The following is a 99,865-nucleotide window of genomic DNA, read 5'->3' as shown; positions in this document are numbered from 1 at the left end:
ACTGATCCTCAACCAGGGAAAATGGGAGAACCATCAGGTGATCTCAAAAAATTGGATTGACACCGCAACATCAGAGCAGGTTCGGTTAGCGGGAAAAATCCCCTATGGTTATCTCTGGTGGAGAAACTCTTTTAAGTTTAAGGGAAAAAAGTTAGATGCTATTCACACCCGGGGTAATGGTGGACAGTACCTTTTTATATTCCCATTCCTGAAACTGGCAGTCGTATTTACCGGCGGCAATTATAATTCTCCCAAGATGGAAATGCCATTTGAGATAATAGACAAGGTGGTTTTGCCTTCTCAACCCGAGCTTGATTGACGGCGGCCGGCAGCGGGAAAGGCTAAATAGCAAAATTCTCCCAGCCCCGATTGGAAGTTTACACAGTTAATGAGATAGTCCCCATCATTACAAGACATACGATGCAGTACGAGCTAACGAAGTTCGGTGATGATTTCCTTGATTCATGCCAACGGCATGTTCCAACAGAAATAGAAAAGCTCCAACGCAGATCTTCTCGTCGGTAAGCCTACTTTGACCGTTCATATGTATAGCTGATAGTGCCATTCGTCTGAATGTATTCTACTTTATCATTGGTTACCAGATACTTGGCCCCTGTCTCAATCACTCGGAATAATCCATTACCCAATGGACGTAGTTTGTGCTCGTAGGGATCTTCATCTTTATAAAGCCAATAGTACGAGGCTTTGGTCTTCGATTTATTAGTGTAGGCAATTAGGGCGTTGCGCTCCCATCCGTGATCATAAAATCTCGCGATAACAGCATCTTCTGACATACCCTTCGGAAGAATATTTGCAGTCTCCAGTTCTGTTGATTCTTTGTACCTCAATATTGCGGAGATTGGCTCGCCATCTTCGTCCCGTTGTTCACAGTCAGAACAGTCAACTAGGTATGAAGCGGTTCCATAATATGGGTTATTCATCGACTTGTATCTGAATCCAGCATGCAGCCGCGTGTCTCCACCGTATGTCTTGCGCTCCTTGTGAGCAATTGCGATCATCTCCTCCACTGTAATTTTGTCCTGGATGAGAATTTCCAGATAAACTGCATTTTTGAATTCATTGGTATCCGCAGACATTATCTGATAAACGGGATTACGCTTGATCACCGGCGAGGCAGCCGCTGCTTGTTCCCCTGGTGCTGACGCTGATCTATTAGTGCCGCCACCTTCGGTAGTCTGCGGGTCAGGCTTGAAGACTAACATAGCCACAACAACAGCGGCGACAATTGACAGAGAGATTACAACTCCTTTCATAACAACACGTGATAAGGTAAGAGCATACGATGCTGCAAGATACAACAACCCTCCACTTCCACTAGCAGGATTAATGAGCATAAAGACTATTGAGGATGCTTATAGATACTCCTGTGACTTCTAGATGCCGACAGTTCGCCCTACCTTCTATGTAATACTTCGACGAGATACGCTTTTGCTTTGGCCGGGCTCCGAATAACCAGTTAACACTGGGTGAAAACGCCAATATTTCTTCACTACTTACCATTAAATGATATTGTGCTTCCACTGGTAAAAATTCAAGACAAATGCACCAGTAGTAACGCGACGCCGGTGTTCTATTGGTTCCCTAATCGGCTATGAGCCGGAAGGCGAATAGCAGGGGTCCAGGGGTTTTCCCATGGCCAGCTCCGCCGGGGAGTCGCTTTTTGCGACGTACCGGCGATAGCTGGCTGTGGAGGAAACCACCGTGCAGGATCCTTCCTGACCATTTCTGGCTCAAATTTTCCTTTAAATGATTTTTCTGGATTACTTTTTGACTGTTTGGAGCACTTTCTGACTCTTAATATCCTTTAAAGATTCCTTTGGAGCGCATTTAGACTTTTCTGTACCGCTTCTAGATCAATGTTTCCTCTGCAAGGGCACTTTGACCAAATCTCGTCGCGAGTCGAATTCGTAAGACCTTCCGAATACATATTTGCCACGTTTTGAAGGCGAGAGAATGAGATACTCGATGCCGCCTGACGTTTCCGTCTCACCTTCGCGGAATAGTGCCTAGTAGTCCGGTGCATTTTTGTAAGCTGAAACAAAATCCTCGATCCGCTGGTAATCCAAATACGTACTCATGTATACGTAATACAAGGTACCAAGATTGAGTGCAGTAATCGAATACGGCAATCCCTTACCTAAGCCGTGGATGAAAGCTTCCAAGATGGTGTTAAAATTTACCGTCTTCACGGAATCCTTGATCTTGCCACTCAGCTTTTTGTTCTCACCCAGAATTGCCCGGAGTTGATTATCCATGTTTTGAAACTGGGCCTGGTTGTTCAGCAGAATGATTGCCGACCAGTCGTCCATTTCGATTTCGTACCTGGCCAGGTACTCCGCTTGATCCTGGCCAGGATTTGCTTGCTGATCGGCTGGCTAGACATCGGGAAAGTAGATTTGAAGTTCTCTTTGGAGCCTTAGTCTTGGCCCGATGGTGTAGGTCCAGCGCAAGGCCTTTGCGGATTCCTGTCAGGATCTCTGCCCCAAGAAATGATTCAGGCTCAAAATCTACGATGGCAATTCCCTGACCTCAATGAGCTTATCATAGGTAATTGTGTTTTGCAGTTTCGTCCTCTGTCCCGGGCCGAACACTCATTGTCCAAAATCGGACGATTACCATTCGGTATTTTTGTTAAATGGCTGAATCTACGGCCTTTTGGCTTATTTCGCTTCTTGGTACAACATTTGTTATACAGAAACAGATTATATGGTAAAATTGAATAAACCTTGCTTAATAAATGAGAAGGAGTGATCTGGGTGAATTCGAAGAGATCGTTCTGCTAGCGGTTGCAGCTTTGTCGCCCAACGCCTATACGATCGCCATTGCGGAAGAACTGGAACGCGAAACGGGCAACATCGTAACATCGGGCGCGGTGCACGCATCCATGCAGCGTCTTGAACAAAAAGGTTATTTAAGATCTGTCTGGGGCGAGGCAACGTCGGAAAGAGGCGGCCGGAGAAAACGGCTTTACGCGGTAACTGCCTTGGGCGGTCGTGTTCTGGAAGAATCTAGGGCTGTCCGTAACCGGCTATGGGACCGGATCCTGCCCGTCATTCGCCTGGAATGGAACTGATTAAATCCCGGAAGCCATGAAATCAGAACAGCACAGATCAGCTCAGCCCCCCAGGCATATTACAAGATTTATAAAAAAGCTGCTCGCGCCGCACCTGCGGGAGCAAATATTGGGTGATTTGCAGGAGCGCTACGCGCTACGGGTCCAAAGTAAGGGAGTGTCAAAAGCCAGAAGAAGGTACTGGCTGGAAGCGCTGGCCTATATGCGCCCGGCGTTTATCAAAAGACAAAAAAGTAAGTATTCTTCAACTGGGCGGCAATTTGGTGAGCCATCCGCTCTTTATTATAGCCATAATATGATTCGGAATTATCTAAAAATCGCGCTTCGGAACCTGAAACGGCAAAAGGTTTCCACCAGCATTAATGTCATCGGTTTGGCCATCGGATTGGCTACCTGCATTCTGATCATGCTGTATGTGCAGGATGAGTTCTCCTTCGACCGTTATAATGAGAAAGCCGACCGTATTTTCCGGGTCGGGCTCAAAGCGCGATTGGACGGCAGGAACGTTGGCGGCCCCATGATGGGCCAAAATGCGGCCCGGGACCTGAAACAGGAATTTCCGGAAGTTTTAAGTGCGGCGCGTACGCGTGGCGGGAACGAGTTTGTCAGCTATGGAACCACCGCATTCAGACAAGACAATCTGCTGTTCGCCGATTCGTCTTTTTTCGATGTCTTCACCATTCCGTTCCTGAAAGGGAATCCCGAGCGGGCGTTGACCGAGCCTAACACCGTGGTATTGACCGAAGAGACGGCCCAAAAGTATTTCGGCAACCAGGACCCGATCGGGAAAGTTTTGCTATTTGGCAATCAAAAGAGGCCTTATCGGATAACGGGTGTGGTTCGGAAAGTTCCGGCGAACTCCCATTTTCAGTTCGATATGCTAGCTACGCTAGTGGGCGAAGATCAAAATTTTGACTATGCAGGATGGATATCCAGCATTAACTTTCAAACCTATGTACTTCTCCCCGAGCATTACGATTATAAAAAATTGGAGACTAAAATCTCCCGGCTCGCAGAAAAGCAGATTGGAAGTGAAATACAGCAATGGCTGAAAATTACCCCGAAACAATTCCGTGAAAAGGGAAATGACTTTGGCGTTTTTCTGGAACCGCTCACCGAGATTCATCTGTACGCCAGGGCCGAGCCGGAGAAGGGAGGGACTATCATGTACGTATATGTGCTAATCGCCATTGCTGCCTTTATGTTGCTATTAGCCTGCGTAAACTTTATGAACCTGTCTACTGCCACGGCGGTCCGGCGCGCACGCGAGGTAGGTGTACGCAAGGTTTTAGGCTCTGTAAAAGGGCAATTGCAGCAACAGTTTCTGATCGAAACGTTCCTGCTGGCCATGGTGGCACTGACGGTTGGGGTACTGTTGGTCGCTCTGACATTGCCTTTGTTTAATCAACTGACAGGCAAGAATCTTACAATCAATTTATTGACTGATCCCTCGGTAATGGCGGGCTTATTGTCGGGAACTTTGCTGGTGGGATTGCTGGCGGGCAGTTACCCGGCTTTTTACCTGTCTTCATTTAAGCCTGTCCTGGTATTAAAAGGGCGGGTTGCAACCGGACGCGGGAGCTTCAACCTGCGAAGCGGTTTGGTGGTGTTTCAATTTTTTGTCACCATTTCAATGATCATTGCAACCGTAACCGCGGACCGGCAACTACGTTACATGCAAGCACAGAAAGTCGGTTTTGACCGTGAACAAGTGCTGGTGATTCATGATACGCATATGCTTGGAAACAACGAAACCGTATTTCGGGACAAGGTTGTTCGATCACCACAAGTGGTTATGGGTAGCATTTCGGGACAAGTGCCGGTGGGGAGGTCAAACATGGATAATACTACCGTAAGGGCCAAGGACAATCCTGACCAGGGCGTCATGAGCCGGTTTTATTTTGTTGATCCTGAGTATATTCCGACGTTGGGGATACATGTCGTGCAGGGGCGTAATTTCTCAAAAAGCTTCTCTACCGACTCCTCGGGCGTCATTTTGAATGAAACGGCTGTAAAGGCGTTAGGCTGGGAGCAGAATCCGATCGGAAGGGAGTTAATCGGCTACACGGATGGAAATGGCATAAATGTAATTTACAAGGTTGTTGGTGTCGTAAGCGACTTTCATTTCGAATCCCTGCGGCAGAAGATCGGGCCACTAGCTATGTTTTTGGGAAGAAATTCAGGTAACGTTCTCGTCAAAACCCGTACTGAAAAGCTGCCGGAGCTGCTGGCGTCATTGAAGCAGCAGTGGGAGTCGTTTTCACCCGCAGCCCCTTTTTCCTATTCGTTCCTGGGTGACCGCTTCAAGCAGGTGTATGTAGGCGAGCAAAAAATAGAGCAGGTACTAACGCTCTTTTCAAGCCTGACAATCTTCATCGCATGTCTGGGGCTATTCGGCCTGGCTACCTACACAGCCGAACAGCGTACCAAAGAAATTGGCGTCCGGAAAGTACTCGGCGCGTCGGTCGGCAGCGTCGTGGCATTGCTTTCTCAGGACTTTCTGAAACTCATCCTGATAGCACTCTTACTGGCTTCTCCTCTTTCCTGGTGGGCCATGAATCAATGGCTGAAAGATTTTGCCTATAAAATCACTCTTGATTGGTGGATTTTCGCCCTGGCAGGGTTGCTCGCCGTCGGGGTTGCCTTGCTGACGGTAAGTTTTCAGAGTATCAAAGCTGGTATGATGAATCCTGTTAAAAGTTTACGTAGTGAGTAACAAAAGGAGGACCAGAGACAAATTCTAGATGCCTAGCCTGTTTGCAGATACTAAACTTCTGTAATCTGTAAATTGATTTAAGTTCAGCTTAGGGTTTATCTAAAAAGACAATTCAGTTTCAAGGTTCAATTCAAAAAATGGATCATTACGATTTTGATACTGCCTGGAAAAAATACTTATCCGGACAACTCACACCGGAGGAGCTGCGTTCATTTATTGAATATTTTGAAAATAATCCATTAAATGAAATCGCTGTTTTTGAATCTGAAAAAGATCGGATTGGCAGGAGCATAAAAATGAGGTTATATGCTAATACTATCCGTCAAGCATAATTCTTATGACCATATACCGTTTTCCTTCCGGGTGCAACATTGGACACCTTGCATCTGCAAAGCGATTCAACCTCCTGCGAAGTGCTGTCCTCGGTGCTATAGCCAGTAGTAACGTAATGCCATATTTACCGCTGTAAGTATGATAATTCTCTTTTTATCAAAACTGAAATGTGCAGAGCTTTAATCCTCCGGAAGAGTACTGTACTCTGAGCTGAAATTTCTTTCAATTTAGGCAGGGCCTTTTCACATTTTCCAATGGTTGAGACATGGAACCTCATAGCTTCTTGCAGCTCTTCCTTTGTATAAGTATTCATGTCTTTATCAGGAGTAATTTCCCTTTTTATACCACTTTTTATATTTCGACGGTAAGAGGTCAGCGAATTTTGTAAACACGTCTCATAACGCTTTCAGATCAGCGTTCAAAAATAGTTAAATGATATCTCTTGGCGGAGTTCTACAACTATGACAACGGGGGTTCCCGAAAACTGGTACCTCGAAATGTTTTCTAGGAACGACACTGATGCCGAAGTCTTCTACTAACATAATTCTATTATCAGCGAATGAGCTTGACTCATAGATGCGTCATGAATAATACAGGTCAATTAGGTCGCATTGCGTCTTCTACTTCTCGAGCATAAATTAAAATAAACCGGTAAATTTGTTTCAGAGAATATTGAATCGGACGCAAATCGAGTCATATTATTCGGCTCCCAAGTCAGTCACCTATTCGATCCGTTACCCATTGGCATCCGTGTTGGACTCCACCGTGTACTCTTATAATTATATACACCCGCTCGCAACCGCATTTGATATCAAAGTCCCTGCTTTCCCGAAGCGTTACTGGTCATTGTCCAGAAGTTTATACTTGAAAGGGCCGGATAAGGAAATTCCCGTTATGATCGGCCGGACCGGCGAGAATGTCGATTTCATTGTAATCGATAAAAACTCAGATTACGATTTGACAAATGATCCGATCGAATATTTTCCGGACACACTCACGAGCCCGACAAAGGGAAATTACAAGACCTTTAATGGAAAGTTAAAAGTAGCCGACGGACAAACGTTGGATCTGGTATTCGACTATTCGATAATAAAGCCTGTTCAACTTAATATCGATCACGGAGATTCGATCGAAAATCGGATTCACTTTATAGTCCGTCCCCATCAATATCTGCATACGACGCTTTGTGGGGCAAACAAAAAAATGAGGTCCGGGTTTTTTCAAAGAATAGCTATGATTTCACACGACAGTCAACTTTTCTAACCGTCGTTTCCGACACAGCGGCGAAGCAAAATGCCAATGCTAACACGCCTGGTGTAAATAAATATATTCCGGGAGATGTTGTTCTTTGGGGTGACAAAAAGTTTGTGTTTGACGGGGTATCGCCAATGGGAGATACGCTTTTGCTAAGCCCCGTCTCTTTATCTCAAAATGTGACGGAAAACAAAATAGGCTTTATCGCAAATGAACTCTCTGGGCGGGATGTATTGTCCGGGAATCTTATATCGTCGGGTAATTTGACAGGAAAATATATTTTACTCGACTTTGGGGGACCTGGTGTGGCCCCTGCATAAAGTTGTTGCCGGGACTAAAAAAAATGCATGAGACCCTTGACAAAAACAAGGTGGTAATGGTCGGAGTCTGTTACGACAGAGATATGAATGTCGTCAGGAATTTCATCCAAAAACGTCAAATTGATTGGAATCAGCTATTTGATTCACAACAAGCTCCATCGATTACCAGGTCGTATGAAATAACGGCGTATCCGACTTTAATACTTATCGATCCGGAGGGGAAAATTGTTTTCAGAGACGAGGGTCTGACTGGGCTTCAGAACCTGTCAGAGCAAATGGACAAATTGATTCCAAGCAGGCAGTAATGACTGGACGCTAAACAAACTGGAAAATTGCTTTACATGCCTTCTGATCGTTAATAAGTGCTGATAAAGATTTGTATTCCATGGTTGTCAATTTTAGAAATCAATCAAAACTTTCCGTATCAGGGCATAATCCTCGTGGGCCGAGATATCAATTTCGCCGGAAGTTGCTGTGTTGACCTGGTCCCGGAAACGTTTTACTCGGGGTAGCATTGGCGAGATGATCGTGTTAATATGGCCTACGAAATCATAAGATCAGCTTCGCTCGCCGGGAGCTTGTACCCGCGGGAACTACTTGCGATTAGCACGCCGGCGTCGCGGAGCTGGGCTATCACCTTTGTCTGAAAGTAATGCTCTTGCCCGTCCTTGCCCCGATGTGCTCCATTAGTTCAGAGCTGGTGATGTAACGGGTTGTATTGATCTGCCTAAAATGGAAAAAGCAGATCCTTACTCCGACTCAGTACCTGTATGCAGCTGTCGGCATTAGTAAGTATACTTGGCTGAATGACATTAAAGGAGTGGGCGGGCTGCGTTCTTTCCCAGGTTTTTCGTCCGTCGCTGGTGATTTCAAAATCTCTACGTCCGGATTGCCTTCACAACTTCCTGCAACCACGCTACCACAAGGCCCGATGGTGTATCAGCAATTTGTTGATGCGTGACAACTTTTGAAAGGGGCTTTTTCAAATATAAATTCCTCTGAAAACAGCTTTTCTTGCGACTCCGCTGAAAAGCTGATAAATAATGTAAAAAAAGTAAAAAGATTTGTCTTGAAAACCATTCTGTTAAACCGATACACGTCATTCTACTAATACTCTTCCTGATATGGGGCCCATTGAAGATCTTTTCGTTCATAAAAAAAGAACCGGCCCGTTTCATCCCCGACGACCAGGTTCAATGTTCCGCCCGGGCCGAAATAGCCGGTTGTGGGCCCGCATTCATGGTGTCCTACATTCAATCGTTTTCCTTTGAACCGAAGCGGGACCGGATATTCAAAAACCGGCTTTGATTCGCTGCCGCTATTTCGTAAAAAAAGGACGGCGGCCCCCTTTTCCCTGAGCCTGTAAGGTATTCCCCTTTTGGGCTCTGGAACGGTTGAATATTTAGGTACGCCTACCAGCAAATCCTTCACCCCATCCTGGTCCCAGTCCACGATATGGATTTTGGATCGGCCGGCCTCGCCGCCGCCGCGAAAATTGGCCCTGATCGGCATGCTGTCCCCAATCATCAGCTTCCCTGCGTCGGTAACATTGAAGTTGTCCAGTTGCCAGTAAAGGTGAAATTCATCCTCTTCGTCCAGTATAATATAAGCATTTTTCCCGTCCATTTCGCCGACACCCGGCTTGACCCGCCATGTGCCGTGAACATCCAATCCATGCTCGAATACTGCATGCTCGGGTTCAAGAAAAGCTGCTCCTTTTTTGCCGGTGTTTACATAAATATTGAATTTGCCCCTGGAATCGCCTGTCAGGATATCGGGCAGGCCGTCGCCGGTCCAGTCGAAAACGGTTGGGCTGACATACCCCCAGCGGCTTTCGTAGGGCCCCTGAATATTCTGGTTATATCCCGGCTGAATATGGATAGGATCCCCTCCAGCGCGAAGATTCATGGGTATCTTAAATTTCGGTACCGCGCTGCTGCCGGCGTTTTCAAAGAATTGGATGTTACCCAGGGAATTTCCAGACACAATATCCAGGTCTCCATCCTGATCCCAGTCGACCAGTTCAGGCACGACCAGCGAACCGCCAAACAGATCAGCATTCGTTTGAAGTATATGGACGGGGTTTTCAAAAATCAGGTCACCGGAGGCCGATGTACGTACTTGCTTCCTATAAAACCATATTCCCCCTTCCCCCGCACTGATCAACCCATCATTATCTTTCCCTTTGAAATAGGCCAGATATTGATGAATGACAGGATTTCTCAACAACTGATTTTTGTGGTCTTTCAGATATCCTGAAAATGTCAGCTTCTTGTTTTGAACGTCAATGCGGTAGGCGTGGATATTGCCGAGCGTGGTTCCCGCCAGAAGATACTGTCTGTCCCCGGACTCATAAAGACAGTACCCTTCCAGGTTGAAATAAGTCTGATTCAAATCTGTCAAAGGTTGCGCTTCTATTTCTTGTAGGTCCAGGTTTTTGACAAAAGCTCCGTAGATACCGGTCTTGAGCAGTTGCGTCTGCCAGAACCCGCCCCGGTCGTACGATTCGAAATCATGACGATGCGCAGGCTCTTTGGCTGGGATCGGATACCTGGGATTGACAATGGTATCGGCTACGGTAAAGGTGAAAAGATACTGGCCGACAGCGAGCTTCAAGACGCCGAAGTGCGATATGGTGCCCGGCAGATTTTTGACGACGATTGTCTGCCCGGCGCTGAAAGAATTGGTTTTGGGGTTGAATTTGCCTGAAACCAGGCTTTTTCCCGATGCCCAGAACCCAAGTATTTCATTGCGCTGGTTTTGCATGATGACTGCCCTGCCTTGCACTTCGTCTTCAACAGCTGCTTTTATTTTAATGGCATTACCAAAAACAGGTACGCCGTCACTGTTGAGTTTCTCAAATGGATAATAAAAAGTACCCGGATTAAACTTGTCGCTGTACATGAAAAGACCTTTTCCCCGCCCGTCGGGAATATCGGCCAATCCCATGATGCAGCCGTTGATCGACGGCAAAGCGAATGGACTGTGCGTGGCGGCCACTTTGATCGGATGTCCGCTTTGCGGAAGGTACTGCCCGCAAACGGGCATCGAAAGAATCCATACAACAAAGAAAAAGGGGGCTGAGAGCCGTTTGATGGCAATGTTAAACATGATGTAATTCGGTCGGGTAGACGATGCTGTTCATTACCTAGTGCAATCTCCAGTAGTTTGATAATCAAAATTCAAAAAAATTATTTTGAGCCGGGCATGCAAAACGGTCAAAATAAAGGCCTTTCGCTCATTGACTCCGGCCCAGCCGGAAAAGTAGCCATTAATGAATTGCTCAAACGCCTTAGAGCAGATAACACCCCTATCGACCTTATTACAGATTAGTTGATTAATTCTCCGCAAGACACCTCTATGGTTTAAACCCACCCAAGCAAGTTGCTTAGTCACGCACTTTTACATCATCTGCGGTGCAAATAGTGCCGGAAAGTATAAGTATTGTTTGGGCTTTGAAGATATAGAAATAAGTTTTCTCGTTAGTTTATCAAACAGAACCCAATTAGAATAAGCATTTTTTCTCGCAAAAATTTGATTGATTTGTAGACAATATTAACAGCGCCCTGATAACTGATATCCATCACTGCGGCAATTTCATCGTAGCTCAACTGACTGTTGAAACGAAGGTAAAGTGCTTCACGCTGCCGCTTCGTCAGGCCATCGATATGTGCCGTCAATCTTTGTTTCAGTTCAAATTCTGTTTGTTCCTCCACCAAAGTTGCCTCGTAACTAATAACGGACTGTTCCTCCCAATCATCGGCAAGCAGGGGAAGCCTCCCCTCTCTCTTAATTTCCCGGAAAAGTTTAAACTTCAGTGCACGGAAGAGGTAACCTTTTATCGAAATCACATCAGCCAACTGTTCTTTGCTTTGCCATAATTCCAAAAACAATTCCTGAATAATATCATCCAGCAAAGGACCATTTTTAGTCATTTTACGACCATAATGATACAAATCCTTATGGTAGAGCGTAAAAATTCCCTCAAATGCCGCCTTACTACCTCCCTTAAAATTCTGCCATAGTAATGCTTCGGTCATCTTAAATGGTTTCTGGTCAAAGTTACATTTTCAAATTCTCCTACACTTACATAACGGTGTTTGGTATCGATTTTCAATAGCGCTCTTTCATATGTTCTTCCAAAAAATCAGATGACTTATCGGAGCTATTTTATTTTTTTAGAAAAACTTTTAAAAATGTGATTATATGATTCCTCCGGCCTGCACTGGTAATAAACTGGCACTACCTAAACGACTACAATGCAAGCCGAAGATCTGATACTTGATGAAACATTTATTGCCTGGTACGAAAAAACGGACCGGGCGCACGAAAAACGCTGGTCTGACTGGATCGACAGCAATCCGGAAAAGCAAATCATTGTCGATCAGGCAATCCGAATTCTGGAGTCTCTCAAGGCACCAGATACCAACCCTTCTTATGAACATACTCTGAATGCCAGGAAAAGACTAATGGATTCGGTTGAAGACTGGGAAAATAGCAAAAATAAAATTGTCCCGTTTTACAGGAAGAACCCCTTTCTATGGGCGGCCGCAGCGTCGGTTTCGCTCCTGCTTACCGCGTTGTTTTTATGGCCGCAAAATCCATTTATGAACAGAACTTACGCTACGAAGGGCGGGGAAACCAAATCTATTGATTTACCAGACGGGTCCGTGGTGACGCTGAATGGGAATTCAACATTGACGCTGCCCCGCAATTGGGAAAATGGGCAAAGCCGCGAGGTATGGCTAGACGGGGAAGGCTATTTTAGTGTCAGGCACACGATGGCGCATAAACGTTTTATCGTTCATACAGAAGACCTTCATGTTGAAGTTTTGGGAACGGAATTCAACATAAAAAAGCGCCCGGAGACAACCGAAGTGGTGCTTACCACCGGTAAAATACAGTTGACTACCAGCAGAAATCCGGATACCAACCCCGTGGTAATGGCGCCTGGTGAAATGGTGGAGTTCTCCGAAAAATCGCATCAGATTGCGAGGAAAGAGGTCAATACAGCCAAATACACTTCCTGGAAAGACGGTCAGCTTGTGTTTGAGGATGCCAGCATTCAGGACGTAGTACAGCTGCTTGAACAGAATTATGGCTACGAAGTGCAAGTTGACAAAAATGTCAGCACCGAAAAACATTTTAACGGAATCTTCCCGTCGGACAGCGTAGACGTGCTCCTCACGGCATTGTCAAAAGTGTACGATCTGGACATCAAACGGGTCAATAAAAACATCATTATACAAAACCGGTTTCACGGCAACGAAAAGTCTTAATTCACTCCATTTTAAATCTCACTTCCAGAATTCCTAAACCTAATAGCCTACATGAAAAAGTTTACTTCGCTTATTAAATCCGTGTTTGCGGCAGGTATTTTCCTGATGGCGAATTCTGCGTCGCATGGACAATTACTGGCCTACCGGCAAAGCCCGGCAGCCATGAATAAGTCAGCACGACAGGATTTAAAACCGCTTAAAAGCATCCTGAAAGAGATTGAAGGCAGATACAAAATATTCTTTACCTATGACCGGAGCACGATCACGGACAAAAAAGCACCCGCGGACCGCACGCAATCAATCTCACTGAAAGATGAGCTTGGAGGCCTGCTTCAAAATCTCAATCTTGATTATGAAAAACTGAGTGAAAAAGTCTACTTGATTGTTCCCCGCAAAACGGAGATTGCCAACGAGATGAGACCGCTCGCACCAAACAGTCAGTTCATTTTCCCAAAAGACAATACCGGACCACGCTCGGTGGAAGTTAAAGCGCTTAGCAAACAAGAGGCTGTGCTGAACGTTGGTGGTACCGTCACCGACAAAATAACCGGCGAGCCGCTTCCGGGTGTGAGCATTCTCGTTAAAGGAACTACGCAGGGTACGAGCACCAATGTGGCAGGAAATTACACGCTTTCCCTGCCAGACGGACAAGGAAAGCTCATTTTCTCGTATGTTGGTTATGTGCCGGCTGAGGTAGCCATTGGCGGACGGTCTGTGGTAAATGTTACTTTGGAGGCAGATGTGAAAGCATTAAAAGAGGTGGTGGTAACGGCACTTGGAATTTCGAGGGAAAAAAGTTCACTGGGTTATGCGATTGGCGAAATCAAGTCAGAACAGCTGCAAACGGTGCCGCATACCAATGTACTGAACGCGCTTACAGGCAAAGTGGCCGGACTGAGCATTACCAGCGCAGGCCAGGATCTCAACGCAGAAACCCAGATCGTAATCCGTGGAAAAACTTCTCTGGCCGGCAAAGACTCACCACTGATCGTCATTGACGGTATTCCGGTAGGCGATAACGCGCAGATCGTTTCCGACCTGAATGCGAACAATATTGAAAGTGTTTCAGTATTAAAAGGCCCCAGCGCCGCTGCTCTTTACGGTTCTCGTGCAGGAAACGGCGTACTTTTGATCACTACTAAAAAAGGTACAGGTTCCAAAAAAGGCGTAGGCGTTTCCTTCAACGCGGGTTATACTGCGGCCGTTCCTTACAAATACATTCCAACACAAACCCGTTTCACAACCGGTAAAAACGGATTGTTTGACGAATCGGCTTCTCAATACTGGTTTGGACCCGAAGAAGGCACGTCGGCAGTTCAGTGGAATTCCAACGGCGTGGCTACTCCCCTCAAATTTTATCCAAATAATTACAAAGAATATTTCCGCACGGGCAGCAACTACGTTACCGACGTGAGCGTACAAGGTGTAAGTGATCGCGGCAGTTATCGGTTGTCAATTTCAGACACCCGGGGGACCGGTAATAGACCCGGCATGGAGCTTTTCAAAAATGCATTTGACCTTGCGGCAAATTACAAAGTCTCGAAGAATTTCGAGGTTTCAACCGATGTCCATCTGGTAAAATCGCATTCCGATAATTCTCCGGTACAGATCGGAAGCGATTATCCATATGAATCTCTTTTTCTGCTCCCCCAACACGTGGACATCAATGCGCTGAAAGATTATTGGGCTGTCAAAAACAAACAACAGTACAGCGTCAGTTCTATTTATGACAATCCGTGGTTTGTAGCCTATGAGAAAGTGAACAAATTTAAGGAAATGCGCTTATACGGAAACATCAAACTGGACTGGAAACTGACCAGTGACCTTAGCCTGATGGGTCGGATTTCGAATAGTAACAACGGGCTGCGCCGGGAGCACAACATCCCACTTTCGTACACACGGCAGGCAAACGGTTTTTATTCCAATCAGCTTTCCAACTCCGACGAAACAAATGCGGACGTGTTGCTGACATACAAAAAGGATCTGAAAGATTTTTCTATGAACATTTCAGCGGGAGGTAACCTACTCGCTATTAACGGAAACAGCATATATGCAGGCGGAACGGCCCTGGTACTGCCCGGCCTTTTCACAGTGGATAATGTAAGCCGCAACACCGTTGGTTATTCAAGCGGAAGAAGCAAGAAGATGGTTTATAGCGCTTACGGTGTCGCCTCACTTGGATATAAGGACATGCTTTACCTGGATCTTACCGGCCGCAACGACTGGTCAAGCACATTGCCGGCCAACAACAGATCTTACTTTTATCCTTCCACGTCGCTGAGTGTTTTGATCTCGAATCTGGTTCAACTTCCCGCCGCTGTCTCCTTATTGAAAGTACGTGTAGGTTGGGCGCAGGTTGGTAAGGACACAAATCCGTACGCCCTGGATCAGTATCTCTCGTCAGGGACTTTCGGCGGACAGGTTACCTATGCACGTCAGACGCAAATGCCAAATGTCAACCTCAAACCGGAAAATGCAGAATCGAAAGAATTCGGTATTGACGCTTCGTTTTTCAGGCAACGTTTAGGTGTGGGCGTCACCTACTACACCAAGGCCAACAAAAACCAGATACTGAATGTAACAATTCCTGGTATGACAGGCTATTCCGCAGCGCAGGTTAATGCAGGCGTGGTAGAAAACCATGGAATTGAAATAGAACTGCGTACGACGCCCATACAAAAACGCGATTTCAGCTGGAATGTGAACGTGAATTTCACTCGAGACCGCAGCAAACTGGCCAAACTTGCGGACGGTATGGATACTTACGCGTTTTGGGAAAGCACCGGAATTTACGCCCGGACCAAAGTGGGCGAGCGTATCGGTGACCTGTATGGATATGATGTGCGCCGTGTTGCTGACGGCCCTTACAAAGGATGGACACTGCTGGACGCAAACGGAAAAACAGTTCGTGGAAATAACCTCGAAAAAATCGGGAACGTCATCAGCGATTTCATGATGGGAATCCAGACGACAGCGACTTACAAGGGATTGTCGCTAACCGCCAACTTCGACTGGCGTCAGGGAGGTGACTATTATTCCATGACCATGCTGCGTATGGCGCGTAGCGGTAATATTGAAAACTGGCATAATGGGATCAGTTCAAGTACGTTCTCTGGCATTTTGGGAAGTAATTCTTTCGGGGGAAATGCCGATCTGCTTGCTCAGGAAATCAGGGATAATCCGCAGATATATCGTGACAATAAAGTGTACGTAGGCGGCCGTACAAAAGATCTGGGAGGCTTTCCTGTTAACGGCAGAGACAACGGTGCGTTCTTCCCGGGAGTCATTTCCGATGGCAACGGCGGCTACAAAGAGAATTTCGGAGGACCCGGAACAGTGTTCGTTACAGATAATGACATCATTGAACCAGGCAGCGGTTGGTGGGACAAAGGCGTAGATATGTGGATTTACGATGCCTCGTATATCAAACTGCGGGAAGCTGCACTCTCTTATGCTTTACCGGTCGGATTCGCACAGAAAATCGGTGCGCAAAGCCTTTCCCTGTCCTTGTTTGCACGGAATTTTGTGGTGTGGACGAAGGCAAAAAACAATCTTGATCCGGAAGTTGCATTCAACCGTGCGAATGGAGACGGAGCTGCCCTGCTTCAGGGATTTGACCGCTGGAACGCAGCACCCTGGACAGCTTCATTTGGCTTGAAATTGAGTGCACAGTTTTGAAATCATAAACAAATGACGACGAGGCATTTAAGCAATGCCAGCAATTCCATGTTAACTTATTTTCTCTATGAATACCTTATTAAAATCCATTGGCAAAACCTTGCTGGCTTTGCCTGTTGTAATCGTTTCGTCCTGCGCCGATTTAACGGAAACCAATGTGAATCCAAACACGATTCTCGCCAAGGATATTGACCCGATATTCGTTATGACAAAAGTCATCGGCGAGTCGGTATCACAGAACACCCGGATGCTTTATGGAACCGGTGTCAGCCGTTCGGTATTGCTGGAAGCGCAGCAATATCTGCAACGCGATTTCCTGGAATTCTCTGTAACCAACACTTTTCTTTGGTTTGCTCAAAGCTGGGGACCGGATTACAGCACGCCGATTTCCAATACGTCCTATTTACTGCAAAGAGCACCCGGCGAAAAAGACGAGAAATTTATGACTGGCGTGGGACTGATCTTCAAGGCATACTGGTTTGGTTACCTGACGTCAGCCTGGGGAGATGTCCCTTATTCGCAGGCACTTAAAGCAGAAGAAGGTATTTTTAAACCTGCGTATGACGAACAGAAAAGTGTTTTCAAAGGCATTCTGGAAGATCTTGATAAAGCCAATGAAATACTGACCGGTGCGACGGTAACGCCGTCTGCGAAAACAGCTGACATTCTCTATGCGGGTGACGTGATGAAGTGGAGAAAATTTGCAAACTCGCTTCGTTTGCGTTTTCTGATGCGTTTGTCGGAAAAGGCAACCGACATGAAAGCAATCGGTGTGGATGTTCCTGCGGCGATCAGCGAAGTGGCAACGAACGCGACAAAATATCCGCTCATAACCAGCAGTGCAGACAACGCGGCTTACACTTACCCTGGCCTCACAGCAGCTGATTCCTGGACAGGCGGCCCACTGAACTGGAGTACCCGGACGGAATTTTACAGAAGAAAACCATGTGCAACGATTGTCAATGCCCTGAAAAAAGATGCCGACCCCCGACTGACCGTTTGGGTACGTCCGGTAGATGTGCAAATTGTGGTGAAAGATGTAGGTGCGGATGACAAAATCCAACTTGATGCAGATGGTAAAGTACGTCGTTATCTAAAAACTTACGCCCCCGGGATTGACACATCACTTTACGTTGGTTTGCCGGCTGCACAGCCGAATCCGGACGCATACAACAAAAACAGCGCGTCAGTCGTAAGCACCGTTAAAGGTTTAAAATCCACCATATATTCCGAAGGTGCCGCGAATCCGCACGTCTCCTATCTGGCGGACATTTACCAGAAAAATACCGATCCGTTGATTCAATGCGTGTTCATTTCGGCAGCAGAAGTGAATTTTATCCTGTCAGAAGCGGCTGTGCGCGGTTGGGTTACAACCCCTGCGGCGGAAAGTTATAAAAAGGGAATTACCGAATCCTTCAACCAGTACAAAATTGCGAATGGTGATAAAAAAGTATACAACACCAGAACGCATCAGCTCGACAGCTTTGACCTGACGGCCTTCCTTGCAAAAGCCGAAGCCGCTTTTACCGATGCAACAAACAAGCTTGAACCTATCCTGACCCAGCAATGGATTGCAGGCTGGATGGGTAGCGACGCCTGGTTCAGCTGGCGCAGAACTGCGTTGCCGGATCTGGGCAAAAACATCGTTGCCGGTGGAAATGGTCAAAAAATACCAGTTCGCTACGGTTATGGTGATGAAGAAAAGAATTACAACATCGACAATGTGAACACGGCAATTCAACGTCTCGACACAAAAGTCGACGACCAGTGGGCGAAAATGTGGCTGATCCAGGGAACCGGTAAACCCTGGTAACTCCTGTCAGATTACGGATAACGATTCGCCTCAAATCTCCAGGGCGATCACCATCCGTTTTTCCACAAAAATCTTCCAGAAAAACGTAGGCCGGTTACAACTTCCGGCGTACTCAATACGACGCACTGCAACTTTTGCAGCTGCGATTATTTTCCATATTATTTATCCTGACATGCTTTTCCAAAAACCATTTACCTGGCTACTCACAGGCCTCGCAGCAACTACCGCCTTTCAGATATCCGCTCAAAAAAAACAGGACGAATTCCTGATCAGCATTTATAGTCCGCCACCTGCTGAATACGTCAACGATGACCAATTTAAATTGATGAAGGAAGGCAACGTAGACATCATTTTTAGTATTGGCGGGAGCGTCAGCAATGACAGAGCGGGCAATCTTAAAATGCTGGATATGGCGCAAAAACATGGCCTGAAAGTTTACGCACACGACGCGCGGATCAACGAAAGTGATGACGCACGAAAAGCGATGGTGAACGATTACAAAAACCATCCAGCGCTTGCCGGATACTACATCACAGACGAACCCGATTCGGCCCGATTGCAATCGGCCGTAGAAACGATGTTGAAGGTCAAAAAACTAGATCCGGCAAGGGATGCGTACATCAACCACCTGCCCGACTGGGCAGTGAATAACTATGAAAACGACTTCCTGAAACGTTACATCGAATATTCCGGAAAGGAAAATATCAACTATCTCGCCTACGACAATTATCCGTACAAAAGGGAAGCGAAACTGGAAAAAACTTATTTCAACAATCTCGATATTATCCGCAGGACAGGCTTGAAATACGGAATTAAAACCTCATCCTGTCTGCAATCTTTTGGTATGTATTTCAGCGGAGTGGAAGAGCTTCGCAAGCCAAACCCGGATGAAATGCGCATGAACGTGTTTTCAAATCTTGCATATGGTGTCAAAAACCCGGTTTGGTTCCCCTATTGGTCTACCTTACAGCATGGGACAGGGATCACGTTTTCAACTTCAATCGTGGACTCAACTGGTGGTAAAACGGATTTGTATGAGTCGTTCAAAGTGCTAAACGGCCAGATGAAACAGCTTGGAAAAACCCTTATTCATCTGGACGCGCAGGAAGTTTATCATACCGGCGACAGCCTCTGGATCGGAACCAAACTTCCGTCGATAGATTTTCCCGCTCAAATTGCAGACAAAAAAACGGAAGCGATTATCAGTCGTTTCACAGACAAAACCACCGGCCAAATGTATCTCATGATCGTGAACCGTTCATTCAAAAATTCGTCCGAAATCAGTGTAACGCTGAATGATTCGATCAAAAACTTAAAAGAAATTTCTAAGAAATCGGGTAAAGCTGTCAAATCCCGTTTTGACAATAAAAAGCATACGATTACTGAAAATTTCCTACCGGGAGAAGGAAGGCTTTACGCTGTCATTAAATAATCAGTTTCATATCATTCTGAAACACCAAATATTTAGAAAATGACTTTTAGAAAAAATACAATAACCTGTATTTCAGCGGCCCTAATCCTCTGCGGTCTGACCGTAAATGCACAGAATACGAAAGATAAATTCCTGATCAGTATTTATGGCCCGCCTCCTGCCAAGCTGCTGAACGACGAGCAGTACAAGGTCATCAAAGATGCGCACGTAGATATTATCCTGAACATCGGGCCGGGTGTCGATCACAACAAAGAGGGGAATCTGAAGACATTGGATATGGCAAAAAAATATGGCCTGACCGTCTATACTTTTGATGGCCGCATCAATCAGGGTGACGACAAAATCCGGGAAATGGTAAACGATTTCAAAAATCACCCTGCGCTTGGCGGTTATTACATTACAGATGAACCCGATTCTGCACGTTTACAGTCCGCCGTTGAATTGCAGAAAAAGGTAAAAGCGCTAGACCCGTCGAAAGATGCGTATATCAATCATCTGCCGGATTGGGCGGTTAATAACTATGAGAATGAGTTCCTCAAAAGGTACATTGAGAGCGCGGGCAAAGACAATCTGAACTATCTGGCTTATGACAATTATCCCTACAAACGAAAACAGAAACTGGAAAAAACCTATTTCAATAACCTCGAAATCATCCGCCGCGTGGGATTGAAATATGGAATCAAAACCTCGTCCTGCCTGCAATCTTTTGGAATGGCGTTCAACGGCATCGAAGAACTGAGGCGTCCCAATGCCGACGAAATCCGCATGAATGTGTATTCCAATCTTGCATATGGCATTAAAAATCCGGTTTGGTATACCTACTACACACAGGATAACCTGACAACAAAAGTGACCATGATGCAGAGCGTGATTGATTCGGCTGGTGTCAAAACGAATATGTATGAACCATTCCGTCAGATGAATTCAGAGATGAAGCAGCTCGGCAAAACGCTGATCAACCTCGATGCGCAGGAAGTTTATCATACCGGCGACAGCCTCTGGATCGGAACCTCACAACCGCCTGTTGATTTCGCATGGAAAGTTCAGGATCCGAAAGTTGACGTCATTTTCAGCCGTTTGACCCACAAATCTACGGGAAAAGAATATCTGATGATCGTGAACAAATCCTTCAAATTGCCAAAAACACTCACTTTTCAGGCGAATGAATCCGTGAAGAAAATGAAAGAGATTTCCAAGATAAACGGTAAACCGTCCAGGTCAGATTTTGACAGAAAAAGAAGGACGATCACGACCTCGTTTCTGCCGGGAGAAGGAAAACTGTTTGCACTGAATTGAGCAGTTTCAAAAGCCTGGTTCATTTTGTCCCAAACCAGGAATACGATTTTATTTCACTAAAACACCCTAAACCTGACCGCAAATGAGGTACTTTTTTAATGCCGCAATATTCTGCCGTTGTACTTGCTCTCTTATTCTGTTCGCAGCAGCAGCCTTTATTTCTGGTTGTTCTTCCGGAAATGAACTGGTTTCCAACGGAAAAAGTGACTATAAGATTTTTGTTTCAAATTTGGCTACAATACCTGAAAAAAGTGCCGCAATTGAACTGCAAAAATATGTACAGGAAATTACCGGATGCAAATTAGAAATTACCCATAAACAGGAATCTGATAATGCCAAGCTCATTTTTGTAGGATTCAGGGAAGCGCCGGCAAGGATGCTTGAAAAACTGGATACCGCTGCGTTTGGTAACGAAGAATTTATCATTCGCTCGGATGGGAAAAATCTGCTGATTGCCGGTGGGAACACGCGCGGGACGGTATATGGCGTTTCCGCTTACCTGACTGATTACCTGGCGTGCCGCTGGTATACACGGGAAGTCATCAAAATCCCAAAGCAGGCCACCATCAAACTTCCTGAAATTGAGGATCATCAAAAACCCGGTTTTGAATACCGCGAGCCTTACTATCACGAAGCTTACCATACCGATTGGGCTTTACATAACAAAACCAACAGCCGCGCCATCCCGGATTCGCTAGGTGGACCCTATTTTATTTATCCATTCGTTCACACCTTTAATGCGCTGGTCGCGCCAGAAAAATACTTTGCTACACATCCGGAATATTTTTCAGAAGTAGACGGAAAACGCACTACGGCTCAGCTTTGTCTTACCAACCCGGAAACCGTTAAAATTGCGATAGCCACGGTTTTTGAGTGGATAAAAACGTATCCAAAAGCCAGTGTTTTTTCGGTGGATCAAAATGATTTTGGTGGAAACTGCACGTGTATGAACTGCAAAAAAATCGATGATGCCGAAGGAACACCTGCTGGCTCATTACTGAATTTTGTGAACCAGATAGCCGATACTGTAGGAAAAACACATCCGGATATTAAGTTGCAGACACTTGCTTATTCCTACACCGAAGTTCCTCCAAAAACAATACGCCCTGCCGATAATGTCACCATCCGGCTTTGCCATTATGATTATTGCTCTGCGCATCCGCTGGGACAATGCGACAACCACAAAGCATATATTGACCGCCTGGAACAGTGGAAAAAGATAGCAAAACGTGTTACGATCTGGGATTATTACACACAGTTTGCCAGCTACCTGATGCCCTTTCCAAATTTTGAAACGATGAAAAATGACGTCAAATTCTATGCGGATCATGGTATGGTCGGGCTGTTTGCGCAGGGCAATAATGTTCCAAATAATGGACACGGGGAATTTAGTGAACTTCGAGCCTGGGTATTTGCACAATTAATGTGGAATCCTGAAAAAGACGGACAAGCGCTGGTCGACGAATTTGTGGCCAATGTTTATGGCGATGCAGCCGGTTATGTAAGCCAGTACATCAGCCTGTTGCACGAACAGGTAAAGCCGAAAAGTGTATATTTCAGTATATGGACAGATCCGGAAGACACCAATTACCTGAACCTTAAAACAATACAAAAAGCAGACAGCCTATTTGCGCTTGCGAAAAACGTAGCGAAAAACGATACAGCACTGTTCAAACGTGTGGAGCGCGCATACCTTCCCGTCATATTTACCAAACTGTATTTCAAATCCATTGGAGGAACTGCCTATGTTGGTAATAACCTGGATGCCATTGTGCAGGATTACAAGCGTATTATAGCCGAAAACGGCATTGCGACCATGGCCGAGGTACCGGAAGTAGGAAGCATTCCAAAATTCCTGGAAAGAGTCCAATCATCTGACAGGTTCATGAACGACTGGTGGCTGGCAGGACCGTTTGAGAGCCCGGAAAGAAAAGGATTCACGGCAGTTTACGGGCCGGAAAACGGTTTTGATTCCACAAAAACCTATACCGGAGCAGATGGCGCACCGGTGAAATGGAGCCACCACGCAGACTATACATCGGGTTATATTGATTTTGTTAAACTGTTTGGTCAGAAAAAAAACGTCGTTTCCTACGCTTACCGGAAGCTGCATTTCGACCAGGCAAAAACCGTACAATTTGGCATAGGCAGTAATGATGGAGTACGCGTGTGGCTGAACGGGAAACTGGTGCTTGACAGGCCTGTATCCCGTAAAGCAGTTCCAAATGAGGACCTGATTAACGTGCCGGTCAGAGCCGGTGAAAATGATCTGCTGGTGAAAGTGGATCAGCTCGGTAACAAATGGGGCTTTTATTTTACTGAAAGAAAATAACTGCACAGGTATATTCAAAAAGTGAGCGGATGCAAATTCCGCTCGCTTCGAAAAAAGATAGAATCCTTATTTTACCGGGCTCTGAAATAAGCTGTAAGGCAAATTAAAATTCATGGACATCATCTGATTTTATCAAATTCATCCAATGAAATACTTTTCAATTTTTGGCCTTTTTGCCATTCTGATTTTCTCTTCCTGTTCATCTGAAACAAATTTGGTTTCAAACGGGAAAAGTGATTTCAAAATATTTGTTTCCAGAGAAGCACCCAAGCCGGAGCAGTACGCAGCAAAGGAGTTACAAAAATATCTACAAAAAATCAGCGGATGCCTGCTGCCGATTGTTAACGATAGCAAGGTTGATGACAAACTGATATACATTGGTTTCCAAAACGCCCCGAATTCACTGACCTATGATCTGAAACCGGCAGCTTTTGGCAAAGAGGAATACATCATTCGATCCGATGGAAAGAATTTGCTCATAGCCGGCGGAGGGCCGAGAGGAACACTTTATGGCGTGATGGGCTACCTGGCCGATCATCTTGGATGTCGGTGGTACACCCGGGAAGTGGTGAAACTCCCAAAACAGGCCTCAGTTGGTTTGCCTGAAAAAGATGACCGGCAAAAACCCGTCATGGAAGCCCGCCAGATATCTTACCGCGAAGCTTATGATGTGAATTGGTCATTGCACAATCGTATCAACAGCAATCTGATGCCTGACTCGCTGGGATCAGGCAACATCGCGTACCCTTTCGTACATACTTTTTATGCATTGGTATCGCCTCAGAAATATGGAAAAACCCATCCTGAGTATTTTAGTGAGGTGGATGGCAAACGGCTGATTAAGGAAAGCAATACGGGCGGACAGCTCTGTCTGACCAACCCGGAAGTGATTAAAATAGCGACTGCGACCGTTTTCGAGTGGATCAAAACGCATCCTGAGGCTAGCGTTTACACGGTTGACCAAAACGATGGAGACGGACATTGCGAATGTGTGAATTGTAAAAAAATCGACGACCGGGAAGGCAGCTATTCAGGAACGCTGATCCATTTCGTAAACCAGATCGCAGATTCTGTGGCAAAAGTTTACCCGGAAGTAAAATTGCAGACACTAGCATACGCCTATACCGAAATACCGCCAAAGCATATCCGGCCGGCCAAAAATGTGATCATCCGGCTGTGCCATTACGACTATTGTTCGGCACACCCGCTGGGCAAATGTGATAGCCATAAAGTGTATGTTGAACGGCTGGACCAGTGGAGCAAAATAGCCAGCCAGGTCACGATCTGGGATTACTACACCAATTTTGAACGTTATCTGCTGCCTTTTCCCAATTTCGAGACTTTGAAACATGATGTAAAATTCTATGCTGACAGGAAAGCAATCGGGCTCTTTCCCGAAGGTAACAACGTTTCCGACAACGGCGGCGGAGAATTTTCTGAGCTCCGTGCCTGGATATTTTCGCAATTGTTGTGGAATCCGGAAAGGAACGGACAGGATCTGATCGACGAATTTGTGCAAAATGTATACGGCCCTGCTGCTCCGTATGTGAGCAAATATATCCAAATGATGCATGAACAGGTGAAACCCGAAAGCGCCTATTTCAGTATCTGGACCGATCCGGAAGATGTGAACTATCTGGGCTTGAAAACTATCCAAAAAGCAGATTCACTCTTCAGTATGGCAAAAACGATTGCGAAAAAAGACAGCGCACTTTACAAAAGGGTTGAGCTCGCCTATTTGCCCATTCTTTATACAAAACTCTATTTTTATTCCACCGGCGGAACGGCTTATCTGAGCGAGGAACAAATGCCGGAAGCACTGGCTGAGTTCAGGCGAATCCTGGCCACTAACAGAATTACCAGCATGGGTGTCGTAGAACTTGAACCCGGCAACATTCCCAATTTCATAAAAAGCGTGGAATCGTCCGACCGGTTTATAAAAGACTGGTGGCTGACAGGACCTTTCGACAATGAAAACAGAAAAGGATTTGATACCATTTATGCTCCGGAAAAAGGTTTTGACAGTACGGCGGTGTTTAAAGGTAAAAACAGCATTAAAACAAAATGGACAAAGTACAACAGCAACGAATCAGGCTACATTGATTTTGCCAAAATGTTTGACCAGAAGAAAAATGTGGTGTCCTACGCGTACAGGAAATTTGAGTCGCCTGTCGCCAGAAAGATGCGATTTGGTGTGGGAAGCAATGACGGTGTTAAAGTGTGGGTCAACGGGAAACTGGAACTGAGCCGTCCCGTATTGCGAGCCGCGAAGCCGAATGATGATGTTATCGACGTTGCAGTAAAAAAAGGATCGAACACGATTCTGGTAAAAGTGGATCAGTTGGGCAACAAATGGGGATTTTATTTTACGGAGAGAAATTAGGGATTCAGAAGCGCTCAATTCGGTTGATAATCCATTCATATTCCTAATCAAAATCCTTCATTCGCTGCTCCCACCCAATGAACAAGTGGTTTTAATCTACTAACGGGATACCATTCAATAATTAATAAACTGAGTCTCAAAGTTATACAAAAAAAACCGTCAGGTAAAGGATCTGATTTTGGATACCCATAATTCGTACTCTTACCGGACAGTTACGAACGGCTAATTTTTTTAACAGGAAGAAGCACTTTCCGGCGGCCGGCAAGTGCTTCTTCCTGTTAAATCTCTGTCCTATTGACCTGAATTTCTTGGGTCATCTATATTGCTTTTCAGCAGATATTCTTCCGGAGGTTCCGCACCGAGCAGGTGACATACAAAATAATCCCAGCGGCGACGCATCATGTAAGGCATGTAATTACCTTAGCTGTGCCTGCTGTTTGGAAAAGTAACCAGATCATAATCATTGTTGGCTTTTTCCAGCGTTGAGATCAGTTTCCCCGCGTTGTTCCAAACAACAGTTACTGGAGGAACGTCGGGCTGCGAATAGGAGTCGATAAAATAATTGCCCGAAGTTGCAAGTGAAACTGCATGCACACCCGTTTCCGGCGTCAGTAACGTCAGATTTTTTGTAGGTTATCGGATTAGGGAGTGATGTTATTCCTGAATTGCAAATAAGGATTTTCAGGTAAGGATTCCCAACTGTGAAGATATTCGTGTCCGAAATGGTTTTATTCTAATGTTTATCGAAGTAAAAATAACTTACTGTAAAATACCACAAACTCATTATCAGAGTGTTACAAAGTCCACGGCCCGCGCATAGGTTGGTCAATCAGACGATTTGCACCTTCATCATCGACAAACATTTGTTTTTCGGGATCAAATTTCAAAGATCTTCCAAGCCTGAGAGAAGTAAGACCTATATTGACCAATGAACAGGAACGGTGCCCGTTCTCTTCATTCAAAGCAAATTTCTCTCGATTTTTCACTGCATCCAGAAAATCGGTAACCTGGGGTTCACTGTCAGGAAAAGCTGCAAGTTTTCTTTCAAGGTCCGGAATATCCGACCGGAAATTTGGATACAATTTACCTTTTGGCCCTTCCAGAAACGGCACATCCTTGTCTTTCGCCTCGCCATCCAGAACAATTTTACAGCCATCCGAGTATGTATATTCAATTCGTCGCCAGGTACCAACAGCATCAGGATGCTGCTGCGGCGCATCAATTTCAACACTGATCGGCCCGGTTTCGTCTTTTCCCAAAATGTATTGAACCGGATCCAGATAATGCTGGCCCATATCACCCAGCCCGCCGCCGTCATAATCCCAGTAACCACGGAACGTATTGTGCGTACGGTGCCGGTTGTACGGCTTGTAGGGAGCGGGCCCGAGCCACATATCGTAGTCAAGCTCTTCCGGCACTGGCTGCGGTTCAAGATCAGTTTTCCCAACCCAGTAGAATTTCCAGTCAAACCCGGTGTGTCTGCTGATGGTCACTTTCAACGGCCAGCCAAGCAGTCCACTTTCCACCAACTTTTTAATCGGTTTTACGGTTGTGTTCATCCCGTAATAATTGTCCTTGAAACGGAACCAGGTATTGAGCCTGAAGATCCGGCCATATTGCTGGACAGTTTCCACAAGTCGTTTCCCCTCCCCGATTGTACGGGTCATCGGTTTTTCGCACCAAATATCTTTTCCCGCACGGGCGGCATCAGCGGCAATGATTCCATGCCAGTGCGGCGGCGTGGCGATGTGCACAATATCCACCTCGGGAAGCTGTATCACCTCACGGTAATCTGAAAACGTTTTTGCGTCTTTCCCAACGATTTCAGCAGCACGTTCCATGCGGTTCCGGTCTACATCACAAAGTGCAACTACCCGCCGTGCTCCTAACTTGATATGTCCCCGTCCCATATCGCCAAGACCAATAATTGCTTTGGTCAGCTGGTCGCTGGGAGGTATAAAACCCTTGCCCAAAACGTGCCTGGGCACAATTGAAAACACGGCGACTGTGGCAATGGCACCTTTAATAAATGTCCTTCTGGAATCAGATGTTTCTTCTTTCACGGATCAAACTTTATACGAATTAATGTTACCGGCAACAATTGAAAACCTGGATCTATACAGATAATTCACTTGATTCAGTTCGTCAAAATAGACCTTTCTTTTTGAAACCTATTGGTTTTAACTCACTATCAACAATTTCGATCAGCCCTTTCTTATCTATAATTTTTGAATTCCGGATGCGGGATAAACTGCACCGCGATACTTTCGTTCTATCTTTTAATTTAGCCCATTACAGTTATTACGTGCAGCGCTACCCGTCGCACTATCGAAATCCCGATTGATGTTTGTTTAGGTTCAAATTTATGCTCAAAGCCAAGTGTAAATAAGTCATGAACGCTAACCTTTTTAAAGCAAAAAATTTTCCTGTTATCGGAAACTTCACCTCCAATCACAACCATTATTGCCCTGTTGCACGTCGAATTGCTCGTAATCCCCGATTAGCAAAATTGCTAGATCACAACCAGAAAATAACCTGCAAAATCATTATCCAAATCGCTTGAATCAAAGTACCTCAAATAGCATAAACAGCTATAAAACAACGATATGCAGTTATTTCAATCGTTAGGTGAAAAATTATCAGGAAGTATACGAAATCAGGTGCAATGTTAATAAATTAAGAAAAATCGTGGCAATCAAATTTTGTTCAGGCAATCTTTATTAACCTAATCGCGATATGAACCGCTTCAAACATTGTGCTGATATGGAAGACCCTCAACGCTGGAAGCATCTTACTGAGGGTCATGAAAATGCGCTTGCTGCGCTGGTGCGCAATCATTGCAAACCACTGGTTAACTACGGTTTCAAGTTCTTAAAGGATGAGGAGTTTGTAAAAGATTGTATTCATGACCTTTTTATTGAGCTTTGGAACCGGCGGAAAAACCTTTCCGAACCCGACAGCGTTCGTACCTATCTGTGCGTTTGCCTGAAAAGAAAAATCTTTCGCTCCGGACGGGAACCTTGGCTACATTTGGCAAATTCCACAAAAAAAGATCTGTAATTGCAAAGGCGCTTGAAAAAAGCGCTTTATAGTTGATCTCCTCAGCAACATCGCCACCCTGAAATTTAGCGTACCAGACGATGAGTCAGTAGCTTTCCATTCTTACCTTTTGCCTTTTAACCTTGGCGGCTGCACATAAAAATCGAGCGTCATCGCCAGCCCCGAAGGTTTCACCGGCAATGCTCCTTCGATTAGTTTGGTCGTCAAATTTTTACAGTATCCGGCAGAAATCTCCACGTCCGCCCAGCTTCCTAATCTTCGGTTATGGGGTCAGGCCCAGATCCACATCTATCCGCCTGAATACGGAAAGATTATCCCTCCTCCGGTGGGATCGGTATAATAGGTGCGGGTTACCGACTCGCCGCGAAGGTGGAGGATGTCGTTTTCGTGACAGGTGTTGCCGCCAGGCCACTCGCTTGGGCAGCATCATTTCGATACCAGCACGTCCCGAGAAATTATAGTTGAATATCAAAACAGGCAGAATGGTCATCTTATAGCTTTGCTTGAGCATAATCCCGGCCCCAATTTCCTTATTCATCATTTTTTGCGGAGAAAGGATGCCGACAGCGTGTAGTTGAGTGGAACCTGTTTCAGGGATAGCTCGGCCATATTGCCGCTCTTGTTAAAATGCGAAGTAGTTATCAGCCAGGAAATACTGTCCAGCTTCACAAAAGAATTCACATCCAGCCCGTAAGAGCGCAGGTTCCAGCCCGAGATGCTGCGTATCGGGTTTTCACCCGGCGTTCTCGACTCGAACTGCTCGGTCCGGTAGCTGGGCCCAAGCAGCACAGTTACCCTTTTATTGTGCACGACAGGCAACCAGACCCTTACGAACTACTCCTCGTAGGTATAGGTCTTGGAACCTGCGTTTGCAAAGTTGTATACCTTGCCCGGTGCGTGCATGTTTCGAAACTATTTCTGAATACGCTCGTCATCTCAATCCTATCAAAATCGTTCACCGGCTTAACTTTGGTTGTGTAAATGTTCTCAAGAACAATGTTTCCGTTTTCATACCAAACGTTCCAGACCTTCGAATTTCCATAATGCACTATAAAATTAACTACACAGCCTATGGTAAACACTAAAAAACGTTCCAACTAAAGGTAAAAAATATCAACAGCGTCGGCGGAACCATGCTGCTGACTCTCTCGCCCATTAAACTTAGACCGATCCTCGGGATTCCCCTCAACTTTCTCCGCATACGTGTTCAAAGGCAACCCCAATCCCCAGGATCATAGTGTTTCTCCTGCACTACAATAGGACCATAAGCGTCCCCCGGCGTAGCCGCACCAGCTTTCTCGCCACAACAGCACACCACCCGCAAGTTAGCGGAACGCCGTCCGCCTAAATGATCATTGATCTGATATTCATAACGATAAATGTAGCTCCCCATCATCATACCAGATATTTCTCATACTTGCACTTCCTTGATAAACCATATTCAGTCGCGACAGACAACACCGGGTCGCTGTGTAACAATGACCGAATATCTTCGGCTGCATATCCTTTAATTTTTAGCACCGGTTTGCCCATCTCTCTGGTTTGTTTGAGCACCAATGTATATATTACATGTGTATTTAATAAATATAATTATGCTCAATACCCGCCTTATACAGCCCCCTGGCATGAAGCTTTGAGAGGTTAAAATCAATCTTTGGCAGGGAAAAGTATTAGTCAACGCAAGTTCCCTGCAAAGGTGCTCCAGATGCCCTCTCTGTAAAAAGAAGAGCAAGTCAATCCATAGTTATTATCATCGCCAGCTAGCTGATTTGCCTGTTTCTAACTATCAAGTGAAGATCAACCTCCGAAGTAGAAGGTTCATATGCCGAAACCACATCTGTCCACGTAAGATATCTACTGAATGGTTCTGTTCAGACTTAGGCACTTACGGTGGTCGCTTGGAACGCAGCCGGGACCTTTTGACAAAGATCGGTTTGGAATTGGGAGGTGTCAAGACGGCCATGATCAGCAGGTGGGTAGGTAGCTCCGTAAGTGCAGCCACAGTGATCCGAATGATTAAATCGCTCCCGATTGTCGATGGCATTATATGCTCCGGCGTTATCGGGGTCGACGACGGGGCTTTAAAAAGGGCCGAACCTATTGTACAATTCTAGTAGACCTACATCAGAATAGGGTTATCGACTTATGGGAAGGTCGGAGTTCCGAAGCGCTTGAAGCTTGGCTTAAACAACACCCGGAGGTACATACTGTGGCCAAGGATAGAGCATCGGCCTATGCATTAGGTACAGCGAAGTACCGGGTTTGCTCACCGTACAATATATTGCTGCGCATATGAACCTGTCGCCGAATTACCTGAGTGACCTGCTTCGGATTCACACCGGGCAGAATACACAGCAGCATATTCATGAAAAACTGATCGCCAAAGCCAAAGAAAAGCTCTCAACGACCAGTCTCTCGGTCAGCGAGATTGCCTGTGCCTTGGGCTTTGAGCACGCGCAATCCTTATAGCACCCTTTTCAAAAAGAAGACGAATTTATCGCCATTGGAATTTCGTCAGTCTTTTGCCTGATTACCTGCTCAAACGGGCCGACTGAATTTTTCCCTATTGCCGGAGTGATTGCCACCCTACTTTTGAGTATGGTCACATTCCAGCTACCTACCTGTTCCAACGCCGGTAACTTCATAGGTCACACCAATGACAATGCACCTTTTGCAACAACCCGAAAGACAGCCTAAAAGGAAGCACAATGGCACTAACGCGGAAATCCGACAGAGACCTCGACTGACATTGAGCATCATCCTTGACAGCGAGGATTACCCCAAAAAGTACTACAAAATAATTACTCGTCAAATAAATCGCTAGTATTCCAATACGTTAGTGATTCAATTCATATCAAAATTTAATATCGCACAAACTGCGAATTACAGAATTTTAAAATTTTGACTAATTGCCGTTTTTACCAAAATTATCGCATGATAAAAGGATATTAGCAATAACCATATAGCGCCTGGTCGGGGGCTGAAATGTCATTTTTCTTTTTGGTTAATTTATTGAGGTAAACGAAAACTACAAAGAATATGAGCGCTAAATTACTATGGTTATTGCAGCTGTTTTGCGTGGTCTGCACCGCGCAGGCACAGACCGTCCCGATCTCCGGCGTGGTTGTAGCAAAGGAGGATAATCTACCCATGCCGGGCGTTACCATCCGCGTTGCGGGCACTTCTGTGGGAACGCAAACGGGTGTAGACGGTAAATTTAAGATTGAGGTAGCCCCCAACGCGCGGCTGGTTGCATCATTTATCGGATACACGACCACCGAAGTACCGGTTACCTCTCAAATTTCCTATAAAATCGAGCTGGTAGCGGAGGCTAAGGCTTTACAGGAGCTGGTTGTGGTGGGTTACGGTGAGCAGAACAGGCGCACCGTGACAGGCGCTATCTCAACCGTTTCTGCAGAACAGATCAAGAACGTGCCAAGTCCGAGCCCCGACCAGCTGCTGCAGGGAAGAAGCCCGGGCGTACAGGTGAGCGCAGGTTCAGGTGAGCCGGGAACGAGTGTAATGGTGCGCGTTCGCGGGGCAACTTCGATCAATGCGAGCTCCGAGCCTTTGTATGTGATCGACGGCGTGCCGATCGTGTCGCAAAATCTTGCGAGAACTTCATTCGGACAGCCTACCAACCCGCTTGCTGACCTGAACCCTTCCGATATTGAATCAATGGAAATCCTGAAAGATGCTTCTGCAACAGCAATTTACGGGGCTCGGGCGGCCAATGGAGTGATCCTGATTACAACAAAAAGAGGGAAATCCGGTAAACCCAAAATATCCATTTCGTCTTACGCAGGCACTTCCAAAGCCTGGCGCAATCCCAATGAGCTGCGTGTGGACGGACCTACCTTTGAGCGGCTGCAAAATGAAGCCTCTGCCAACAACTGGATAGATACTTACGGTTCCATTACTGCACCAAACCCAGCAGGAGCCACTTACAAACCTCAATATGCGAATCCTGACGCGGCGGTGAATACAAACTGGCTGGACCCGATTATGCAAAGTGGCGCACTTTACAATATCGATGCGTCTATTTCTGGTGGGAACGAGCGCGTTAAGTACCTGGTCTCGGCAAATGCCTTCAATCAGGAAGGAATTATGAAGCCGACGAAATTCGACCGCAAGACATTCAGGGTTAACCTCGACTTCTCGGCTTCCGATGCGATTAAATTCGGTACAAGCATTTTTTACTCAAACAGCAAACGTAACCGAATTCAGAATGGAAACAACACTACTTCTGCATTAGCCAACGCATTCTTTTACCCCAGCAATGTACCCGTTTACAATGCCGACGGGACATACAACAGGCCGGTTTGGGAAAACCCGATCGCGATCGTCAACGAAATGGACTACCTGATGAATACCGACAGGATCATCGGAAACGTATTTGGGGACTGGGAAATCACAAGTGGCCTGGTATTCAGGACCAACTGGAGTATTGACAACAACTATATTTCAGAAAACAATTATTCAAACACCAACCTGATCGCCGGTGCGGCTGTCGGCGGTACTGCCACGAACAGCGTAGTGCGGGATTTCAACTGGATCAATGAAAACGTATTGACGTATCAGTTCAAGGTAGGAGGAAACCACAGCTTCAATTTGTTGCTGGGTAATACCTTGCAAAAGAATGTCAACAATGCAACCTCAGCCACCGGCAGTGGTTTTCCGAGCAACGAATTCAAGACAATCGCATCAGCGGCAGTAAAAAACTCCACTGCTGACCAGACCGCCTGGGGTATCGCCTCCTTTTTTGGCCGCGTCAATTATGATTTCCAGAAGAAATACCTTTTCACCGGCAACATCCGCTACGACGGATCTTCCCGTTTTGGTGCAAACAACAGGTGGGGAATGTTCCCCTCCGCATCTGTGGGCTGGGCGGTGTCCGAAGAAGAATTTTTGAAAGATGTAAAGGCGATTTCAGAACTGAAACTGAGAGCGAGCTATGGTGTTACGGGTAACCAGAGCGGTATCGGAAATTTTGCCTCACTGGGTTTATGGGGAGGACAAAGAGGCGGATTGCGCGGCGGCGGCGGGGTTACGCCCGGTTCTGGCGGAGCGGCGGCTTACGGAGATTATCCCGGTTTCAACTCCATTCAGCTGGCGAACCCCGACCTGAAATGGGAAACCACGGCGCAGTTTGACATCGGTATGGACCTACGTCTTTTTCAGGACAAGCTGAATGTAACCCTTGATTACTACAATAAGCAAACCAAAGATATGCTGTTGGAAGTACCTGTGCCGCGCTCGACCGGGTACAGCACCTTGATCCAGAATTATGGTGAAATGGAAAACAAAGGTTTTGAGCTGGGCATCAATGCATCGGCAGTTCAGGCCGACGATTTTACCTGGGATATTGCCTTCAATATTTCACGTAACAAAAACCTGGTTAAAAAACTGGCAGCGCCGATCAGCGCATTTACGAGGGACTATATCCGCATTGAGGAAGGTTACCCGCTGTTTTCATTCTACGTGCACGAACAGCTGGGCGTGGATGAGCAAACCGGCAATATCATCTGGAATACAGGGAATGACGAGGTATTTAATGTAAATACGGACCGGTTTATCCTGGATAAAAGCGCCTGGCCCGACTTCCAGGGCGGATTAACGAACACATTCAAGTACAACGCTTTTGATCTGATGGCGTTCTTTCAGTACAGCTACGGAAATTATGTGTTCAACTACAACCGCTTTTTCTTCGAACATGGCGGCGAGCGCACCACGGGTTACAGCTCACAGCAGCTCGACCGCTGGCAAAATCCCGGCGACAAGACGGACATTCCACGTATGTCGCACAGCAACTACGATACCAACTTCCGCCCGTCACGCCACGTGGAAGATGCTTCCTACCTGCGTCTGAAAAATGTTAGTATCGGTTTTACTGTGCCGAAATCTTTTAGTTCAAAAATTGGGATCAGCAGTGCCCGCATTTACGTGGCATCTCAAAACCTGCTCACTTTCACCAAGTACACCGGTCTTGATCCGGAAGTATCCGTAAGTCCCTCCGAAACCGTACAAGGTGTAGACCAGGGCGTTATGCCGCAGCCACGTGTGTTCATGGGCGGAATCAATTTAACCTTTTAATCAACGATACGATGAAAAAGATACTGATAGCATTATTTCTGGTCACGGGCGTTTCAGCATGCAATGTGCTCGACATTGAACCGCTTTCGCAGATCAGCAGCAGCCAGGCATTTTCCAGTCTAAACAGCGCGGAGGGTGCTGTGAATGGGATGTACAACAATTTACAAACGGTATACATGTGGCGCGTGCAGGTGATCAGTGACGTGGCCTCCGATATGTCGCAACAGGTGGATACCTGGGACGCGCTTATTTCGGCAGACGAGTTTAATCTCAGCGCCGATAACTCCGAGGTGGAAGACTTGTATACCTCGCTGTACCGCTGTGTGGACATTGCCAATTCGATCATCACCGGCGTACCGGAAATGGCCGTAGCTCAGACCAGCAAAGACGATTTAATGGGTCAGGCGCACTTTGTCCGGGGCCTAGCCTACTTCGATCTCGCCCGTTTTTTCGGCGGGATTCCCAACGTATACGGAACAGAGGGAGTGGTGATCAAGCTCACTCCGTCGGTAGGTATCACCGAAGCCGACTTCGCGCCGCGCAATACACTGCGTGAGACTTACGACCAGGTTGAAAAGGACCTGCTGGAAGCGCTTGCGAAGCTGCCAGAGACAAGAGCTTCCACAATCCTGAGCAAGGCAAAAGCCACCAAAGGTGCAGCCAGGGCGCTGCTGGCGAGGTATTATCTGTACAACCAGCAGTGGGATAAAGCGGAACAGTATGCTACGGAAGCCATTGCAAATCAGGCTTTGAGCACACCTTTTGAAACGATATTCAGATCCAGGAACACGGCCGAATCGCTTTTTGAACTTCAATTCAATGCCACTGACGGAGCAGGGTTGAGAAACTGGTATTTCCCATCCAGTCTGAGCGGAAGAGGCGGCACTGCGCTGCATGACGAAATGTACGCGGCCATCATCGCCGATCCGGCAGATGCCCGCGCCGCATTAACCGCTAAGAACACCACTGCCAATGTCTTTTACACCACCAAATGGAGCACCGCCCAGAACGCGGACAATGTACAGATACTACGCCTGGCCGAGCAATACCTGATCCGGGCAGAGGCACGGGCTGAATTGGGCAAGCCTGCCGGATCGGCGGAGGATTTGAATGCGGTACGGAAACGTGCAGATGTGGCGCCCAGTACTGCTGCAACCAAGGACGCATTGATCCCGGCAATCCTGCATGAACGCAAGCTGGAATTTGTGGGAGAAGGAATGCGCTGGTTTGATGTGATCCGCCGCGGGCTCGCGCTCACTGAGTTCGGAGCAGTGAAGAGATCAAAAGGAAGTTTGCCCTCGTACAGCATCAAAGTGGTGGGAAAGCAGGTGCTGCCTATTCCCTCGGCCGAGATACGTACCAACACCAATGTGGCGCAAAACGAAGTATACCGCTAATTCCAACCTTTTATCCTTAAATTAATTTCTGCCGTATGAAAAAAGTCTTAACCATTTGGATGCTCGCAACTTTCGCCGTCTCCTCCACTTGGGCACAAAACCGAACTATTAAGTTTGATACCGATGTAGTCACCAAAGATCAGGTTACGATCAAAGGCCAGAAGGTTTCTTATACCGCGACTGCTGGAAACCAGCCTGTTTGGGACGAAAACGGAAAAGCAATCGCCAGTTTGTTTTATGTGTATTACGAACGCACCGACGTAGCCGACCGCGGAACACGTCCGCTCGTGATCTCCTTCAACGGGGGCCCCGGCGCGGCTTCCTGCTGGATGCACCTGGGCTACACCGGCCCCAAGCGGCTGCTGATCGATGATGAAGGCTATCCGGTTCAACCTTACGGAATCCAGGACAACCCGAACTCTATTCTGGATGTGGCCGATATTGTGTACGTAGAGCCAGTTAACACGGGTTTTTCAAGAGCTGCAAATGATTCTATTCCAAAGTCCAAATTCTTTGGGGTCAATGCAGATATCAAATACCTGGCCGACTGGATCAACAATTTTGTTACGCGAAAAAATAAATGGAGCTCTGCTAAGTATCTGATTGGGGAAAGCTATGGAACGACAAGGGTCTCCGGACTGGCCCTGGAACTACAAAATTCTCATTGGATGTATTTGAATGGTGTGGTACTGGTATCACCGACCTCCCTGGGCATTGAACGGGGAGGGCCGGTAGCCGCCGCCAACCTGCTGCCTTACTACGCCGCAACTGCCTGGCACCACAAAGTGCTCGCACCGGATCTGCAAAACAAAGACCTGACGGACATGCTACCGGAAGTTGAAAAGTTCACCATCGATGAACTGATCCCGGCGATTACCAAAGGCGGGTTCCTGGAACCGGAAAAGAGAAAAGCAGTTGCCGCGAAAGTCGCCAAATACGCAGGTATTTCGGAAAAAGTTGTGCTGGAGCATAACCTGATGATCCCGACCGGATTTTTCTGGAAAGAACTGCTTCGTGATAAGGGTTACAACATCGGCAGGCTGGATTCGAGATACCTGGGAATAGACAGGGAAACCGCTGGGGAGAGACCTGATTATTCGGCCGAAAATACTTCCTGGCAGCATTCGTTCACGCCGGCTATCAACTACTACCTGCGTGAAGTGCTCCGCTACAAAACCGACCTGAAATATTTCGTAGCCGGACAAACGAGGCCCTGGGACAGAGAGGGTACCAACATGGACAAAACAGGCGAAAACCTGCGCCAGGCAGTGGCACAGAACCCGTACCTGCATGTGATGGTGCAATCGGGCTACTACGATGGGGCTTGCGACTACTTCAATGCGAAATTCAATATGTGGCAAATGGACAAGAGCGGGAAGTTGCAGGACCGGTTCAGCTGGAAGGGTTACCGAAGCGGGCACATGATGTACCTGAGAAGCGAAGATCTGGTCACCTCCAACGAGGATGTCCGGGAGTTCATCAAAAAGACAACCCCGAAAGCGGAACAGGCTGCCAAGTATTAGTCGGGGCCCCTCCTATCTCCATTCAATCTGTCATTCATTTTTACAAAACATACCATGAAGCAAATATTCGTACTTGCTGTACTTGCCCTAACCACCGTTTCCCCACTGGCCGCACAAAGGCTGACGGCTCCCGCTCCGAAGCCTGAAACCAAACAGGAGGATAAGCCCAAAACCGACGCAAAAGCCAAGGAAGAACCGCCGATTTCTCCATTGCCAAAACCGGTCAAGCTCCTGCTCGACTCGGCTATCACGCTCAATCAGTCCGTTTCAATAAAAGGCGTGAAGGTACCGTACAACGTGACGGTAGGAACTCAGCCTGTATGGGACGAAGCCGGAAAAGCGATAGGCGGCGTGTTTTACACGTATTATGAAAGGTCAGACATCAAAGACCGGGCTACCAGACCCCTCGTCATTTCATTCAATGGCGGGCCGGGCACTGCTTCGGTGTGGATGCACCTGGCATACACTGGACCAAAATTGCTGAGTATTGACAGCGAAGGTTATCCCGTACAGCCTTATACGGTAAAGGAAAACCCGAATTCCATTCTCGATATTGCCGACATCGTTTACATTGACCCGATCAATACCGGTTACTCGCGCACGGTAGATAAAAATGTACCAAAATCTAAATTCTTCGGCACCAATGCCGATATAAAGTACCTGGCCGACTGGCTGAATACATTCGTGAGCCGCAGAAACCGATGGCTTTCGCCCAAGTACCTGATCGGTGAAAGTTATGGTACCAACCGGGTGTCAGGACTGGCGCTGGAACTGCAGAATGCCAACTGGATGTATCTCAATGGCGTAATACTCGTTTCCCCAACCAACCTGGGTATTGACCGGAAAGGTCCGGTTGGCAGCGCAAACATGCTCCCCTACTACGCGGCCACGGCCTGGCACCACAAGGTACTTCCGTCTGATCTACAACAAAAAGACCTTGTTCAGATGCTGCCCGAAGTAGAACAGTTTACAACATTCGAATTGATCCCGGCCCTGGCAATGGGCGGCACGCTTGATCCTGCCAAAAGAAAAGAGATCGCCGGGAAAATTGCCCGGTATTCAGGGTTGTCCGAAAAGGTGGTACTCGAACATAACCTTATCATTCCTGTGCAGTTTTTCTGGAAAGAATTGCTGCGCGACAAAGGTCGTACAGTGGGCCGCCTCGATTCCCGCTACCTGGGCATTGACAGTGAGGATGCCGGCGAAAAGCCCGATTATGCACCGGAACTGACTTCCTGGCTGCATTCATTTACGCCACCGATCAACTACTATTTCCGCGAAGTGCTCAATTACAAAACTGACCTGAAATACTACATGTTCGGGCCGGTGCATCCTTGGTCGAGAACTGGCGATGATACCGACAAAACCGGTGAGAACCTGCGCCAGGCAATGGCCCAGAATCCCTACCTGCATTTGCTTGTACAATCGGGCTACTACGATGGTGCCTGCGATTACTTCAATGCACAAAACAATATGTGGCAAATGGACCCGAGCGGAAAACTGAAATCGAGAATGGACTGGAAAGGATACCGGAGCGGACACATGATGTACCTGCGCCAGGAAGACCTGGTATCTGCCAATAACGACCTCCGCGATTTCATTAAGAAAGCAACGCCAAAACGCGGGCAGCCTGCCAAATACTAACATCAATTATCGCCAAAGAGCCCACACAGACAGCGGGCTTCTTTGGTTTTAAACAACTTAACCCCATTGCTATGATGCGTTTTTTAACAAAATGGAGTTTGGCAATCGTTGCCGCTGCAATGCAATTGAATACATTCGGACAGGCTACTATGAAAGCCCCGGAAGTGAAGGAAGGCGACGGACCACACGGCCAGCTGATCGTCCGCGGCGCCACATTGATCAACAGTACCCTCGCCCCTCCGCTGGGGCCCGTCGATATTGTAGTCGAGAAAAACAGGATTGTGGGCATCACGACCGTTGGTGTGGTGGGGCAACCGATTGACGCCAAGCGACGACCCGTATTGAAGCCAGGCGGTAAAGAATTACAGGCAGAGGGAATGTACCTGATGCCCGGGTTTATTGATACCCACGCGCATATCGGGGGCGGCAGTAAAAACGCGCATGCGGAGTATGTTTTCAAACTCTGGATGGCGCACGGGGTAACTACGATCGCCGAGCCGGGCAGCATGAACGGTCGGGAATGGACTTTGGAAGAAAAAGACAAGAGTGCAAAAAATCTGATCACAGCGCCGCGGATCAAGGCTTATTCCCGCTTCGGACTGGGGAGTACAACTCCCATCTCAACGCCTGAGCAAGCCCGGGCCTGGGTGCAGGCCAATGCAAAGGCGGGATCAGACGGTATCAAATTCTTCGGTGCCGCCCCTGAAATTATGAAAGCGGCGATTGAAGAGAACAAAAAGCTGGGACTGCGCTCCATGATGCACCACTCGCAAACCGACGTGGGCAGATGGAATGCATTGAACAGCGCACGCGCCGGCCTTAATTCCATGGAACACTGGTACGGACTGCCCGAGGCACTTTTTGCAGACAGGTCCGTCCAGAACTATTCGCTCGACTACAACTACACCGACGAACAAGACCGCTTTGGCGAAGCGGGTACGCTCTGGAAGCAGGCAGCCCCGCCATTTTCCGAAAAGTGGAATTCGGTAATGAACGAGATGATCGCATTGAATTTTACGCTATCCCCCACCCTCAATATCTATGAAGCCAACCGCGACCTGATGCGGGCTAGAAGAGCGGAGTGGCACGACGAGTACACGATGCCTCAGCTCTGGCGATTTTATGAACCCAGCTGGAATTCACACGGATCGTACTGGCATTCGTGGGGAACGGAGCAGGAAATTCAGTGGAAAGAAAACTACCGTTTATGGATGATGTTTTTGAACGAATATAAAAATCGCGGGGGTAGGGTTACTACCGGCACAGACTCGGGCTTTATCTATGAGCTTTTCGGATTCTCGTTTATCCGCGAACTTGAATTGCTCCGTGAAGCCGGCTTTCACCCGCTCGAAGTTATCAAGGCAGCTACGCTCAATGGCGCAGAATCGCTTGGGATCGATCAGGACTTGGGGAGCGTAGAGGTAGGCAAGCTCGCGGACTTTGTGTTGGTAGAAGAAAATCCGCTTCAAAACTTCCAGGCGCTTTATGGTACCGGCGCCATCAGGCTGATGCCCGACAACAAGGTGACACGAGTGGGAGGCGTGCGTTACACGATCAAAGACGGCATTGTTTACGACGCCAAAAAGCTGTTGGCCGATGTCAAGAAAATGGTAGACGATGAAAAGGCAAAAACGGGTATGAAGATCGTTCAGCCAGGAAGGTAAAAAGGGGTTGTGTAAGCAACCTCTTTTTACCCTACCGCTATCCGATATACGCAATACGTTAGTCAAGCGAATTTTCTTCGGAATTCCCTTTTATAGTCACTTGGCGACATGCCGGTTGTTTTCTTAAAAACACGGTTGAAATTAATTGCGCTGTTAAATCCCGTTTTATAGGCGATCGTTGAAATGCCGTCGTAATTGCCACTGATAATCTTCTTGCAAGCCTCATTGATCCTGACTTCATTCAGGAAGTTGTTGTAAGTCTTACGTGTACGCTGCTTGAAATACTTACAGAATGCATGCGGCGTGATATGCGCGATTGCCGCTATTTTGTTCAAAGTTATGTTTTCTGCGTAATTCTCCAATGTATACTGGAAAATGTCATTCATTCTGTTCCCCTCAGATTCGGAAACGGGATAATCGTAAAAGCCGGTCGACATTGATTTCCAGCTGTTCACCTGCATGGAAAAATATTGAAACAACTCAAACAGCGAGAGTAGCCTTTCCAAATTGCTCTGCCCGGTAAGCGCCCTGATTACTCCTGCAACCTGCGCCGCATGCTCTTCCGGCAGCTGTAAGCCGGTGTTACACGAGCCTATGAACTTTTTAATGGAACTGAATTCGGCTAGCTGAAAAAAAGCCTCAGGAATGCGTTCCAGATCAAAAAAGATGTGGATCGCATGGGCACTGTCTTTCTCCATTGCCGCAAAAAAGGAAGGGTCGGATTTGAAAATGTGCGGCTGATTGGCAGCAATTACATATACGTCGCCCGACTTGAAGGCTTGTGAATAATTGCCGACGACCAATGTACCTTCACCCTTGATAATAAGCGTGACCTGCAGTTCCTTATGCCGGTGAAGGAAATTGTAAAAGTGAGGCAGCAGGTCTTCTTCTACCACTACTGCGTCTTCCTTGGGAACAGGCGGAGTAAATTGAAGTACTTTCATAAACTTTCATTGAATGGCTTACAAACATTAAGAATTTAGGTACGAGGAATATTAAAATTTTAATATCAGTATTTCATGAAAATTTTGATTTGTAACGGGCATGATGCCTTTAAACAGAACTGTGCGGCGAATCTGTTTATTTAAGGGTATTGATGTGTGTTTACAACCTTAATCAATATTATCATTTTTCTACGAAGAACCTACCGGGAGATTAATATATGTTTAGTATTAGCGAAAAATTATTAAATATTATCCAGGGCCGTTCTGGGCTGCCGCTAGAGTGTGAACAGGCCGCGGCGCTTCATTTCGCGGCGCAATAGCTGCACTTCTCTGCGGGTTTGTCCGGCGACCGAGCTATTCTCCTGCGCCCTTCGCAATAGATAGGGAATAACATCGCTAACCGATCCGTAGGGCAGGTATTTACTGGTACTATACCCTTTTTTTGCCAGGCCAAAAGTGATATTATCGCTCATGCCATAGAGCTGTGAAAAGAACACTTTTCCATTATCGGCAGGCAGATTTTTCTCACTAAGCCTTATTGTTGGATGCAAGCTACTGAACTCATTGTGCGTCGCCACGATCATGGAGATCTCGTCCAGGTAATCGAGACAATAATCAAGTGCTTCGTTGTAATCGCGGTCAGTTGCAGCTTTGTCCGGCTGAATGGGTGAGCGTTCATTGCGGCTTGCAGCTCGGGCTGCTTCTTTCTCCATATAAGCGCCTCGTACGAGCTTCACACCAAGCCGGAAGCCGAGGCTGCCCGCTGCTGCGTGACTTGTTTTAAGAAATGCCAGCCTGTCGTGCCTGTAAAGCTGAATCGTATTGAACACGGTTACGCGTTTTTGATTGTACCTCTGCATGGCGTGCATGGCAACGTAGTCGATCGTATTCTGTATCCAGGATTCTTCCGCATCGATCAGCACTCCTACCTGTTTGTTCATGGCCACTTCACAGATCTGGAAGATCCGGTCGGTGGTATTTAACCATTCCACTTGTTCGGCTTCGCTCAGCAGGTTTGTATCCAGTGAAACGCCCGTTACATTCACCCTGAAACATGGATTGAGCTTTTCGAGCAGTCCGAAGCTTGCCAGGGCGGTAACTTTCAAACTTACAAATGGAACATTGCCCCGTGAAGAAGCATAGCCGATTGCCTTGATGAATTCGCGTTTTGTAAGGTCGAAGTTGGCTTCACCTGTTTTTGCCTCAGCCCCGTAGTCGAGGATTACATCTACTTTGTAGGCGGCGAGCTTGTCGGCAACCAGACCTATTTTTTCCAGCGTTTCACCTCCTACGAACTGGTTGTAAAGCGTGCTTTTCAATAATGCATTGACCGGCAATTTCCATTTGATCGCATTCAGGATAGCCCCGGTTCCTACTAACACCAGCCGGTTAAAACCCATTGCCCTGAACATCCAGAAAGCCTTTCGTAACTCATTGTCGGACTTGTAAGCAAATCCAGGCTCTGAGTCTTCAAACATATTTCCCATCGTGTTCATCTGCTTTTTCCTTCAAAAATAAACGACAGATTTTCAGATTTTCTGCAATGCCAATTTCGGATTAGAGATGGATAATTTGCGATTAAAGCTGATTTGGGCGCCTGCTTTACCTTTGATTTTTATAGAACTATTTCAATGCGCATCTTCCCGATTCCACTATTCAGCAGGCGCATTGTTCAACAAAAAACCAAACAGCACAACAACAAATATGGCAAACGGATTCTTCGGCGCTCCCGCACTTCAAAACGAACCTGTACTCAATTATGCTCCCGGCAGCATTGAAAGGGCAAAACTGACTGAGGCAATCAAATCGGCAAAGTCAACGGAAGCAGACATTCCACTGTACATCGGAGATAAGGAGATCAAGACAGACCAAAAAGTGGCGATACGTCCTCCGCACGAGACTGCGCACATTCTTGGATATTACCATGAAGGCGACGAAAGTCACGTAACACTCGCCATTGAAGCGGCATTGGCTGCAAGGGAGGCCTGGGAAGCTACACCCTGGGAAAGCCGCGCAGCTATTTTCCTAAAAGCCGCAGACCTCATTGCAGGTCCTTACCGATATAAGATCAATGCGTCAACGATGCTGGGACAATCCAAAAACGCCTATCAGGCAGAAATTGATTCAGCCTGCGAACTGATCGACTTTTTGCGGTTCAATGTCAAATTCATGACAGAGATCTACGAAATGCAGCCAATTTCGGGAAAAGGTGTCTGGAACCGGACTGACTACCGTTCACTCGAAGGTTTTGTATATGCACTTACCCCGTTCAATTTCACTGCAATTGCTGGTAACCTGCCGGCTTCCGCGGCTATGATGGGGAATGTGGTGGTTTGGAAACCTTCCGAAAATCAGGTGTATTCAGCAGCGTTGATCATGGAGGTTTTTCGACAAGCGGGGCTGCCCGGCGGGGTGATCAACCTCATCAATGCGGACGGACCGAAGGCGGGCGCAGTGATCTTTGACCATCCCGATTTTGCAGGAATTCATTTTACAGGATCAACCGGCGTTTTTCAGACTATTTGGAATCACATTGGCGCAAATATCAAAAAATACAAGAGCTATCCGCGGATCGTAGGTGAGACCGGCGGAAAGGATTTTGTACTCGTACACGAGAGCGCCGACGTCGGGGTTGTAGCCACCGCCCTAATCCGCGGCGCATTTGAATACCAGGGCCAGAAATGTTCCGCCGCTTCACGCGCCTATATTCCGACGGCGCTTTGGCCGGCCGTTAAAGGGCGGATATTGAGTGACCTCAAAACAATCAGGACCGGTAGCGTGGAGGATTTTGGTAATTTCATCAACGCAGTCATTTCGGAGAAAGCCTTCGACAGGATCGTAGCGTACATTGAACAGGCCAGGAAAGATCCCGAAGTACAGATTATCGCGGGAGGCACCTACGACAAATCGGCAGGCTATTTTATCGATCCATCCGTCTTGGAGGTAAGCGATCCCAACTATGTGACCATGCAAGAAGAGATTTTTGGCCCGGTACTCTCCGTTTTCGTGTATGATGATTACGAAAAGATCTTGGATATAATTAATGAGACTTCGATTTACGCTTTGACCGGGTCGGTGATCTCCACGAGCCGCGAAGCAATTGAGAAAGCTTCCGCGCGGCTCCGGCATGCGGCGGGCAATTTTTATATCAATGACAAACCTACCGGCGCAGTTGTAGGCCAGCAGCCCTTCGGCGGGGCAAGGGGCTCGGGGACCAATGACAAAGCGGGCTCTATTTTGAACCTGCTTCGCTGGGTCTCTGCAAGAACGATTAAGGAGACTTTTGACCCTCCGAAAACTTATGAATACCCGTTCTTGCAAAAGGATTAATCCTACCATCCCACAAACAAAAAACACATTTACAGATTGATGGTCAATGCTGTAAATGTGTTTTAAGTCAGAAGGCTGACCTTTGTTTGCTGTAATGTTGAAATACTCCCCTTTCACTGGACAGCGAACGGATGAAATTAAGTGACAAAACATAAGCATTTGTTATCCCAGTTATTGCTTTATAAAAATGCTTGACACTTTGGGTTCCTAAAAGCTCGATTAGCCTTATGGTATAGAAATTTTCTTGGTGAAATACTTTACCGGGTTTCCAGGATCGCTTGGATTGCACTGTCCCCGGGGCGTTGAGCTGGTCTTAACTTCGCCCCATACGCTGTAACACATTGACATACAACAGATCGCTACTTTCTTCCGGGGTTTGGGCGTCGGTAAAAATCGTCAGATCGGAACTAAATGACGCTTCGAAATCGGCGGTTACGCCTGTAAAATTGGATATTCCTTCGGCCCTGGCCTTCTTGTAAAGTCCTTTAACATCGCGCTTTTCGCAAACTTCCAGGGGGCACTTGATAAAAACTTCAAAATAGCCTTCGCCTATGATAGTGCGCGCAAGGTCGCGGTGCTCTTGCAGCGGCGTGATAAAGGAACAGATTGTAACAATACGGTTGCCGGCCAAAACCTTGGCAATCTCGGCAGCCCGTCGAACGTTTTCAGTCCGATCGGCGGTGGAAAACGAAAGGTCCTGGTTGATCCCTGCACGCAGTTCATCCCCATCGAGCACCGCAGAGAAAACGCCGTCGGCTGCCAGCCTCTCTTTCAGTAAAATCGCAATCGTACTCTTCCCTGCCCCTGACAAACCCAATAGCCAGACAACCATTCCTTTTCGGCCTAAAATGTTCCTTTCAATATTCATTTTCTGCGTTTATCAATGCTGGCGGCGCTTCCCTACTCCACGACACATAAAAAACTCCCGTTCAGCAGTGAAATCTTATTGTATAAAAACGGCTCGCCGCCGGGCTGCGTTACTTTTGCCCCGCTGTATTGCGCAATAGCCTGTCCAGCGGCGGTGCCCCATTCCATGGTAGGACCGTGGCGGTAGTATATCTGCGCCTTTCCTTCCGCTATCATGCAGAATTTCAGTGAGCTCCCTACTGAAATGGATGATACGACCGGGTAATTAGCGAGCACCCTGGTATCTTCTTCCGAAGCGTGAGAGCGGCTTCCCACCGATATCCAATAATCGTCCAGTTTACAAACCTGTAATGCCGTAACAGCTCCGCCGGTTTTTTCCAGCTCCCGAAACTTTCGCCGGCATAGTACAACACATTTTGGACTGGAATAAAAATAACTCCCAGAACCGGCGTATCAATGTGAATAAGCGCAATATTGACGGTGAATTCCCCATTTCTTTTGATAAATTCCTTGATACCATCGAGCGGGTCAACGCACCAAAAGTATTCCCAGTCTTTCCGCTCTTCGTACGGAATATCCTTGCCTTCTTCTGATATGATCGGGATGTTCGGATGTGCTTCTTTTAGTGCATTTACAAATGATGTGGTGCGAAATGCCGTCTGCGACAGTCAACGGAGAATTATCGGTTTTGAGGGTTGTCTCAAAATCCGCTTCGGGATCGTTATAAACTTTGAGGATACCTTCTCCCGCCGCCAGGGCAATCGCATTTATTTTCTCTATATCAATTTTCATACGTTAATCCGCCAGGAAATCGTCATTGGGTTCGTTAAAGGGCGTGAATTTAACCCAATCTACAAACATCTCCATGGAATCGAAATTGGGCGCTTTGTAAGTTCCGCTGTCATTCCCTGCCCACCACGCAAACCAGTTACCGATATTGATGTGGCAAGCAATGTAGGGGACCTTCGTCGTGCTGGTCCGCATGAGTTGATTATCAATATAATACTCCACGCGCGCCTCCTGCCCATTGCCACCGGTATGCCAGTCCCAGCGGTACACATGAAATTTCTGATCATTCAGTCCGGTTGGGTAAGGCACACTCTTGCTCTCATATTCGCCCGACTTCTCTCCGATCCAATTGGTATAGATCGGATTGGAAAGATTGGCGCCTTTTATCTCGATATCGATCTCGTGGTTAAGCGTAATTCTTCCATTGGTGGAGATATTGCCCGCCGCAACCGCCTTTTGCCAGGCAGCCGCATCCGTGGCCTGGGTTATTTCCTTGTACCAGAAACTCCATGCCGCCGCTAACACGCCCATATCAGGAGCCTGAAGAGTCCGCATTTTAAACTCGTAACGACCGGAAGCAAACCGCTGAACCGAGGTTAAAACCCCGCCCAGCCGCTTGGCGTGCCCCTGTGGCCCGCGCAATGTGCCGGTATATTGGTCGCCCAACGCCCGCATCACGGCGTGGCCCGCCTTTACATATACATTTTCAGGAATAACCCCGCCGTGCTGGTAAGCCACATTGGCCGATTGTCCCCAAATCCGGTTCATTTTACCCCATTTGGCAGGATCGAGTTCAGTTTCAAATTTGTCGTAAAAAGTACCAGGTACACTCAGGTCACCAATATCAGGATCGCCGTCGAGCTCTTCTTCAACGGGCTTCGGTTCCGGCTCCGGCGTACCCTGCCCGTCCGACTTACAACTCCCAAGCGCAAACAAGGCAAGGGTCAATACAATCAGATGTTTATTTTTCATACAAAAACTCACTAATTCACTAATTTAAAATCAAACCCCTCCGCCTCCTCCAGCCGATAAGGGTCCCCTCCTACCTGTATCTTCCACAGGATCTTGCCTTTCAGGTCGGTTACCAAGAATACCCGGGGATCAGTGATGCAGTAAATCACCTTGTCGTTGCCGAAGAGTTGGGCATTGCCTTTGGCGGTGCTGTAAAACTCTTTGGCGAGCGGGATATCCAGCTCTTTTTTCGCTTTTTTTCCCGACACATTCAGTTTGAAGGACAGTGCGCGGGTAATGCCCTTTTTCACCCCGTTATCGAGGGTCATGAGCTCGCCTCGCGCGTTGATGTGTGCATAGTGCTGGGCGCTGAAAAGCTCGTTTTCGGCGAGGGTAAAATCTCCTTTTTCGCCAAGCTTCCACAAAACGTCGCCCGTTTTGTAGTCCACTTTCCATACCTGGTTCAGGTCGCGGAAAGAAATCAGAAAGTTGCCGTCTTCTTCTCTGAAAAGCGAATTGGCATGCACCCAATCCTTTTTGCTTTTCATGATGTTCGGGTCCGAAAGCGGGTCGAGATGATCGAGCATGCTCCATTCCCATATCTTTTTCCCCTGCCGGGTAAAAATCACGATACCATCCCCCTTCACCGTATCCTGCCTCGTGCCGCCGACGCTGCTCAGATCGAACACTTTCTTGTCAAAAGTAAGCGCGTAAATGTTGCCGACTTTGTCGGTACGAACTTCGTGGTGGACCATTTTATCCATATCACCCTTTCCCGTTTGCAAATGGGTGAGCACCTTTCCAGTCAGGTCGAGCTCCACAATTTCATCCCCGCCCGACGACGGCACCTTTTCTGCTCCCACAATGCACATCACCGTTTTCTCCGGTGTCCAATGCGATACTTTTACACCTTTTCGAAAGGGTTCGTACCAAACGATCTCGCCTTTGTGGTCGATGATCACCGCTGAGCCCGGCTCTGTCAGGATCTGGGTCAGAAAGTATCTCCCTTCTATTTCTCTGGCAAAGCTGCTATCGAGGTGTTCGAGGGTAAAATAGGGTGTAGCCTGGTAAATCGACTTGGTTTCCAGGGGGTAGTTCTTGCTATGCGTTTTCTGTGAAGCGGTGGAAGCCACAACCTGAAAAGCGTAGTCGGTATGCCCCTTTGTATTGACGATCCAGAGCTCGTGCCTGTGGGAATTTTCAGAGACTTTCGAATAAAGGGTATCGCCTCCTCTTTTCGCCCAATATTTCAAATAAGCGTCGCTATCACGGTTTGTGGTCACTTCCACTTTGAAACGCAACCGGTTTTCGGGCACGTGCGACAGACCGATGTGATCAATCCGAATGGGTGCAACGGCATCTTTTATCCCTTCAAACTGCCAAAGGACGCTCGCCGCAGCCACCAGCAGCAACCCAAAAACCAGCAACTTTTTCAATCCCGACATACGTGCTTTTTACTGTCTTACCCTACCCGCGTTGATGCTAGCATCCAGCGAAGTGTTGCTTTGAATTTCGTTTTGAGGATAAGGGAATTTTGTGTAGTCCACGGATTCCGAGTAGGTCGATGCATTACGCAATCTCGGCACTACTTTCTCCTTGAATTTGGCGAGCGGCGTCGCTCCGCTGGTCGCGCTTTTGCCCCAGCGGATCAGGTCGTCGCGTCTTCTTCCTTCCATAAAAAATTCCTTTGCACGCTCATCGAAGATCAGATCGCGCAGGAGCGTCTTGGTATCATATGCCGCCAGCGTGATGGCAGGCAGGCCCGAACGGGTGCGGATCTGGTTCACGAGTTCGATGCTTTCTGCATTGGGCCCGTTCAATTCATTCAATGCTTCCGCACGCATCATCAGCACGTCAGCATAACGCAGGATTGTCACATTATTGAAACCCGCGTAATTATAGTTGTTCACGTGCGGGTATTTCAGGTTGTAGATAAAGGTCGCCGCCACGGTATCCGGCGCAGCGCCACCGAGGCCGCCATATTCTTTGGGTACGCTCACTACCTGGCCATAAAGTGTACTGAAAATACCCGTCAGCAGGTTTCTGCGCGCATCTGCTTTGTCGAAAACCTTATAAAAATCAAGATGGATCGGGAAGTTGCCCCAGCCGCGGTTGTAGTCCCAAGGCACCGAATTGATCCCCATGCTATTGCTGTTGACCCCGTAAGAACCTGCTTCATTTGAAGATTTCAATACAAAAATGAATTCATTGTCAGATCGGTTCGCTGTGTTAAAAAGAGAAGCCAGACCGCCCTCCGCAGTAGTACGCAAATCGTAGTTTTTTCCAATCACTTCCGCAGCCTTATCTGCTGCCTTCTGCCACTCGCCGCGACGCATGTACAAGCGGGTCAGCAATGCTTTGGCTGCACCGCTGGTTGCACGGGCTACTTCCGCCGGCGGGTACGATTGCGGCAGGTTTTGCTCGGCAAAAGTAAGGTCGGCGATCATCGCATCTTCAATTGCGGCCTGAGAACTAAGCTGGGGATTTTCATCCGCCTCGGTAAATTCCGAGGAAGATTTCAGGAGCAAAGGCACATCGCCCCAAAGCGCAGTAGCATCATAATAGCCCAATGCACGCAGAAAACGCACCTCACCGAGGTTCTGGTTTTTCAGGGCATCTGTTGAAGAATTGCCCACAAAATCCACATTGCCGATCAGGTGTTCGGCCTCGTTGGTGCGGGAGATTAATTTGAAAATACTAATCCACACATCGTTCAGCGTCGAGTTCGATGCATCATACGTCAGCTGATCGATCTGGCCCCCCTGACGCGCGGTCAGGGTAGTCGTCACGATATCGGCGGGGTATTCATAAAGCCAGTACAAGTGCCCGGCGTAGTAGCCGAAGCCTCCGTTATCTTTCAATGCAGCATAGGCGCCGCGCACCGCCTGTTCGGCGTGCTCGGGCTTGGTCAGGACGTTTTCATCATAAACAGAAAACGTTTCCTCTTTCAGTCCGTTCTCACACGACATCACCACCGAAAGGCACAGCAACAGCGTAACAGCACCTATTTGATATATATTTTTCATTGTCGTAAATACATTTTATTTCGATTGATCAAAAAGTAATTTTTCCCCCCAGCAGGAACATCCGGTTTACGGGATACGCATTGAAGTCAATCCCCCGCGCCACGTTGCGGTTCTGCTGCGAGTTGTCGACCAGGTTTCCAATCTCCGGATCTACACCCGAATAGTTGGTGAACGTCAGCAAGTTCTGTGCATTAATATATATATCAAAAGCGTGGATACCAATCGATTTCAGGAACGATGAAGGAAGGCTGTAATTCAGCGTCACGTTTTTCAATCTCAAAAAGTCAGAGCTTTCCACGAAGCGCGAGTTCACGAAGCCACCGTGCGTGTTACCGTAAAAGCTGCGGGCCGGAATAGTACCGTTCGGATTCTCGGGTGACCAGGTATCAGTGAGCACCTCGTTCAGCACGTTACCTTGTGTGAGCGGGTTCAGCAAATCCACTTTCTGTACGTTCACAAGCTTGCCGCCGGTTTGTCCCTGCAATACCACATCGAGCGTGAAGTTTTTATAGGTAAAGTTGTTGGTAAAACCCAAATTCACCTTCGGTACGCCGGTACCCAGTACCATTCTGTCGTCTGCATTCAAAATGCCGTCCCCGTTCAGATCCTTAAATTTCGGATCACCCACTTCTGCATTGGGGTGCGTGGTTTCGAGAACAGGGTCGCCTTCCTGAATAATGCCGTCGTATACATACGCATATACGGCGCCGATCGGCTCACCTACCCGGATAATGAACGGAGTTTCGAAATTGGCGGCGCCGTCTGGTTTGAAGCTGCCTACATAAATGTCGGAGTTGTTGGCCCCCAGCGATTTCACGCGGTTTTTGTTGTAAGCATAAGAGATCGTACTGTTCCATTTGAAATCTTTGCCCGCAATATTTACAGTTTGCAAGCCAAGCTCGAATCCTTTGTTTTCCACTTTACCGGTATTTCCGAAACGTGTTTCAAAACCGGTTGAAGGCGCAATGCTGCGGTCGAGGAGCAAATCGTTGGTTTGTTTGTTATAATAATCCGCTTCGAGGATCACGCGGTTTTTGAATAAACCTACATCAATACCAAAATCCCAGGCTGCCGTTTCTTCCCATTTCAGGTCCGGGTTTGAAAGCCGCGTAACTGCAATACCGCTCACCGAAGTTACGCCGTCGAAAGTATAGCGGGTCGAATTATTGGCCGCAAAAGTAGCAAGCGAAATACCCGAGCTGATGCGGTCGTTACCGGTGATACCATAGCTCAACCGTGCCTTACCCGAAGAAATCACGCCAAGGTTTTTGAAAAAATCTTCTTCACTGAACTTCCATGCAAATGCTGCCGAAGGAAAATAGCCCAGCTTATTGTTTTCTCCAAAAACCGACGAACCATCTACGCGATAAGTGGCCGTAAGGAGATATTTGTTGTTAAAATCATAATCAACGCGACCAAACCAGCTTTTACGCTTGATCACATTCTTGCCTGAATAGGCGGTGAAATTCTGCGCAGTTCCCAAATTATCATAACCCAGGTCGTCGGAGCTGAAATTGGTCGCCGTCACGCCATTTTCCATGTACGTATAATTTTGGCTGTTATAACCTGCGAGCAAAGTCAATGCATGTTCTCCAACTTTAAAATTGTAAGTCGCTGTCGGGTTCACGATCAGGTCGCGCTCGCTGGTTTCGGTAATCGTCGCTAAACCTTTCGTTGCGATTGCATTGGGTACCGTTGATGGCGCGAAGTAGCGGTATTTTCCGCTCGTAAGGTCAGCACCGAAGTCCCCCTGCAAAACCAGCCCTTTCAGGATTTCGTATTTTAGTGAGAAATAGCCGTTTGTCCGGAAGGAAACATTTTCCCGGTTTTCAGCCTCTACAAAGTGTAGCGGGTTACGCGCGTCCCTTTGCGGCGGCATGCTCGGGTCAAATGTGGAAGCCGGGTTGGCACGGAGTACCTGTTTCAAAAACCCATTAATCGTCGATGGTGCAAGCGGGAGGTCGTTTTGAATACCATAATTCCCGAATACACGGGTGGAAACAGAGAATTTGTCGTTGACTTTATGGTCCACATTCACACGGCCACCGACCCGGCGATATTTGGAATGCACAATGATACCCTCCTGGCTGAGGTAGTCGAAGCTGGAAAATACGGACGTTTTATTGGTACCGCCAGTGAAGTTGATGCTGTGGTTCTGCACGTTTGCAGTACGGAAAAGCTCGTCCTGCCAGTCGGTACCAAGGATACCCCGTTGCAATGAATCCAGCCGGGATGGACTGTAAGGTGCCAGCTCGCCGGTTAATCCCGACAGCCTGTTGAGGCGCAATGCGTGATCATAAGGGCCGACGAGATCAAATTTATCGACCACTTTCTGTACCCCGAAATAGCTGTGCAGCGAAATACTGCTCTCCTTGTTGATCCCGTTTTTTGTAGTTACCAGGATTACCCCGTTCGCACCGCGTGCACCATAAATCGCGGTTGAGGCCGCATCTTTCAGGATGGTTACCGAGGCAATATCTTCCGGACTTAATGTATAACCCACCGCGGCATTCACCGGGAAGCCGTCGATTACATAAAGCGGCTCGCTATCGGCGTTCAAAGAGTTGGTACCACGGATACGGATTGACAGTGCCGCTCCGGGCGTACCGTTGTTCTGGCTTACCTGCACACCAGCCGCCCGGCCCTGCAACAGGTTCGCCATCGATAGCGATGCTTTATTCAGATCTTCGGAATTGAGCGTTACCGCCGAACCCGTGAAATTGCTTTTATTTTTGCTTCCATATCCTACAACCATTACTTCGTCGAGCGAAGCAATGTCGGCCTCGAGGGTGATATCTACTTTGGATTTTCCACTGACCGGCACTTCTAAGGGTACGTAACCGATCATGCGTACGACCAGGATTGCATTGTCTTCAACAAGCAAACTAAATTTACCGCCTGCATCGGTGCTGCTTCCGTTTTGCGTATCCTTTTCCTGGATAGACGCGCCCGGTAACAGCTCGCCTTCTTTGGAAGTAACGGTGCCGGTAACGGTGATTTTTTCAACTGCTTTTAGCGTCCGGCCTTCGGGCACACGTGCAAAAACCGGCGACAGGCTACCTGGCAAAAGCGCAGCGACGATTAAAAAGCATTTAAAATTCCTCGTAAATGGTAAGTTCATTTATTAGTAGAATTATGGGTTAAAGGGTTTAGGAAAAGCCCCAGAATTGAGTGGAGGTGTGGCACCTGAATTGGTTTGATAAAAGTATCCGATGGGCAATTCATCGCTGTTCCAATAGTCCTGATTTCTGGTAAATCCGTCCGCAAAACTCATTTTCTCCGCCCCAAAACGAATATTTCTACTATTATTCCTGTAAATACAGACTTATAATTCACGAAAATTGTAAATTCAAGAATTAAAGACTGGAAAGTGACGCGATTAGAAAATTACATTCATGCCAAGACCCCTCCTGCTATTTCTCCCTTTCCTCCTTCTTCCTTTCTCCCTTTTTGCGCTTACCCAAAATATCCGTTTCAGCCAGATCGGTGTCAATGAAGGATTGTCCCAGGGATCGGTGCGGGTGGTTTTTCAGGATAGCAAAGGATTTATCTGGTTTGGTACCAAAGACGGGCTGAACAAGTATGATGGTTATAAGGTACAGGTTTATAAAAAGGAGATAAAGAATGCGAACAGCCTGAGCTCGAACGATATCAAATGCATTGCCGAAGACCGTGAAGGAAAGCTGTGGATCGCGACCTGGGAAGGCGGCGTTAATGTGTTCGATCCGCGCCTCCAGCAATTTGTCAGTTACCGTAAAAACGGCCCGGGAACCTCGCGCCTGTCGAGCGATTATATTGAAAGCATTTTCGTGGACAGCGCCGACAATGTGTGGATTGGCACCGCCGGCGACGGCCTCGATTGTTACGACCGTAAGAATAAACGTTTCGTCCATTTTGCCCACGACCGCACCGACACACGCAGCCTGACCAGCAACAATATCTCCGCCATTTATGAAGATAGCTACAAAAACATCTGGGTAGGAACGGTAAACGGGCTCAACCGACTGGACAAAAAATCGGGAACATTCGCCCGCTACGGCCACGATCTGCGCGATGGAAAACCCGGTTTTTATAACAGTATCAAATTTATTTTCGAAGACAGCCACAAAAACCTCTGGCTGGGCAGCTACGGCGGCGGGCTCAATCTGCTCGACAGGGAGCTGGGCAGCTGGGTGGCCTTCAAGCAACACGAACTAGGCAATACGTCGCTCCTTTCTATGGCCGAAGACAGTCACGGAACATTATGGATCGGCACCGAAAACAGCGGCCTGATCCTATACAATCCAATCGACCAAACCTTTCAACGGTTTCAGGCATACGAAAACGACAAAAACGGGATCAGCAGCAACACGATAAATTCGGTACTTAAAGACTCCGGCGGGAATATCTGGCTGGGAACGCAGAATGGCGGCGCAAATCTGGTGACTCCCGGCGCCACAAAGTTCAACCATTACCGGCATCAGCAGGGTGTGAACAGCCTCAGCCACAACATTGTCAATGTCATTTTTGAGGATTCGAAAAACACGCTCTGGATTGGAAGCGACGGCGGCGGGCTCGATCGCTTCGACCGTAACAAGCAGCTGTTTACCAATTACCGGAACCAGAAAAACAACGCCGGATCTATTGCAGGGGACTTTATTCTGACCATCGCAGAAGACGATCATCAAGGACTTTGGCTGGGAACCTGGGGAAAAGGACTAACTGTTTTTAACCCAACCGAAAACCGGTACCGGCATTACCTCAACAACCCGGCCGATCCGGGGAGCGTCAATAGCAACTACTCCTTCGCGATTTTCCGTGACAGCCGCAACCGCATGTGGGTAGGTACTTACGGGGAGGGCCTCGACCTTTTTCACCCCGAAACCAATACATTTACCCACCATCTCAATGATCCGAAAAACCCGGCGACACTGAGCAGCAACTATATTCTGAACATTGCCGAAGCCCGCAACGGGGATTTGCTGATTGGTACCGAAGGGGGCGGCTTGAACATCATGGACACCAAAACCGGCAAGTTTCGCTCCTACAAGCATTCCGATGCAGCCAATAGCATCAGCAACAACGGCGTCTCGGCGGCCTGGGAAGACCCGCAAGGCAATATCTGGATTGGGACCAATTACGGGCTTAACCGGCTCGACCCCAAAACAGGTAAGTTCAGGCACTGGTTTTTCGAAAACGGGTTGCCTAACGATATTATTACAGCTCTCCTGCCCGATCGCGACAGCAATCTCTGGATCAATACGACCAAGGGGATTTCCAAATACAATCCTAAAAAGGACACGTTCGAAAACTTCGGCGTTAACGATGGTCTTCAGGGAAATGAGTTCAAAGGTGCGCGCTGCCTGAGCCGCGACGGGCGGATGTATCTGGGCGGATACAATGGTTTTAATGAATTTTATCCCAAAGACACCCGCGCTTTTCTGGAAGAGCAATCGATCGTTTTTACCGGGTTTCAGATCTTCAGTAAGGAAGTACCTATTGCACCGAAAAGTGCACTGACTGAAAGCATTAATTCGGTGAAAGAAATTACACTCTCCTATGCCGAATCGGTTATTACCTTCGAATTTGCCACATTAAATTTCACCAACCGCGACAAGATCCAATATGCCTATATGCTCGAAGGTTTCGATGCGCAATGGAGCCGGATCGGGGCAAAAAACAACGTAACCTATACCAACCTGGACCCGGGTGATTATACGCTCCGAGTTAAAACGGTTTCGGACAAAGGACAGCTTTCGGAGAAAGAAGCGAGTATTAAAATCGTGGTAGCCCCGCCCTATTGGAAAACCTGGTGGTTTCGATTATTGCTGCTGCTGCTGATTGCGGGCATGATCACGTATATTTTCTACCGTCGGATCAACCTGGTGCGCGAGCAAAACCGCCAGCTCGAAGAAGTAGTGGCCCGGCGCACGCGCGAGCTCAAAGAATCGAACCGTGACCTGGAAATCAGCAATCAAACCAAAGACCGTTTCTTCTCCATTCTGGCCCACGACCTCAAAAACCCGATTGCGGCGCTTTCTGGTATTTCGGATTTATTGAAAGCCAAGTTCCCGACATTGAGCAGCGAGGAAGTATACAGCTACATCAGCGATATCAACCGAAGTTCCAATTCTGTACAGGAGCTGCTGATGAACCTGCTTGACTGGGCGCGCACGCAAAGCCAGAACATTGCGTATACACCCGAAACGGTTAATGTTCAAGAGCTTTTACTTAAAAACCAGTCGCTGATGGAGCAGCAGCTGAAACGCAAAAACATCCGCTTTACGCTTTCATCCGATCCAATGCATTCAATATATGCGGATCCGCAAATGATCGATACGGTGATCAGGAACCTTCTGAGCAACAGCATCAAGTTTACCCCGGCCTACGGGGCTATCGAAGTGAGCTCCCGGCAAGAGGGCGCGCGGATCATGATCGGGATCAGCGACACGGGCATTGGGATGACGACCGAACAGGCTGAAAATCTGTACAATATCCAAAAGGCCAATATCGCCAGCGGCACCGAAGGCGAAACCGGGACGGGCCTCGGACTGGTGATCGTGAAAGAATTTATCGACGCCAATAAAGGCACTATTCAGGTAACCAGCACACCTTCGCAGGGTACGCATTTCACGATTTCGTTACCCGGCTCGGCCAAAAAAGAAGAACCCGCCGCCGCCCGGAACCAGGCAACTGAAAGCACCATCATACTGCCTGTAACAGAGCCTATTTCGGAGGAAAAGCTTTCCATATTGAAGGGTAAAAAGATATTGATCGTCGACGACAGCCAGGAAATCAGAGGCTTTTTGCGGCTGCTGCTGTCGGGGACATTCAAGGTTTTTGAGGCTGAAAACGGTGCAGAGGGAATTGAAGTTGCTTCTGTATCGCAGCCCGACGTTATTATTTCCGACATGATCATGCCAGTAATGAATGGACTGGAATTTTGCGAGATCATAAAAAATGAGCCGCGCACCAGCCACATTCCAGTAATCCTGCTGACAAGCCAGACCAATGAGGAAAGCCAGCTTTCGGGCTATGAAGCCGGGGCGGACAGCTACCTGATGAAGCCGATCAAGCAGCATTTGCTGTTTCAGGTGATCTATAATTTTATCCGTAACCAGGAAACAATCCGCCAGAAATTCGACCAGTCGGAAGAGCTCTATCCGTTGGATGTGGCTTATAATAAGCTCGATAAGGAATTTCTGGACAGTATCATTGCATTTGTAGAAGAAAACCTTTCCGATCCCGAGCTGGACCACACGAAAATCAGCGAACTGACCAATCTGAGCAGAACGGTTTTGTATGCTAAATTTAAATCGCTGACTGGCCAGGGTGTACACGATTTCATCAAATCGATTCGTCTGAAAAAGGGCCTGAAACTCCTGCAGGAAGGGCGGCTTAATGTGAACCAGATTGCTTTCGAGGTCGGCTTCAATACCCCTTCCTATTTTTCTAAAAGCTTTACCAAGCAATATGGTGTACCACCCTCTGAATACGTGGCCACCCTCAAAAGCAAGGTGGTGAACGAACAAGGCTAAGCTTCTACTATCTTAGTATCAATAACCCATGAAACCCTCGCTCTCGTACCTTCGTCCGACATTTCTTCGAATCGCCTCCACTCCTGGAGCGGCTTCATGGCACTTAATTCGATGACCCAGAAAAAGGTGGTGGAGAAGGATAAGATCCTGGAAGGAACCACCATTGTGGAAGGGATTTCACTGGCTTCGGTTTTGCCCGGACCGATCACTGTGAATGTGGTTGCATTTGTAGGTTACAAACTGGGGCGGCTGGGCTGGCGCGTTCGTGAGTGTTATAGTGGTATTGCTGGCCTCGGCAGTTTTTGTATTTTTCTCTAAATCATACCTTACAACTCTTTCAGTCCTGCTTGTAAGTGGCGCTTTTGGCTTTTCTATTATTCTAAAACAGTCTCCAGTCCTACTCCCGCCCAACAGGACCTTGTGCAAATTAAAGAACCCAGGAAAGCATTCTGGCTTGACTAAACTCCTATCGGGCACGATGCACTGCCCGATAAGAATCCCATTCTTTCTTGTCTCAATCTTGTGTGAAGCTTTCGGGATGCCTACAGCCGTGGCTGGGCACATCGGATCAAAATTTAAAAAGAAAGAGGCAGGTTCACAGACCTACCGTAGCAGTAGCAACCTTGTTGGAGACGCAAGCAAAAAGCCGTAACTTCGGAATAGAAATCGATTAAAATACGACAAAGTCAATCATTTCATCCAGTAACCTATCCGGTAACCTGGAAATTGAAGTCTAAAATACTGCTGTTTTTGAGACAGTTAGGCGATAAAGATGATTCCAGCGAGACAACTGATAGCGCTTCAGAGAGCGCTTTTTTCATTCATAATAGTCGCTATTGTGATTTCTTAAAAAGATTTACGTGTAGTTTCGATTCAATTCAGGTCAAAATATCTGGTAACCTTTTCGGCAACCTGCCTTACGTGAACTAGTTTGGGTAGCGTTTCGCAAAGGGAACCCAATACTGTTTCTGAGCGGTATAGATCAACATTTCTTTCCGGCCTTCATTGCGCGCTATATGGTGGGCGACCCTGCATTTAGCTTAATCGCGCGGCTGGTCATGCCCCCCTGGTAATTGTCTCTTATATTTGTTACGGTCGGCTCAGGCAGCTGAGCGCGGCTTGATTCTCAACCGTAGCAATTAATTATCATCAACCCATGACAAATCAAGAGGCCATAGAACTAATCGGTGGCGGTGCCAATGGCGAGCATGCGCAGTACTGGTTAGATTTAGGTTGTGGGACGGGGACTTTCACCGAAGCCTTGGCGACGATGCTGCCAGCGCACAGCAAGATTACCGGCGTGGACAAAAACCACCAACAGCTTCCGCGGCAAATGGGCAACCAGGTTTCGATCAAATTCATCGAGGCCGATTTTGAAACAGAGGCGTTGGAGGTGGCGGGATTAGACGGGATCCTGATGGCGAACTCCCTTCATTTCATCAGGGATAAAGAATCCCTAATCCGGCGCCTGGAAAAACATTTTAGTACAAGTAGAAGGTTTTTGATTGTAGAATATGACACTACGTTATCCAATACATGGGTGCCATATCCCATTGACTTCAAAGGTCTAAAAAGCCTTTTCGACCGTGTCGGAACTTATTCGATATCAAAACTTGGGGAGCGCAGGTCATTGTATGGTTCCGCGATGCTCTATGGTGCGCTGATTACTTCCCCGGTTGAACCATAAGCCGATCGAAAACCGAGGCCTTCAACAGATCAAAAAGCCACTGCCTAATTCAAGCTTTCACGGTACTGTATCGGAGACATGTTGGTCTTGTTCTTGAACAGCTTATGAAAAGATTGTGGATATTCAAAGCCCATCTGATAGGCAATTTCACTGACTTGTAAATTCGTGGTCGCCAATAACTGCTTCGCCTTTTCGATCACCCGGGCTTGTATATGCTGCTGGGCAGTTTGTCCTGACACTGTCCGTAACATATCGCTTAGATAATCGGCGGACACGTTCAACTCCTTGGCGACCTGTTGTACAGTTGGTAGGCCTTTCTGCGATTCCAGAAACCCGTTTAGCACACCTTCCAATCGGATCAGGATCTCGTCGTTAGCCACTTTTCGCGTGATAAACTGACGGGCATAAAACCTGCCGCTATACTGCAGCAAAAGCTCAATGTAGGCGATCATCACTTCGTGGCTGAAATGATCGATGCTACTTTGGTATTCCGCCTCTATACTGGCAAACAGGTCCTTGATCTTCGCCTCTTCCTGCTCTGACAGATGAAGGGCTTCGTGGAGCTTGTAGGAGAAAAAGCCAAAATTCCGGATTTTGGTAGCCAGCGAAGTGCCTGCAATGAAATCCTGGTGAAACATCAGTGTCATGCCACCCGGCGGCTTCGATCCCGGGTCCAGTTTCATCAGCAGCTGGTTCGGAGAAATAAAGGCCATCATCCCTTCGTCAAAATCGTAATGGCGATGCCCGTACTTCAATCTGCCGTCATAATCCGTTTTGATGGATATGCAGTAAAAGTTCAGGGTAAAATGCTGGAGATCGACCAGGCTGGCGTAATCAGCATGTTCATGCCGGAATACGCTGATTAGCGGATGTTTAGGCTTAGGCAATCCGAGCAGCCTGTGCTGCTCGGATATAGAATTGATGAGGTATGGCTTGTTCACTGATTGAAGTTACAGGGTTTTCATATCAATGACAAAACGGTAGCGGACATCACCTTTTTGCATGCGATCATAGGCAGTATGGATATCCTTGATTTCAATCAGTTCAATGTCGGAAACAATACCATGCTCGGCGCAAAAATCCAGCATCTGCTGTGTTTCGGGGAGGCCTCCGGCGCCAGACCCGGCGATGACCTTATTGCCCGTCGCCAGCGAAAAAGAGCTTACCTCCCAGGGCTTGGCCGGCATACCGACATTAACGTAAATGCCATTGCTTTTTAAAACTGCCAGATAAGGATTTACATCACTGTTGCCGGAAACGGTGTCCAGCACAAAGTCAAAAGTTTTGAAGGCTGCTTTCACCTGTGCTTCGTCCCTGGAAATGATAAAATGATCAGCCCCGAGCTGCATAGCCGCTTCCTTTTTGCCGGTAGAAGTGCTCAGCACCGTCACTTCTGCACCCAAAGCTTTCCCGAATTTAACGCCCATATGGCCCAATCCGCCTAAACCGACCACAGCCAGTTTATGCCCTTTACCTACGTTCCATCTTTTCAGCGGTGAATAGGTCGTTATCCCTGCGCAAAGCAATGGAGCCACTCCGGCCAGGTCAAGCTTTTCGGAGATGTGATGCACGAAATCTTCATGGACCACGATGGTATTGGAGTATCCGCCGTAAACGGGCTGGCCGTCATGGCCCAAACTATTGTAGGTTTGCACCGGGGCGACACTGCAAAACTGCTCTTGCCCGTTCTTGCAATCAGGGCACTCCCGGCAGGAATCTACCATCACGCCCACGCCACCCAGACCGCCGATGCTGAACTTTCTGGCATGGGCACCCAGGGCACTGATACGCCCCACGATCTCATGCCCTGGAACCATCGGGAAAATCCCTTCAAACCATTCGTTACGGGTCAGGTGAATGTCGGTATGACAAACCCCGCAGTATAGAATTTCGATCTGTACATCGTGCACGCCGAGCTCGCGTCTTTCAAATTGCCAGGGCGTTAGTGGGCTCTCTGCCGTTTGCGCCGCATATCCTTTTGCTGTTATCATCATAGTTGTTTTATGATGCAAACTTAGGAAGCAGCCGGCGACCACAATTATCCAAATCCGGGTAAAAGGTATCCGAATTTTCCAATGCTGCTAAGCCCAGGGGTATGGCTACAAAATATCAAGATCGCGGGCCACGTAGTAGCTAGGCACCAATGGCCGGAAGCCGGTTTTCCTGCGAAGTTTGGAAATATCCTGAACGCCATGGAAAGGGTCTTTAAGCGGCCCTTCTATTTCATCAAAGGTATCTGCTGCTTTTCCGACAGAATCAGCCAGTTCGTACAAAGTGATTGGTGCATCGTCGGCGACGTTGAAGATCTCTCCATCCAACCCCTCGATGGTGAGCAGCAGGATCAGTGCCTGCGCCACATCCAGGTGGTGGACCATATGCATGCGCGATCCCGAATGCATGTTCAGCTTTTTAATATATGGGATAATTTCGGCGATGTGCGGGTCTTTATCACCGTAAACAAAGCCAAGACGCAGGATACGGACGTCAAATCCCTGGTTTTGCTGCATCTCGATCAATTCCCTTTCTGCGGCGATCTTACTGGATGAGTAGGCGCGCGGATCATTGATATCTACCTGTTCGTCTTCTTTTGCCGGGCGGTGGTATCCCGAACCGTAGACATTAGAGGTGCTGGTAAAAACAAATCGTTTGACACCAGCTTCGTATGCTGCCTGCGCTAGTGCGATACTTCCCTCGCGGTTGGTTTTGATGATACCTTCATTATCTGTAAAGGTCCGGAATAACGCGGCAAGATGGATCACGGCATCCATACCGGATACGGCCGCCGGCAGTGTGGCTGGTTCAAACAAGTCGCCGGTTATGGGTGTCGCACCGAGTTCAATCAGACCGCCAGCTTTTGCAATGTCCCTGACCAATATCGATACATCATAGCCTTTGGCTATCAGGCGTGGCACTAAACGGCTGCCTACTTTTCCTGTCGCTCCTGTTACTAAAATTTTCATTGTTGAATGATTTAATAATGATACGGCAAAATTAGGCCGCAGCTGGGCGGACAGCCAATCAATATCAAACCAATAACTATGATTTTCAAACCTTCCGGAAAGTGTTCGGTGTGCTACCAGTCAGGCGTTTAAAATAGTTATTAAAGTACGCAGGGTATTCAAACCCAAGCGCGTAAGCGATCTCGGCCACGCTCCAATCACTATGTTGCAACAGCGCTTTTGCTTCGGCAATAATCCGTGCCGATATATGCGCCGAAGTGGTTTTGCCCGTCGTTTCCCTGACAGACCGGTTCAGGTAATTGACATGTACACTTAAATGCCTGGCATAGTCCTGCGGACTGCGTAGACGGAGCGGCTGGTCGCTGCGCTCGATCGGGAACTGCTTTTCGAGCTGCTCAGTGAAAAGATGTGTAAGGCGGCTTTCGCCATTTCGAAAGGTGGAGCCATGCTGAGAGGGCTGTATTCGAAGGGCCTCGTGGATGATGAGCGCAATGTAGTTTTTGATCAGATCGCTTTTATAAAGATAGTCGCCATCGTATACTGACAGCATTTTCTCAAAAAGGCCAGTCATAAATGCAGCTTGTTCTGCATTAAGGGATACGACTGGATTTTCGCCGACCCGAAAAAGCGGAGAGTCCTGCAATTCCCGGCCATGAAGGAAGCTTTCGGTAAAGATACAGGCGTAGCCACTGGTACGGTTGATACGACGAACAAGCGCGTGCGGCACTTGCGGGTTGACGAAAAAGAGTGAGGTCCCTTTGATGTCCAGGAGCTGACCACCAAAATTTATGGTCATCTCGCCGTTGACCAAACCCATCTTGTAAAAGTCGCGCCGCCCAGCTTTAACTGGGACTTCTGTTGATTCCGGAAGGGCGTGAACTTTAAAACCTTTGAGTCGAAGGTCCACCTCATTCAGTCCGGGTATTCCAGTCGTTTCCTCGTTTAGCATGGGGCAAAGTTAATAAAATCAATCCTTTCCCATTCTTATATTGATTTGCCCTAAACGAATGTTTTTACGTGAACGAAGCCCTGAACTCCATCGGAGATTGATTGGTTTTGTTTTTAAATAGCTTGCTGAAACTTTGCGAATGTTCAAATCCGAGCTCATAAGCGATTTCGGACATGCTTAACTGCGTCGTCGTCAGCCGCTCTTTGGCTTTCTCGATTAATTTTTCATGGATGTATTGCTGGGCATTCTGCCCGATCAGCGAACGGAGCATATCGCTTAGGTAACCTGGTGAGAGGTTCAGTTTTTCGGAAAGAAATTGAACCGTAGGAACCCCGTCGTGCAGGGATTGCTGGCTGTTCAAATAATGATCCAGTATGGCTTCTGTTTTCGACAGGATATCATCGTTGACCACTTTGCGGGTAATGAACTGCCGCTTGTAGTAGCGGTTGACATAACTCAATAACAATTCGATATGGGCGATCATGAGCTCCTGACTGAACTCATCCACACGGCTGTTAAGTTCCTTTTCCATGTTCCTGTAAATCGACAGGATATTTTCCTTTTCCGTCTCGGATAAATGCAGTGCTTCATTCGCTGAATATGCGAAATAGCCATATTGCCTGATCTTACTTGCCAAAGGATAGCCCAGTAAAAAATCGGGGTGTATGAGAAGGATATAACAATAGGTTCTGCTATTATAATCCGTGCTGCCCACTAATTGGTTAGGCGCCAGGAACAGCATGCTGCCTTCATCGTAATCATAGTAATCCCGTCCATATTTTAGCCTTCCGTTGTTATCGGTGATGAAGGTGATCTTATAGAAGCTAAGCACATCGTAGATCGGCGCCATGCTTGTATTGAAGGGATTGCGCTCGTTGAAATGCACAAGGCTGATCAAAGGATGCTGGGGTTTGGGCAAGCCAAAGGCCTCATGCGTTTCCGAGATCGTTATGAACCGTATCAATTTGTCTTCCTTATTTTTCATCATATAAATGTATCAAAACCCCGTGACTGTTTCCAGCCACAGGATTTTAACCTCTTAATATCACCAAGGAACTACGTTGTCTGCTCCCGCATAATGAGCGGGTCCCGTAAAACTCCCTGTCGGCAGGTTTTCTGACAAGGCCACCCTGATTGGTTCCATAGATCCTTCTTCCACCGTATCGGTCCCCTGGAAATTATTCAAAGCCGTTGCTGTAAAACCAGGACTGACCAGGTGTACTTTGATATTGGTATTTGCTAAATCGATGGCCAGGGAAAGGAAAACACCATTAAGCGCAGTTTTAGATACCCCATAAACGACGTCGAAAGCTGAGCGGTAGGGATTAGCTGGATTGGCATTCAAAGTAAGGGAACCCAATGCGCTCGACACGGTCACAATCCGCGCTTTCTCAGCCTTCCTTAATAGAGGTAAAAAGGCTTGTGTCACAGCAAGTGTACCAAATACATTCGTTTCCCAGACCTTTTTCATTTCGTCGATAGGCGCGATACTGGCGCGCTGAGCTCCAAGGATCTCTTCCATAGTGCGTCCAGGTTTCCCCGCATTCGAGATGGCCGCGTTATTAACCAGCAGCGTCAGGTATCCGACTTCGCTTTGAATTTGTCTTACTGCTGCATCGATGGATTGGGAATCGGTAATATCCAATTGAATGGCTTTTGACTGTTTTCCAATCTCGGTAGCTGCAACCTCCCCTTTGTCCGGGTTTCTGGCACCAACGTAAACAGTATAGCCTTCATCAGCAAGTGATTTAGCGATCTGGTATCCCACGCCTGTATTTGCTCCTGTAACCAGTGCCACTTTCTTTGTTTCTGTCTGCATATCATTCTAATTTTTACTCAGCAAAATTCCGCGATCGTGACAATGCGCTTGTAGCCGAAACAGGAAATGTTGTAGCCGAATTGAGGGTGCATTCCGTATTGATCTGCTATCGTTGAAAAGCAGGCGCATACACCTCTCTGGCAAACTCTTCGGCGGTAGTGGCGGTCGTCGTTGACTCATCCCGCTTCTGGTAGTTCATATAACCCGTGCTGATCGTCGTGCCCATTTCAATCAGGTTGGAGACGAAATCGGGCGAAAAGCCATTGCCGAGAAATACCTCTCTGACCTTCTCCACCGGCACCTGAACGTAGGCCAGATCCGGTTTGCCGATTGCATTACCTACAATGCTCGTCAGCTCCGCATAGGTATAATCCCGCGGGCCCATGACGGCTTGTACGCTTTTGCCGCTGAAATCGAGATTAGCCAGATGACCGGCTGCCACCTGCGCCACATCACGGGTGGCCACCATTGGGATGGCATGATTACCTGCGGCCACCGTGCCGTTGATGCCGGCCTGCTTTACCAAGCCGATTGTGCGCAGGAAGTTTTCCATAAAATAGGCAGAACGAATATGCAGCACATTCACACCTTCGAGCTGATTAAGCCTCACTTCCTGCTCGCCCGTGCCGCCCATGATGCCGTTGCCCTCGTGCATATGCGAGCCCAGACTGCTCATATTGACAATGTAACGGATTCCAGAGCGCTGGATCGCCTCGATTAATGTGCCGGTGACCTGTCGCTGGTAGGCCCGCGTGCTTTCTGCTTTCACATTGTCCGGCAAGAGTACGAACGCACTGTCCGCGCCGGTGAAAGCCTTGGTGAGCTGGTCCGCATCGGTGATCTCCGCTGAGACGATTTCCGCACCCTGATCACTGTATGTTTCCAATTTTTCGGTATGCCTTGCCACCAACGTCACGTGATGTCCTTCGTTAATTAGGATTTGGGCAATTTTACTGCCTACCGTGCCGGTGGCGCCGAGTACTACGATGTTCTTTTTCATTGTGTTGGTTGTTTGATTTTGTTTGAATTGATACAAATGTCCCCCGCTGCGGGAGTAAAAACTTGTATCAGATCACTGTTGTTCAATCACTACTTTACCTGTGTAGCCGCCCCGCTCGGCGTAGCGGTATGCTTCCTGAAATGCGTGGAAAGGAAAGACTTTATGAATCTCGATATCCAGCCCTTGCCCGGCCGCTTGCAGCAAATCTTTGGTATATTGTGTGGATGGACTAGCAAGGACGATCATGTGCTTTTTACCTGTGAAGAGGTTTTGGATCAATGAAGTAGGAATTTCTATGGGCTTAGGCGTGGGGTTGAGAAATCTGGAATGCGGCTTCATGATTTGCTTCGCATTCGTATAGCCCATTTTGCCCGACAGGTCGATCACAATGTCATAAGTTTCGTTGCCGGACAACACCTGTTCTTTGCGGTAATCGATCACCGTGTCTGCACCCCATTTTTTCGCGAACGCAATGCCGTTCGAGCTGGTCACCGCTGTTACATGGGCGCCTTTTTGTTTCAGAAGTTGAAGCAGTATCATCCCGAAACCGCCGGTAGCACCATTGACCAAAATGTTTGTGTTTGAATCAATGCGCCCCATTTTTTCGATAGCCGTCAAGGCAGCAGTACCCACCACAGGAAGCGATGCCGCTTGCGCGAAAGTGATATTCGAAGGCTTTTTCCAGATTTGGGAAGCGGATATGGCGATATACTCAGCGGAAGCGCCATCCTTCATCATGTTTTTGACGACACCGAAAATTTCGTCCCCTTTTTTGAATCCGGCTACTGCGCCGCCTACCTCTTCCACAATGCCGCTGAAATCAGCACCAGTATATTTCGGGAATTTCGAGCCCGACATCAGTTTCATTTCCCCTTTTCGGATTTTCCAGTCCATCGGGTTAATGGAGAAGGCTTTGACTCGGATAAGTACTTCGCCTGATTGGATAGCTGGCTTGGGAAGTTCGGCCATTTGTAACACATCCACGTTTCCAAATTCCTGATACGCGATTGCTTTCATGATATTGTTTTGTTTTGTTCAAAATGATATCACAAAGGTGCGGACGGGGCCGCGGGCAAACTTGTATCAGATCACTGTTATAGCGACGACAACCAGCTAATGGGGATGATTAGTAGATTCGGATCAAGTCGCTGTTGTGTTTCAACGCTTTCGGCGGCATCCCGAACATCTCGTACATGTACTTGTTGAATTGCGGCAGGTCATAAAATCCGGTGTCATAGGCAACATCGGTGAGCGTCCGGCTCTCGTCGGAGAGAATCAGGTAAATGGCCTGCCGCAGCCGCGTCCACAGCAGGTATTTGGACAGGCTGCTGCCCGTTTGCTGCTTGAAAAGCGAGGCCAGACGGGACGGGGAAAGAAACACGATATCGGCAAATGTCTGCGGCGAAATATCCACCTGAAAATAATTGTCACGAATGTAATTGACGATTTTGGCTACCCGCTCATCATATGCAGCAGCTGGAATACGGGCCAGCAGCGCTTCCAGCACATTGCCCACGTCCAGGCTGTCGGTGGATGTCTGGAAAAAAGCATTTGAAACTGCCGGGTTTTCAAAGGCGACACAGCTTTCTTCCGCCTGAAACCGGCCTGCCAGTTCCAGCCCGATGGCGGAATATGGCTCGATGTTAAGCACATTCAATGTGCCTTTCTCGGCCACACAGAAATGCGAAACGTGTGGCTTGATCAGAAAGCCATGAATGCGCTCGTGCACTACCCCATCTATGGTCGAGTCGAAGGGAGTATCGTTAGACAGCACAATCTGGTAAGCCGAATGATGATGGATCTCGACCGTCAGGTTGCGGGCGATCAATGCGAGGATGAAGGGATTGTGCGTGGAAGCCTTTTTCATTTGCCTACAATTTCGCTGCGGAAATGCTTGCCCCAGTTCCGCAGCTCGTTCAAAAGTTCACGCAGCGACATGCCCAGCGGCGTCAGCGCATACTCAACCGTCACTGGCATGCTGTCGTGCAGGGTGCGGGTTATGAGCTTGTTTTCTTCCAGCGCCTTTAATTCCTGCGAGAGCATTTTGGGTGAAATGTCGGGAATATCGCGGTGGATTTCTCCGAAACGTTTGGTGCCATAAGTAAGCGAAATGACAATCGGAATGCGCCATTTGCCCTGGATCACCTCCATGGCATCCCGCGCTGCTTTGAGCTCGTACTGGCAAACCGGTTCTGTACTTTTCATAGGGGTTTCAAATCGGCTACTTACCCGGCGGTAACTACTTACCCAGAGGTAACAACTATCTTCTGGTAAGTGAATGTAGGTAGTTTTGTTGCATTGATCACCATCATCGAAGCAAAATCATGAAATATCTTATTCTAATTGTCGCATTCACTTTCAGCACCGCCGCATTGGCACCAAAGCACAAGCCCCGCACATTCCTGCTCGTCCACGGCGCATGGTCGGGCGGCTGGGATTACGCCAAAGTCGATTCCATTTTCAAAACAAAAGGCGACATCGTGTACCGCCCCACGTTGACGGGCCTGGGCGAGCGGGTGCATCTGGCGAATGCCAGTGTCAACCTGAGCACATACATCGCCGACATCGTCAACGTAATCCGCTACGAAAACCTGCACAATGTCATCCTGGTAGGCCATAGCTTTGGCGGAATGGTCATTTCCGGTGTCGCCGAGCAGGTGCCCGACCGCATTGGCCAGCTTATTTACCTGGACGCGATGGTCCCCGACAACGGCCAGAGCGCCCGAGACGTCTGTGGCCCGCTGTGGGCCCAGATGATGGTACCCTTCGTCAAAGACAGCATTATGCAATATCCCTTCGGCGAATCTAGCTCGGACATCCCCAGCGATCTTCCACAACCCATAAAGACTTTTACCGAACCTTTAAAAATCAGCAACCCACAAGTTAAAAAGATACCGTCCGCCTTCATTGTGATGACCAAAAACGGGGAATCTAACCCATTGAATGATAAAATGGGGCTTGATAAAGCGCGGGCACGAAGTTGGAAAATCTACTCGATGGAAGGTGGGCACTACTCCATGCGCGAGCAGCCGGCCCAGTTAGTTAGGAAGCTGGAAGAGGTGATACGCAGTCATGAGTAGAAAAGACCTGCGAAAAAGTCGATTCAGGCAATAAAAAAAAGAGGTGTATTATAACCCGTAAGATCGCCTCTCGCTTCGGTGGTTACCACACCTATGCATTGAAGTAACGGTTAGTCCGATTATGTCTCGCAAGACCATTTCGGCTACAACATTTTCCACATCCGCTCCAAGCGGCAGCCACGCGCTGCGGAAATTTGTCTTCCGAAAATAACAAGTGAGACAAATGACAAACACGATTTTTATTACCGGTGCTTCAACAGGCATCGGACGGGCTACGGCCAAATTGTTTGCGGCCAAAGGCTGGAAGGTGATCGCGACTATGCGCAAGCCTGAAAATGAAACAGAACTCCATACGCTGGATAACGTAACTGTGCTGCCCCTGGACGTGACCAACCCGGCGCAAATCCGCGAAGCGATGCAGCAGGCGCTGGCTTTGGGCGATATTGATGTGGTATTCAACAATGCTGGCTATGGGTTGTTCGGCGCATTGGAAGCGATGACCGACGAGCAGCTGGTGCAGCAAATGGACACCAATTTTTTCGGTGTCGTGCGGGTGACGCAGGCATTCATTCCCTATTTCCGTGAGCGAAAAGCGGGACTTTTTATCACTACAGGCTCATCGGCGGGGCTGATGGCTTTCCCGGTAAGCTCCATGTACGATGCCAGCAAATTTGCGCTGGAAGGCTGGGCGGAAAGCTTGTCTTATGAGCTGAATGAGTTTGGAATCGGGATTAAAACCATTGAACCTGGATTGGTGGCGACGGAGATCGGTGCGAAGTCGGTGCTTGCAACGCACCCGGCTTATGAAGCATTGACGAATAAATTCACGACGATGCTGGCGCCTGACCAAGCCGCGACCACTTCCGAGCAAATCGCCGAAGTGGTGTACGGCGCGGCAACCGATGGTACCAGCACATTGAGGTACGTCTGTGGCGAGGATGCCAAAGAATGGTATGCGCTGCGCCTGGCTAAGGGCGACGAGGCTTTTCGCGATGGGATCAAACAATTGTTAGCCGCTGTTTAAAATCAAACGGTCTGCCGGCACGGGCCGGAACGATTTGCGCCGGCAGACCATTATGTGACTATGAAAAGGGAACATCTCAAACCCCGTGTGTACCACTCCATCGCCGAAATGCAGCGAGCATTCGGCCTGCCGCAGCCTTTGCATCCGCTGATCAGCCTGCTCGATTTCGATAAGGTGCGGATCACCGCCGAAATGCTGGCCGATACTTTTGCCATGGATTTTTATAACATCACCTACAACGAATCGGCGGGCTGCCGGATGCGGTACGGGCAAACCACCTACGATTTTCAGGTAGGTGGGATGTTTTTTTCCTCGCCAGGCCAACCGTTGACGGGCATTCAGGTGGCCGAAACGACCCGCGGGTTTACCTTGCTGGTCCACCCTGATTTTCTGAGAAACTATTCACTAGACGCCAAAATCAAGCATTACGGCTTTTTCTCCTACTCGGTAACCGAGTCGCTACATTTGTCGGATAAAGAGAAGCTGATCATCGAGGGCATCGGCAAAAACATCGGCGACGAGCTCGAAACGGCGATCGACGACCTTAGCCAGGATGTGCTGATTTCGCAGTTGGAGTTGATGCTGAATTACAGTCAGCGGTTTTACAAACGCCAGTTCATTACCCGCAAACCGATCCACAATGCATTGCTGGAAAAGCTGGACCAGTTGCTGAATAATTATTTCGACGACGAAACCGCCCTGCTCAAAGGGCTGCCGAGCGTTCAGTATCTTTCTGACGAATTAAACGTTTCGCCCCGCTATCTGGGCGATATGCTCCGCGCACTGACCGGCCAGAACACGCAGCAGCACATCCACAATAAACTGATCGAAAAAGCAAAGGAAGTGCTGACATTCAGTGATCTGACAGTCGGGGAAATCGCCTACCAGCTCGGTTTTGAGCATCCGCAGTCTTTTAGTAAGTTGTTTAAATCGAAGACCAACGTTTCTCCCCTGGAATTCAGGGCGAGTTTTAACTGAGGAAATTTTTCCCGGCGGCATAGCTGAGAGCGCCCCAACGGGCTTTTTTTGAATCAAAAGAGTCGTTATTGTGAGTTTTTAAAGATAAACTTATCATTACGGCTCAAGCCACGTCAAAGCATCTGGTAATCTTTTCGGTAACCTGCTTTTTTTACACACGTTTGGTAAGCTTTTGGCTTATCAAGTCATAGATACTTTTGTGCAAAAAAAGAAAAAAGCGGGCGGATGTTATGTGGTAACCAATTCACTCAAATTGTTTGTCAATCTGCTCTCGATCATAGCTAAGTATCAAGTCACTATGTCTTTCATAAATTGACCTCAACGCCTCTTTATCTTTTGCTATAATGTCAAGTCCTCGGTCATCATACATGTGAAAAATGAATTTCTTCCCGATGTTTAAAAAATAAACTTCTTTGCTTGTCAAAGAACGACTATTGTCAAGCCTTGGCTGTCTGGGAGGAAAGTCAGAATGTCCAATTGCAGTAAAAATATTCTCGAAGTTTATTCTGTCCGAGCTTAATTTAATAATAGCAACATCATAGTTATCGTCAGGGCAATAAAGCCCTTGTTCTTTTGAGTAACAGACTTCAGCCTTCCGGAGCTTATCAATTTGTTTGAATATAAAATTGCCAAACCTTATTTTCCTGCGCTTGTACTTCCAGTCAATAAGTACCAAGTACACTTTGTCAGACTTGCTAAAAGCGGTTTGGAAAATTGCCGAGGCCCTTCTGGTAACTTCTTTAAAATAATCGTCAGTGTTTGTATCGCCACCTTGTAAGTCAAAACGGAGACCATGGTTCCAATTATAAAATAATGGCGTTTTAAGCCTTAGTCCTTTGAAATTGTTCTTTAAGAACTGTCTGTATTCGGTAGTTGTCTTCACCTTTTTGCTTTTTTTAATACTCCAAGCGATAGATACCAAATTCTCGCTCCACTTACCGCTAAAAAACAACGAGCGACTTGATACCCACAACTTAGCGGGTGGCTCTCAAGAGATCTGGGGCGGAAGAATAGCAAGAAATGCGCCCTAAGCCCTCTATCTAACGGGCCGACCTATTTTCTTGCGTTGAATATGTTCGTAAGAGTCCTTGGTCAGGGCGCGTCTTCCAACGCCATTCCGGCAAGCATATGCGTCAGTATAGGTTTACACTTTTCGCGGCAGGCCGGATAGAAATGCCGGTGTTTCCACGAATCGGATTTTGGGGACTGGCCCCACCAGAACTCAGCCATGGCTACGGGTTTCATGTCGTGCCGAAAGGCATATTGCAGCATTTTGGGTGCGGCGCACTCGCCTGCACTCGCAGGAGGATTTTTGTATAAGGCCCCTTCGAAGATGGCGCGCAGGCTTTTCTCCTCCCCAGCCTGGTTTAAGAAATTATATTGGTCGTAAATCTCGTTTTGAAGGCGGTATGAATGAATTTTTCGCGCTGTTTTCAATGATTGTATTTCCTCTTCGAAATCTTCGGACTTTCGCGTTTCCAATGTCCTGATCTGCTCGTTGATATTGGAAAGTTCGCACATTCCTGCATTGAGAAACCCACCGTCGGCCAGTCCGTCGAAGATCGGCGGAACAAACCCTTCGTGGTGATTGCTACCTGCCAGTTTACCGGAAAAAGCAGACAGGTAACCGATCCTACCGTCCCGGGTCATTACCACCAGTACACCGAACATCTTGCCGATAACGGTTTTGTCACTCGCCGACAGACCAAAATTATGTACCCAGTTTTGTTGTACTTCCAAATGCGATTGCAGCTTTTCGACGGCCAGCAGGCAGATCGCGTGCGGCTGATAGTGAAACGGGAAAGTAAACTTTTCAGGAAGCGGAAAGTCCCCGAGTGTTTCGTTAAAACAATGAATGATAGAATGTTTTTCCGTTGAGGCTGTGTTCAAAATATGCAGCTTATTGCCCGGGCCGACCGGAGATCTTAGTCAAAAAAAGGTTCGAATTTACAGAAAGTTATGCTGTCAATGATGGCTTCCCAGGATATTAAATGATTGTTACCAATCGCTAAAACGCGCGGCAAAAGTAGTACCCAGTGCTTTGAAGGCTGTATTATTGAGATATCACGAATTTTTTCCAATGCCCAAAAACATCCATTCCGGCTTTAATTTTCATGCCGTTATTGATGTTTCAGGGCTGCCGACCAGCACTTTTACTGAGTAACAATTGCTTAATTTACAGATTCCTGATCGTTGATCCTTTGCATCCGGTAGACGTCCCTCTTTGAATTAAATGGATCGACGATCCCAGGACCCTTTGCTCATCGTGTTTTGACAAGTGCTATACACCACTACCGTAATCATGGAATCAAGTACCACAACTAGTCATCTGTCTACTTCTACGAATGAAGGTCGACAAGGATTCGAGTGACTGAGGCTTTGTACATTCGCAGTATAATACGACATGATCATTCAGCGAAGTCCCTGTATAAACATAAAAACTGACTGCCAAATGCTTCAAAACCGCGTTGACCCTTACGGACAACTGATCTGTACCGCTGCGCGGGGACATTGGACGGGGAATCGTGGCGTGATTCACAACGATCGCAAAGAAATAATACGAGCATTTAGAATAAAGCCTTGGATCACCTGTCTGCTTCAGTTCAAGGGGCGTCACCGTGTCGTTATGACTCCAAACCGCTGGACAGAACTGTTCTTCTTAGATGAAGCTACCGCATTTTCCGCCGGGCACCGGCCATGTGCCGAGTGTCGCAGAGACGATTTTAACCGGTTTAAGCAGTATTGGACGCAAGGAAATCCGCAGCATGGTTTTGATCTCAAAACACCTATTGTCCAAATAGACCAAATCTTGCATCATGAGAGGATAAACGGCAAAACCAAAGTAACGTATCAGACAGAGTTCGAAAAATTGCCAGACGGTGTATTCATCAGTCATGGCAGCCAACCCTATCTTAAAATGGCCGACAAGCTTCATTTGTGGACACCCTTTGGTTACGAGACCACAAGTCTTTTTTTGGATAGCTATGTAGACGTATTGACCCCACCTTCTTTGGTAAGCACCATTGCCGCTGGTTACGATCCACAGATAGCGTTACCTTAACGAATGGGCCTGCGGCTGATGAAATTCCAATATCCAGTATGTCATCGTTCGCATTTTTGATATAACCTGTTGTGCGGTTAGAAAAGTAGGGTGTGTTTGATACGGCCGAGCGATTTGTTCGCCAGTGAGTTGATCGCTTTGAGAATTGAAACGGAAGCTATTTTGGCAACAATTCGGGCAAATAGCCCATCGGAGGTCTTCGCGTAATTGCGTTTAAGTAGTTGCTGATCGCATAGTTGAGAAAAGAGAGTTTCGATTGTTTTGCGGGTCTTCCGACGCTGATAATTCCATAGGTTTTTGATCTTCATGTTAGCTTTCAATGGAGTTATTATTTTCACGCCTGTTTGCTGAAACAGAGTAAGTTACTGGCGTGCGGAAATGTATCCACGATCGACAAGCAGCTCACATTCAGGCAAATGGTCGTGTTTTAGGAAAGGAATATATTGGGAGTCATGCATGCTAGCTGTGGTCATGCCAGCAGCAAATGGAAATCCACTTTGCGAAATCACCAGGTGCATCTTATATCGCAGCGGCGCACCGCCCGTGGTAGTAGCTTTTATGACTTGCGTGCCAAGCAGTGGAAGGAAGAACCAGCTCATCATCCCTGCATATTTTCAGGCGCGAGATCCGAGGTTTTTGACAAATCGGAACGGGAATCGAGTCGATTACTTACTGGGAATCGTTTCCAGAAAATTTCAAGCAGGCCAGCTTGGACAATTGGGCCGTCTTTTCTGAAAGCCTGCGCTGCCTTCTGTTATACGTGGTTCTGTGAATTAAGTTCGGGAACAGTTTCGGATAGTCGGAACGGAGCCTACCAAAGAGCCAGTTCTCAGAGCGGTCCGCCGCGCGGTCTATAGACAAGGATTCCGCTAAACATGAAAGACTAATGATCTGTATATCAGACATTTTTGGCTTGTTTGAATAGAATCGAAAATTACCCTGCTTGTTGATGTCGTCTCGAAAAACAGATTTGGCGATAGCAAGAAATTTCTTGAAATTAGTTCTCAGACGGTTCGCCGCGCGATCGTGCATTGTTAATATGGTTGAAGCCCTTATTAACTTACTGAAATTCAGAAAAATGCACAATCTTTTTCTTTCCTAATTTCAACCGCACAACGGGTTATTTCTTTTTTTAAATCACTTCTATTTCAAAATTTTAGACACTTCTCTCTTTGCAGATGATATGTTGCCCCGCAAAGTTTTTCTGGAAACGCCCGAATGCTCGGCAGTTATTGATAAAAAATAGGGAGAGTGCCACGGATGTGTTGCAAAGTGGTGTCTGTCAGCATAGTACCGAAGCTTCGGACAATCCTGAACACATCACCTGATATCATTATGAATGGTTCAACTTTTACTTCTGACGGGATCAAGTTTTTTCTTATCCTTTTGCTTTCCTGCGGATCTGCTTTCAGCCAGGAAAAGCCCATTGTTTGCGGGACTAAAAGCAGCGACGCCCCGCAGGAAGCAATGCGCCTCATTAGCGAGCTTCCCGCGATTATGGCAAAACAAAATGCGCGGACTACCGCCGGAGAAACGACGATCTGCCGTATTTCAGTGGACATTGATTCGGATACTTATGTAAAATACGAACGGGACACGGCGGCGATCATTTATAAAGTGATTGAAAATATCGGAAAAGCCTCGAAATTCTTTGAAAGGGAAGCAAATATAAGGATAGTGGTCACAAGCATCCGCATATTTAAAGATGGAGGTCCCGACCCTTACGCAGGTCATTCTGATATTTTTAATCTTCTTAATATTCTGGTAAACCGCAACATATCCGACTTCAATTTCGACAAGCGAATATACCTCTACACCAAACAGGTAACCGGTGGCTTTTCGGGCTTCGCCTGGATTGGGGGACAGTATAATGTATCCCCGCTGGAAAGTGTCGGAACGATCCAGCACGAATTAGCCCACAATTTCGGTTCGCTGCATACCAACAGTTGCAACTGGCCGGGCGGGCCGCTCGACTACTGCGGTGGCGTGGAAGGCAACTGTTATGATAAGTCCTCGGAAACTAATACGATGGGGTCGATGATGAGCCAATGCGGCGGTAGAAGACAACCCCTTCATCCAATGGTGGCGGCGGTCATCAAGCAGCACGCAGAGACTACTTTTGCCAAAATACAATCGATTCCTCAGCCTGTTTCGCTGGCGGGTGATATTACGGCGGTTAAGGGGGATTTTTACGCCTGGCCGCCTTCCCTGAGCGCCCAGTCTTACGAATTCAGTTATTCCACTAACGTCAATTTCTCTGGCGAAATCATCCAGCCGACCTTATTTAATGGTGTCTCTTTACTGAAACAAACCCTCGGAACAGATTATTTCGTCAGGGTCAGGGCGATAAATTCCTTTGGAACTTCCGACTGGTCCAACACGATCAAAATCAGGATCGATCCTGACCAGCCTGACGTGCCGTTGATCCTAAGCCCCGCTACCAATTCATTTTTTCCGTCACAGCAAGCTGTAACATTATCGTTTTCAAATGTGCCAGGCGCAACTTCATATCGCATCCAGGTAGCCAGCCTAAACGATTTTGACTTTGCCTTTCCGACAGACCAGATTATTTCCGGAAACACGTTCGACTACTCTCCCTATCTTGGCGGATACAAATGGCGGGTCAAGGCTATTAAGGATGGAAAAATCGGCAAATGGTCGGAAATAGGGTATTTTTCGGCTAATCCGCGGCTCAACCTGATCGGCCTGTTCTTACCGATTCCCAGCAATCTGGCCAACGCACCCAGAACGCTCCCGGTAGCGTATTCGCCGTCTGTTTATTATTCCAATACTACCATTACGATCGCTGACAATCCGGGGTTTGCCAACCCGCTCTTTCAGCGGAATTATCTGCCATTTTCAGAGATTGCCGATGTTTTTAAAACCTTGCCGGCTAATAAAGAGTTATTCCTGCGCGTGCAGGAACGCAGTATCGACCTGATCAACTATCCGGATCGCGATCTGGTTAATTTTGTCGTTCAATTTACAACAGGTGATGGTAATGCACCGTCCGGGCTTACATTCCTGAGTGAAAAAAACCAGCAGGTTTTCGGCCGGTCGAATCCGAAAATTGCTGTATCCAAAGACCACATCTGGCTTGGTGTGATAGATGCCGGATTTATTAAGCTTGACCAAAAAACGCTGACCTATCAGGCATTCAACCGTGTAAACACCGATGGACTTTTGGGTGTAGGCCTGGAAAATGCCGTTCATACCGACGATGATCTGAATATTCACGTGCTCAATGCCGGCAACCAAGGCGTATATCGTAAAGTGAAGCTGGCGAATGAAGTACCATCATCTGGCGCATCGGTGACGCAGATTTCCTTCTGGAGTTACATACAGGGTTATAACCCGCAAAATAATGTTTTCTGGACACACCAGGTGATATTTAAAGAAACACCGTCCGGCTGGATCGCACTTCGTCAGCTTTCCGATAGCCAGTACATTAAAGACATCAGGTTTTACAACAACAAAGCCTGGATCCTTCTGGTTAACTCCACCCCGGTTTACAACAGTGAAATACTGGTCATGGACCTCAACGACCACAATCAGATTTACACGATCAATTCCACAACCAGTCCGGCTATCGCAAATTTTATCGAGCAGATCGAAATCCAAAGTGATGGAAAAGTGTGGCTCAGACAGACGGACATTAACTCCAATCAGCACTCCATTGCTCATTTCAACGGTTCTACTTGGTCGGTTTTCAATAATGGTAATGCTCCTTTTGGCAGCCGGATTACCGGCCTCAGCCTCTCACAGTCGGGTACGCCGTACATTCTGGCATCAGGTAGTGAGACACAGGTTTATAAGTTCAATAATATAAACTGGATAAAAGTCGGGGATGCGCTGCCTTATCAAAATTTCGGTGGCGATCTCTGGACAGATAAAAATGAAAGCTTCTGGATATCAAATCAATTTGGGCTATCCCGGCTCGCCTCCGATGCAGCGCTTCCCGTCACGCTGGTGAATTTCAGGGCCGCTCCCGAAAGTAATGCCGTCGCACTGCATTGGGAGGTGACGGACCAGATCGATATGTCAAAATACGCGATAGAGCATAGTACGGACGCCAAAAGGTTCAAAGCCATCGGCGAAACGCCTGCACTTGATACCGCTTTTTATAGTCTTACTCATTACAACCCAGCTCCCGGAATCAACTATTACAGGTTAAAATCCATCGAAACCGACGCTGATTTCGCTTACAGCAAAGTAATTGTGGTGAATTTATCCAATGTGGAAGACATGGTCTTTTATCCCAATCCTGTCACGAACCAATTGCAAGTGAAAGTAAGACCCGATCTGATCGGCCAGTCAGGCAGGATTGAAGTCTTTGCTGCGGATGGAAAAAGGATTTATGGAAAGGAAATCGGCAAATTTCAAGGCCAGGAGCATATTGATGTTTCTAATCTGGCCGCAGGCAGTTATTTGATCCGCATTGAAAATAAGACGGAGGCCAGCAGCGGGATGGTGCAAGTGGTGCGGTAGGTTAGAGGGCATGCCGTCAGGAAAGTCTCCGCGGAACTTCTGAATTATATAGAAACCCCCGCAATCACAGCAAATTTGCCTCTGGTGTCATTTTGGCCACTAGTTGGTGAGTACATTCCCGAAGCCGCTCAATCGATATAAAGCACATCTTTACATCCTAGGCCTATGAAAGTATGCGGCAAGTTCATAAAAATTCACATAGGCTTTGGAAATGGCAAAGACAATCTTTCCATCAGCCATTATTGCATAGCTGAAAATGAGCGAGAATGCTGCGTATTACGATAAATAAATCAGTCAGTGGGACGAAGAAATATTACTGTGAGCAGTATTACAAAGAAGGGCAATCCACATAGTTAGATTGCTACTCAGAGAAAGACCACGCCATCGTTAAATGGGGAGGGAAGGCAGTGGAAACATTGGGATTGACCGGGGATATTGCCAAACAAATCTTTGCCAGTCTTTCCGATAACCGCAATCTCCTCACCGAAAAAAACTCACTGCGCGAAACGATACAGTTTTTAAACAAAGATGGACCTCCTGCCCGCCCACAAGTTAGTGAGGAGTATTCTCAGATTGATACGGAGTCCTGCCGGCCATTAGATGGCACATATTCGAGGTAAATCACACAACCCTTGTCATTTCTTTCTCTCAACTACAGATTTAATAACAACACAAAATTCTGTAAATGAAATAATTGTAATAAATTGATTGAGTATTTCAAAACGATGATACGATGGGAGATCTCACTGGCCTTTATTATCCTTACGCACGGTGTTTGGATGAAGAAACCCTAAAAAGGGCAATTCTTATATACGATAAGATAATCTTCATCGATCCAATGTCTGAAAAGGTTAAACAAGGTCGCTATTCAGTCGAAAATCACCAACAGTACTTACCTGACCAGGCGGCAAAAAAGCTAACTGAGGAATGGGAATATATAAAGAGTCACTACGATACTTTGACAAAAGAGAATATTATTTCGTTCTATGACCCCAATAAACTTCTAAATAATCCCACTATCGACCACCTTATTACACGTCATTTACAAGATGATATGGGTGATCAGGGAGTATTCAGACTATTCGAAAATAGCAAAGCAAAAACCTGGAGCATTTTAAGGAGCCGTATCCCCAAAAGATCTTTTCAATATTTACATCAACGAGTCGCAGTTCCTGCTTGGCACCGAGCTCATTACCGATGGCGGCATGGCCACATTGTAATTAATTGGGCATAAAAAAACCGGCGCATAAAGGAGCATTACTCCCCATGCGCCGGTTGCTATTTTAGAGGTTTTTCGCTTTCGCCTCTGCTTGTTCAATCACCTCGCTAAGCACCTTGCGGCTCTTCATAGTCGAGATGGAGCTAGACATTACCTTTTTCGCTTCCGCTTTTTTACCCGAGTCGTTCAATGCATCAGCCAGTGTTTCCAGCGACTGGAAGTAGTCGATATGCCCGAAGGTATCGGCCGCTTTTTGCGGCGCGTCGAGCAGCGCCGCGGTTTGCAGGCGGGCAGCTTCTTCGACATCAGCTTTGCCGGCTACCACAGCCAGCGAGCCGTCTTTTTCTTCCAATCTTTTGTATTGCTTCAACATCGGACCGGCCACCGCTTTGGCCGCATGCAACGACGCCGGGGTGCCCGGGAGCTTGTCGGCCACTTCTTTCAAAGTGTCCATCGCCTTGTTCAGCTCCGGCGCGCCGTCGAACACCAATGCGCGGCTCACGTCCTCGGTGAAGTAATCCGGCGCGATTTTGTTCTCTTCCTTGTCCGTAGAAGGCGCCACAAACACGCGCAGCACATTGCTCATCACCACCTCGTCGAGCATATCCACGCCCGCCTGGATGTTGTAGAAGCCTGGCTCGTCGATCAGCCAGCCGGAGGTAGAAGCACTCACCAGGTGCGTGCCGTAGATCGACTCGCCCGGTGCCAGTATGCTTTTGTGTTCCTGGTGGCACCGAACGATGAGCGGCTCCCATTTTCTGACGGTACCGCTATCTTTCTGCACGAACAGCACAATGTGGCCGCCGTCTTGGAGCAAATGCTCGTCGAGGGCCATCGGTTCTGCACTGGTGTTGGTCAGTTTGAGTTCGATACTCACCGGTTCGAGGAACGAATAGGTGTTATTCTCTCTGTTTGGCCGAACTTCCAGTTTGTAGCGTCCCGTGAAGAACTCCGGCTGCGGAGCCTCGAAACCGTGGTTACTGAACCAGTTTTCATTACCCATTTTCACAAAACGGCGCGGCGCATGGCGCATAAACTGCAATTCCTCGTTGGTAAAGCGGAAATCGAAATTGGAGAAAAACGCGCTCTGTCCACCGCTCACGCTGTACGGATAGTTCATGAAACTTCTCGCCTCGGGCTGGTTCAGCAGCGGTATCCAAGGGTTATAGCCCGGGCCCGACAGCGCTTTCTGCCAGCTGTGCGCGAGGTTGAATGCGTGTCCCATTTCGTGGATCGCCGTCCAGAACAGCATCCGTTGCCGCCAAGCCGCCGGGTTAGCGTCGCCGACTGGCGCGTCTTTAATGAAGCTGTTGGTGAAAATGGCGGTACCCTGGCGGTGGTTCGGGCCAATGTCGTCGAACATCACCCCGCCAAGCCCGTAACCGGTATCGTGCTGATTCGCAAACAGTACCCACAAGGCCCATTGCGGTTTGTTGGCAAATCTCGACCAGTAGGTTTGCATGGCGTTGTGCATTTCGCTGTCGCTCCACGTACCGTTGGCCCCGGCGCCCGTTGCGGGAATCGGTGTGCTGTTGGGTGAAATGGTCGCATTGAAACCCGCCCGTTTGTAAACACTTTCCAGCGAAAGTACCTCGTTAGGCAAGCTCGCGGGACGGTTGGGGTGGCTGTACGTAGCATAGTCGGTTGACGGGTTGCCGGCATTATCCACTTTATCCACCTCAAATTCGACGTCGTCGAAATACTGGCTTACAAAGTCGAGGTTATAGATACGCGTCGGCATGCCTGCACCTGTTACCGTCAGTTTGTAGTTGGAATAACCTACGCCAAGCCCTCTGCTGGCTTCGAAAAGCAGTTTTTCGCCTTGTATCAATGCATTATTTCCCTCGCGGTAAGCGACCGTCGCCTGGATTTTGCGGCGGTTGAGTCCCGTGCATTGGTCGGAAGTTACATTCGCGATCAAATGCGCCGTCGAGCGGGGCAGCAGGCGGGTAACCTCTATCGATATACGTTTTTGGGGATAAAACCGGTCCACGTCCACGCGAACGGTGATGTTCGTCAGGTTCAAAATGGGGATACCCGGTACGCCGATCGGGGGCAGCACTGTTTTCAGCTTGTACCTGCCGCTCACCGCGGAGCATATTTTCAACGGAATGCCCGGAATGTTCGGAATCGGCAGGTCGGGAATGGGGTTCAGCGGCGGAATGGGTACGCCCGGGCCGTCAGGTCCAATGCCGCCCGCTTCTGCCACGGAGTCGTCGACATCGTCGCCGTACACATACGCCTGGTAATCAGGATGCTGCTCATCGGACAAGGCGGGGGTTGGCGCCGGAGCTTCCGGCGCATTGTTTTTCTTAGACATGGTTTTAAACTGTTTAGGATAAAAAATGGGTGCTTAAACAATGCGGGATTTTACACGTAGCCGGGCATCTGGTCGGTGGGGCTGACTGTCAGCTTGCCATCTTCGAGACTGACCTTCACGTAGGGATGGCTTACCGGTACCGGCTGTTTGATGCTCCGGTCGGGCAACACCACCTGGACTTTCATCCCCGGGGCGGCGTCCACCTTTTTGATGGCCGCCATCCCGAGCTGAAACCGAGTATTCAGGGAAAATTCTTCAACCACCTCGCCGTCGACGAGCAGTTGCGCTTTTTCGTTTGAAAACCCTTCCTGAAAATGAATTTCGACGATCATAGGAATCGGTCACTACCGGATGTTTGTTTTCAGCTGCTCTGCGATGCCTTTCACGGCTCCGAGGGCTGCATCACCGATCAAACCAGAACGAATGTCCTCGATGGTGGCCAACATATGGTACTTGTTGATCGCGCCACGGAGGGGATCGGGTACGGGATCGATGAAGCCGGGGTCGAAGATGCGCCACCATGGACCGGGCCACGGACCGGGCCATGGAAAAGGCCACGGGCGCGGCCACCGCCACGGATGTGTGCCACAATACTCATCGAAATACTTGCTCAGGATTGTCTCCTGCGACTTGGAAATGAGCGCCATACCGTGCTTAGCCAGCAATTGCGCCGACTCTTTGGAATCGCTGAACTTGGCCAGCTGAACCAGCTGGATGCCTGCGAAATAGGCCTCCTGCACGGATTCGAATTCACTTTGCTTTGCCATAATGAACTGGATTTGAATGTTGGGAACAGACAGTCACCGGTGTGATGACATTTCAAATTTCCCCCAAATCCCCATGAAGCGGTATCGACAATTATATGGATATTACAACCCGGTTAAAACAAAAAAGCACCCTCTCGTGAGCATGCTTCCGGGGGTGCGGGGAATGCGCCGGGGCTACCGCGAGCACGGCATCATGCGTATCCCTTTGTAATAAAGCATAAGCAGGCCCGATTTCAGAAAATTGCCCGAAATGAGCACTACGTAAAGAAAATGGTCATTCTGGTAAGGCAAGGCCATGCCGTACAGGAAGTCGATCACGGCGATAAGCAGGTAAATGCCCAGGATACCGAGCACAAACCACGCGTCCCGGACGGCGAGAATGCTGCGCCCGAGGTTTTGCCGGTAAAGTACCGTAAGCGCCCACACCGACAGCATGAACAGGTACGCATTGTTCACATATTCGCCGTAACTATTATAGCTTTCGAGCCCTTGCAGCCAGAATGCGTTGGCGATCTGGAAAAGCACAAAAAGCACCGAAGCGATGTTGACGAGCCGGGTAATGAAACCGATATCGATGATCCTCGCCAGGAACAGTCCCAGCATCACAAACTCGATGGTAATGTAGGGATAATCCAAAAACAGGTTGTTGCTCAGCAGCGGCGCGGTAATGGCCGCCAAGAGCTCTATGAGTGATATCGACAAAAGAAAAACCAGGAAATACCGGTACTTCCCGTTCCAGGCACCACGCCTGCGCAGCGCCTGAAACGAAAGGAACAGCCATACCGCCGTAAGCAGCCATCCCGAAAACCGGTATAAAAAGAGTTCTGACAACATCCGTAAAAACCGTTATGCGCCCGGAGGAGGTGTTTTAGATCCAGTACCGCCACCGCCGTCGGTGAATGCGATAACGCGGCCGTCCATGTGTTTCATAAAACTCCATCTACGCGATAAACTTCCCGGCGCGAGCCTGATATCCGCACCGACCACCGGAAAAATTTCCAGACCAATAGACGTAGCTGCTTTCCCCCTTCCCATCATAATTACAACTCCCGTGGCCTTTGGATATGTTTCACTATTAAATGGGCCGCGCGGGCTGTGGTCATTATTGTCGATACCCAACTCATGCGTGGACGCCTTGGCTACGTGGATACGATATGGGCCACACTCCGTTTGACCGGCAGGGACGAGTGCCAACTCTGCATTTTCCAACGACGGCATTTGTCCGACCGGCCCTGGTTCATCCACGAGCAACGCGCGCTTGCCTGTGAGCTTTGTAACGAGTTGCAACAATTCCTCTACCGAAAACCGGACACCCAGATTCTTTCTCTGCCCCTTATCAATAGTGGTCAGGCCATTAAACCGCTTTACTCTGTCGATCGCTAAGTTATTATTTGCCATATTTCTTGTCTTTTAAGAATGTATAGAATTGGGTTAACGTTTTAAAAAATTCATCTAATGGTAGATAAGAAGGTTTCTTGTGATCTTTCGGAAGCATATAAGAGAATGATTTGAATGGGTCGAAGACCTGTACCTTTCCTTCTTTCATGAAAAACACATATTCCTGGCCGATGTCGAAAAACCGGCATATCAGGGCTGATTTCAGCCTTTTTTCAAAGTATCTAAAAAGCGCTTTTTCGATCTCATCAAGCTTTTCAATGACTTTACTTTCCGACGCATTTACGGAGCGCGGTTGCGCAGATGTACTTTCAGCAGGCAGGTTCGCGACGTCGGCAACAGCGCTACTTACCACCGGCACATACCGCGTGCCATCCTCGATCATCGCCATGTAATATCTACCATTGTCGTTGGCATTAAGAAAAAACGACGTGTACCTATTATTCGAGCCCGCGAGGTACATTTTCATATCCCGCGCGAACGTGAGAATATCATCGACAAAAGAATCCGCGTCGTCCAGTAACAGTTCTACGCTGCTATTGGTAACAGTAAATTCGTAGTCCTCAATGGTGTGCAAACGACTGGCATGCGTATCCGTCCTAAAAGGCGCCGGGACATTTGCTGGCAGTTGCCTGATGTATCTTTTTATAAGGTTTTTTGCATCGACATCCGAAAACGTTCTTGGAGCAGGAGTTCGGTTGACGGCAGTGTGCTTGTGATAAATGATGCCGACAAACCAGCTATCTGACTTAAATTCAACGTAATTGAGGTAATAAGTCCTTCCTTGAAATTCCGGAAACGGATCGAGAACTTTTATCCAGTTTAGTTTAATACTCGCCGTAAGCACCTGTTCGTAGGTACCGCTGGGCACTACATAATGCTGGGAACTGTCGAAATCCCAGGAATGAAGCACGATCGCCGAGGAGCCAACATTTCGTTGTAAGTCGGAGAATACAGGTATTGTGTCTAACCGAGAGAACGGTATGGCATTGTTTGCGGCTCCACTCAACTTGCACCCCATTTCGGTCAGTATTTTGAGGTTTCCCTCATAAGTGCCTGCGTTGTCCAGATCGCAAAAATCCGGAGCGCTCGAAGGGTCCGAAGGATTGAAATCCACTTTCAGCAATTCGCATTGATTCAACTGTCCGGCAGTGAACATTTCTAATGCAGCGGCCCAGCATGATTTCGGTAAGACCTGCGCAACAAGCGTTGTACTCATCTCTGATAAAAGGTTAGTGATGGAGGATTTTATACGAGTTTCATTTCCAATGCTTTGACTACCGCTTCCGGGGCGGAGTTGACGTGCAGTTTTTCGTAAATGTGGTTCACGTGTGTGGCCACCGTACTGAACGAAATACCGCAGTTGGCGGCGATCATCTTGTAGCTCTGCCCTTTTACCATACACCCCAATATCTCCCGCTCGCGGTTGGTAAGGTCCACGAAGGTTTGCTCCGATTTCACAAACTGTTGCTGAAACATGGCCAGCACCTTCCGCGAAATGCCCGGCGACATGTGCGCACCGCCCGCATACACCTCGCGGATCGCCTGCACGTACACCTCCGGGTCGGGGCATTTGACTATGTAACCCGAAGCGCCCGAGCAAATCGCCTGGAATATCTTATCGTCGTCTTCGAATACCGTCTGCATCAGCACCTTGACGCCCGGCTGGGCCTGGCGGATTTCTACCAGCGCTTCAAGGCCTGACTTCCTGGGCATTTGAATGTCCATCAGCACGACGTCGGGCTTGTGTTTTTTGACCAGGTACACCGCGTCCCGGGCGTCGGGAATGGCTTCCACCAGCCAGATATCTTCCATTGCCGCAAGAAAAAGCACGAGGCCCTGCCGGAAATTCTTGTTGTCTTCGAATAACAAAACCTTTATCATAGCCGATCGCATTGAATGATGTTCCAAAATTCCGGTAAATGCCGCGGAAGAAAAATCCCCAATTTTAGGGATGGCAAAGTACTTCCACGCGGGTACCTTCGCCCGGACGCGAGTGCACCAGCAAGTCGAGTCCCGACTCTTCGGCCCTTTTTCGGAGGTTGAAAATCCCGTTTCCCTCGTACTCCCGGTCGGTGTCGTAGCCTTTCCCGTTGTCTTTGATTTCCAGGAAAAGCGCGTCGTTCAGGCGTTGCAGCCGCACGCTCACGCCCGTAGCGGCCGAATGCTTGACCGCGTTGTTGATCGTTTCTTTGAATATCAGGTAAATGTTCTTGCGCTGCTCCATACTGAGCTGCAAGTCGGCCAGGCTGCTTTCCGACTGAAATTCGAGGTGCATATCGCATGCCGCAAGCGACTGATTAGCAAAGGAATGCATTTTATCGATCAGCTTTTGCAGGGAATCGTTGCGCGGGTTAATGGCCCACACCGTGTCCTGCATCAGCTCCACCGATTCCCGGGAATTGTTGATAATGCGGTCGAGCACCGACAGCGTTTCCGGCGTGGCGTTTTTGCGCAGCAGCTCCACAAACAATGCAATGCTGTTGAGGTTCGAGCCCACCTCGTCGTGCAGGTCGGAGGCGATCTGATTTCGGAGATATTGTAGTTTGAGTTTCTGCCGAAAGTTGTAAAGGTTGAAAATGTAGATCCCGACCCCCGCCACCACGGCCACATATAAGGTAAGCAGGGGAATAAACCACCAGGCATTCCAGAATGCGGCCTCTTTGCGGATGACAAACCGACTGCTTTTCAGCACCTTCTTCGAATAAGTATCCAATACCCTGAAATGCAGCTCATAATAGCCCTTTCTGAGCGTCTCGTAACGCACCGCAGGATAAACGGCTGGGATCCACCCGTCATCGATCGGGTCCATTTTGAATGCGTAGCTCACGCCCTGGCCCGGATGCTGGGGAAGTTCAAGGAAAAATTCATCCACTGCCTCGGGCACATACAGCGTATCCGGGAACCCCGCGTACGGCTTGCCATTGACTCGGCACCCACCGGCGGAAAACGGGTCGGCGCCAGCAAAAAGCAACAGTATACAGATCACGGGCTGCATCGTTTCGGCGGTTTGAGGGTCGGCGGTTTACTCATCAAATTAGGAAGATCTGCCCAAGGTCTGAGGTTGTGGTAGGATAACTTATTTACCGGCAATTATCGTCCCGAAAATGGTTAATGATTATTTACCTGACGGAATTTTAGAACAATAACGACTTTCGGTCACATTTTGCCAAAAGCAAATTTGTGAGTGCCGTAAAAAGTCCATCTAACACCATGTCGTAAATTTTCATTAGGAAATTTTCTATCATTTCCGCGCATCCCATACAAGCTCCATTGTCTAGCCAAACATAGTCATCTTCAATGCGTATTGCAGGAAGTTTCCTGCTCAAACTCCTAAGTAATTCAGCACGGCTAAATTGGATCCCAGTAAAATAGCTTTCTAGAGTGCCGTCGTTGTGTACAATACAATTCCTAAGCGCAATGGTGCTTTTAATTGTTGCAAAGTCATCACTTCCAAAATCAAAATCTATCATATCAAACCTTTTACAGTAATCCTTAAATAGGTCCATTACCGGTCTGTTCCTACCAAATTGCTCTAAGTTTTCGCTAAGCCCTTCGCTTTCACTAAAAGCATAGCAAATGGTCCGGAGCTCGATTTCAAGCAAAGTCACAGCAGCGGCCAGGACAGATTGGCGTAGGTTACTTCCAGCGATGAAATCGAATATCTGTTTCTTGTTAAAAAGAACGGGATTGCCCTCAAAGCTAACATCCAGGACCTTGTATTGTGTTTTTTAAGCAGTATCGGTTCATGAACTTTGTAGTAGTAGAGCTTTAATTGGTCAATTCTCGTCGACAGGTCACACATATTTCCGAAAAATTTCAAGTTAGTCTCTATCATGGTATTTTATCCGTTTTCGATTAATCTTGTTTTTCTGTACAGTTGGCTTCACCGTGCAAAGCATCGAGCTGTCAAGTTACATATTCAAAAGTCAAACCAGAATTGTTGCTGCCTCTAACAATTTTGCTTCATATTACGCATTCAATTAAAATGATAAATCAATTCAAGGCTAACATGAACCAAAACGGGTAAACTTCGACAAGCTTCATGGTTCTGGAGAAAGCATCCCGAGGTCCCTTAAAGCCTAATTTAACACACGAAAAAAGGAGCAGAAAACTGCCGTTTTCCACTCCTTTTTTACCCTTTTTTGAAACCGGCTTTTTCAGTGCTCTCCCTTTTTAGGCATCCTCTTTTTGTAATGAAGACCCAATTTATGGCAAGCAAATTTTCACATACTATTTGTTTTTAATCAGCTTTTGGGAGACTGTGGAGCCGTCAGGCATTTGAATATTGATCAGATAGATTCCATTAGAGAGGGACCGAATGTCAAACGTATGCCTGTTTTGGCCTGTTCCGTTGCGGCCTTGGGTCATGATCCGTCCGGATAGATCCAGAATCCTGATCGTTTCCGACCCGCCTAATCCTTCGATAGTCAGCTCGTCCTGCACCGGATTGGGATATACAGAGATCCGCCCCGCGCCATGTTCAACAGACAGCGTTCTGATAGAACTAAAAGCGTATGTGCCGTCCATATCGACCATTCTCAAGCGGTATAGATTTTGACCTTTTTCCGGCGAATTGTCGGTGTAAGAGTAGTTTCTCAAAATACTGCTTTCCCCGTTTGACCGAACACTGCCTATCGTAACCCAAACTTTGCCATTGGAGCTGCGCTCTATTTCAAAGCGGTCCGAGTTCACTTCCTCGGTGGTAGACCAGGTGAGGTGCGCCAAATTTCCCTCTTTCCTGGCATCAAAGGCAACCAGTTTGACGGGCATTGGGCAATCGATAATGATGGTCAATGTGGCGATCGATTCGAGCCCATTGCCGTCGGTTACAACGTAGTCAATAGAGACCGTATCGCGCAAGCCGTTCAATGGTGTAAAACTCACGGCGCCACTGATCGGATCCACATTATATTGGCCCTGTCCATTGACAGTCAGGGTCGTCACCCGAGCAAGCGAGCCTGGCGTCAGCAGTTTCACACTGGAAGGTACCAGCGGTGCGCTGCCCGCGATGTCATTGGCCAGCACGTCGACCGTAGCAGTATTGCAAGTAGTCGTGCCATCATCATCCACGGCCACTGGCGGATCATTGACAATTGCGCTTGGGCAGCGCGCGCCATCACCCGGGGTAACGCCGGAAGCCGTCGAGAACAGGGAGGCAGTCAGGTTTGTAAGAGGAGCGCTAATCTTGAATATGGCCCCGCTGCCGTTATTGCCTACATACATGTCCCCGTCTGTATCAAAGAAAGCGGTACCAAAAGCGCCCGTGTAGCCGGATGTCTCTATGCCTGCACCGGTTACAGGCCCTAATGTGGTGCGGTTACCAGTTGCCGGATCAAATTGATACAACACTTTGTCCGTACCAAATCCATAGATCATACCATCGGTAGGATTGAACGACCAATCGTTCAAGTTGGTCGGCGTAGTGGGCAATGTTACGGCAGTCAGGTAATTTGCTGAGCCGGGATTCAGGTCGACTTTAGTGATCTGGTTGGTATTGGCTGCGTACAGGTACAGAATGCCCCCCGGGCTTACATCTCCGGTTGCATAGCCGGGAACCGGCGACGGAAAGCCAGTCACATCATGGAATGTCACCGACCAATCACTGCCGATCCGGACAAGCTGATTTGTGCCGTAACGGAAACCCCAGATGTAATTGTCGACGGTATTGTAGCCGATGGCGTTAACGAAAGCGTTAGGGCCTGGGATCAGGGTCTGTTTGGCCAGCGTTGTATTACCGGAGGAAAGATCGAGTGTGTAACCGTCCGAAACGTTGGCACCATCAATATTCCGGTTGCCGATCACATAGCTCAGTTCCGAACATGGGAAAGCAGGCTGGGCAACCCAGGAACCGGTTGCTTCCCTGAACGGGTGCGTGATGTCACCTTTGCTCAGGCCGATAAACCCTTGGAAATCTTCCAAACCAGTGCAAGGTTCATATATAATGAGATTCTTGACATTCCAGAATCCCGGCTGATCGTATGTGACCCGCAGGGTCGCTGTTGTGTTTACTGGGTTGGTAACCGAGACGGTCGCAGAAGCAGGTGATGAAGCAAACGTGATGGTTCCGGCGACGGCATCGTATGAAGCCCCTGTCACCGAATTGAGCGTTATGCCGGCGGGAAGTTCCAGCTTGAAAATTCTCGGATGCCCGCCGTCGTCAGTAAGGTCAACCGTGAAATTCTGAGCTGTTCCGGCTACGGCCGACGATCCTGGACCGGTAATAGAAAACACCGGTTCTGAGGGACTTGGCAAGCTTGGAATGGCATCGATAGCGTCCCCGTGGAGCCCGGGATAGTGCACGGCATAGTCAGCACCTGTCGTAGAATTCACCGCAGACTGGACAGCCATAAAATTGGCATATGTCGTAGCCGGCGTTGGAATATTATTCATTATGTAAACCAGCCGTGCCGCTTTCAGTTGATCGACCGCATCTGCACTTCCCGACTTATCCAGGTCCGGACGAACGCTGGGGGAAAATATAACTTGACCGATGTAGTTGCCGTTGGCCATGGAAGGAGCTGGCTTCCCGTAATCAATGCAAAAGGATATTTCAGAGGAAACAAGATTCTTGTTCCCATCAAAATAGGCGGTAGCAATTGGTGCAGCTTCCTCTGGATATGAATCCATCGCAATGTATGAATTGGGGGTTATAAACTTTTTCCAATATGCAACCTGAAAGCCAAACGCCGAGGTAGCGACCTGGTCGCCAGTAGTATAAGGGATATAAATTTTAAAATCGCCGCCCGAGGAAGCAACAGGGCTTTCGAAAGTCACAGTGATCGGGCCTGTGTATGTCCGCGTCTGCGACAAGTAGCCGGAAGCATTCGTTGGTGTAATGGTTTCTGTGGGAGTCCCACTTGCTGAAGTCCCCGGATAGATTTTGATAACGGCCGAAGGCGCCATATCCAAAAAATCAAACCGAAGGACAACTTTGCCCATTGTTCCGTCAGAAAGCTCAGGATTGATGGTTGCCGAACGAAGGGGATATATGGCGTTCATTGTCGCTTCGAGAAAGAATTTGCCGGAAGTCGACCTTCCGCTTCCAGTTTTTCCAGCAGGCACGGTTTCCGGGAAAAAATTCCCCCCATCAAAGCCTTGGTCAAAAAAATACCAGCGAGTTCCGCCTCCTGGGTCCGGGCATGACTGTGCGTTAGCAAAGGATAATGCCTTTAATGTCAAAATAGCAGCAAGAATAAAGCTACTGAATCTTCGGGCCAGAAGGTCGGGTGACGTGTAAACATTTTTCATGGAATATATTGATTTAAGTATGAATTCCTTTTTGGGTTTCTAACGGGTGTAGTTCAAGCGGGACTGCTTGATAATTTGTCAGGCTGAGCCCGTGTTCATGGTGGACGTTGGACATAAGGGTTATCTCCGGAAAATATGCTAATGAAGCGTCTGTCTCCATCATCAAAAGTATTTCGATCAAACGTGAGGATATAGCGGAAACTAGGCCTGATTTTATCGAGGAGCTTCATTTTCAAAGGATGGAAGAAGGCATAGGTCAGGGAGTTGATCTGATATACTTGGTATAGTGCGGTATAGTAGTTAAGATTTCCTGGATCAGATATCGCAGGAACTAATTCGGAATAAGGGAAGTGGTTTTGACAAATGATCCTATGGCAAATGTCCTAACATAATTTGAATCGGAGTGGGGAGATTTTTGTCTAATTGGTGGGATTCTCTTGCCAAACAAGGCCAAATGACTAGTTTATGACCCAGGCGGGCCGCAAGCACCGACCACCCCTTCGCAAACTCCCATTTTTTTGTTCCGGTAGCCGCGTCGAGTGCGTATAAGGAATCCATCTCGCTCAGAAACATGTTCCCGACCTTATTTTAAGCGATGTGATGATACCGCTTAAAGATAGCTTCCAATTATCCGACGAGGTAAAAATGATCAGCGGACTGGTCATATCCCTTGGTATTGCTAACAGCGAGGTCTGCGGGAAGTGACCGCATCCACGGACTGCAGAGCGGAGCCCACGCATACCTTACTAAACCGGTCCCGCGCGATGAGTTGCTGGTGGTGCTGGATCCCCCCCTTCCAGATGGGAAGCATTTATCAGGAAATGGGCATGAGCCGCTCAATTCTTAACCGGAAGTTGACTGCCCTCACGGGCACGTCAGTCACGCGGTATGACAGGCCCCTTCGCCTGACCCAGGCCTGTCACTTGCCGACCGCCACCCAGATGGCCATTTCCGATGTGGCCTATACGGCGGGATTTGAAGATCCGAAGTATTTTACCCGCTTGTTCTTCGAAGAATATGCCTGTTCTCGGACCTAATTCAGACGATTGAGCATATAGTCCACCTTTTTGGGCGCCCTGTCCAACTTTACCTGTTCTCGCAATGATAGATTTGCCGCATCGATCTCAACAACGTAACACGTTCATCCTATGAAAAGGCTATGCTTCTTTCTGCTGGCAGTATTGCTAAGTTCAAACACTTTTGCCCAGAGCGACTTCATTACCCGCTGGAACCTTACCACACCGGGGTACTCAGCAACAGCTCTCCGTTTTAACGTAACCACAACCGGAACAGTGAGTTATTCATGGCAGGAAGTATCACCGGGTACGGCTACAGGTTCAGGGACGTTTACCGGAAGCATAGCCACCATTACCGATTTGCCCCCGGGATCGACTATTGATCTTAGTATTAGTCCTACAAATTTTAAAAGGGTGATCATAAGTTCCGGCCTTGATGATAAACGGCTGACAGATATCAGGCAATGGGGAACTACTGCCTGGACATCCATGGCTGTCGCCTTCTCTGGTTGCTCTAACTTGCAGATCACCGCCACCGACATGCCCGATCTGGCTGGGGTAACCAGCATAGAAAATATGTTCAACGCTTGTACTATCCTGAACGGACCGACTAACATCGGCAATTGGGACACTGGCAACGTGACAAATATGCGTGGCGTATTTTCCCTGGCCACCAACTTTAACCAGCCTATCGGCACATGGAACACGGCCAATGTCACTAACATGAGCCTTATGTTCAATGGCAGTAAGTTCGATCAACCGATCGAAAATTGGAATGTTGCAAAGGTGACCAATATGGAGGAAATGTTTTTCGCCGCCCCCGTCTTCAACCAGCCTATTGGCAGCTGGAACATGGCCAGCGTGACCAATATGACATACATGTTTTGCAAAGCCTCCGTCTTTAATCAGCCTATCGGCAGCTGGAACACCGCCAACGTGACTAATATGCTCGGCATGTTTTGGGATGCCAAAGTCTTTAACCAACCCATCGGCAACTGGAACACCGCCAAGGTGACGGATATGGGGGCCATGTTTCAGAATGCCTCCGCATTTAACCAGCCGATCAGCAGTTGGAACACCGCCAACGTGAAAAATATGGGTAATATGTTTCTTGCTGCCACCGCTTTTAACCAGTCTCTCGATACCTGGAATACCGCCAGCGTCACCGATATGAGCAGGATGTTTTGGGGTGCCTCCGCGTTTAACCAGTCAATCGGGAACTGGAATACCGCTAACGTCACCGATATGCAACATATGTTTTCGGAGGCCCCCGCTTTCAATCAGCCTATTGGAAACTGGAATACCGTCAGTGTCACCAATATGACATACATGTTTTGGGGTGCCTCCGCATTTAACCAACCCATCGGGAACTGGAATACCGCTAACGTCACCGATATGACTTCCATGTTTGACGGAGCCTCCGCCTTTAACCAGCCGATCGGTACCTGGAACACTGCCTCCGTGACCAGTATGATATCCATATTTGCCCGTGCCTCCGCTTTTAACCAGGCAATCGGGAACTGGAATACCGCTAACGTCAACTCTATGAGCTACATGTTCGAGGAAGCCTCCGCCTTTAACCAGCCTATCGGCACCTGGAACACGGCCGCCGTGACCAATATGGTAGCCATGTTTGGCGGTGCCTCCGCGTTTAACCAGTCTCTCGATACCTGGAATACCGCTAACGTCAACTATATGAGCTTCATGCTTGAGGGAGCCTCCGCGTTTAACCAATCTATAGGTACCTGGAATTTAAACGCAGTATTTGATTTGGAAGGTATTCTAAGTCACAGCGGTGTGGATTGCGTTAACTATAGCTCCACATTGATCGGTTGGAACAGCAACCCCTCGACACCAGACGGCCTTTACCTGATTTCCGACGGCATGCTGTTTGGCTCCAATGCGGAGGCTGCCCGTACGAATCTGGAGACAACCAAAGGCTGGTACATCGGTGGTGATGCGGCCTCCGGATCGGATTGCACTTTGCCTGTGACACTGATCAGTTTCACAGGCAAAATGCAGGGCGGTATGGTTTTGCTGGACTGGAAAACGGCAGATGAATTCAATAACGCCGGATTTGAAATCGAAAAAAGTGCTGATGCTAAGACATTTGAAAAAATCGGTTTTGTAGACGGTAACGGAGATTCAAAAGAGACCAGGAAATATCATTTTACAGATTTAAATCCATTTCCGATTAATTACTACCGGCTGAAACAGATCGATTTTGACGGCACGTTTGAATTTTCCCGAATTATCCGTGTAAAAATGGATACTCAGAATGTAGTGACGGTTTACCCTAATCCAACAACGGGAACCATTCATATAGAAGGTGCTGGACCTGATGTAAAAATCCGGGATACCTCGGGAAGATTATTGATAAACCGGGTATTATCCAATGGGAAAGTAGACATCTCTGATTTACCGGTAGGCCTTTACATCATGTCGGTCATTTCTGATTATCAGGAAAAATCAATTTCAATTGTGAAACAGTGAACACACATAGAATCCAAACCCAATGTATATATACGCAAAATGTCGTGTTATAACAATACCCCAAAAACAATCCTAAAACGGGTTTTCTTGGTTTTGAAATACCTAAAACCAATCACATTGTGACCTTCCAAAATCCCTTAACATCAAGGCTTCTTACCCTTACATCCCCAGAGCTGACCGCAGTAGCAACTATTTTGATGAGAATTTGGCTGTCTTTGGGTGTTGGTTTAGAAACTTCCTGAATTTGCAAAACTTCGGGGGTTCCGTATTTGGTACAAACAACTGCCTTCATCTAATCATTGTGGTTTTAAAAATTCACCCCAAAATGAAGGCCCGGCTGCCAGAAGAAGACTCTTGGCCATCTATCATCAACCTGTTTAAACGAACCAGGCATTGTTGATTGATAGGGACGATGAGTCATTGCTATTGAAGGTTGAAAAAAAAGCCTATCCTTGAAAAATTTAATGTGATAACCAATGGAATAAGTGTTAAAAATTTGAAAGCCCTTGTCAATCTTCTTACCGTTATCATTTACAAAAGTCTGAAAAGCAGGCATCACGTCAACTTGCGCAAAAAGGCCATTCCATAAAAACCTTTGATAATTAAGTGAAACTCCGTGTTCACGAATATAACCTGGAAACCCTTCTCCTTCTGCTTCATATGATTTTCCAAAAGGAATGCCAATTGGCCAGGCATATTTCCAAGTTTTAAATTCCAGTGAAATTACATCCTTTCCTGTAATGCGATAACCTAAGTTCAGATAAATCATTTCAGGCGGGTTATTATCAGGCACTACATTAGCTATCATAAATAAGGTACTGCCTATAAAATACTTTCTATAAGTACTGTCTTGTTTGGAATATTGCGCTTTAACCTGTAGAGTGCTTGCCATCATCAAAATCAAGGCGAAACATAAAATTTTTTTTTGCATGGCTTTTGTCGTTAAATGATACTGCAAAATTAGATTGCCAGGTAGCTTAAATACGTTCACTTAAGTTAAGAAATGACTCAGTACTGGACATTGAAGAAGATAGAATTTATTGGAACCCTGAGTTGAGCAAGCAGCCAATCTACGAAATGTGCAAGACTGACTAGTTCGCTAGTCACCACCGAATAGCCCTTGCGAAAGACCGACTCCCGTAATTGTAGGGGCGTACACGGCGTATTTTCTTCGTTTTTCTGCGATGACCTTGGGCTACACACAACACATACAGCACGACCACAATGGTCCCCCCATTCTTTGCCTTCGTACTCGCGATCTGCCGGAAGACAAAATCCAGTTAAAGGGTCAAGTTTCATCGCGCGTTAAAGCAACCTGGGAGGAGTGCCTTTTTGCCCGGGTCATGCCGCAACAGGTGCAGACTCCCCCCGATAGACCAGACACAGCATCAACAGGTGGATCTGGTGGTTGCCCAACTGCCAGTTGGTGCCATTAGGGTTACTTCAACTTATTAAGATTGACCGTCTCATTAGGCCGTATGGCGCAGCCCACGAGGTGTAAATTGTTGAGCAAAGCGGAAGGCAATGTTGGCCAGAGTCCCGCTTCGGCGGACCGATTAGATTTGTCCAAGAGCGAGGAGCGAAGTCGAGGAGTGTGAGTCACGTTACAAAGCATGCATTTTGCCCTTGCTTTTGCACTACTAGCCCCTCCATGTCCAGTAGTGAGAAGAAATGACTCTTAACCTTTATTTTTCTCCAAAATCCTTGCCCTTAACCTGCTTAACGATTGTGGTTTTATGCCAAGATAACTTGCTAACTGGTGTTGCGGAACACGTTGAACCAGGTCTGGTCTTTTTTGTAATAGATTCAAATATCGTTGTTCGGGTGAAGAAGTCCTAAACTCATCAAAATTGATTTGTTGTTTTGCCAAAAATTCTTCTGCCAATATTCTGCAAAGGGTTTCAAACTTCGGAAACTTACTAAATATTTCGGTTTCCATATCAGGATTTGAAACTATCAGAATTGTATCTTTCACGCAAGATATGTAATATTCGGAAGGGGCTTTGTTGATAACACAATGCGGTGTCAAGGCTTCCATTTCTGTGTAGAAAGCGGTTGTTTTTTCTTCTCCATCTATTATGTAATATATCCGAATACAACCTTTAAGAACAAAGTAGGCATCATTAGACTTTTCTCCTTCTTTGAGTAAAGTTGTTCCTTTTTTTACTGAGTGAAATATAGCCAAAGAAACGATTGCTTTCTTTTCATCTTCTGTCAGCGAAATGTATTTTGATATAAAGTCAAATAATAAATCTTGCATTGTCTTATGTTGTTACTGTCGTCCATTGCACTTGCCCCCAACTTATAAATATACGAACCTTTCGGTTTGCACAACAACATACTAACCAATAGTTCATACTCAGCATTTTAGACACAAAAAAAGAGCATAACACGCTCATTATCAATCACAAATTAGCTATTCATATGCCTAGGTGTATGAAAATACAATATACGTGCCTCTGGCCGTTGTGAGGCATTCAGCTTCGGGCAGTACAAAATGCAAAGTACGCATTTTGCATTGCCCGAAGGCACGATAGCGACAAATTATCCAAAGGGCTCTTGATATTTTGAGGCCCTTCTCGCTTACCTGCGCGTAGCGCAAGGTCGTCTTTATGTCGCTATGGCCTAAAAATTCCTGAATAAACCGCATATCGGTTGAATAGTTCGGTAGTATGGCTTGTGCGAATGCCCGAAGCAAAGCGGCCTGAAACCGGTGTCAAGGCAGCCCAGTCCGCCACTTCGCCAGGATCGAAAACGGCTACATACCGGAGATTCGCCATATGAGACTGATCCCACACCGCCCATTCCGGCGGACTTGTTTCGGGCGTTGTCTGACCGGTTGCGATTCCCTGGGCGTAGATTTCCCGGACGATTTGCTAAAAAAATACCCGCTTAGTTGCAGCATGTAACACTTTCAAAGGACTCCCGCATCGAGCCGAAAGCTTGCCGAGCCTCTTCCCAAGCCGGTGTATTGATGCAGTACGATGTATTTTTGCGAAATAATATGAAACCCGGCTACGTGGCTGAAAACTGCTTTGCTTCATACCTTCCAGCCTCGGATTCAGTGAAAAAATTTGGATATTGGTAATCTTCGTTTTAATAGAGTTCCGACAAAGTTTTCATTTTCGATCGGATTTCGAATTGTAAAAGATCCACGTCCAGGCAAGCCTTTCCCAATTTTTTAATCGTGTACCATTTTCACTTCGCCATTGTCTTGCTCCGTAGTATTGATAGAATCTGGCAGCAATTTCAGTCGTAGATCCCTGCTGCAAAAAATAGACGCTGACGTCGATTTCGGCTGGGCGACCTGGCCGCCTAGACCAGTTAAAGATTGTTGGATTTCGTTGGATAGCAGATATTTTAGACTTCTCAAACATCTTATCAATCTCAAATGACTGGAACTGGCAATATGCACGAGTCGTAATTGGGGCCAATCCGTTCATTGCCTCTCCTGTTACTTGCCCTATTGGCTTACACACTCACCGTGCTCGGGCAGCAGGCACCGCGAAAGATCAACTGTCAAACCGTGGTGCGCGATGCAGCGGCGGCACCAGTCATCAATCAGAATGTATCGCTAAGGTTCAGCATATTGACGGGCGCTGCCGACGGGCCTCCGGTATATA

General features: G+C 47.7%; 74 protein-coding genes and 4 pseudogenes (1 of these 78 running past the window's edge). 37 read left to right on the top strand and 41 right to left on the bottom strand.

What is annotated here, in order from left to right:
* Nucleotides 1-319, top strand: a pseudogene (locus BP71_RS36230) (hypothetical protein); the annotation flags it as partial.
* A gap of 208 nt (nucleotides 320-527) precedes the next feature.
* Here the strand turns inward: BP71_RS36230 and BP71_RS36225 are convergent.
* Nucleotides 528-1,355 (bottom strand): hypothetical protein, encoded by an 828-nt coding sequence (locus tag BP71_RS36225; RefSeq protein ID WP_496386560.1) that lies wholly within the window; start codon nucleotides 1,353-1,355, stop codon nucleotides 528-530.
* A 672-nt stretch (nucleotides 1,356-2,027) separates the two neighbouring features.
* The gene (locus BP71_RS36220; RefSeq protein WP_496386559.1) at nucleotides 2,028-2,276 is read right to left on the bottom strand and encodes a hypothetical protein; all 249 of its coding nucleotides are present in this window, start codon (nucleotides 2,274-2,276) and stop codon (nucleotides 2,028-2,030) included.
* Nucleotides 2,277-2,758: 482 nt separating this feature from the next.
* Here BP71_RS36220 and BP71_RS36215 point away from each other — a divergent pair, with 482 nt between their 5' ends.
* The 5 genes from BP71_RS36215 (at nucleotide 2,759) to BP71_RS36195 (ending at nucleotide 8,022) form a co-directional block, all read left to right on the top strand.
* Complete coding sequence (locus BP71_RS36215) at nucleotides 2,759-3,094, top strand: PadR family transcriptional regulator (protein ID WP_496386558.1); 336 nt, start codon at nucleotides 2,759-2,761, stop codon at nucleotides 3,092-3,094.
* Nucleotides 3,095-3,110: 16 nt separating this feature from the next.
* Nucleotides 3,111-5,810 carry an ABC transporter permease gene (locus tag BP71_RS36210; protein WP_496386557.1) on the top strand — a complete coding sequence of 900 codons (2,700 nt, stop codon included), beginning with the start codon at nucleotides 3,111-3,113 and terminating at the stop codon, nucleotides 5,808-5,810.
* 137 nt (nucleotides 5,811-5,947) lie between these two features.
* Complete coding sequence (locus BP71_RS36205; protein WP_496386556.1) at nucleotides 5,948-6,142, top strand: hypothetical protein; 195 nt, start codon at nucleotides 5,948-5,950, stop codon at nucleotides 6,140-6,142.
* 1,185 nt (nucleotides 6,143-7,327) lie between these two features.
* Nucleotides 7,328-7,717 carry a hypothetical protein gene (locus tag BP71_RS36200; RefSeq protein ID WP_496386555.1) on the top strand — a complete coding sequence of 130 codons (390 nt, stop codon included), beginning with the start codon at nucleotides 7,328-7,330 and terminating at the stop codon, nucleotides 7,715-7,717.
* Nucleotides 7,718-7,719: 2 nt separating this feature from the next.
* On the top strand, nucleotides 7,720-8,022 hold the full coding sequence (locus BP71_RS36195) for a TlpA family protein disulfide reductase (protein ID WP_496386554.1): 303 nt from the start codon (nucleotides 7,720-7,722) through the stop codon (nucleotides 8,020-8,022).
* Nucleotides 8,023-8,824: 802 nt separating this feature from the next.
* On the opposite strand, the gene BP71_RS36190 is transcribed toward BP71_RS36195, so the two are convergent.
* On the bottom strand, nucleotides 8,825-10,828 hold the full coding sequence (locus tag BP71_RS36190; RefSeq protein ID WP_496386553.1) for an FG-GAP repeat domain-containing protein: 2,004 nt from the start codon (nucleotides 10,826-10,828) through the stop codon (nucleotides 8,825-8,827).
* Between the two features lie 57 nt (nucleotides 10,829-10,885).
* Between BP71_RS36190 and BP71_RS36185 the strand changes: the two genes are divergently transcribed.
* A complete protein-coding gene (locus tag BP71_RS36185) occupies nucleotides 10,886-11,050 on the top strand; it encodes a hypothetical protein (protein ID WP_496386552.1) in 165 nt (54 codons plus the stop codon).
* Between the two features lie 149 nt (nucleotides 11,051-11,199).
* Here BP71_RS36185 and BP71_RS36180 read toward each other — a convergent pair whose 3' ends face one another.
* Nucleotides 11,200-11,757: an RNA polymerase sigma factor gene (locus BP71_RS36180; RefSeq protein WP_496386551.1), complete on the bottom strand. Its 558-nt coding sequence runs from the start codon at nucleotides 11,755-11,757 to the stop codon at nucleotides 11,200-11,202.
* Between the two features lie 219 nt (nucleotides 11,758-11,976).
* Between BP71_RS36180 and BP71_RS36175 the strand changes: the two genes are divergently transcribed.
* The 7 genes from BP71_RS36175 (at nucleotide 11,977) to BP71_RS36145 (ending at nucleotide 25,930) form a co-directional block, all read left to right on the top strand.
* On the top strand, nucleotides 11,977-12,996 hold the full coding sequence (locus BP71_RS36175) for a FecR family protein (RefSeq protein WP_496386550.1): 1,020 nt from the start codon (nucleotides 11,977-11,979) through the stop codon (nucleotides 12,994-12,996).
* Nucleotides 12,997-13,047: 51 nt separating this feature from the next.
* Nucleotides 13,048-16,674 carry a SusC/RagA family TonB-linked outer membrane protein gene (locus tag BP71_RS36170; protein ID WP_496386549.1) on the top strand — a complete coding sequence of 1,209 codons (3,627 nt, stop codon included), beginning with the start codon at nucleotides 13,048-13,050 and terminating at the stop codon, nucleotides 16,672-16,674.
* A 67-nt stretch (nucleotides 16,675-16,741) separates the two neighbouring features.
* Nucleotides 16,742-18,487 carry a SusD/RagB family nutrient-binding outer membrane lipoprotein gene (locus BP71_RS36165; RefSeq protein ID WP_496386548.1) on the top strand — a complete coding sequence of 582 codons (1,746 nt, stop codon included), beginning with the start codon at nucleotides 16,742-16,744 and terminating at the stop codon, nucleotides 18,485-18,487.
* Between the two features lie 172 nt (nucleotides 18,488-18,659).
* The gene (locus BP71_RS36160) at nucleotides 18,660-19,919 is read left to right on the top strand and encodes a hypothetical protein (RefSeq protein ID WP_496386547.1); all 1,260 of its coding nucleotides are present in this window, start codon (nucleotides 18,660-18,662) and stop codon (nucleotides 19,917-19,919) included.
* Between the two features lie 39 nt (nucleotides 19,920-19,958).
* Nucleotides 19,959-21,215 (top strand): hypothetical protein, encoded by a 1,257-nt coding sequence (locus BP71_RS36155; RefSeq protein WP_496386546.1) that lies wholly within the window; start codon nucleotides 19,959-19,961, stop codon nucleotides 21,213-21,215.
* 229 nt (nucleotides 21,216-21,444) lie between these two features.
* Nucleotides 21,445-23,547: a glycoside hydrolase family 20 protein gene (locus tag BP71_RS36150; RefSeq protein WP_496386545.1), complete on the top strand. Its 2,103-nt coding sequence runs from the start codon at nucleotides 21,445-21,447 to the stop codon at nucleotides 23,545-23,547.
* A 145-nt stretch (nucleotides 23,548-23,692) separates the two neighbouring features.
* On the top strand, nucleotides 23,693-25,930 hold the full coding sequence (locus BP71_RS36145; protein ID WP_496386544.1) for a glycoside hydrolase family 20 protein: 2,238 nt from the start codon (nucleotides 23,693-23,695) through the stop codon (nucleotides 25,928-25,930).
* 794 nt (nucleotides 25,931-26,724) lie between these two features.
* Here the strand turns inward: BP71_RS36145 and BP71_RS36140 are convergent.
* The gene (locus BP71_RS36140; RefSeq protein ID WP_496386543.1) at nucleotides 26,725-27,993 is read right to left on the bottom strand and encodes a Gfo/Idh/MocA family oxidoreductase; all 1,269 of its coding nucleotides are present in this window, start codon (nucleotides 27,991-27,993) and stop codon (nucleotides 26,725-26,727) included.
* A gap of 673 nt (nucleotides 27,994-28,666) precedes the next feature.
* On the opposite strand from BP71_RS36140, the gene BP71_RS36135 reads away from it, so the two are divergent.
* The gene (locus BP71_RS36135; protein ID WP_496386542.1) at nucleotides 28,667-28,990 is read left to right on the top strand and encodes an RNA polymerase sigma factor; all 324 of its coding nucleotides are present in this window, start codon (nucleotides 28,667-28,669) and stop codon (nucleotides 28,988-28,990) included.
* A gap of 537 nt (nucleotides 28,991-29,527) precedes the next feature.
* Here BP71_RS36135 and BP71_RS36130 read toward each other — a convergent pair.
* Nucleotides 29,528-29,779 (bottom strand): hypothetical protein, encoded by a 252-nt coding sequence (locus BP71_RS36130; protein ID WP_496386541.1) that lies wholly within the window; start codon nucleotides 29,777-29,779, stop codon nucleotides 29,528-29,530.
* A gap of 857 nt (nucleotides 29,780-30,636) precedes the next feature.
* Here BP71_RS36130 and BP71_RS36125 point away from each other — a divergent pair.
* The 9 genes and pseudogenes from BP71_RS36125 to BP71_RS36085 form a co-directional block, all read left to right on the top strand.
* Nucleotides 30,637-30,813, top strand: a pseudogene (locus tag BP71_RS36125) (transposase family protein); the annotation flags it as partial.
* Between the two features lie 75 nt (nucleotides 30,814-30,888).
* Nucleotides 30,889-31,104: a hypothetical protein gene (locus tag BP71_RS36120; RefSeq protein ID WP_496386565.1), complete on the top strand. Its 216-nt coding sequence runs from the start codon at nucleotides 30,889-30,891 to the stop codon at nucleotides 31,102-31,104.
* Nucleotides 31,038-31,286, top strand: coding sequence for a transposase (locus tag BP71_RS36115; RefSeq protein WP_496386540.1), 249 nt, complete (start codon nucleotides 31,038-31,040; stop codon nucleotides 31,284-31,286). The genes BP71_RS36120 and BP71_RS36115 overlap by 67 nt, the downstream gene beginning before the upstream one ends.
* Nucleotides 31,250-31,520, top strand: a pseudogene (locus tag BP71_RS36110) (helix-turn-helix domain-containing protein); the annotation flags it as partial. The gene BP71_RS36115 and the pseudogene BP71_RS36110, both read left to right, overlap by 37 nt.
* A gap of 509 nt (nucleotides 31,521-32,029) precedes the next feature.
* Nucleotides 32,030-35,083, top strand: coding sequence for a SusC/RagA family TonB-linked outer membrane protein (locus BP71_RS36105; RefSeq protein WP_496386539.1), 3,054 nt, complete (start codon nucleotides 32,030-32,032; stop codon nucleotides 35,081-35,083).
* 11 nt (nucleotides 35,084-35,094) lie between these two features.
* Nucleotides 35,095-36,480 (top strand): RagB/SusD family nutrient uptake outer membrane protein, encoded by a 1,386-nt coding sequence (locus tag BP71_RS36100; RefSeq protein WP_496386538.1) that lies wholly within the window; start codon nucleotides 35,095-35,097, stop codon nucleotides 36,478-36,480.
* Nucleotides 36,481-36,515: 35 nt separating this feature from the next.
* On the top strand, nucleotides 36,516-38,003 hold the full coding sequence (locus tag BP71_RS36095) for a S10 family peptidase (protein WP_496386537.1): 1,488 nt from the start codon (nucleotides 36,516-36,518) through the stop codon (nucleotides 38,001-38,003).
* Nucleotides 38,004-38,057: 54 nt separating this feature from the next.
* Nucleotides 38,058-39,647 carry a S10 family peptidase gene (locus tag BP71_RS36090; RefSeq protein WP_496386536.1) on the top strand — a complete coding sequence of 530 codons (1,590 nt, stop codon included), beginning with the start codon at nucleotides 38,058-38,060 and terminating at the stop codon, nucleotides 39,645-39,647.
* A gap of 119 nt (nucleotides 39,648-39,766) precedes the next feature.
* Nucleotides 39,767-41,311: an amidohydrolase family protein gene (locus BP71_RS36085; RefSeq protein WP_496386564.1), complete on the top strand. Its 1,545-nt coding sequence runs from the start codon at nucleotides 39,767-39,769 to the stop codon at nucleotides 41,309-41,311.
* Nucleotides 41,312-41,373: 62 nt separating this feature from the next.
* On the opposite strand, the gene BP71_RS36080 is transcribed toward BP71_RS36085, so the two are convergent.
* Both BP71_RS36080 and BP71_RS36075 read right to left on the bottom strand, forming a co-directional pair.
* Nucleotides 41,374-42,255 (bottom strand): AraC family transcriptional regulator, encoded by an 882-nt coding sequence (locus tag BP71_RS36080; protein WP_496386535.1) that lies wholly within the window; start codon nucleotides 42,253-42,255, stop codon nucleotides 41,374-41,376.
* 275 nt (nucleotides 42,256-42,530) lie between these two features.
* Nucleotides 42,531-43,733 (bottom strand): proline dehydrogenase family protein, encoded by a 1,203-nt coding sequence (locus tag BP71_RS36075; RefSeq protein ID WP_496386534.1) that lies wholly within the window; start codon nucleotides 43,731-43,733, stop codon nucleotides 42,531-42,533.
* Nucleotides 43,734-43,959: 226 nt separating this feature from the next.
* On the opposite strand from BP71_RS36075, the gene pruA reads away from it, so the two are divergent.
* Nucleotides 43,960-45,585 (top strand): L-glutamate gamma-semialdehyde dehydrogenase, encoded by a 1,626-nt coding sequence (pruA, locus tag BP71_RS36070; RefSeq protein ID WP_496386533.1) that lies wholly within the window; start codon nucleotides 43,960-43,962, stop codon nucleotides 45,583-45,585.
* Nucleotides 45,586-45,898: 313 nt separating this feature from the next.
* Here the strand turns inward: pruA and cysC are convergent, their stop codons facing one another.
* The 8 genes from cysC to BP71_RS36030 are packed head-to-tail and all read right to left on the bottom strand — an operon-like array spanning nucleotide 45,899 to nucleotide 54,339.
* On the bottom strand, nucleotides 45,899-46,453 hold the full coding sequence (cysC, locus tag BP71_RS36065; protein WP_496386532.1) for an adenylyl-sulfate kinase: 555 nt from the start codon (nucleotides 46,451-46,453) through the stop codon (nucleotides 45,899-45,901).
* A gap of 32 nt (nucleotides 46,454-46,485) precedes the next feature.
* Nucleotides 46,486-46,767 (bottom strand): inositol monophosphatase family protein, encoded by a 282-nt coding sequence (locus tag BP71_RS36060; protein ID WP_496386531.1) that lies wholly within the window; start codon nucleotides 46,765-46,767, stop codon nucleotides 46,486-46,488.
* Complete coding sequence (locus BP71_RS36055; protein ID WP_496386563.1) at nucleotides 46,689-47,048, bottom strand: 3'(2'),5'-bisphosphate nucleotidase CysQ family protein; 360 nt, start codon at nucleotides 47,046-47,048, stop codon at nucleotides 46,689-46,691. Before BP71_RS36055 ends, BP71_RS36060 begins: the two co-directional genes overlap by 79 nt.
* Complete coding sequence (locus BP71_RS36050; RefSeq protein ID WP_496386530.1) at nucleotides 46,981-47,244, bottom strand: hypothetical protein; 264 nt, start codon at nucleotides 47,242-47,244, stop codon at nucleotides 46,981-46,983. The genes BP71_RS36055 and BP71_RS36050 overlap by 68 nt, the downstream gene beginning before the upstream one ends.
* Nucleotides 47,245-47,247: 3 nt before the next feature.
* Nucleotides 47,248-48,213: a glycoside hydrolase family 16 protein gene (locus tag BP71_RS36045; RefSeq protein ID WP_496386529.1), complete on the bottom strand. Its 966-nt coding sequence runs from the start codon at nucleotides 48,211-48,213 to the stop codon at nucleotides 47,248-47,250.
* Between the two features lie 11 nt (nucleotides 48,214-48,224).
* Complete coding sequence (locus BP71_RS36040) at nucleotides 48,225-49,637, bottom strand: aryl-sulfate sulfotransferase (RefSeq protein WP_496386528.1); 1,413 nt, start codon at nucleotides 49,635-49,637, stop codon at nucleotides 48,225-48,227.
* Nucleotides 49,638-49,646: 9 nt separating this feature from the next.
* Nucleotides 49,647-51,218 (bottom strand): RagB/SusD family nutrient uptake outer membrane protein, encoded by a 1,572-nt coding sequence (locus tag BP71_RS36035; RefSeq protein ID WP_496386527.1) that lies wholly within the window; start codon nucleotides 51,216-51,218, stop codon nucleotides 49,647-49,649.
* A gap of 28 nt (nucleotides 51,219-51,246) precedes the next feature.
* Entirely contained in the window at nucleotides 51,247-54,339 is a 3,093-nt protein-coding gene (locus BP71_RS36030) for a SusC/RagA family TonB-linked outer membrane protein (protein ID WP_496386526.1), read from the bottom strand.
* A gap of 274 nt (nucleotides 54,340-54,613) precedes the next feature.
* On the opposite strand from BP71_RS36030, the gene BP71_RS36025 reads away from it, so the two are divergent.
* The 3 genes from BP71_RS36025 (at nucleotide 54,614) to BP71_RS36015 (ending at nucleotide 60,422) form a co-directional block, all read left to right on the top strand.
* Nucleotides 54,614-58,735, top strand: a complete 4,122-nt coding sequence (locus tag BP71_RS36025; RefSeq protein WP_496386525.1) for a hybrid sensor histidine kinase/response regulator transcription factor — start codon at nucleotides 54,614-54,616, stop codon at nucleotides 58,733-58,735.
* 9 nt (nucleotides 58,736-58,744) lie between these two features.
* Complete coding sequence (locus BP71_RS36020) at nucleotides 58,745-59,053, top strand: chromate transporter (protein ID WP_496386562.1); 309 nt, start codon at nucleotides 58,745-58,747, stop codon at nucleotides 59,051-59,053.
* An 838-nt stretch (nucleotides 59,054-59,891) separates the two neighbouring features.
* Entirely contained in the window at nucleotides 59,892-60,422 is a 531-nt protein-coding gene (locus BP71_RS36015) for a class I SAM-dependent methyltransferase (protein ID WP_496386524.1), read from the top strand.
* 44 nt (nucleotides 60,423-60,466) lie between these two features.
* Here the strand turns inward: BP71_RS36015 and BP71_RS36010 are convergent, their stop codons facing one another.
* The 10 genes from BP71_RS36010 to BP71_RS35965 all read right to left on the bottom strand — a co-directional run bounded on the left by BP71_RS36010 (nucleotide 60,467) and on the right by BP71_RS35965 (nucleotide 69,355).
* The gene (locus tag BP71_RS36010; protein ID WP_496386523.1) at nucleotides 60,467-61,363 is read right to left on the bottom strand and encodes a helix-turn-helix domain-containing protein; all 897 of its coding nucleotides are present in this window, start codon (nucleotides 61,361-61,363) and stop codon (nucleotides 60,467-60,469) included.
* 9 nt (nucleotides 61,364-61,372) lie between these two features.
* Nucleotides 61,373-62,413: an NAD(P)-dependent alcohol dehydrogenase gene (locus BP71_RS36005; protein ID WP_496386561.1), complete on the bottom strand. Its 1,041-nt coding sequence runs from the start codon at nucleotides 62,411-62,413 to the stop codon at nucleotides 61,373-61,375.
* A 108-nt stretch (nucleotides 62,414-62,521) separates the two neighbouring features.
* Complete coding sequence (locus BP71_RS36000) at nucleotides 62,522-63,382, bottom strand: NAD-dependent epimerase/dehydratase family protein (RefSeq protein WP_496386522.1); 861 nt, start codon at nucleotides 63,380-63,382, stop codon at nucleotides 62,522-62,524.
* A gap of 85 nt (nucleotides 63,383-63,467) precedes the next feature.
* Nucleotides 63,468-64,331 (bottom strand): helix-turn-helix domain-containing protein, encoded by an 864-nt coding sequence (locus tag BP71_RS35995; protein WP_496386521.1) that lies wholly within the window; start codon nucleotides 64,329-64,331, stop codon nucleotides 63,468-63,470.
* Between the two features lie 64 nt (nucleotides 64,332-64,395).
* Nucleotides 64,396-65,316: a helix-turn-helix domain-containing protein gene (locus tag BP71_RS35990; protein ID WP_496386520.1), complete on the bottom strand. Its 921-nt coding sequence runs from the start codon at nucleotides 65,314-65,316 to the stop codon at nucleotides 64,396-64,398.
* 60 nt (nucleotides 65,317-65,376) lie between these two features.
* On the bottom strand, nucleotides 65,377-66,150 hold the full coding sequence (locus tag BP71_RS35985) for an SDR family NAD(P)-dependent oxidoreductase (protein WP_496386519.1): 774 nt from the start codon (nucleotides 66,148-66,150) through the stop codon (nucleotides 65,377-65,379).
* Between the two features lie 106 nt (nucleotides 66,151-66,256).
* Entirely contained in the window at nucleotides 66,257-67,150 is an 894-nt protein-coding gene (locus tag BP71_RS35980) for an NmrA family NAD(P)-binding protein (protein ID WP_496386518.1), read from the bottom strand.
* Between the two features lie 72 nt (nucleotides 67,151-67,222).
* Nucleotides 67,223-68,167, bottom strand: coding sequence for an NADP-dependent oxidoreductase (locus tag BP71_RS35975; protein ID WP_496386517.1), 945 nt, complete (start codon nucleotides 68,165-68,167; stop codon nucleotides 67,223-67,225).
* 109 nt (nucleotides 68,168-68,276) lie between these two features.
* Entirely contained in the window at nucleotides 68,277-69,017 is a 741-nt protein-coding gene (locus BP71_RS35970) for an AraC family transcriptional regulator (RefSeq protein ID WP_496386516.1), read from the bottom strand.
* Entirely contained in the window at nucleotides 69,014-69,355 is a 342-nt protein-coding gene (locus BP71_RS35965) for a winged helix-turn-helix transcriptional regulator (RefSeq protein ID WP_496386515.1), read from the bottom strand. The genes BP71_RS35970 and BP71_RS35965 overlap by 4 nt, the downstream gene beginning before the upstream one ends.
* Before the next feature lie 119 nt (nucleotides 69,356-69,474).
* Here BP71_RS35965 and BP71_RS35960 point away from each other — a divergent pair, with 119 nt between their 5' ends.
* From BP71_RS35960 to BP71_RS35950, 3 genes are all read left to right on the top strand, one after another.
* Entirely contained in the window at nucleotides 69,475-70,230 is a 756-nt protein-coding gene (locus tag BP71_RS35960) for an alpha/beta fold hydrolase (protein ID WP_496386514.1), read from the top strand.
* A 223-nt stretch (nucleotides 70,231-70,453) separates the two neighbouring features.
* Nucleotides 70,454-71,254 carry an SDR family oxidoreductase gene (locus BP71_RS35955; protein ID WP_496386513.1) on the top strand — a complete coding sequence of 267 codons (801 nt, stop codon included), beginning with the start codon at nucleotides 70,454-70,456 and terminating at the stop codon, nucleotides 71,252-71,254.
* A gap of 60 nt (nucleotides 71,255-71,314) precedes the next feature.
* Nucleotides 71,315-72,232: a helix-turn-helix domain-containing protein gene (locus BP71_RS35950; RefSeq protein WP_496386512.1), complete on the top strand. Its 918-nt coding sequence runs from the start codon at nucleotides 71,315-71,317 to the stop codon at nucleotides 72,230-72,232.
* A gap of 244 nt (nucleotides 72,233-72,476) precedes the next feature.
* Here BP71_RS35950 and BP71_RS35945 read toward each other — a convergent pair whose 3' ends face one another.
* Both BP71_RS35945 and BP71_RS35940 read right to left on the bottom strand, forming a co-directional pair.
* Complete coding sequence (locus BP71_RS35945) at nucleotides 72,477-73,115, bottom strand: DUF3885 domain-containing protein (RefSeq protein WP_496386511.1); 639 nt, start codon at nucleotides 73,113-73,115, stop codon at nucleotides 72,477-72,479.
* Between the two features lie 209 nt (nucleotides 73,116-73,324).
* Nucleotides 73,325-74,122, bottom strand: coding sequence for a pseudouridylate synthase (locus BP71_RS35940; RefSeq protein WP_496386510.1), 798 nt, complete (start codon nucleotides 74,120-74,122; stop codon nucleotides 73,325-73,327).
* Nucleotides 74,123-74,684: 562 nt separating this feature from the next.
* On the opposite strand from BP71_RS35940, the gene BP71_RS35935 reads away from it, so the two are divergent.
* Nucleotides 74,685-75,293, top strand: a complete 609-nt coding sequence (locus BP71_RS35935) for a hypothetical protein (protein WP_496386509.1) — start codon at nucleotides 74,685-74,687, stop codon at nucleotides 75,291-75,293.
* Between the two features lie 77 nt (nucleotides 75,294-75,370).
* Here the strand turns inward: BP71_RS35935 and BP71_RS35930 are convergent.
* Nucleotides 75,371-76,325 (bottom strand): annotated as a pseudogene (locus tag BP71_RS35930) (IS982 family transposase).
* A 303-nt stretch (nucleotides 76,326-76,628) separates the two neighbouring features.
* On the opposite strand from BP71_RS35930, the gene BP71_RS35925 reads away from it, so the two are divergent.
* Nucleotides 76,629-79,781 carry a T9SS type A sorting domain-containing protein gene (locus tag BP71_RS35925; protein ID WP_496386508.1) on the top strand — a complete coding sequence of 1,051 codons (3,153 nt, stop codon included), beginning with the start codon at nucleotides 76,629-76,631 and terminating at the stop codon, nucleotides 79,779-79,781.
* A 733-nt stretch (nucleotides 79,782-80,514) separates the two neighbouring features.
* Nucleotides 80,515-81,015: a hypothetical protein gene (locus BP71_RS35920; RefSeq protein ID WP_496386507.1), complete on the top strand. Its 501-nt coding sequence runs from the start codon at nucleotides 80,515-80,517 to the stop codon at nucleotides 81,013-81,015.
* Nucleotides 81,016-81,064: 49 nt separating this feature from the next.
* Here the strand turns inward: BP71_RS35920 and BP71_RS35915 are convergent, their stop codons facing one another.
* The 10 genes from BP71_RS35915 to BP71_RS35870 all read right to left on the bottom strand — a co-directional run bounded on the left by BP71_RS35915 (nucleotide 81,065) and on the right by BP71_RS35870 (nucleotide 92,733).
* On the bottom strand, nucleotides 81,065-83,320 hold the full coding sequence (locus BP71_RS35915) for a zinc metalloprotease (RefSeq protein WP_496386506.1): 2,256 nt from the start codon (nucleotides 83,318-83,320) through the stop codon (nucleotides 81,065-81,067).
* 50 nt (nucleotides 83,321-83,370) lie between these two features.
* Nucleotides 83,371-83,652: a hypothetical protein gene (locus BP71_RS35910; RefSeq protein ID WP_496386505.1), complete on the bottom strand. Its 282-nt coding sequence runs from the start codon at nucleotides 83,650-83,652 to the stop codon at nucleotides 83,371-83,373.
* Nucleotides 83,653-83,664: 12 nt separating this feature from the next.
* On the bottom strand, nucleotides 83,665-84,087 hold the full coding sequence (locus BP71_RS35905; protein ID WP_496386504.1) for a hypothetical protein: 423 nt from the start codon (nucleotides 84,085-84,087) through the stop codon (nucleotides 83,665-83,667).
* A gap of 174 nt (nucleotides 84,088-84,261) precedes the next feature.
* On the bottom strand, nucleotides 84,262-84,921 hold the full coding sequence (locus BP71_RS35900; protein WP_496386503.1) for a hypothetical protein: 660 nt from the start codon (nucleotides 84,919-84,921) through the stop codon (nucleotides 84,262-84,264).
* A gap of 12 nt (nucleotides 84,922-84,933) precedes the next feature.
* Complete coding sequence (locus tag BP71_RS35895; RefSeq protein WP_496386502.1) at nucleotides 84,934-85,485, bottom strand: hypothetical protein; 552 nt, start codon at nucleotides 85,483-85,485, stop codon at nucleotides 84,934-84,936.
* On the bottom strand, nucleotides 85,475-86,701 hold the full coding sequence (locus BP71_RS35890) for a hypothetical protein (protein WP_496386501.1): 1,227 nt from the start codon (nucleotides 86,699-86,701) through the stop codon (nucleotides 85,475-85,477). The genes BP71_RS35895 and BP71_RS35890 overlap by 11 nt, the downstream gene beginning before the upstream one ends.
* 29 nt (nucleotides 86,702-86,730) lie before the next feature.
* A complete protein-coding gene (locus tag BP71_RS35885; RefSeq protein WP_496386500.1) occupies nucleotides 86,731-87,366 on the bottom strand; it encodes a response regulator in 636 nt (211 codons plus the stop codon).
* Nucleotides 87,367-87,430: 64 nt separating this feature from the next.
* The gene (locus BP71_RS35880; protein WP_496386499.1) at nucleotides 87,431-88,480 is read right to left on the bottom strand and encodes an ATP-binding protein; all 1,050 of its coding nucleotides are present in this window, start codon (nucleotides 88,478-88,480) and stop codon (nucleotides 87,431-87,433) included.
* A 139-nt stretch (nucleotides 88,481-88,619) separates the two neighbouring features.
* Nucleotides 88,620-88,955, bottom strand: coding sequence for a hypothetical protein (locus tag BP71_RS35875; RefSeq protein WP_496386498.1), 336 nt, complete (start codon nucleotides 88,953-88,955; stop codon nucleotides 88,620-88,622).
* Between the two features lie 760 nt (nucleotides 88,956-89,715).
* The gene (locus BP71_RS35870) at nucleotides 89,716-92,733 is read right to left on the bottom strand and encodes a DUF6923 family protein (protein ID WP_496386497.1); all 3,018 of its coding nucleotides are present in this window, start codon (nucleotides 92,731-92,733) and stop codon (nucleotides 89,716-89,718) included.
* 827 nt (nucleotides 92,734-93,560) lie between these two features.
* On the opposite strand from BP71_RS35870, the gene BP71_RS35865 reads away from it, so the two are divergent.
* Nucleotides 93,561-93,770 (top strand): helix-turn-helix domain-containing protein, encoded by a 210-nt coding sequence (locus BP71_RS35865; protein ID WP_496386496.1) that lies wholly within the window; start codon nucleotides 93,561-93,563, stop codon nucleotides 93,768-93,770.
* A gap of 111 nt (nucleotides 93,771-93,881) precedes the next feature.
* Nucleotides 93,882-96,242 (top strand): BspA family leucine-rich repeat surface protein, encoded by a 2,361-nt coding sequence (locus BP71_RS35860; RefSeq protein WP_496386495.1) that lies wholly within the window; start codon nucleotides 93,882-93,884, stop codon nucleotides 96,240-96,242.
* A gap of 307 nt (nucleotides 96,243-96,549) precedes the next feature.
* On the opposite strand, the gene BP71_RS35855 is transcribed toward BP71_RS35860, so the two are convergent.
* Together BP71_RS35855 and BP71_RS35850 are read right to left on the bottom strand one after the other, a co-directional pair.
* Entirely contained in the window at nucleotides 96,550-97,173 is a 624-nt protein-coding gene (locus BP71_RS35855) for a hypothetical protein (protein ID WP_496386494.1), read from the bottom strand.
* Nucleotides 97,174-97,920: 747 nt separating this feature from the next.
* Nucleotides 97,921-98,502 carry a Crp/Fnr family transcriptional regulator gene (locus BP71_RS35850; RefSeq protein ID WP_496386493.1) on the bottom strand — a complete coding sequence of 194 codons (582 nt, stop codon included), beginning with the start codon at nucleotides 98,500-98,502 and terminating at the stop codon, nucleotides 97,921-97,923.
* A 1,182-nt stretch (nucleotides 98,503-99,684) separates the two neighbouring features.
* Here BP71_RS35850 and BP71_RS35845 point away from each other — a divergent pair.
* Nucleotides 99,685-99,865, top strand: partial view of a DUF8740 domain-containing protein gene (locus tag BP71_RS35845; RefSeq protein WP_496386492.1) — the 5' portion only. Its footprint extends 230 nt past the window's final position; 181 of the gene's 411 nt are visible here — the first part of the coding sequence; its start codon is at nucleotides 99,685-99,687; its stop codon lies beyond the right edge, outside the window.

This window comes from Dyadobacter ginsengisoli DSM 21015 (assembly GCF_059568735.1).
Note: the sequence above shows the minus strand (reverse complement) of the source record. Positions and strands in the feature narration are given on the sequence as shown.

Excerpts from the sequence above, each read along its gene's own strand:
- BP71_RS36225 (WP_496386560.1), bottom strand. The coding sequence starts at position 1,355 with ATGCTCATTAATCCTGCTAGTGGAAGTGGAGGGTTGTTGTATCTTGCA.
- BP71_RS36220 (WP_496386559.1), bottom strand. The coding sequence starts at position 2,276 with ATGGATAATCAACTCCGGGCAATTCTGGGTGAGAACAAAAAGCTGAGT.
- BP71_RS36215 (WP_496386558.1), top strand. The coding sequence starts at position 2,759 with ATGAGAAGGAGTGATCTGGGTGAATTCGAAGAGATCGTTCTGCTAGCG.
- BP71_RS36210 (WP_496386557.1), top strand. The coding sequence starts at position 3,111 with ATGAAATCAGAACAGCACAGATCAGCTCAGCCCCCCAGGCATATTACA.
- BP71_RS36205 (WP_496386556.1), top strand. The coding sequence starts at position 5,948 with ATGGATCATTACGATTTTGATACTGCCTGGAAAAAATACTTATCCGGA.
- BP71_RS36190 (WP_496386553.1), bottom strand. The coding sequence starts at position 10,828 with ATGTTTAACATTGCCATCAAACGGCTCTCAGCCCCCTTTTTCTTTGTT.
- BP71_RS36180 (WP_496386551.1), bottom strand. The coding sequence starts at position 11,757 with ATGACCGAAGCATTACTATGGCAGAATTTTAAGGGAGGTAGTAAGGCG.
- BP71_RS36175 (WP_496386550.1), top strand. The coding sequence starts at position 11,977 with ATGCAAGCCGAAGATCTGATACTTGATGAAACATTTATTGCCTGGTAC.
- BP71_RS36170 (WP_496386549.1), top strand. The coding sequence starts at position 13,048 with ATGAAAAAGTTTACTTCGCTTATTAAATCCGTGTTTGCGGCAGGTATT.
- BP71_RS36165 (WP_496386548.1), top strand. The coding sequence starts at position 16,742 with ATGAATACCTTATTAAAATCCATTGGCAAAACCTTGCTGGCTTTGCCT.
- BP71_RS36160 (WP_496386547.1), top strand. The coding sequence starts at position 18,660 with ATGCTTTTCCAAAAACCATTTACCTGGCTACTCACAGGCCTCGCAGCA.
- BP71_RS36155 (WP_496386546.1), top strand. The coding sequence starts at position 19,959 with ATGACTTTTAGAAAAAATACAATAACCTGTATTTCAGCGGCCCTAATC.
- BP71_RS36145 (WP_496386544.1), top strand. The coding sequence starts at position 23,693 with ATGAAATACTTTTCAATTTTTGGCCTTTTTGCCATTCTGATTTTCTCT.
- BP71_RS36135 (WP_496386542.1), top strand. The coding sequence starts at position 28,667 with ATGAACCGCTTCAAACATTGTGCTGATATGGAAGACCCTCAACGCTGG.
- BP71_RS36115 (WP_496386540.1), top strand. The coding sequence starts at position 31,038 with ATGCTCCGGCGTTATCGGGGTCGACGACGGGGCTTTAAAAAGGGCCGA.
- BP71_RS36105 (WP_496386539.1), top strand. The coding sequence starts at position 32,030 with ATGAGCGCTAAATTACTATGGTTATTGCAGCTGTTTTGCGTGGTCTGC.
- BP71_RS36100 (WP_496386538.1), top strand. The coding sequence starts at position 35,095 with ATGAAAAAGATACTGATAGCATTATTTCTGGTCACGGGCGTTTCAGCA.
- BP71_RS36095 (WP_496386537.1), top strand. The coding sequence starts at position 36,516 with ATGAAAAAAGTCTTAACCATTTGGATGCTCGCAACTTTCGCCGTCTCC.
- BP71_RS36090 (WP_496386536.1), top strand. The coding sequence starts at position 38,058 with ATGAAGCAAATATTCGTACTTGCTGTACTTGCCCTAACCACCGTTTCC.
- BP71_RS36085 (WP_496386564.1), top strand. The coding sequence starts at position 39,767 with ATGCAATTGAATACATTCGGACAGGCTACTATGAAAGCCCCGGAAGTG.
- BP71_RS36080 (WP_496386535.1), bottom strand. The coding sequence starts at position 42,255 with ATGAAAGTACTTCAATTTACTCCGCCTGTTCCCAAGGAAGACGCAGTA.
- BP71_RS36075 (WP_496386534.1), bottom strand. The coding sequence starts at position 43,733 with ATGTTTGAAGACTCAGAGCCTGGATTTGCTTACAAGTCCGACAATGAG.
- pruA (WP_496386533.1), top strand. The coding sequence starts at position 43,960 with ATGGCAAACGGATTCTTCGGCGCTCCCGCACTTCAAAACGAACCTGTA.
- cysC (WP_496386532.1), bottom strand. The coding sequence starts at position 46,453 with ATGAATATTGAAAGGAACATTTTAGGCCGAAAAGGAATGGTTGTCTGG.
- BP71_RS36050 (WP_496386530.1), bottom strand. The coding sequence starts at position 47,244 with ATGAAAATTGATATAGAGAAAATAAATGCGATTGCCCTGGCGGCGGGA.
- BP71_RS36045 (WP_496386529.1), bottom strand. The coding sequence starts at position 48,213 with ATGAAAAATAAACATCTGATTGTATTGACCCTTGCCTTGTTTGCGCTT.
- BP71_RS36040 (WP_496386528.1), bottom strand. The coding sequence starts at position 49,637 with ATGTCGGGATTGAAAAAGTTGCTGGTTTTTGGGTTGCTGCTGGTGGCT.
- BP71_RS36035 (WP_496386527.1), bottom strand. The coding sequence starts at position 51,218 with ATGAAAAATATATATCAAATAGGTGCTGTTACGCTGTTGCTGTGCCTT.
- BP71_RS36030 (WP_496386526.1), bottom strand. The coding sequence starts at position 54,339 with ATGAACTTACCATTTACGAGGAATTTTAAATGCTTTTTAATCGTCGCT.
- BP71_RS36025 (WP_496386525.1), top strand. The coding sequence starts at position 54,614 with ATGCCAAGACCCCTCCTGCTATTTCTCCCTTTCCTCCTTCTTCCTTTC.
- BP71_RS36015 (WP_496386524.1), top strand. The coding sequence starts at position 59,892 with ATGACAAATCAAGAGGCCATAGAACTAATCGGTGGCGGTGCCAATGGC.
- BP71_RS36005 (WP_496386561.1), bottom strand. The coding sequence starts at position 62,413 with ATGATAACAGCAAAAGGATATGCGGCGCAAACGGCAGAGAGCCCACTA.
- BP71_RS36000 (WP_496386522.1), bottom strand. The coding sequence starts at position 63,382 with ATGAAAATTTTAGTAACAGGAGCGACAGGAAAAGTAGGCAGCCGTTTA.
- BP71_RS35995 (WP_496386521.1), bottom strand. The coding sequence starts at position 64,331 with ATGCTAAACGAGGAAACGACTGGAATACCCGGACTGAATGAGGTGGAC.
- BP71_RS35990 (WP_496386520.1), bottom strand. The coding sequence starts at position 65,316 with ATGAAAAATAAGGAAGACAAATTGATACGGTTCATAACGATCTCGGAA.
- BP71_RS35985 (WP_496386519.1), bottom strand. The coding sequence starts at position 66,150 with ATGCAGACAGAAACAAAGAAAGTGGCACTGGTTACAGGAGCAAATACA.
- BP71_RS35980 (WP_496386518.1), bottom strand. The coding sequence starts at position 67,150 with ATGAAAAAGAACATCGTAGTACTCGGCGCCACCGGCACGGTAGGCAGT.
- BP71_RS35975 (WP_496386517.1), bottom strand. The coding sequence starts at position 68,167 with ATGAAAGCAATCGCGTATCAGGAATTTGGAAACGTGGATGTGTTACAA.
- BP71_RS35970 (WP_496386516.1), bottom strand. The coding sequence starts at position 69,017 with ATGAAAAAGGCTTCCACGCACAATCCCTTCATCCTCGCATTGATCGCC.
- BP71_RS35965 (WP_496386515.1), bottom strand. The coding sequence starts at position 69,355 with ATGAAAAGTACAGAACCGGTTTGCCAGTACGAGCTCAAAGCAGCGCGG.
- BP71_RS35960 (WP_496386514.1), top strand. The coding sequence starts at position 69,475 with ATGAAATATCTTATTCTAATTGTCGCATTCACTTTCAGCACCGCCGCA.
- BP71_RS35955 (WP_496386513.1), top strand. The coding sequence starts at position 70,454 with ATGACAAACACGATTTTTATTACCGGTGCTTCAACAGGCATCGGACGG.
- BP71_RS35950 (WP_496386512.1), top strand. The coding sequence starts at position 71,315 with ATGAAAAGGGAACATCTCAAACCCCGTGTGTACCACTCCATCGCCGAA.
- BP71_RS35935 (WP_496386509.1), top strand. The coding sequence starts at position 74,685 with ATGCTTCAAAACCGCGTTGACCCTTACGGACAACTGATCTGTACCGCT.
- BP71_RS35925 (WP_496386508.1), top strand. The coding sequence starts at position 76,629 with ATGAATGGTTCAACTTTTACTTCTGACGGGATCAAGTTTTTTCTTATC.
- BP71_RS35920 (WP_496386507.1), top strand. The coding sequence starts at position 80,515 with ATGGGAGATCTCACTGGCCTTTATTATCCTTACGCACGGTGTTTGGAT.
- BP71_RS35915 (WP_496386506.1), bottom strand. The coding sequence starts at position 83,320 with ATGTCTAAGAAAAACAATGCGCCGGAAGCTCCGGCGCCAACCCCCGCC.
- BP71_RS35910 (WP_496386505.1), bottom strand. The coding sequence starts at position 83,652 with ATGATCGTCGAAATTCATTTTCAGGAAGGGTTTTCAAACGAAAAAGCG.
- BP71_RS35905 (WP_496386504.1), bottom strand. The coding sequence starts at position 84,087 with ATGGCAAAGCAAAGTGAATTCGAATCCGTGCAGGAGGCCTATTTCGCA.
- BP71_RS35900 (WP_496386503.1), bottom strand. The coding sequence starts at position 84,921 with ATGTTGTCAGAACTCTTTTTATACCGGTTTTCGGGATGGCTGCTTACG.
- BP71_RS35895 (WP_496386502.1), bottom strand. The coding sequence starts at position 85,485 with ATGGCAAATAATAACTTAGCGATCGACAGAGTAAAGCGGTTTAATGGC.
- BP71_RS35890 (WP_496386501.1), bottom strand. The coding sequence starts at position 86,701 with ATGAGTACAACGCTTGTTGCGCAGGTCTTACCGAAATCATGCTGGGCC.
- BP71_RS35885 (WP_496386500.1), bottom strand. The coding sequence starts at position 87,366 with ATGATAAAGGTTTTGTTATTCGAAGACAACAAGAATTTCCGGCAGGGC.
- BP71_RS35880 (WP_496386499.1), bottom strand. The coding sequence starts at position 88,480 with ATGCAGCCCGTGATCTGTATACTGTTGCTTTTTGCTGGCGCCGACCCG.
- BP71_RS35875 (WP_496386498.1), bottom strand. The coding sequence starts at position 88,955 with ATGATAGATTTTGATTTTGGAAGTGATGACTTTGCAACAATTAAAAGC.
- BP71_RS35870 (WP_496386497.1), bottom strand. The coding sequence starts at position 92,733 with ATGAAAAATGTTTACACGTCACCCGACCTTCTGGCCCGAAGATTCAGT.
- BP71_RS35865 (WP_496386496.1), top strand. The coding sequence starts at position 93,561 with ATGAGCCGCTCAATTCTTAACCGGAAGTTGACTGCCCTCACGGGCACG.
- BP71_RS35860 (WP_496386495.1), top strand. The coding sequence starts at position 93,882 with ATGAAAAGGCTATGCTTCTTTCTGCTGGCAGTATTGCTAAGTTCAAAC.
- BP71_RS35855 (WP_496386494.1), bottom strand. The coding sequence starts at position 97,173 with ATGCAAAAAAAAATTTTATGTTTCGCCTTGATTTTGATGATGGCAAGC.
- BP71_RS35850 (WP_496386493.1), bottom strand. The coding sequence starts at position 98,502 with ATGCAAGATTTATTATTTGACTTTATATCAAAATACATTTCGCTGACA.